This window comes from Vibrio sp. 1562 (genome assembly GCF_033340155.1).
GTDB classification, from domain to species: Bacteria; Pseudomonadota; Gammaproteobacteria; order Enterobacterales; family Vibrionaceae; genus Vibrio; species Vibrio alginolyticus.
Genome location: NZ_JAWOVY010000014.1, coordinates 1 through 115,343, shown reverse-complemented (window position 1 = coordinate 115,343; position 115,343 = coordinate 1). Strand labels below are relative to the sequence as shown.

Below are 115,343 nucleotides of genomic sequence, written 5' to 3'. Positions count from 1 at the left end.
CAAGAATGTAAAACACTGTAGAGATAAGAGACAAACCGAGGAAAACCGAGTGCTTCGCGAAGAACTGAAAGACTTTTTAGCTGATAAAGCCGACGACATGAAAGCGGAAGACATTATCGTCCTAAATGTGGAAGATAAATCAAGCGTGACAGATTACATGATCATCTGTACTGGTACATCCAAACGCCACGTTTCATCCATCGCTGACCATGTTGCAACAGAAGTGAAAAAAGCCGGTCTTGAGCCACTAGGAATGGAAGGTGAAAACGAAGGTGAATGGGTAGTCCTAGATATGGGCGACGCCATGCTTCACGTGATGCAAGAAGAGCACCGCGAACTCTACCAGCTAGAAAAACTCTGGGGTTAATCTTTTGAAAATTCAACTAATTGCTGTTGGCACAAAAATGCCAAAATGGGTTGAGGAAGGCTTTCAAGAATATCGTCGCCGTTTCCCGCATGATATGCCGTTGGAGTTGATTGAAATCTCTGCTGGCAAGCGTGGTAAGAATGCCGATATCGCTCGCATCCTGCAAAAAGAAGGAGAAGCGATGCTCGCGGCGGTACCAAAAGGCAACCGTATCGTCACGTTAGATATCCCAGGTAAAAAATGGGACACTCCTCAACTCGCTGAGCAGTTAGAAGCTTGGAAATTAGATGGCCGTGATGTATCAATATTAATCGGCGGTCCCGAAGGACTCGCTCCTGCATGCAAAGCTGCAGCAGACCAAAGCTGGTCATTGTCTGCCTTAACGCTACCCCACCCTCTAGTGCGTATCGTAATGGCAGAAAGCTTATACCGAGCGTGGAGCATCACCGCTAACCACCCTTATCATCGCGAATAATCGTTGTTTAACTTTAGAGCCAAGCGTTAATGATTCGTAAACGCCGCAGTCAAATCCGAGATTATCAAGCCGAAGCGCGTCTGTTTGCCAGCCGCGCTATTGTTGCTTTTATCGGCATTGTTGTCTTGATGGGAGCTCTGGTTGCCAACATGTACAACATTCAGGTGAACCAGTTTCAAGACTATCAAACCCGCTCGAACGATAACCGCATCAAAGTAGTGCCTATCGCGCCTAACCGAGGTCTAATTTATGACCGAAATGGCGTTTTACTGGCAGAGAACCGTCCCGTCTTTAACTTAGAACTGACCCCAGAAAAAATTAAAGACATTGATGCAACCATCCAAGAATTACAAACTATTCTGGAAATTACACCAGACCAGATTGAACGTTTCCACCACGAGCGTAAACGGACTCGTCGATTTAAATCGGTCCCACTGCTTACCCAACTGAACGAAAAACAAGTAGCGGTATTCTCCGTCAATCAGTACCGCTTTCCAGGTGTGGAAATAAGTGCGACCTTAAAGCGCTACTACCCTTTCAGCGAAGTCTTAACCCACGTGATTGGGTATGTTTCTCGAATTAATGATCGCGACATGCAACGCCTGATCCGAGAAGAAAAAGACGCAAACTATCAAGCCACTCGCGACATTGGTAAGCTGGGTATTGAAAAATACTACGAAGACCTCTTACACGGTACAGCCGGATATCAAGAAGTCGAGGTAAACAGCCGCGGCCGAGTAATTCGTACCTTAAAGTACGTTCCACCTGTACCCGGAAAAGACATCGTTTTAAACCTTGATATCAACTTGCAGTTGTACGTACACCAATTATTGGACGGCCGCCGAGGCAGTGCTGTAGTAATCGATCCTAGAGACAATGGTGTACTGGCTATGGTTTCGAGCCCTAGCTACGATCCTAACTCGTTCGTGCACGGAATCTCAGGTAAAGACTATCGCGCCCTTTTGAACGATAAAAACCGTCCTTTGGTCAACCGCACTACACTTGGCATTTACCCTCCTGCCTCTACCATCAAACCATTTATGGCGGTAGCCGCGCTGCAAGAAGGTGTCGTCACACCTAACACCACACGAAATGATCCTGGTTATTGGCGCATACCAAACTCTAACACACGTCCGTTCCGGGACTGGTTGCGTTGGGGACACGGACGCGTCGATATCATTAAGTCGATCGAAGAGTCTGTTGATACCTTCTACTATCAAATCGCTTATGACATGGGTATTGACCGTATTTCGAATTGGATGATGATGTTCGGTTTTGGTGATTACACTGGCATTGATATCTACGAAGAAAGTAAGGCGAATATGCCGACTCGTGACTGGAAAATGTCTCGCCATAAAACCCCATGGTATAAAGGTGATACGATCCCTGTGGGTATCGGCCAAGGATATTGGACAGCAACACCAATGCAAATCGCCAAAGCAACCTCCGTATTAGTAAACGAGGGAGAAGTGATCGCACCTCACTTGCTCAAAGCGACGATAGAAAATGGTAACGACTTCGAAGAGCAGCAAACAACAGAATACGTGACTTACCCACCAATCAAGAATGTGCCTAAAAAGTACTGGGATATGGCGAAAGAAGGCATGCGTCGGGTAAACCATGGCACGCGCGGAACAGCTCGACGCTCATTCTACAAAATGAATTATGAAACAGCGGGTAAATCAGGTACTGCACAGGTCTTCGGTCTGGGTGAAAACGAAGAGTACAACGCCGATGAGATCGCCGAGCACTTACGTGACCATGCGTTATTTACTGGCTTTGCACCATTTGATGATCCTAAAGTGGTCGTCACTGTAGTACTAGAAAATGCCGGTGGTGGTTCTAGTAACGGTGCCCCAGTAGTAAGGAAAATTTTTGACCGAGTCGTTCTTGGTCCAGAAGAAATTGAGCCTGAAAACAATGCGAAGAAAGAGGTAAAACAGTAATGAAGATGGATCCCTCTACAGGTAAAAATCGCGCCCTGTTTGAACGCTTCCATATCGACTTACCACTCCTACTTGGCATACTGGCCCTGATGGGGTTTGGCCTGGTGATCATGTACAGCGCCAGTGGCCAAAGTTTACTGATGATGGATCGCCAAGCCATGCGAATGGTGCTTTCACTCGTTGTGATGCTCGTCCTTGCGCAGCTTTCTCCACGAACTTACGAAAGCTTGGCACCTTTGATGTTCGTTGGTGGCGTTATACTGCTTTTCGGCGTGCTGTTTTTCGGTGAAGCATCGAAAGGCGCGCAGCGTTGGCTTAACCTCGGTTTTGTGCGCTTTCAACCGTCAGAGCTATTGAAGCTCGCGGTGCCATTAATGGTGGCTCGCTATGTTGGTAGACAGCCCCTCCCACCAACGCTAAGAACACTCATTGTTGCACTGATTATGGTCTGCTTACCAACCATTCTCATTGCAAAACAGCCTGACTTAGGTACCTCGATCCTGATCGCGGCTTCCGGTATTTTTGTTATCTTCCTCGCCGGCATTAGCTGGAAAATAATTGCTGGTGCTGCGATTGCATTAGGTGGTTTCATTCCAATTCTGTGGTTTTTCTTGATGCGAGAGTATCAAAAAGTGCGAGTTCGTACTCTATTTAACCCGGAATCTGATCCGCTAGGAGCGGGCTACCACATTATTCAGAGTAAAATTGCGATTGGCTCCGGCGGTATTTCCGGCAAAGGTTGGTTGCAAGGTACGCAGTCACAACTAGAATTTCTTCCTGAACGACACACTGACTTTATCTTTGCAGTAATTGCTGAAGAATGGGGTATGATTGGCTTCCTTTGCCTTTTAGCCATCTATCTATTTATTATTGGACGAGGTTTATATCTCGCCAGCCAAGCGCAAACCGCATTTGGACGAATGATGGCAGGCAGTATTGTACTCAGCTTCTTCGTGTATATTTTTGTAAATATTGGCATGGTAAGTGGCATCCTACCTGTAGTAGGTGTACCGTTGCCACTCATCAGTTATGGCGGCACATCAATGGTAACCTTGATGGCTGGTTTTGGTATTCTGATGTCGATTCATACGCACCGAAAAGCATTCTCTAAGGCGACCTAGACATGCAAAAACGCGCTTTATATTCCTTGGTTTTCTCTGCTCTTATTTTGGCAGGCTGTTCATCAACTAGCCAAAAAGAACAAGAAGGCCGTTACGAACTCGAATCCGATGTTGCACCGGATACACCGCTTTCAGTCGAACACATCGAGGATGCGCATCCTAAATATGAACCGTACAGCCTAGGTGGGAACAAAGATTACCACTTGCGTGGCAAAGACTACAAAATAGTTCGCAATGCGAAAGGCTTTAAAGAAAAAGGCCGCGCATCTTGGTATGGGAAAAAATTCCAAGGTCATTTGACTTCTAATGGCGAAATCTATGACATGTATTCAATGACGGCAGCGCATAAAACGCTACCGTTACCAAGTTACGTAAAAGTTACCAATACTGACAACGGAAAAACCACCATAGTACGAGTTAATGACCGAGGTCCTTTTCACGATGGCCGTATCATTGATTTAAGCTATGCCGCCGCGCACAAGTTAGATGTCATAAAAACAGGCACCGCGAACGTGGAAATTGAAGTGATCAGTATCAATCAGCCCACGGACAAAAAGTCATTAGAAGCGCACCCTAGGTACGTTATTCAAGTGGCATCATCAAAAAATGAAGAACGCGCGCGAACTTTAGGTACCGAGCTTGGTCAAAAATTGGATACAGAAACTTTCCTAGAGAGTGCGAAAGAGTCTTATCGCTTGTTGTTAGGGCCATTTACTGACTATTCCCTGACGCAAGCCACATTAGATAAAGTAAAGTTGCTCGGCTATTCGTCTGCATTTATTAAAAAACACAACACTGCCAAATGACCTCGTGTCATGAATTTCTCTTTGATCCCCCTCTTACATAACTAGGGATTCTGATAAGATGTCTGCAGTTAACCCAAAAATTTGAATTACCATGAATAAAAATAAGTTTGTGAAATCTATTCTCGTTTCTTCGGTTGCCCTTTCTGCAACTTTCGCTCAATCTGCTCTTGCATCACCTATCGTTGTTCCAGATGCCCCTCAAATCGCGGCGAAGGGCTACGTGCTGATGGATTACCATTCAGGTAAAGTACTGGCAGAGAAAGAGATGAACACAAAATTGTCTCCAGCTAGTCTGACTAAGATGATGACCAGCTATGTAATCGGCCAAGAGCTAGCCCGTGGTAATATCTCAGAAGATGATGATGTCACCATCAGTAAAAATGCGTGGGCGAAAAACTTCCCTGATTCATCAAAGATGTTCATTGAAGTAGGCACAACAGTTAAAGTACGTGACCTGAACCGAGGTATCATCGTCCAGTCAGGTAACGATGCCTGTGTTGCGATGGCAGAACATATTGCAGGTTCAGAAGATGCGTTTGTTGACCTAATGAACGCTTGGGCCAACACATTGGGTATGACTAACTCGCACTTTGCCAACGTTCATGGCTTAGATAACGCAGAATTGTACTCAACACCATACGACATGGCACTGCTAGGTAAAGCACTTATCCGTGACGTACCAAATGAGTACCGAGTGTACTCAGAGAAGAAATTTACTTACAACGGCATCACCCAATACAACCGTAACGGTCTACTTTGGGATAAGAGCATGAACGTTGACGGTATCAAAACGGGTCACACAAGTAATGCGGGTTACAGCCTAGTAAGTTCAGCAACTGAAGGTCAAATGCGCTTGGTTGCGGTCGTTATGGGTACTAAAGATGCCAATGCTCGTAAGTCAGAAAGCAAAAAGCTACTAAGCTACGGCTTCCGTTTCTTCGAAACAGTAGCACCGCACAAAGCAGGTGAAACGTTCGTTGAAGAAAAAGTGTGGATGGGTAACAAAGACACTGTAGCGTTAGGCCTTGACCAAGATACTTACGTAACACTACCACGTGGTGAAGCGAAAAACCTAAAAGCCAGCTTCGTCCTTGAAAAAGAGCTAGAAGCCCCAATTAATAAAGGTGATGTAGTTGGTAAGCTATACTATCAGATCGATGGTGAAGATATTGCCGAATACCCACTAATGGCACTAGAAACCGTAGAGCAAGGTAGTCTATTTAGCCGCATGTGGGATTACATCGTATTGTTATTCAAGAGCTTCTTCTAAGAAGGACGTTAGAGTAGCAAACTTATTCGCAAAGCCGCCTGAAAGGGCGGCTTTTTAAGTTTGAGATCCTCGTCTTGAGTTCCCCCTAATTTGACTGTACTATTTCGCACCGCAACGAATATCTACTGGAGTTATCGATATGCTAACCATCAACTCTGATGCAAAATTAAAAGACCTGCTTGAGTTCCCTTGTTCATTTACTTACAAGGTAATGGGTCATGCAAAGCCTGAACTTCCAGAGCTTGTTCTTGAAGTTATTCAGCGCCATGCTCCAGGTGACTACAGCCCGACCGTTAAACCAAGTGCTAAGGGCAACTACCACTCGGTATCAATCAACATCACTGCAACGTCTATCGAGCAAGTTGAGACGCTATACAAAGAGTTAGGTGAAATTGACATCGTGCGCATGGTTCTATAATTTTTTGATAGATTAAATTTTTTTTGAAAGCAGCTTCGGCTGCTTTCTTTTTATTTATCAACCAGATAACAAAACTTTACATCGCTTTCAGTTAAAAATCTGTTACTCAGCGGTAGAGCATCAAGGTTATCCGGTTTATAATCCAAAAACTTTATATATTAGCAACAGGAATTCCCATGCAACACCAACTTGTTGTAAAACGACTTGGCCGCCAAGACTATGAGCCTGTATGGAAGGCGATGCATGAGTTCACCGACCAACGCACAGAAGAAACCCGTGATGAAGTCTGGTTGGTAGAACATAACCCAGTATTTACGCAAGGACAGGCAGGTAAAGCTGAGCACTTGATTAACACTGGCGATATTCCTGTTGTACAAAGTGATCGCGGAGGCCAGGTTACGTATCATGGCCCTGGTCAGTTGGTCGCCTACTTCTTGATCAACCTACGCCGCAAAAAATTAGGTGTACGAGATCTCGTTACCACAATCGAGAACCTCGTGATCAACACGCTAAAAGCATACAATATTGACTCAGCCGCGCGACCTGACGCACCAGGTGTCTACGTTGCCGGTAAGAAAATATGCTCTCTCGGTTTACGCATTCGTAAAGGATGCTCGTTTCATGGTTTAGCCTTGAACGTAAATATGGATTTAACACCGTTTCTGCGTATTAACCCTTGTGGTTATGAAGGTATGGAAATGGTTCAGGTCAGCCAATTTGGCGGCCCAGACAATGTAGAAGCCGTAGAAAAACAATTAATAGAAGAACTCGTTACTTTGCTCGATTATGAGCAAGTAGAATTCAGCACAGAAGCACCTTCTCAAGGTAATAAAGCATGAGCAAACCAATCCAGATGGAAAAAGGCGTTAAATATCGTGACGCCGATAAAATGGCATTGATTCCCGTAAAGAACATGCCTACAGAGCAGAAAGAAGTGCTACGTAAGCCTGATTGGATGAAGATCAAGCTACCAGCCGACAGCCAACGAATTCAAGACATCAAAGCGGCGATGCGTAAGAATAAACTTCACTCCGTATGTGAAGAAGCATCTTGCCCGAACCTAGCGGAATGTTTTAACCACGGTACAGCTACCTTCATGATCTTAGGTGCTATTTGTACTCGTCGTTGTCCTTTCTGTGACGTTGCTCATGGCCGCCCATTACCACCGGAAGCAGAAGAGCCTCAAAAACTGGCGAAAACCATTGCCGATATGAAGCTGAAATACGTAGTAATCACTTCTGTTGACCGTGACGATCTGCGTGACGGCGGTGCACAACACTTTGCCGATTGTAACCGCGAGATCCGTGCGTTAAACCCGCATATTAAGATTGAAACACTGGTTCCTGACTTCCGTGGTCGCATGGATGTAGCGCTTGATCTAATGAAAGACAATCCGCCAGATGTCTTCAACCACAACTTAGAAACAGCGCCACGTCTTTACCGTAAAGCTCGCCCAGGTGCGAACTATAAATGGTCACTTGAGCTTCTTAAGAAGTTCAAAGAGCAGCATCCCGATGTACCGACCAAGTCTGGTTTGATGATGGGTCTTGGTGAAACCAAAGAAGAAATCATCGAAGTACTGAAAGATCTACGCGCACACGGCGTAACGATGCTGACTCTAGGCCAGTACCTAGCGCCAAGCCGTCACCACTTGCCAGTAGAACGTTACGTTCCACCATCAGAGTTTGACGAGCTAAAAGAAGTTGCACTAGAACTTGGCTTCACGCATGCAGCGTGTGGTCCATTTGTTCGCTCTTCTTACCATGCCGATATGCAAGCTCAAGGTATCGAGATTAAATAAGCTCTCGCTTGTTTTGAAAAGAAAGGTTGGCTCAGTGCCAACCTTTTTTGTATCTGGCAAATGATGATAAAAAGCCATTCTACCACCGTCATTCTGAACAGCGAGGAACGAGCGTGATTCAGAATCTGTTTTCAGAATACTGATGATTTTTAGGGAAACTCTGAGTAAAAGAGTGTGCCTCAACAAGATTCCTGATCTCGTCTCGGCTCGTCGGAATGACGTGGTTTGGATATATTGAAAAGGGACAGTGTTGGTAGCCATCCCCTTATCACACCCTCTCGCTATATCTCATTCCAAACGCCAGACAAACAAAAAGGCCCTCAAATGAGGGCCTTTAGTATATCAATGTTCAAAATAGATGAGTCGAGTTCTAGGAGAACACACGGAGTTTACGCGAGCAAATGAGTATGTTCGACACCGAAATCGACTCATTCTATGAAGAACAGTTAGGCGTAAACCGGTAGACGCTTACAAATTTCTAGCACTTTCTGTTTAGTCGCTTCGATAACTTCTTCGTTGCCGATGTTATCTAGAACGTCACACATCCAGTTTGCTAGCTCTTTTGCATCTTCTTCAGTGAAGCCACGGCGAGTGATCGCTGGCGTACCTACACGGATACCAGACGTTACGAATGGGCTGCGTGGGTCATTTGGTACTGAGTTCTTGTTTACAGTGATGTTTGCAGCACCTAGTGCCGCGTCTGCGTCTTTACCAGTGATATCTTTGTCGATTAGGTCAACAAGGAACAAGTGGTTTTCTGTACCGTTAGATACGATTTTGTAGCCACGCTCTTGGAACTGACCAACCATTGCTTTTGCGTTTTTCACTACGCGAGCTTGATAAGCTTTGAACTCTGGCTCCATCGCTTCTTTGAACGCTACTGCTTTACCAGCGATAACGTGCATTAGAGGGCCACCTTGACCACCAGGGAACACTGCTGAGTTCAATTTCTTGTACATATCTTCGCCAGCATTTGACAAGATAAGACCACCGCGAGGACCTGCTAGTGTTTTGTGCGTCGTTGTTGTTACCACGTGAGCATGCGGTACTGGTGTTGGGTATTCACCGGCAGCGATAAGACCAGCTACGTGCGCCATATCAACAAATAAGTAAGCACCTGCTTTGTCAGCAATTTCACGCATGCGTTTCCAATCAACGATTTGCGAGTAAGCAGAGAAACCACCGATGATCATCTTAGGTTTGTGTTCAAGTGCTAGCTGTTCCATCTCGTCGTAGTTGATTTGACCAGCTTCATCGATACCGTAAGGGATAACGTTGTAGTGCTTACCCGAGAAGTTTACTGGTGAACCGTGAGTTAGGTGACCACCGTGCGCTAGGCTCATGCCTAAAACTGTATCGCCAGGGTTAAGAAGCGCCATGTAAACTGCGCTGTTTGCTTGAGAACCTGAGTGAGGCTGTACGTTAGCGTACTCACAACCAAATAGTTGGCATGCACGCTCAATTGCTAGTGCTTCAGCTTTATCTACGTACTCACAACCGCCGTAGTAACGCTTACCTGGGTAGCCTTCAGCGTATTTGTTCGTTAGCTGAGAACCTTGCGCTTCCATTACACGTGGGCTTGTGTAGTTTTCAGAAGCGATAAGTTCAATGTGTTCTTCCTGGCGAAGAGTTTCTTCCTGGATAGCTGCGAACAGTTCCGCATCGTAATCTGCGATGTTCATATCACGCTTAAGCATCTGTATCTCCTGACTCAGATTAGTACTGAAAGTTGCAAAAAAACTGTTGAATGACCCGACGCAAACGTTTTCGTCACCCTAATGGCGCGCATTCTACATAATTTGATTTAGGTCATAAAGAGAAATTTACAATTTTTCTCATGCAGTTTTTTCATGATGACAAGCAATGTTTACCATGCCAGCATTGCAATCGCATAACGACAATCTATTGCCTGTCAAATTTGTGCTTTACACCCTGTAAAACAGCAATTACATAGGTTTACCGTAAATTTTACCCTCTAGCTACCGAAAAGATCATCTTTTTACTACTATGCACGCCTTATTTATCACTAATGACTGCAATATTGATGGAAAAACACTCATTAAAAGAAGACTGGATAGCGATTCTCACGGGTACCTTTTTAGTAGCTCAAGGCGTTTTCTTTCTCCAATCCGCGAACCTTCTAACGGGAGGCACGACTGGATTGGCTCTGCTTATTAGCCAATTTACACCTTTTACCTTTGGTGTGCTGTACTTTTTAGCAAACAGTCCTTTTTACTTACTAGCATGGAAACGCTTCGGCCGTCATTTCGCCATTAATAGTGCCATTTCTGGCGCGTTGGTTTCTATCTTTGCCGATCATCTTTATTTGCTAATCTCGCTCGAATCGGTAAATGAAGTTTATTGCGCCGTCGCAGGCGGGCTTTTAATGGGGCTCGGTATGCTGATCCTATTCCGACATCGCTCCAGCTTGGGTGGCTTTAACGTGCTGTGTTTGTTTATCCAAGACAAATTTGGCATTTCAGTTGGCAAAAGCCAAATGGCAATCGATGCATGTATCCTGTTTGCTTCATTCTTCTTTGTCACACCAGAAGTGATTGGCCTTTCAATTTTGGGGGCGTTTGCACTCAATCTCGTGTTAGCGATGAACCACAAACCGCACCGCTATTCCGTGACCTACGGTTCATAAATTTTTGATAATGATTGAAGCGCGATTTATAAGATTTCGCGCTCCAATCGCTATATAATACTTCGCGATTTCCAAATAGATCGGTACGGTATGCGCGACTTTCTGCAACAAGCTAAACAGACTCACAGTTGTATTGCGATTGGAGAGCTGATCTATAACCCGAAGACACAGACCCTTCATCAAGATGTTATCGCGATTGATCTTGAACCTCGCACCATTGAATTATTAGAACTGCTGTTAACAAGCGTTGGCCACCCACTCTCTGCTGACACCATTATTGAAACCATTTGGCAGAGCAAGTTCATCTCTAAGAATGTGCTCACGAACCGCATTAGCACCTTACGTGCCCTGCTACAGCAGTACTTACCCGAATACGATGCCGCTAAGCTTTTAGTCACTTACCCCCGCAAAGGCTACTTTCTTAACCCTGCCAATATTCGTTTGGTGCCACCAGCGAAAAGCCATCGACGCGTTATCCCAACTCAGGTTGCGAGGAATAAGAACTTCAAGCTGATTTTTGCTTATAGCTTGTGTGCCATACTTGCAGTTTGTAGCGTGACGCTCGCAAGCTTGTTATGGCAACGCCAAGAAATCTCAACACAACAAACACGTCATCAACTACTGATTCCCAAAGTCGAGCTACTACTCAACCGTGTCGATTCAATCGGCTCTCAGGCGCGAAAATACCGCATACTGGTCAAAGCCATCTTGCTGCAACAACAGGTCGAATATCCATACACCGACATCGCCAACCAAGATGCTCCCAGTTACTTTCTTGATCCTATCGGTCATGCGCCATATTTCCCTGGCGCACGAAACATGCAGACCAGCGACTACGAGCTCAATATCGAGTTAAAAGACGGCACAAAACAGGGCATCTTGAAAGCGCAGATGAACCTTATTTATCCTGCGACGGGCAAGCTAGCGTTTCGCAATGAGTACACACTGCGTTTATCTGACTTACAATCGGATATTTTCCAAATGCACTCGGATGTCGCGCAATACTTCAATCTGCCTGCACCTTCGGCAAGTACGTGGCAGCTTTCGGATATTCACAAAAAAATGTTATTCGAGAATGCCTTTTCTAGCCAACCTCTCCGACAATCTGATGAGTTTGCGGCTATAACAACGGCAAGACATCTCGCCTTATACGAGCACGAACATCAAAAGCTGGAAGCGTATTTAACTCAAGTACAATCGTCGTTTGATGTTTTGCCAGATGAGCTGAGCCTCTGGTTAGGTCTATTGCATTTCAAATTAGGTAACTTAGACAGGGCAAAAGCTCTGTTAACGACACCAGATGGCGACTCACGCATCCAAAACGCACTGATTTATACCTTTGTGTCTCACATTGCTTACAAGCAGAACAAACTTGAACAGTTCCGTCTCAACTACATGGAATCACTGGTGGCGCTGCTGCGCGTTTTACCTTCCGAAACCTTGTTTGAGCGTCTTTCTCAATCTGAATCCAAAGAGACTTGCCTCCAACCGTGGAAAACGTTGCATGTTAGTGTGACCGATCAAGAAATCATAAGCCGATGGAAAGCGCTCATTAACGAGTATTGCACTAATGTAGCCAACGAAATAAACCCAAATAAAACAAAGACCTAAATATAAAATTAAGCTTTCATTAACCCCTGTTATCTTTTGTTTTTTGCCCTTTTTCTCTCGCTGAACTTAGCATGCTCGCATTCAAGCAACGGCCCAACATGAAGCGGCCTTATCAATCAGGAATGTAAACCATGCTAAACAAAATGACGCTTATCGCAGCAGCAACTCTGGCTCTTTACGGCTGTGGCGGAGGTTCGTCTTCTGGCAGTGCGAATCCAAACAAAGTGCCTCAAGAAAGTTTCGACGTCTCGATTCACAACTCCATTTTCGCTCCTGTACCAAACACACAATTGAGCTATTCGTTTAGCTTGGATGGCCAACCAGAGGGCGACATGAAACTGAGCTTCCAAGCGATGGATAGCGAGCAAATATTGGCAGCATTGGCACAAATCCCAAACAGCGAGGCAATGGTCCAGTTGGTTAATGACTTGATGAACTACGGCGCCGAACAGTTCTACTATTCAGACGAGCAGTACAACGACGACGAAGAGAGCAATACGCTTTACTTTGCAGGATCAGATGGTGCACTCCATGAAATCACTGACGCTTATTTCATTGGTCATCAGTTTATTGCCATGCTTATGCACAGCGGTCCGATTTTCCGCCTAAACGGTGACGACGTAAAAGAGAAAAGCCCGAATATTGACATCGGTGAAGAAACTATGTCTCTGCAAACCACTCTTACAGGCTACTCAGTTCACAACCTACTAGACCGTTTTGAAGAGCATGAGTGGGTACAAAACCTTCCTATGACAGCATCTTGCCAAGTGGTTTGGCAACAGCAAATCCGAGAAACTGGCGTGCGTAAAGCGTTCTCGATCTCAGGCAAGAAAATTGAAGCGGCATACCTGATGGAAGAGAACATCTACAACCTAAACTGTGATGATATGGACTCAATGGAGTTCGCCACTTCGGCAGAACGTTGGTTTAATCCGAGCTTAGGTCTGATAGAACAAATTGAACTGCTGAAAGTACAACAAGTACAAATCAACGAAGAGAAAGTGCAGCTAACAGCGATTGAAACAAAATAAGCTTGCATTTTTTATAGATATCTCAATAAAAGAAGGCTTTGGGGAGCACACCAAAGCCTTCATCTCGAACATCAATCTTAGGGGTGATGACACCCGAGTTTATTCTTCTATCAATAAAATACGAGTTTCGTAAGGTCGTAACACTTGATGGTTTGACGCGACTGCGCTCGCTGAGTTTTGATAGTTAGATAGCAAGTTTTTCGCTTTACTCATATCAAAACGTTCTGGCAGAACGCATTCCACCTCTTCAGCATAGTAGTTATTGATACACAGCAGCGTTTGCTTATCGTTCTGACGAGCGTAAGCGAAAATACGTTTGTGCTCTGGCAGTAAATCTTCATAACGGCCATCGGTGATGACTGGAACCTGTTTACGCAGTTCAATCAGACGCTTGTAAAAGTAGAACACCGAGTTCAAATCGGCAACCGCAGCTTCAGCATTGATTTCAGAGTAATTCTGCGCCACTTCAAGCCACGGCGTTCCCTCAGTAAAGCCCGCGTGTTTTGCACTGTTCCATTGCATTGGTGTACGTGAATTATCACGCGACTTCTGTGCCAAGATCGCCATCATATCGTCATGAGATACACCATCACGGTTGACCATGATGTCGTACATGTTAGTACTTTCAACATCACGATATTGGCTGATTTCGGTATAACCCGGGTTGGTCATGCCGATCTCTTCCCCCTGGTAAACATAAGGTGTGCCTTGCATCATGTGCGCTGATGCCGCAAGCACCTTGGCAGATTCAACACGGTATTGCTCGTCGTTACCTAATCGGCTCACAACGCGTGGCTGGTCGTGGTTACACCAGAACAGCGCCCCCCACCCTTTGCCATTTAAGCCCGTTTGCCAATGATTGAAGATCTGTTTTAACTGAATGAAATCAAACGGCGCTTTGGTCCATTTTTCACCATTTGGATAATCGACTTTCAGATGATGGAAGTTGAACACCATGGATAGCTCTTTGCCGTCTAGCGAAGAATATTGCTGGCAGTGCTCTAGCGTAGTGGAAGACATTTCACCCACCGTCACGCTGCCGTATTTTTGAAACACAGATTCGCTAATCTCTTGAAGGTATTCGTGCACACGTGGACCATCCGTGTAGAAACGACGACCATCACCAATATCGTCACTTGGAAAATCTTGCTGCTTGGAAATCAGGTTGATAACGTCGAGACGGAAACCATCCACTCCTTTTTCTGCCCAGAAGCTGATGACTTCTTTCACTTCTTCACGCACTACTGGGTTTTCCCAGTTTAAGTCCGCTTGCTCTTTAGCAAAAAGGTGCAAATAGTACTGGCCTGTTTTTTCATCCAGCGCCCAAGCGTTGCCACCAAACTTTGATTGCCAGTTGTTTGGTTCAGCACCATCTACCGGATCTTTCCAGATGTAGTAATCACGGTATGGGCTGTTTTTATCACCCAGTGCGGATTGGAACCACTTGTGTTCTGTCGACGTGTGGTTCACTACAATGTCCATGATGATACGAATACCCAACTGATGCGCTTCTGCTAGCAAAGTATCAAAGTCTTGCATCGTGCCGAACTCAGGGTTGATCGAGTAGTAATCGGAGATGTCATAACCGTTGTCGATCATTGGCGATTGGTAAACCGGCGTCAGCCAAATCGCATCCACACCAAGATGCTTAAGATAATCCAGCTTAGAAATGATCCCTTTGATGTCGCCCGTGCCTTTACTGCCACTGTCACAAAAGCTTTTTGGGTAAATTTGATAGATGGTTGCGGTTTTCCACCAGCTCTCATCATGCTTGGTCATAGCCATTTCTAACACTCACTTACCAGTAATCGGAAACTTAAAATTTGAAAAGAAAAATAGGAGGAGGCAGCCAAGTCACTGCCTCAAATAGAATTACGCGTTTGCAGGCTCAAGCTCACCTTTGGCTTGTGCACGCTTATAAAGAATTAACGTTAATGCAACAGGTACCAGCATTGCGACTAACATAGCCAAAGCAAAAATGCCCCAGAACTGCGGTTGGATAGACAAGATGCCCGGCAAACCGCCCACACCGATACCGTTCGCCATTACGCCCGCACTACCACAAATAGCAGCAGCACACGCACTACCGATCATCGCGCTCAACATTGGGAACTTGTATTTCAAGTTGATGCCGTACATCGCCGGTTCAGTCACGCCAAGGTAAGCAGAGATAGCCGCAGGCACTGAGATATCACGCTCGCCGTGTTTTTTACTGATGATAATGATGCCGACGACCGCAGACGCTTGAGCAATATTTGAAAGCGCAATCAGAGGCCAAATTGGCGTGCCGCCTAGCTCTTGCATTAATTGAAGGTCAACCGCGTTGGTGGTGTGGTGAATACCAGTAATGACCAATGGCGCGTATAGGAAGCCGAAGATGGTTGAGCCAATCATTGCGAAGTCACCCGTCATGGCTGCTTTTGCTGCGAATGCCACGCCGTCACCCAACATACGACCGAATGGACCAATGATAGAGTGCGCAAGAATCACAGACACAATGATTGAGACAAACGGCACGACCACTAGGTAAAGGTAAGACGGAATGATGCGTTTTAAGTTGGTTTCAATAAACGCCAGAGCCATACCAGCAAGCATTGCTGGAATCACTTGCGCCTGATAGCCCACTTTCTCGATGGCAAATAAGCCAAAGTCCCACACTTCGGGTACTTGCTTACCAATCAGGTAGGCGTTCATCAACTGTGGCGAAACCAATGTTACACCAAGCGTGATACCCAGAATCGGAGTACCGCCGAGCTTTTTCACTGTCGACCAACACACGCCAACCGGTAGGAAGAAGAAGATCGCCTCACCAATCAGCCATAAGAAAGAGTGTACCGTTGCCCAAAACTGGCTGATTTCCGTTAGCGTTTGACCATCAAACATCTTGATGTCGCCAATCACGTTACGGAAACCAAGGATCAGACCACCGGTGATGATCGCTGGTAGCAGTGGTACAAAGATTTCTGCAAGGTGGGAAATACCACGCTCAACGATATTCATGTTTTGACGAGCAGCGTTCTTCGCTTCGTCTTTGCTGGCTTCACTTTTACCCGTCAGTCCGATCAGTACCTTGTAAACTTCATCCACTTCAGTACCGATAACCACTTGGAACTGGCCTGCGTTGGTAAAACAGCCCTTCACCATCGGTAATGCTTCTAACTGTTTCGTATCTGCTTTGTCCGTATCATTTAGAACAAAACGCAAGCGAGTTAAACAGTGACTTACACTGGCAATGTTGTCCGGCCCCCCGACCAGCTCAATAAGACGCTCCACGTCTTTACGCGCAATCTTACTCATAACTTTGTCCACCCTGTATTGGATACATTCGATTCATCATTTTGTTTTTATAAATGGGAACATTCCCATTTCTTAATTTTAATATTGCCATCCGAAGGCAAAAAACAAAATGGGAACAGTCCCATTAATTGAGAGTGATCACAGTATAATTTTAGAGCAGATCGTTTTAGTGTGGGTCAATAAACGATAGGCTGTTGAGTAAAGTGAACCACTTCCTCATCGCCATTTAATTGATTGATCAGCATGTTAGCGGACTTCTCACCTGCAAGGGTATAACCGGGGTCGACACTAAATACTTTAGGGAAAAGGAAAGAGAGCAATTCATTACCACCAACACCTGTCACAACCACATCTTCACGGCCTAACTCTTGAAGACGCTTAATCACGCCCAACGCGATGGTGTCACTGGCGCACACGATGGCCTGAGTGTCAGATTGAAGGACTTTGTCTACCAACTGATAAGCACTTTCATGGCTCAACTTACCCGTCTGGAAACAAGGTGTAATTTGTTTGCGTTGACACCAAGCTTTATAAGCATTTAGACGAGCTAAGCCAGTGGTTTTGTCTTCAGGGTCAACACCAATATAAGCAATGCGAGATAAAGATTGCTGCTCAAGATGAGACAAAGCCATGTCTATCACACCTTGGTTGTCGTAGTTGATCGAAGAAACCATTTGCGTGTCCATCGCGATCACGACGATACGATTACCCCACTCCGCCAATGCTCGCTCATCACATCCAGTAAAACCAAACACGATCACCCCATCGACGTTGCGACGTCTAAGCACATCCAAATGCTCATTGGTTTTATCGCGATCGAATTGGCTCTCCATGATCACCGCATCATAACCAGCGGAATACAAAGCATTGAGCATGGTACCAACGGCGCGATTTTCTGATGGTGAGTCTAAACGGGAGATGATAACCCCAATGACTTTTTGGCTGCCACCACGCATCGACTGCGCCGACTTTGATGGGACGTAGCCTGATTCACGAATGATTTGCTCTACCTTCTCTCGCGTTTGGGGTTTCACTTTTGGATCGTTAGTAAGCACACGGCTTACTGTCGATTTGCCCACGCCTGCCAATTTTGCGATATCAAGAATGGTGAGTTTTTTGCTCATAAGTGTTCAGATTAAAAGAAGGAATCAAACAAAAGGGAAGCAGTGGCTTCCCTTATCTCAGTCAGTAATGAATATTACTTGTTTAAGTACGCAGGCACATCTGCAATGCTATCCAATACTACCGTTGCAATGGCTTCGCCCTGTTCCGTTACTGGCTTACCAGTGCGAACCAAAATCTTAGTGCCAACGCCTGCCGCTTCTGCTGCCATCATGTCTTCAGCTTTATCGCCGATCATCACAGATTTCTCCATGTCGATCTTCAAGAAGTCACGCGCAGAAATGAACATACCTGGTTTTGGCTTACGGCACTCACAATCTTGCTTGTACTCGCCAATGCCATGTTCTGGATGATGTGGACAGTAATAGATACCATCGAACTCAACACCATTATCAGCAAAGTTCCAATCCATCCATTGAGTCAGAGACAAGAAACGGTCTTCACTGAATTTACCGCGTGCGATGCCCGATTGATTCGTCACTAACACTAGAAGGTAGCCTTTATCTTTTAGCGCTTTCGTCGCTTCAAATACACCATCAATGTACTCAAAATCATGTTCGTCATGAACGTAGCCGTGGTCAACGTTTATCACGCCATCACGATCGATAAAAACAGCAGGTTTTGCCAAAACGTATTTCTCTATTAACTCGGTTTAATCAGATTATTACATACCTTATAAACTTCAACACTATCTAATTCATTCTAGGCCTCGACAAAACGGTTGATTTGTTGGGCAAGAATCGGTAAATCTGAGGGTGCCCTGCCGTCTACCTCCTCCTTTCTATCTATACATCTCCGTTTCGAAACAGAACATCCATACATTTAGACGTCTAGACGTAAAAATATCTATTGACTTCATTCTGCTTAACCCATAGCATCAACTGAAAATTGAGATAAAGCTCAACATTAAGTTCTGTCAAAGGCCGTTTTTGACAGCGAAGTTCCCCGTATCTTTGGGCAGGTTGAAACATGATAGAAATAAAAAACGTCAATAAAGTGTTCTACCAAGGCAGTAAGGAAATCCTTGCCCTGAAAGACATTAACCTACACATCGACAAAGGCACCATCTTTGGTGTTATCGGTTCATCAGGTGCTGGTAAAAGTACGCTGATTCGCTGCGTAAACATGTTAGAAGCGCCGACCTCTGGTTCCATCATCGTTGATGGTGTGGATCTAACCAAACTCAGCAAAAAACAACTAGTCGAAACACGCCGTAACATTGGCATGATCTTCCAGCACTTTAACCTGCTTTCGTCTCGTACTGTGTTTGATAATGTAGCACTGCCACTAGAACTGGCAGGTAAAGACAAATCGCAAATCACAACAAAAGTAACTGAGTTGCTAAAGCTTGTAGGCTTAGCCGACAAACACGAGAGCTACCCATCTAACTTAAGTGGCGGCCAAAAACAGCGTGTGGCAATTGCTCGTGCATTGGCATCCGATCCTAGCGTGCTGCTTTGTGATGAGGCCACTAGCGCACTAGACCCAGCAACAACTCAATCTATCCTTGAGTTATTGAAAGAGATCAACCGCAAACTCAACATCACGATTTTACTTATCACTCACGAAATGGAAGTCGTAAAAAGCATCTGTCACGAAGTAGCAATCATCGGTGGTGGTGAGCTGGTGGAAAAAGGCACCGTTGGCGATATTTTTGCGCACCCTAAGACAGAGCTAGCGCACCAATTCATTCGCTCAACGCTGGATCTTTCCATTCCTGAAGATTACCAAGCTCGTCTGCAAGCAGAGCGTGTTGATGGCAGCTATCCGTTGGTTCGCTTAGAGTTTACTGGCGCAACCGTCGATGCACCGTTAATGTCGCAAATTTCTCGTAAATACAATATTGATGTGAGTATTTTGAGTTCCGACCTTGATTACGCTGGTGGCGTGAAATTCGGCATGATGGTCGCAGAGCTATTTGGTAACGAAGAAGATGACAACGCAGCTCTTGAATACCTGCGTAAGCACAACGTAAAAGTAGAGGTACTTGGTTATGTCCTTTAATACGATTTCTGAATGGCTGAGTTTAAACAGCAAACTACTTTTAGGTGCAACGTGGGAAACGCTTTACATGGTTGCGGTTGCCGGATTAGTCGGCTTTGCTGTGGGTATTCCATTAGGCGTAATCCTCCATATTACTAAGAAAGGCGGCCTACTTGAAAACACCAAACTAAATAGCGGCTTAGGCGCTATCGTTAACATTGGTCGCTCAGTGCCATTCCTCGTACTGATGGTTGCGATTATTCCAGTGACAAAAATGCTAGTTGGAACCTTTATCGGCACAACCGCAGCAATCGTCCCACTGACTATTGGCGCCATTCCTTTTGTCGCTCGTCTTATTGAAGGTGCTTTATTAGAAGTACCGACAGGCTTGGTGGAAGCAGCGCAGTCAATGGGGGCGACACCAACACAGATCATCACAAAAGTTCTACTACCTGAAGCAATGCCGACTATTGTTAACTCAGTAACGATTACCTTGGTCACTCTCGTTAGCTACTCAGCTATGGCGGGTACGGTAGGCGGCGGCGGCCTAGGCGACGTAGCCATTCGTTACGGTTTCCACCGCTACGATGTAACTATCATGGCCGTGACTGTCGTGATGTTGATTGTTCTAGTACAGATTATTCAGTCTATCGGCGACGCAGTGGTGCGCCGTGTAGACCACAGATAAGCATCAAAAATACAAATTATAAGGAGATAAAGATGAAATTTAGCCTTAAAGGTCTTTTGACTGTAGCAACGGCCGCCTCTGCTCTTGCTCTAGCGGGTTGCGGCGACAAAGAAGTAGACGTAAACAAAGTAAAAGTTGGCGTTATTGCTGGTGCTGAAGCACAAGTAGCCGAAGTTGCCGCTAAAGTAGCAAAAGAGAAATACAACCTAGATGTTGAGCTAGTAACATTTACCGATTACGTAACACCAAACGCCGCTCTGGATGATGGTTCAGTAGACGCGAATGCGTTCCAGCACAAACCATACCTAGACCAACAAGTGAAAGACCGCGGCTACAAACTGGCTATCGCGGGTAACTCATTCGTTTACCCTATTGCTGGTTACTCAAAGCAAGTAAAATCAATTGATGAAATTCAAGATGGCGCACGCATCGCAGTACCAAACGACCCAACTAACCTAGGTCGCTCACTACTGCTTCTTGAGCAACAAGGTTTGATTACGCTACGTGATGGCGTTGGTCTACTCGCTACAGTACGTGACATCGTAGGCAACCCTAAAAATATCGAAATCATTGAACTAGAAGCCCCACAGCTTCCGCGTTCATTGGATGACGTAACGCTATCAATCATCAACACCACTTACGCAAGCTCTATCGACCTATCGCCAGAGCGTGACGGCGTGTTCGTTGAAGATAAAGACTCACCATACGTAAACCTAATTGTCGCTCGCGAAGAAAATGTTAATGCGCAAAACGTACAAAACTTCGTAAAAGCTTACCAAACGGAAGAAGTTTACGAAGCGGCAAAAGAGCTGTTCAAAGGCGGTGTTGTGAAAGGTTGGTAATCCCACTTTTCAAAACATGACTGAAAACAACGTTCTAAACATAAACGTTCTAAACACAAAAGGGCTGATGTGAAAACATCAGCCCTTTCTATTTGTCTATCTACCCATTTAAGTAGCTTCAATTCGCTACTTAAGATGGTCCCAAGAGATATTCGACACGATTCGGCAGTCATCACACTTAAAATGAAATATGTCATGTAGTGGCTCATCGAGTAGCCACTCGCCATCGCATTTTGGACACTTGCGCGCTTTCTCGCTCTCCAGCGACTGACCACCGACACGATACTGGTAATAGTACGTAGGGATCTTCGTGATGTATTCGATACGGCCACGTAAGTCCCAACCTCGGCGAAACAGCACACTATCCACATCGCAAATTTCGTGCAGCGCCGCATGTTCCGCTCGGCAACCCCCTGCCATTTGGATTTCATCACACGCTTGCCACTCAGTCTGCCACTTAATGACGGCTTTATGGTCTCCATTAAGTGTTGGCTCATTACGATACAAAGGAATTGGCAACAGGGTTTCACCACTTCGCAAAGGCGAACACGTATGAACATAAGTCGTGTACAACACTTGCCAGCTAGGTGTCTCTTCTTCGGCTGCTTGTTCTGAATTCAAATCACGCCCCAGCATACGCATTTTCGGAGCAAGCAAAGACGCATCCGACAAACGGTTCATGCACACTTTGACGAAATCTGAGTGATAACGTGGATGCAAGCTGTCTTGTTCTGGGCAAACAACACGAACGAAAAATTCACCTTCTCCCATCACTATCGGGAATTCACGACCTAATACTTGGCCGTTGTAACGCAGAGCATCCATCAAGCCATTAATGGCTTTGTCTACCGCGCTGACGGTGGTGTTATCAAAACACTCAAACTGCAACTCAACAACATACATACTTAGACGGCAGCCTCTAACTTATTCAAGAACTCAACCAATGAATCTGCCAATACATCACGTTTAGAGGTGCCCAAACGCTCTAGAATCACATTGCCAGTGAGGTTACAAATAGAAATCACATCCATTTCCTCATCTGTCGCTGCGATAAATACTGTTGGTTTAAGTTTCAAGCGGCGCTGCGTCACCAAATGACCAAGAATATTTTCTTGTAGACGCACGAAATCGTCATCGCTCCACACTTGCAGCAGCGTCAACGAATTACCTTGCCAAGTTGCCTCCATATCAGCGCAGTATTGAGAACCATAAAAGGCTTTAACATCATCTTGCAGTGACAACTCAATCGCATTTTCCACATTGGTGAAATCGGCCATTTCATCACGTGCGACCGCTTTCCAAAGCACCTTTCCATCACGCTTCTCTTCGACACAAGGAGAAACAAGCTCTGCAAGCTCTTCACTGCTTGGCAACTCATTGTGCTTAGCTTGCCAAGCTTGTTGGTAGCGCAGGCTGAACTCTTGTAGCGCCTGAGTAACGTTTTGGGTCATGAAGGTCTCCTCATTCCTTATTTATCAGATAGCCGTACTTGCCGGATGGCAATTGACCAGCGGATTCAGTAAAATTCTCGCCATTCTAATCGAAAACGACCACAAAGTATGAGCAAATATTCTGACGCTAAAGAGCTTGCTGGCTTAACACTAGGTAAAACGACCGAGTATGCGAACCAGTATGACCCAAGCTTGCTGCAACCAGTCCCTCGCAGCCTGAACCGAGATGACCTCCAGTTAGGCGATACTCTGCCTTTCATGGGGCACGACATTTGGACGCTGTACGAACTGTCTTGGTTAAATAGTAAAGGTTTACCACAAGTGGCCGTTGGCGAAGTATACATTCCAGCCACCAGCGCAAACTTGATTGAATCGAAGTCTTTCAAACTGTACTTAAACAGCTATAACCAAACCCGCTTTGCAAGCTGGGAAGAAGTGACTGAGCGTTTAACACAAGACCTTTCTGAATGCGCAGGTGAAAAGGTGCTGGTTGAGGTGAATCCAGTGACCCACTATACCAATCAACCTATCGTAACAATGGACGGTGAATGTATTGATGACCAAGACATTAACATCACCAGTTACGATTTCGATGCCGATTTGCTTGAAGGTGCAGCAGGTGAAGTACAAGTTGAAGAGGTGCTACATAGCCACCTATTGAAATCAAACTGTTTGATCACTAACCAACCCGACTGGGGCAGTGTAGAAATTCGCTACCAAGGCGCAAAAATAGATCGTGAGAAGCTGTTACGTTACTTAGTGTCTTTCCGCGAGCACAATGAGTTCCACGAACAGTGTGTAGAGCGTATTTTTACGGATCTAATGAAATACTGCCAACCAAGCAAACTGACCGTATTTGCCCGCTATACGCGCCGTGGAGGCTTGGATATCAACCCTTACCGCTCAACGGAACAAGATAAGCCAGCTCACAATCACCGTATGGCTCGTCAGTAAGCGCATAGGCAACAGAAATAAGTTCGGCAATCTAAAGGGTTGCCGGACGTTTTTATTGTCCAAGCATGTTACTATATCAAATGGCTTCAACCCGCATTTAAACGGCTAATTGAGGCTTTTCGCCGTTATCGCCATATCTAAAAACAGTTCGAGGGAACGAAAGGATGTTTTGGGACAGTTCGCGTCTATTCAAATTGATTGGCTTTCTTTGCTTGCTGTTTGTACAGCCACTTCATGCAACCATTTTATCGTCCGCGTTACTCAACGAAGCACAACAATTGGCGGAAATAGAGCCATCACAAGCAAAACAAGCGGCAACCAACTATTTGTCACAGCGTGAGCTAACAGAACGCAAAGAAAGTGACAGCCCTTCAGCCATGTCTCGCGACGAAACAGATCGTAGCGTTCGCACACCAAGCAGCACCATCGAAGCGCACAAGATTATCGCTCAGGCAGATTACGCCATGGGTAATGTTCGTTCGGCTATCGAGCACCTAAATAAAGCGGAACGCTTAGCGCAAGAATATCAATTGCCGTACATGGACTTAGATCTCCAGCTGATGCGCAACCAAATGATTTGGATGTACGACGAAAACTACTCAAAAGCGGAAGACACGCTTAACCAAATTGAACAACAGCTCGATGAAGCCGATGCCGTATTACAACGCACCGACAGCGTTCGCTACCGACTAGTGATGCAAAGAGCACTCCTCGCTTCACATAGTGGCGATATCATTAAAGCGGAAAACTTGTACTCTGAAGCAAAGACCATGCTTGACGATAGCCGCTCTGAGTTAGCCTTGATCGACTACTACACTGCCGTCGGCGAGTTTTACCTCAATAGCAAGAAATACAATTTGGCTTTGTCAGAACTGCTATACGGTTATTGGCAATCTATTGAAAGTAACAGTGGTGCAAGATTAGCAAAAGTGAATCGCCTTTTGGCTAGGCTCTTCCAGGAGCGACGAGTGTACGACAAAGCGATCGAATACTTATCTCAAGCCGCAGATTTTTATGACTCTTACCCTAGCTCTCCGATCCTAGCGGACGTCCTAGAGCAGATGGGCGACATCTACTTTTATCAGGGTAAGTTTAACCTTGCGTTAGTGCATTACTTCAACGTGCTTGACCATGAAAGTACCAGTAAGAACATCAATAGAATCATTAAAATTCGCTTAAGCTTGGCGGCTACCTACCTACAACTCTATAACTACGCGCTAGCAGAGCAGTACTTAGACCGCTCTAAAGAGCTTTTAGAATACACCAATATTCCTAAGCTTGAAGCAAAGGCTGCCCTGCTTCAGTCAGGTCTGGCTTATCATCAAAATGACAGTAAAGACGTCATTACTAATGCTAAGCTGGCGTTAGCGCTTGCTGAAAAGTCACCTGAAAATAACAACTTCATTAAGCAGCAGTCATACCGTTTACTTGGGTTGGGTTACGAGCAGGCAGGCGAATACAAACTTTCTCTGCAAGCTTATAAAAAATACACCAACCTCGTTCGTCTAGAACAAAAGCAGCTTAACCAAATCAGTGAGGATGCGTTCCGTCAGCAAAAAGAATTTGCCGAACAAACCATCCATTACATCGGTCAATCAGAACGCTTAGAGCAAGTGGAAAGAGAGCATCGTAAATTCCAGAAAATCTCATTTGCATTGTTTATTACTGTCTTGGTCATGTTTTTGTTCATTATGCGCCGTGGTGTCATTATGCAGCGCCAAGCAAGTGAAATCGAAAAACTGCGTAACGACCTCTTCACCCACTCTCGCTCTCGTTTACGTAACTTGCGTATGCTGAATGTTAAGCTTTCTCGCTCATTGAAAAAGTCGAGCGAAACTTTCGAGCAATGGCAAATGGGTGAATTGATCCACGAACCACTTAATGATCGCCTACGCTTTGTTATGATCGATTTGCCATTCTTACGAAGCATGTACGTCCATAACGGCTATAAGGCAGGTCTAGAACTAGAACGGGCATTTGGCGACTTCCTTGCGGAAAAAATAGAAAAACCGTCGCGTCTTTACCATTTCTCAGATGCGAACTTACTCTATATAGAACCGAACGCTGACCGTGATGCTTCTGCCGAAGTCATGTTCGAAAAATTCCAGACTTGGGTGGATGAGTTCGCTCAGCAGCACAACGTCAATCGTATTATTCGTATGGGCATCAGTGATTATCCGTTCTTACCCCGAGCCTACACTGCAATTAACGATGAGGAATTACTCGATCTGTTGTTGCTTGCGACTCACATCGCACGAGAAGTCAGCTTGAAGGATAAGCAAAGCCACTGGGTGTTCTTAAAAGCCATCGATAATGCGCCTGCTGCTAGCTTTGCAACAGGTAACATAAGAACTGCCTGTCAACATGCCATTAGCCAAGGCCTGATCAAGATCCATTCGTCCTACAAGAATGAGGACGACATCAAGAAAATATTAAAAAATGGATAATTAAACGCCTGTTGAACGTAATAACTAATGACGCTATAAAGTTTTTTGTTATTATCAGATAATTGTCAGTAGTACATGGACTTAACCGTAGTCACTTCATGGGAATCTTGGAATCCGATATTCAGTCGCAGCTGCATCAGCTGAGTTGTCAACTTGACCAACTCAGACTGACTCATCGTGATACTTCACTCAAATTCAAACGTGAACAACAAGTTCTTAAACGCGTTGTGGCATCATTGTCTTCAGCTTGCCAGGGTTCGAACACTCAGGTATCCAACTACCTATTTGAAATCCAACAAGAGCTGCAACATCAAAAAGATATCAGCACTCTTATCCCGCGTTTAGCGGTATTAGAGAGGATGCTCAAACAGCAGTCGAAGACGATGGATAAACAGAACGGTTACCTTGACGAACAAATCAAGCACAGTGGTGAAACACTGCAACGTGTCACTGGCTTACCTGCGCAGTTAAAACGTGAACTACGGAACCTGATGAGTTTCTCTGAAGTTCACGCCAGCAATAAAGCTGATCAAGCCACTAAGCTACTGAGTATTTACGAACGCGCTCTGAAAATCATCACGTCTAATTCACGTCTACATCTTAGTGAATTTGAAAACAATCCTGACAGATCTCAACTTGAATGCTTAGCCAGCGACCTCCAACATACTATTACAGAGCTGGATTTCGAGGGAGAATCAGGCGATAGATTGCTGGATATTCGCGCTAAGTTGCTCCTTGGCGTGAGTGCCGAGTCTCTCATTGAGCTTACGCTCTCAACGCTGAAATTGGTTGTCGAAGCAACAAAGTTCGAGCGCGAGGCGTCTAGCCAATTCCTTGATCAGCTGAACACTTCTCTCGCAAGTAACCTAAAAACCGTTCATCAGAACGTCGACCAGCATCATACCTACTTTGAACACCGCCAAGAGCTCAACACAGAAATGAACAGCTTGGTTGAATTAAGCCAAAAGTCACTTAATCAAGCTCAAGATATCGCGGTTGTGAAAAAAGAAATCACGCCTCTTCTCGAAAAAATGGCGTCGCTGACAGAGCGACTGAAAATGACGGAAGAGCGAGAGCAAGCGCTGCAAGAGCGGTTAAGTTACAGTAAGAACCAACTCGAAGCGGTATTTGAAACTACGCAAGATTATCGTCGACGCTTAGATGACCAAGCTCAGCGTATGTTGCTCGACCCGCTGACTAAAGTTTATAACCGCACTGCATTTAACGATCGACTAGAGCTAGAGTATCGCCGTTGGATTCGCTCTCAGCAAAACCTTCGTGTTGTGCTATTTGATGTAGACAACTTCAAAGCGGTGAATGATAGCTATGGTTATACGGCTGGCGATAAAGCGCTGAAGATCATCGCTCGTACTATTAACAAGCGCGTATCAGAAACGGAAACAGTAGCTCGCTTTGGTGGCGAGGAGTTTATTCTACTCGTCCCGGAACAATCTGAAGAATACACACTGGATCTGATTAAGCATATCCAGCGTGATATTAGCCAATTACCCTTTAAGTTCCGTGAGCAAAATATCATGATTACCTTAGCTGCTGTATCGACGTCTTTCAAAGAGTCCGATACGCCAGAGTATGTACTCGATCGTCTTGGCAAGATGCTTGCGGACGCTAAAAAACGTGGAACAAACCAGCTTAACTGGAGCTAAGATTCGTACAAAAAGCGAGCAAACAAACCAAATTTGGTGCAATCTACGCTTTATAACCACCCATTTTCAACGAGTTATCACATTTCTTCCCTTTTAGTCTGCTAAGCTGTAAAAACCCAAGTCACTTCAAGATGATGTATTTATAAAAGGCAAATGTATCATCTTGAGGTTGCTTGGGAGTTGATAACCATAAAACCAAATCGGCCAACTACCTTTCATCAAACCATACGTATAACACCCAAAAGGTAAGTTGGTACTTTCCCTCAAATTAATGCAACACAAGGAGGCGTTATGATTACCCATATAAGCCCCGCTGGTAGCATGGACTTGCTATCTCAACTAGAAGTAGAGCGCTTAAAGAACACAGCCTCGAGTGAACTTTATCAGCTGTACCGTAATTGCACATTAGCGGTGTTGAACTCCGGTAGCCATACCGATAACTCGAAAGAACTGCTCGATAAATACCAATCGTTTGATGTCAACGTCGTGCGTCGTGAGCGTGGTATTAAGCTTGAGCTGACTAATCCGCCAGAGCACGCTTTTGTTGACGGCGAAATAATTAAAGGTATCCAAGAGCATCTGTTCTCCGTATTGCGTGATATCGTTTACGTAAACATGCATTTGGCAGACGCCCAGCGGCTCAACCTTACTAACCCAATTCACATTACGAACCTCGTGTTCGGCATTCTTCGTAATGCCAGAGCATTAACTCCAGGTATCGCACCGAATCTTGTCGTATGTTGGGGTGGTCACTCTATCAATGGAGTGGAGTATCAGTACACACGTGAAGTGGGTAACGAACTGGGCCTACGTGAACTTAACATCTGTACAGGTTGCGGCCCTGGCGCAATGGAAGGGCCGATGAAAGGTGCAGCGATTGGGCACGCAAAGCAACGTTACACTCAGCAACGTTATCTTGGTTTAACCGAGCCCTCGATTATTGCGGCCGAGCCACCAAACCCAATAGTAAATGAGCTGGTCATCATGCCCGACATCGAAAAGCGCTTGGAAGCTTTCGTCCGTATGGCTCATGGTATCGTTATTTTCCCAGGTGGCCCGGGCACAGCGGAAGAGCTACTGTACATTCTTGGCATCATGATGCACCCGGATAACGCCGATCAGCCAATGCCTATCGTATTAACAGGACCAAAAGAGAGTGAAGAGTACTTCCGCTCTATTGATGAGTTCATTCGCGACACACTTGGTGAGGAAGGGCAAAAGCACTACGAGATCATCATTGACGACCCGGCAGAAGTCGCTCGTATTATGAAACGCTCCATGGACTCGGTACGCCTTCACCGAAAAGAGAAAGGCGATGCGTACAGCTTTAACTGGTCATTGAAAATTGAGCCAAACTTCCAACTGCCATTTGAACCTACTCATGAGTCGATGGAACAATTGGATTTAAGCCTAGATCAAGAACCGCAAGTTTTAGCGGCCAACTTGCGTCAAGCCTTCTCTGGCATAGTTGCAGGTAACGTAAAGGCTGAAGGTATTCGAGAAATAGAACGTAGAGGGCCTTTCACCATTCATGGCGACGCAGTCCTCATGAAAAAACTCGATAAGTTGCTAAAAGACTTTGTCGAACAGCACCGAATGAAATTACCTGGCGGTTCAGACTACGAACCGTGTTATCGAATCGCTCACCCGGAAATTGGTGGTCGATAGTCAGGCTAGCATTCGTTACACTAGGGGCATTACGCCCCTTTTTTATTGCTAAGTCATTATGTCTATTCATCTTGTTATCATTGATGCCCTAAACCTGATCCGCCGAGTGCACTCAGCACAACCAGATCCAACCGACATAGCAAGAACCATAACCACAACGCAAAGAACCCTCACTCGCATTCTGTCAGAGGCCAACCCGACACACATCATCGCAGTTTTTGATCACCACGAACAAGACAGAGGTTGGCGCGCTGAAACTCTCCCTGACTATAAGCAAAACCGAAAACCAATGCCTCTGCCACTACTGCAAGGGTTAGATGCGATTCAACAAGCGTGGTGGGAGCAAGGTATTGATTCATTGCTGTCTGAAGGCGATGAAGCAGATGATTTGGTTGCTACACTCGCAACGAAAGTGGCCAGCCATGGTGAAAAAGTCACCATCGTTTCGACTGACAAAGGTTACTGCCAGCTACTTTCCCCTACCCTACAAATCCGTGATTATTTCCAACATCGTTGGTTAGATGAACCATTTATCGAAAAAGAGTTCGGCGTAAAACCAAGTCAACTAGCGGATTACTGGGGATTGACAGGGATAAGCTCTAGCCAGGTTCCGGGCGTACCTGGAATTGGCCCGAAAGCAGCGAAAGAGATTCTCACTCAGTTTGAGAGTATTGAAGCTGCCTACGCTAGTGAAGATCTCGTACCGAAATACCGTAAAAAATTGGATGAGCACATTGAGTCTGCTCGTTTATGTAAACGCGTCGCCGCTTTAAAGTGCGATATAGAACTAGGCTTTAACTTGCAAGATATTCGCTTTTTAGGGCCAAACAAAGCGGAGTAGTGTCCGATGGTAGTTTCACACCATGAAATCCGGCAGATATTAAAAAAGCGCCATTTGAAGGCGCTTTTTCTATTCTAATCACTATTCCCAAAAGACTCGGGGAATAAAGTTAGTAAGGTGAAATATTCGACAGACATTGGATATGAATCGTGATCTCTTCACGATCATGATACAAATGTTTAGCTTGTAGCTTGAACTTTACCTTATTATCAATGAGGAACTGCTTCAGATTTTCAAGGTCTTGCAGCACTTCGTCATAACGCCCTTTCATTGGCAGCTTAAGGTTAAAGATAGCCTCTTTTGCCCAACCTTTTAACAGCCACTGTCCCATCAGGTGAGCAACACGAGCTGGCTTTTCCACCATGTCACAAACAATCCATGTTACGTTCTTGCGGTCTGGTTCGAACTTAAAACCATCCACCATATGGTGCTTGATCTGGCCAGTTTCCATCAAACTGTCTGCCATCATGCCGTTATCAACGCAGTGAACGAACATTGAGCGCTTCACTAATTGGTACGTCCAACCGCCTGGACATGCACCTAAATCCACACCCCACATACCTGGTGCCAAACGCTCATCCCACTCTTCACGTGGAATAAAGACATGAAATGCTTCTTCCAGTTTAAGTGTTGAACGACTTGGGGCGTCTGCTGGGAATTTAAGGCGAGGGATACCCATGAAGAACTGTGAGTTGTTGTCAGTGTAAGAGTAACCAACGTAACAGTGGCCAGGCTCAACAAAGCAAATGTGCAGTACTGGTTTTTTCGCGTTATCTTTGTTCAGCATTAAGCCTTTGCCGCGCAACGCTTGACGCATTGGGACGGTAAACTTACGGCAGAATTTCAGTAGCTCTTTCGCTTCATTTGTATCTGGCGTTTCAACTCTCAAATCACCACAACGAGGGAATGCTTCGATGTCTGCTAGTTCATTCAAAATTGGACTAATTCGGTCATCACTTGGCAACGATTGAAACTCAGCTGCTACCGCAAACATTTGTCGAGCAAAAATTAAAGACTTAAAGTCTAAACCTCTCGCAAGTTTGTCGGCATCTCCATCTTGGTAACATTCGAAGACAACATAACCTGAGTTTCTCTTCACACGAGGGAAGCCATACACTTCCAACTGTGTCGCTTTGTCCTGAATTTCACCAGCACACTCTTTCTCAAAGCCAGAACGGCAATAGAGCATTAGTTGTTTCACTTGGAGACCTCTTTGATATTGAACGCAGCAAAAAAGAACAGACACCAACCAATCATGAACAGCAACCCTCCTACAGGAGTAATTGGCCCAAACCACTTAATGCCCGTCAGCGCCAGCGCGTAAAGACTGCCGCTAAAACAAAAGATGCCGATAATAAAGCAAATCGCCGCAATGAAAAAATACTTTTGTGCTTTTTGTCCCAAATTGAGCAGAAGCAGAATGGCACAAAACACAATCGCCAACGTGTGAATAAATTGATACAGAACTCCGGTCTCAAATACACCGAGCAAATAAGGGGCCAGTGTCGCTTTTAGCCCATGAGCAGCAAATGCTCCAAGAGCGACCGAAAGCAGCCCAGACAAACCAGAGAATGAGAGTAACCACTTACTTTTCACTGTACACCTCTTGTATAAACGCCGCTAACTGCTCTATCGCGAGTGCAATGTTACCCACTTCAGTATGACCTGAGATCTTGCGCGGTTTGAAGCTGTGGTCACCATCAGGTAAAAAGCTCACCGTTACTTGTGACGAAAGGACGAAATCATCGAATTCCTCACGCTTACCAAAGGTGTCTCGTTCCCCTTGCAGAATCAGCGTAGGTTTCTCAATGGTTGCTAAGTGCTCGCCTTTGTATTTCTCTGGCTTTCCTGGTGGGTGAAATGGAAACCCTAAACAGGCAATGCCCGCCACCAGCTCATTTTCAGCCAACAAGCTCGACATACGACCGCCCATTGACTTACCACCAATAACCACGGGAGAAGAAGTAAAGTGAGCGATCACTTCGCTGTATGCTTCGAGCAACTTTGGCGCGCGATCGGGCGGACGCTTTTTGCCATCTTCCGAACGTTTCACCATGTAAGGGAAATTAAAACGCACTACACGAATACCTTGCTCCACTAATCCTTTGGCGACAGCTGTCATGAAGTCATGCTCCATCCCCGCACCTGCGCCGTGAGCAAAAATAAACAGCGGTCCGTTTTCAGGCCCCTCAGCTATCCAGTGATTCATCCAATACTTCCTCTTGTTCTTTTCTCGCGGTTGCTAACATCCAGTCTCTAAACGTTGCGATTCGGCCCATATCTGCCTGCTGTTCATGACACACCACATAGAATGCATTCTTAGATATCAACACCTCGTCGAATGGTGCAATGAGTCGTCCGGCTTCCATTTCAGGTTTGGCGAGTACGTTGTTACCGAGCGCGACCCCCTGACCGTGCGCAGCAGCCTGTAGCACCATCGTTGAGTGACTAAAAATAGGACCGTGGTTTACGTTGATGCCTTCAATGTTGTAATGACGAGCAAACTGCTTCCAGTCTTTACGCGAAGTATCGTGTAACAAAGTATGTAATTTGAGGTCACTTAAAGATTCTAATGGTTTGTTACCCAAAAGTAATGAAGGTGAACAAAGTGGGATCAAAAACTCTTGGTACAATTTATCTGCTCGCAAACCTGGCCAGTTCCCACGGCCATAGTAGATCGCCACATCAACATCATCAGTCAGTGAGCCTTCATCCATATCTACGGCTTTAATACGTACATCGATATCGGGCTCTTGAGCATTAAAATCGGCCAAACGAGGTACAAGCCATTGGATAGCAAAACTCGGCGGTAGGCTAATCGTCAATGCCCCTTTTTCGCTACGTTCCAACACCTTATCTGTCGCTTCCGCAATCGAGGTGAAAATATCTTTGATATCGAGAAAGTAACTTTGGCCTTCTTCTGTTAACAACAAAGAACGATTACGTCGACGGAAGAGCTTCAATGATAAGAACTCTTCAAGCGCTTTAATCTGGTGACTGACCGCGGCTTGAGTAACAAATAACTCTTCTGCTGCTCGTGTAAAACTGAGATGACGAGCAGCCGCTTCGAAGACTCGAAGCGAATTTAATGGAGGCAATCTGCGAGACATATGGGACCTCTAATAGGATTAGTTTTTTTAATCTGAAACATTATAAAATGTCCGTTGTCGAACAGCCAGATAAATTCTATATTTCACCCCGCAACACGGGCCTGAACGGCTTGATTTCTTTGGAAATCAATTGGCTTCGTTGTTGCGATGTTGTGTTTGCAAACTCGTATTTCGAGTTAGGTAGATTTCTACCATAATGTTTTGTCCACACTCCCTGTGACAAAACATATACTTCCTGTATTTATTTTTGACCTGTCTGTCAAATTTGTTACACCGCCTAAATTAGGCGGTGTTTTTTTATCTATCAAAAATCTCATCCGCATATCTGGCAGCAATATCACTTTATTACTCTTCTTTCGGATTAATTATCGTTATATCAACACAAAGTGTATGGCTTTGCGATGAGCCTCAACATTATGCTAAGTAATGGTTGTCTGTAACGCGATCAAAAACAAAAAAGGCGCAAATTGATGTCTCAATTTGCGCCTTTTAACGTATTTTAACAGTCAGCTATGGACGGTAAACTTTTACGTTGCTGAAGCCTTGCTCTTGCAAGTAAAGCGCTTGCAGACGGCTCATCACACCGCGGTCACAGTAAAGTAGGTATGTCTTAGACTGGTCTAAGTCACCAAACTGTGTACCCAGCTTGTAGAAAGGGATATGTTTCACATCCACACCTTCGATTTCAAGTGGGTTATCGTCTTCCTCTTCAGGACTACGAATATCTAGCACAACCGCGTGCTCTTCTACCGCTTGAACTTGCTCTACTTCTGGTGCGGCTTGCTCAGACTCTTTCGCGATATCACGAATGTCCATCATGCGAGCTTCTTGAACCACTTGCTCAAGGATACTGAAGTCGAATTTCTCTTCTTCAGCTTCTAGCTTGCCTTTCACCGCTTTCACGGTTGGCTTCTTAGAGATAACACCACAGTATTCTGGCATTGTCTTTGCGAAATCTTCTGTGCCGATTTCACGTGCTAGATTGATGATGTCTTCTTTATCCCAGTTGATAAGTGGACGCAGAATCAGCGTGTCAGTTACGTTATCGATGTGGCGTAGATTGGTTAGCGTTTGGCTCGATACTTGACCTAGTGCTTCACCTGTTACCAATGCTTCGATCTTCATCTTCTGAGCGATCATGCCTGCTGCACGCATAAACATACGCTTCAAGATCACGCCCATTTGGCCGTCATCGACTTTCTCTAGGATTTCCGCAACCACAGGCTCGAAATCAACTGAGATAAAACGTACTTTTGCTGAAGAACCGTATTTGTTCCATAGGTAGTGAGAAACCTGCTTAACGCCGATTTCGTGTGCTGGACCACCTAAGTTAAAGAAGCAGTAATGTACTTTTGAACCACGCTTGATATGAAGATAGCTTGAAACACCAGAATCGAAACCACCCGAGATCAGGCTTAACACGTCTTCTTGCGTACCCAGAGGGAAACCACCTAGGCCTTTATGACGAGACAATACTTGGTTTAGCTTGTCGTTCGAGACTTCTACCTTGATCGTCACGTCTGGGTTTCGTAGCTTAACACTAGCGCTTTCAATCGCTTGATTTAAACCACCGCCTACATAACGCTCTAGTTCAATGGAGGTAAAGTCATGCTTGCCACGACGCTTCGCACGTACAACAAAGGTTTTATTTTCGAGTGCAGCACGGTTGAGTTCTAGCACTTGCTCGAAGATATCGTGCAAGTCTTTAAATTCAGTTTGCTTCACTTCCAGTACGTGGTGAATGCCTGGTGTATGAGTCAAAACCTCAAGAACTTCAGCGTGGAATTCGTTACTCTCAGAGGTCACTTCAATGTGATCACGACGGTTAAATACCGCGACAGACTCCGTGCGGCTCTTAATGATGTTACGAATGTTGCACTCTAAAATCTTTGTGAAGCGCTTACGCACAGATTCACTTTTTACAAAAATTTCTGGATGGGGCTTTACAATAAATTTCATAGTCTAATTCGCAGGTTAGTTTCGCAATCAACAAAGAGTGACACTCAACTTCAATACTTCATACGCAGTAAAACCGCGTTTCAGTCACAAAAAGTAGTCTGAGCTCACTTTTAAGGCGCAAGATTATACACCCAAGCGGATTGGAAAAACAAAAAAAGCGAGCAATCTGCTCGCTTTCTTATCTCTTTACTGACTTAAAACTAAAGCCTAGTTATTGAATTACCGGCACTTCTTCACTGTAGAGAGGCTCGCCTTGCATAATGCTGATTTCAACCCGTCGGTTAAGCGCGCGATTTTCATCAGAATCATTCGGTAACAAGGGTTCCGTATCCGCCATGCCTCGTACTCTTAAACGTTGATGAGAGAAGCCTCTCACTTTCTCCATCTCTTGCGCGACTGATACTGCACGCTGAGAAGAGAGATCCCAGTTAGAACGATAAAGTTCCGAGTCTAGCGGTCGATTGTCTGTATGGCCAGATACTCGCACAATGCCTGGCACGTCTTTTACTAGCTCTGCAATCTGACGAACTAAAGGACGAAACTTAGGCTGCAAGAAAGCCGAACCTTCTGGGAATGCACCTTTTTCACGCATACGTATAACAATCTGCTGACCGAGGTTTTCAACTTCAATGGCGCCTTGCTCAATCTCTCGCTCTAAGGCTTTCTTGATGCTTTCCATCAAGGTTTCCATCTCTTGCGACATCTCTTTAGATTGCTGTTGTTGCATGTCCGCTTCGGCAGACTCATTGTTTTGAGTTGACGTTTCTGGCGATTGCCCACCCGTTAACTTGCCTTCATCACGTTTTGTGCCACCAGCTCGATCAGACTCCCCTTCATGAAATTCGAGCGTCTGCTGAGTGATGTCCATGGTTTGCTGCATGATGACATCAATCGGAGTTGGTTCCGGCCGACCCGGTCGAAACTCTTGGGCAATAATGCTAGTGCCTTTGGGAATGTCTTTCACTTCAAGCTGATTTTGCACACCGAAGGCAAATTTCATTGACCCTGCAATTTGTTTGAACTTCAGTACATCCATCTCAGAAAACGAGAGCAGAAGAACAAAGAAACACATCAGTAGCGACATCAAATCTGCGAATGTCCCCATCCATAACGGGAGGCCAGGTGGCGGACAATCGCATTTGTTATCTTCATCATCCATCACGACTCTCCAAGTTACTCGTCAATCTCAAGGGCACGTTTACCTTCATTGAGGTAGTTCTTCAAGTAACTATCGATCACTCGCGGGTTTTGGCCATCTTGAATCGCTAATACGCCATCCATGATCAAACGGCGATTTAGCGTTTCTTGGTCACGGCGAAGAGAAAGCTTATCCGCAATAGGGAAAAACACCATATTGGACAGGATCGCGCCATACAATGTGGTCAAGAGTGCAACGGCCATTGCTGGTCCAATCGCTTTAGGGTCATCCATGTTTGAAAGCATCGCAACAAGACCAACCAAGGTACCAATCATTCCCATCGCAGGAGCAACGTCGCCAAAGGCGCGAAATACACCAGTACCTTGCGTATGTCGTTCATCTGTAAGCGCGATGTCTTTTTTGAGTGCCGCTCTCACAACGTCGGCATCATGGCCATCAACCAGTAGATCAATGCCTTTCTGCATGAATGTGTTGTTTATTTCCATCTCTTCAAGAGCAAGAAAACCACCTTTACGCGCCGCATCGGCCATTTCCACAATTTTTGCGATCAGGTCTTCGGGTTCATCCGCTTTAAACATGAAGGCTTTGCCAGCAATCTTTGTCGCACCAAAAAACTGTCCCATTGTGAACTTCATCAACACGACGAATATTGAGCCACCAACGACAATAAGGATCGACGTGACATCGACAAACATGCCGATGCTGCCACCAAGCACCATCGCCATAATGACGAATGCAAAACCACCAATCAAACCTAATAGGGTTGCTAAATCCACAAAGCACTCCTCACGCTATACTCAAATACTGCCATTGGGCGGATTATTACCTGTATCGACAACTCGCGCAGAATTTTTAGAAAAATCTTAGCTAATGGATCACAAATTACACCTAACAACCTCAACCAAAATATGGGGTTTCACCGCTTAGACTCGTTGAACGCTAATTTTGTGACAATTATATAAGGTTAAATTTGACCAAGTTACTAGGCTAAGGTAACTTTCGTGCATCTTACCCGAGGCTTGATTAAGGCAGAAAAAAGATGGCGGTCAAGAAACCAGAAAACATGACCTTTGAAGCAACCATTGAAGAGCTTGATAGCTTGGTTGATCAATTAGAAAATGGCGATCTTGCTCTAGATGATGCCCTGCGTAAGTTTGAACGAGGCATTGCCTTAGCTCGTGCAGGCCAAACTAAATTAAGCGACGCCGAACAGCGCGTGAGCATTCTTCTTAGTGAAGATGATGAAGCACCACTGAGTGACTTCAAACCAGATTCAGAATAACAATCAGTAGTGAGCAATGTGATGCAACAGACATTGACGTCTTTTCAACAAAGAAACAATCAGCAATTGAATTTGTGGCTCGATCAGCTTCCATATCAAGAGCAGCCATTGATTCAAGCAATGAAATACGGCCTTTTGCTAGGTGGAAAACGCGTTCGCCCTTTTCTTGTTTACATCACAGGTCAAATGCTCGGCTGTAAACCTGAAGACTTAGACACCCCAGCCGCTGCTATCGAATGTATACATGCCTACTCACTCATTCATGATGATCTGCCAGCCATGGACGATGATGAACTGCGTCGAGGTCAACCAACTTGTCATATTAAGTTTGATGAAGCAACCGCAATACTGACAGGTGATGCACTACAAACCCTTGCCTTCACTATTATTGCTGATGGTCAATTAAGCCCGGCGGCAGAAGCTCAACGCATCAACATGATCAAAGCATTAGCGCATTCTTCTGGTGCCAGCGGCATGTGTGTAGGGCAAGCTTTAGATTTAGGCGCGGAAAATCGCCAAGTTTCTCTTGAAGAAATGGAAGAGATACACCGTAAAAAAACCGGAGCTCTGATTGATTGTGCGGTAAAATTAGGTGCATTAGCTGCTGGTGAGAAAGGTATCGAGGTTCTACCTCACTTGGAGCGCTACTCAAAAGCAATTGGTTTGGCGTTTCAGGTTCAAGACGATATTCTTGATATCATCAGTGACACAGAAACACTGGGTAAGCCTCAAGGTTCCGACCAAGGTCTGAATAAGAGCACTTATCCTTCCCTGCTGGGTTTAGAGGGAGCCATAGAGAAAGCTCACACTCTGTTACAGGAAGCACTTCAAGCATTGGAAGCTATCCCATACAATACTCAGTTACTCGAAGAGTTCGCCCGATATGTCATCGAGCGCAAAAATTAACACTATAAGCGCGCATTTATATGACTCTTGATATTTCAAAGTACCCAACACTGGCGTTAGCAAATACACCGGAAGAATTACGTCTTCTTCCGAAAGAAACATTACCAAATCTGTGTGATGAACTGCGAACGTATCTGCTAAATTCAGTGAGCCAATCTAGCGGACACTTAGCGTCTGGCTTAGGCACCGTAGAGCTAACTGTCGCTCTGCATTATGTTTACAACACCCCTATCGACAAATTGATCTGGGATGTTGGTCATCAGGCTTACCCGCACAAAATCCTCACCGGACGTCGCGATAAAATGCCAACAATTCGCCAAAAGGATGGTCTACACCCTTTCCCTTGGCGTGAAGAAAGTGAATATGACACTTTGTCTGTCGGTCACTCTTCGACATCTATCAGTGCAGGCCTTGGCATGGCCATCAGCGCACAAAAAGAAGGCAAAGGCCGTAAAATTGTCAGTGTGATTGGCGATGGCGCAATTACAGCAGGCATGGCATTCGAAGCCATGAACCACGCTGGCGACGTTCATCCTGATATGTTGGTGATTTTGAACGACAACGAAATGTCGATTTCAGAAAACGTCGGCGCCCTGAATAACCACCTTGCAAAGGTACTTTCTGGTAGCTTATACACTTCTATCCGTGAAGGCGGCAAGAAAGTGCTGTCTGGTGTTCCACCTATTAAAGAGTTGGTTCGCCGTACGGAAGAGCACCTAAAAGGCATGGTAGTGCCTGGTACTCTGTTCGAAGAGTTCGGCTTTAATTACATTGGCCCGATTGATGGGCACGACGTCAATGAACTCGTCAAAACGCTGAAAAATATGCGTGAGCTCAAAGGCCCTCAGTTCCTACACATCATGACCAAGAAAGGCAAAGGTTATGAGCCGGCCGAGAAAGATCCTATCGGCTACCATGGTGTTCCTAAATTCGATCCAACGCATAATTGTCTGCCGAAGAGCAGTGGCGGTAAGCCAACTTACTCAAAGATCTTCGGTGACTTTTTATGTGACATGGCGGCCCAAGATCCTAAGCTAATGGCAATTACGCCAGCAATGCGCGAAGGATCAGGTATGGTGCGTTTCTCAAAAGAGTACCCAGACCAATACTTTGATGTGGCGATTGCTGAGCAGCACGCAGTGACACTTGCAACAGGTATGGCAATTGCGGGCGATCATCCAATCGTAGCTATCTATTCGACTTTCTTGCAACGTGGTTATGACCAACTGATCCACGACATCGCGATCATGGATTTACCAGTGATGTTTGCGATCGACCGCGCAGGTCTCGTTGGCGCAGATGGTCAAACTCACCAAGGTGCGTTCGATTTGAGCTTTATGCGCTGTATTCCGAACATGGTGATCATGGCGCCAAGCGACGAAAACGAGTGCCGACAAATGCTTTACACTGGCCATAAGCATTCTGGCCCGAGTGCGGTTCGATACCCTCGTGGTAGCGGCATGGGCGTAGAAATCGAAACTGAGTTTACGGCGTTAGAAATCGGTAAAGGGCGCATGGTTCGCCAAGGTGAAAAAGTTGCTATTCTGAGCTTTGGTACTTTCTTGGGTAACGCGCTAGAAGCGGCAGAATACCTTAACGCCACTGTTGCTGATATGCGCTTTGTGAAGCCGCTCGATGAAGCATTAATTCGTCAATTAGCCGCAGATCATGACGTGCTCGTGACGTTAGAAGAAAATGTTATCGCAGGTGGTGCAGGTGCGGGTGTCGTTGAGTTCATGATGAAAGATAAAATCATTAAGCCAGTCTTAAACCTAGGTTTACCCGATGAGTTTATTCATCAGGGAACACAAGATGAACTGCATGAAGAGCTTGGTCTCGATGCAAAAGGAATCGAAAAATCCATCTTGGATTATTTAGCAAAATAGCATGTAAAAAGGGATGCTCATGGCATCCCTTTTTTACGTCCAGTGTTTAGTTCATGGTTTAATTCATCCAGCCAGCGTATTTTGCGACTAGAAACAGGGCAACACCGGCCATAACTCCCGCCACGATATCATCAACCATAATACCCAGCCCACCGTGAACTCGCTTATCTAGCCACCCAATTGGCCAAGGTTTTACCATATCGAAAAAACGAAACAAGATGAAGCCAGTGATCAACCACTTCCATTCAGTGAGTGGAATATTCAGCGCAGGTACAATGCTCATCGTAATCCAAAAGCCCGCAAACTCATCCCATACGATTGAACCATGATCATGCACCTTCATGTCTGCAGACGTCACTTGGCATATTTGAATGCCGACCACACACGAAATCAGAACAACAATGACATACGCCGTAAATGGTAATTGTGCCAACAACAAAAATAAAGGCACGGCCGCCAGTGTGCCCATTGTTCCAGGGATAAACGGGGATAATCCACTGCCAAAACCCGTCGCCAATAGATGCCACGGGTTCTTTAATGAAATCAGAGAAAGAGGGTTGGTCATATCCTTAAACCTATACTGCTAGTTTGGTTTCAATCGTCATGCCTGCGAGTTACTCAATAGTAACAGGCTCTTGGCTAGAGCTTAGCTCAGATCATTTAAAGTGGTCGAAGCCACTTAAGTCCCAATCAAGTGGTTGATTGTTATCATGCAGCTCGAAGGTTCCATTTGGTCGGATTTGACCAATACATGTGACCTTACATCCAGTATGAGATAAAGCACTTTGTAACGAGCCTCGATTTTGCTCCGGCACGGTAAAACACAACTCGTATTCTTCACCACTTGCTAAAGCATACTGCTGCGCGCTGATCTTATCATCTAAAAACTGGACTAATTCTGAAGAGATCGGTAGCTGAGAGACATCAATGCTCACCCCAACCTGAGATCGCTGTAAAATATGCTTAATATCAGAGATTAAACCATCTGAAATATCTATCGCCGAAGAGGCTAAGCCAACAAGAGCTTGTCCAGCAAGCACACGCGGAGAACTAAGGTAATGAGCTCGCTCTAGTGCTTCCGCGCCGGCTCTACTGCGCAGAGAGTCATCTAGAATCACATCCAAGCCAGCTTTTGCATCGCCAAGGTTTCCCGTTACGTATACCCAATCCCCAGGCTTGGCGCCGGATCGCGTGAGCGCTTTGTCTTCAGGTACAAAACCTTGCACCGTCAGTGTCAGACACAATGGGCCTTTGGTGGTATCACCGCCTATTAACTGAATACCATAGTAATCAGCCAGTTCGAAAAATGCATCACAGAAAGGTGCAAGCCATTCTTCATCTGGCTCAGGCATCGTTAATGCAAAGCTCACCCACGCAGGCGTTGCGCCCATCGCCGCCAAATCACTGATGTTAGAAGCCAATGCTTTGTGTGCGACCCATGCTGGGTTCGCGTCGGCTAAGAAATGCGTTCCAGCTACCAATGTATCCGTGCTAATCGCAATCTGAACATTAGCTGGCGCTTTGACCAAAGCGCAATCATCACCAGCGGCTAGATGGACATCTTTACGTTGGCTCTGACGACCGACGAAGTATTTGTCTATCAGATTAAATTCACCAGACATAATTCACTTACTTTTTGATGTAAAAGCTTTTGATACAAAAAAGGTCAGCATGTGCTGACCTTTTCATTGAAGAAATCGTTATTTCTTACGAATGTGAGGTGCTGCTTTATCAAGTACACCATTCACAAACTTGTGGCTATCTTCTGCTGCGAAAACTTTTGCAAGTTCAATCGCTTCATTGATAACAACTTTGTAAGGAACATCTTCGCGACGAGTCATCTCGTACATAGCAAGGCGAAGAAGAGCAAGTTCCATCATATCTAAATCCTGCATAGGACGAGAGATGTATGGACGAATTTTGCTATCTAGCTCAGCGTGGCTAAGTACAACACCGCTTAATAGTTCACGGAAGTAAGCTACGTCTGTCTCTGGAGCAGCAAGCGCTGGCTCAGATGCATGAAGTTCTTCTTCATCGTATTTGTCGCCAGACAAAAACTGTTCTTCAATCTTGGCAACATTCTCTTTAGTAATTTGCCATGAGTAGATCGCCTGTAGAGCGAATTGACGTGCGTTACGACGTGCGGCTGGTTTCACACTGGCCCCCATTAGGAATCAATTTCAGATAGTACATTAATCATTTCAAGTGCGCTTAGTGCAGCCTCTGCACCTTTATTACCAGCCTTGGTTCCTGCGCGTTCAATCGCTTGATCGATCGTATCAACAGTCAAAACACCAAATGCTACTGGAATGCTGAATTCCATAGACACTTGTGCTAGACCTTTGTTCATTTCACTACAAACATAGTCAAAGTGAGGCGTTCCACCGCGAATAACAGACCCTAGAGAAACAATAGCGTCGAATTTGCCAGTTTTAGCAACACGCTGAGCTACTAGAGGTAGTTCTACGGCACCTGGACAACGCACAACCGTGATGTTGTCTTCGCTTACTTGTCCGTGACGCTTTAGTGTATCGATCGCACCAGAAAGTAGGCTTTCGTTAATAAAACTGTTGAAACGAGAAATAACGATAGCAATTTTTGCATTTGGCGCTGGGAAGCCACCCTCGATCACTTTCATAAGCTTTCCTTTAACTCTATTTATAAGTGAAATATGTTCATCAAGTGAGAATCGCCGGATTCTAGCACAAATTTGTGAGCAATATCTAATGGAAATTGGAGGCAAATCACTGGCTCCTAGCCATTGACGAGTTAAGCACGTCAAAGACTAGGAACTTATTGTTCGGTTGTTACTCGCAGACGTACTCAACAACGTTCAGACCAAAACCACCTAACGCGTGGTACTTTTTGTTGGTCGATGACAGAAGACGCATATCATGTACACCGAGATCCGCAAGAATCTGTGAACCAACGCCAACACGGCGAGACGTGCCTTGTTTTTTAGCAAGCGTTGGTGCTTCACCTTTGTCTTGCGCTTCGAACATCTTCACGCGATGAATAAGTAGATCGGTCGATTCTTCATGGCCAAGAACAACCAGTACACCGCCCTCTTCACCAATGCGTTTCATTGCCTTATCTAGTGTCCAGCTGCGTTCTGCATTACGATCGCTACGTAGTAAGTCGGTAAAAACGTCTTGAAGATGAACGCGAACCAGTGGCGCTTTTTCTTTCAAATCGCCCTTGCACATTGCGTAGTGCACTTGGTTATCAATGGTGTCTTTGTACGTGACTAACGTGAACTCGCCAAACTCTGTCGGTAACTTGCACTCTGCCACACGTTCAATCGTTGTCTCAGTGTTATTGCGGTACTCAATTAGGTCGGCAATAGTGCCCAATTTAATACCGTGCTTCTCTGCAAAGATCTCTAGATCTGGGCGACGAGCCATCGTGCCGTCGTCATTTAAGATCTCAACAATCACCGATGCTGGCTCTAAACCAGCAAGACGAGCCAAATCACAGCCAGCTTCAGTGTGACCTGCGCGAGTCAGTACACCGCCGTCTTGAGCTGCGAGAGGGAAGATGTGACCAGGCTGCACCAAATCCGCAGCTTTAGCGTTTGGCGCGACTGCTGCTTGAACGGTACGTGCGCGATCTGCGGCTGAAATACCAGTCGTTACCCCTTCTGCTGCCTCAATCGAAACAGTAAAGTTGGTGGTGTATTGCGCATTATTGTCTTGCACCATTGGTGGCAGACCTAGACTTTCGCAACGATCTTTGGTCATGGTTAAACAAATCAGGCCACGGCCATAGGTTGCCATAAAGTTGATGGCTTCCGGCGTAATATGCTCGGCAGCCATGATCAAGTCACCTTCATTCTCGCGGTCTTCATCATCCATTAGGATGACCATTTTGCCTGCGCGAATATCATCAATAATTTCTTGTGGCGTACTGATTGGCATAGTCTGTTATCCCGTTATTCTAAATTTGTTATTGCGACAGCAATGAAAAATTACGTTGCAGTGAATGCTAGTTAGGTCAATAGTTTGAGCTTTGCATTAAGCAAGTCAATGAATCTCGCGGTGTTCTGTGAGTCTGCTCTTTATCGCATGCCTCACGCAGCCACTCCCAAGACTTATGCAAAACCGTTTTGCTGTAAAAAGTCCATCGTGATACGAGACTCGGCCTTATCTTCTTGTTGTCCTTGCAGTAAACGCTCCATATAACGCGCAAGTACATCAACTTCTAAGTTGACTTTGCGCCCCACTTGAAACTGGTCAATCGTAGTTTCTTCACTCGTATGAGGAACGATCGTCAGCTTAAAAGCATTTTTACGTAAGTCGTTGACGGTTAGGCTAATACCATCAACAGTAATCGAGCCTTTCTCTGCAACGTACTTGCTAATTTCCGCAGGCATTGCAACCCAAAACTCTATCGCACGGCCAACTGAATTGCGTTCGACAATTTCACCAACCCCATCGACATGGCCAGAAACGATATGTCCACCCAATCGCGTTGTTGGCAACATGGCTTTTTCTAGATTCACCTTATCGCCTACTTGGTATTCAGCAAACCCAGTTTTCTTCAAGGTTTCTAATGACAGATCAGCACTGTAATAGTGGCTTCCGAAGTCAACTACCGTTAAGCAAACACCGTTGGTCGCAATGCTATCGCCTAACTTAACGTCTGACATATCAAGCGTACCCGTTTCAACCGTGACGGTGATGTCTTCGCCCTTCGGCGTAATCGCAGCTAACTTGCCAACTGCTTCTACTATTCCTGTAAACATACTATTTCTTATCTAATTTCATTACGTTTTATGGTGGCCGTGATGCGAATGTCTACCCCAACCATACGAACGTCTGTAATGTTTAAATCTATGACGTCAGCCATAGCGCTTAACCCTAAAGCACCGATAAGCCCCCGACCATCGCTGCCCATGAGTTTTGGCGCAAGGTAAACAATGAGCTCATCTACAAGATTAGCCTTTATCATCGCACTCGCTAGCGTAGCTCCAGCTTCAACCCATAAGTGATTGATATGGTGCTCATCAGAGATACGCTTTAATGTCGTTGATAAGTCAATTTGGTCAGCGCTGTCCAATAGAGGGATACAGTCTCCATCAGAGCGAACAATAACTCGTTCTCCATCGGTATGGAACAGCTTGAGCGCATCAGTTAAATGGTTCTGACGGTCTAAGATTACACGTACTGGTTGACGAAGCTCTTCTTGTAAATACTGCGCTTGAACACTATTAGGTAAGTCATCCCAGCGCACATTGAGTGATGCATTATCATCAATCACCGTTTTGCTAGTAGAAAGAATGCCACCACTTATCGCTCGATAACGCTGCACATCTTGGCGGGCCGCTGGGGAGGTGATCCATTGGCTCTGACCATTACTGAGTGCGCTTTGCCCATCCAAACTGGCTGCCATTTTTAATTGAACAAACGGCATGCCTGTACGCATGTACTTTATAAAACCAGGGTTAAGGGCAAGGGCATCTTGCTCTAACAAGCCGATTTGTACTTCAATTCCGGCATCACGTAACATCTGGATGCCGCGACCTGCAACTTTCGGGTTTGGGTCTACCATGGCGCAAACCACACGTGCCACTTTGGCTTTAATCAGCCCTTCGGCACATGGCGGTGTACGGCCGTAATGAGAGCAAGGCTCTAGCGTCACATAAGCGGTTGCACCAACTGCTTTTTCACCCGCCATGCGCATCGCGTGCACCTCGGCATGCGGCTCACCAGCACGATGGTGATAACCTTCACCGACAATTTCTTCATCACGAACGATGACACACCCTACATTTGGATTAGGGGCGGTGGTATAAATGCCACGTTTCGCTAACTTAATAGCTCGTGACATCATGGCGAAATCTAAATCAGAAAACGCTCTTTCAAGAGTGTGTTGAGTCATGAGCTACTCAGTCTTCTAGGCGGGCAATCTCTTCGCCAAACTCGCGAATATCTTCAAAGCTGCGGTAAACGGAAGCGAAACGAATGTAAGCCACCTTATCGAGCTCTTTGAGCTGGTCCATGACTAAATTACCAATCATTTCACTCGGAACCTCTCGCTCACCCGTCGCACGCAGTTGTGATTTGATCATACTGATCGCTAACTCTATAGAATCGGCACTCACTGGGCGTTTCTCTAAAGCGCGTTGAATACCGCCAACCATTTTATCTTCATCAAATGGTTCACGGTTGCCATTCGATTTGATCACTTTAGGCATCACTAACTCTGCGCTTTCAAACGTAGTGAAACGCTCGCTACACGCCAAGCACTGACGGCGACGTCGAACTTGATGGCCATCAGCCACTAAGCGGGAATCAATAACTTTGGTATCGTTCTCGGAACAAAAAGGACAATGCATATCACCTCCATATCTATACCAAAATAACCTCATGAGCAATCACGGATAACCACGCGTTCATGGTTATACGGACTCTATTAAAGCTATTTGGGTATAACGCTTTCAAACCGAAATAAAAGCTCATGTAGTGTAGCGGAATTGGTATGTTAGACAAAACAAAAAGGGGCGCAAAGGCCCCTTTTTCACTCAAGATCTCGTCGAATGTGTTAACTGCGTGCTAAGTAGTTCGCTTTACCAACCCACTTGTAGCTAGTTAGCTCTTCTAAGCCCATCGGACCGCGTGCATGTAGCTTTTGCGTAGATACTGCGACTTCTGCGCCAAGGCCAAATTGCGCACCGTCTGTAAAGCGCGTTGAAGCATTCACATAAACCGCCGCCGAACCGACAGAATTGATGAACAGCTCTGAGTTTTCCAAGCTATTGGTCATGATCGCATCTGAGTGGCTCGCGTTATGGACACGCATATGATCAATGGCATCTTTCACATCAGACACAACTTTTACACCAAGAGTGTAGCTCAACCATTCCGTATCAAAGTCACCTTCAACAGCATCGCGAATTTGTGTTGCTTGAGGCATCAGTGCTTTTGCCTTAGGCTCTGTCACGAAGGTCACTTTATCGTTCATGCGCTCTACGATCATTGGTAGGAATTGCGCTGCAATTTTTTCATGCACGAGCAGCGTATCTAATGAGTTACACGCAGATGGACGTTGAACTTTAGAGTTCTCAACCACATTCAGGGATTTCTCTAGATCAGCGGATTCGTCGACAAAGATATGGCTGATACCAAAGCCACCAATAATCACCGGAATCGTGCTGTTTTCTTTACACATTTTGTGTAGGCCAGCACCACCGCGTGGAATGATCATGTCGACGTAATCGTCCAACTTAAGCAATTGAGAAACAAGCTCACGATCTGTTTTTTCAATGTACTGCACAGAAGCGGCTGGAAGGTTCGCCTTTGCGAGCGCAGACTGAATAACCTTCACTAATTCCATATTCGAGAAAAAGGTCTCTTTGCCACCACGTAAAATGCTTGCGTTGCCGGTTTTCAAGCACAACGCTGCGATATCAATGGTTACGTTTGGACGCGCTTCATAAATTACGCCCACGACACCAAGCGGCACGCGACGACGAGACAGTGACATCCCATTTTCCAGTACCTTACTGTCTATTTCGCTGCCTACAGGATCGTTCAAGCTAATGACGTTGCGAACATCATTCGCAATTGCAGTCAATCGTTCTTCATTAAGCAAAAGGCGATCGAGCAGCGCATCGGTTAAACCCGCTTCACGGCCAAGTTCGATGTCTTTAGCGTTTGCCGCCAAAATAGCAGCAGAGTTTGCTTCTAGCTCATCAGCAATGATGGCTAATGCTTGGTTTTTTTGCGCAGTTGACGCTGTCGCTAATTCGAAAGCTGCATCTTTAGCAGCTTTACCCATATTCGTTAAATCCACTTTGCTTCCCTCTAATTCTATTCCTGAATGACGACCAAATCATCGCGGTGAATCACCTCAGAGCCATAATCATGACCCAAAATAGAGATGATATCTTTACTGTGCTTACCCGTAATTTTAGTTAGGTCATCACTTGAGTAGGCGCTGATGCCACGAGCCACCAACTTACCGTGAGCGTTTGTTACACGCGCCACTTCGCCTCGTGCGAAGTCACCACTAACTTTGATGACCCCTTTAGCAAGTAGGCTACTGCCCTTGCCGACCACAGCATTGACTGCACCATCATCAATAATGATGTCGCCCGATGCCGCAGGTCCCGCTAGAATCCAGCGTTTACGGTTCTCTAAGGCTTCAGCGCAAGGTAGGAAGCGCGTGCCCTGAGGTTCAGCACTTAAAGAGTCAAAGATAACATTCGGCGCACTACCAGCAGCAATAATAACCTCTATACCTGCGCGGCGAGCGATGTCTGCGGCTTGCAGCTTCGTTGCCATACCACCAGTACCCAATGTTGTACCGCTTCCACCTGCGATTTTACGCAGCGTATCGTCGATGGTTTTTACTTCCTTGATAAGCTCTGCGTTCGGATCTCTACGAGGGTCAGCAGTAAACAGACCTTTTTGGTCCGTTAAAAGCAAGAGCTTATCTGCACCACATAAAATGCCTACCAAAGCGGAAAGGTTGTCGTTATCGCCAACTTTAATCTCGCTAGTCGCAACGGCATCATTTTCGTTTACGATAGGAACAATATCGTTCGCAACGAGCGCATTAATAGTGTCACGCGCGTTAAGGAATCGCTCACGATCTTCTAAATCGGCACGGGTTAGTAGCATTTGGCCGATCTTGATACCATAAATACCAAACAAAGACTCCCATGTTTGAATCAAGCGACTCTGCCCCACCGCGGCAAGTAACTGCTTACTCGCCATCTCGTTGGGCAATGCGGGGTAACCAAGATGCTCACGGCCTGCTGCAATCGCACCAGACGAAACCATTACGATTGAATGGCCTTGTTTTTTAAGCTCAGCACACTGGCGTGCTAACTCAACCATGTGTGCACGGTCGAGTGCCAGAGTGCCGCCTGTCAGCACACTTGTACCCAGTTTCACAACGACAGTTTGTGGTTGTGAAACAACTGCATTTTGTTGATTCGTTGTCATGATGTCTTCTGAAGTGAAAAACAAATAAAGAGAGGATGTTTTAACAATCAAATAGGGAATTAACAAGAGAAAAGGTGCGTTTTCGCACCTTTTTGTTTGGTATTAAATGAAAACAACCAAATTAAGCGAAATCGAAAGACTCCGTGTGATATTCGACTTCTAATTTGAAGTGTTCTTCTAAAGTATCAACCAGCTTTTGATGGAATGTGCTCTGCGTGAGATACACTTCCTCTACCACTTTTTTGGGAAGGGCTTCAGATACCCATTGCCCTTCTTTGTTGTACTTGCCAATATGATATTTAGCAGTAAAGCCTCCCTTGATGGATTCCAAATCCATCCACCAGCCCCAAAATTCACGCTTCTCAGGCGATTTTTTGTCGTCTACACATACAGATAAACAATCAAAATAATAGCGCCCTTCTTGCGATTGTGGTTCGCGCAGGTAAGGCCCTATCGCCTTCAACTTTGACATCAAGCGAAAGTGAGTCGGGCCCTGAGTCGTCTCTGACATATGAATCTCCGTTTTCATAGTTAAAAGTAAACACCCAAGAATGATTATTATTTTTAATTATCATGAGCTTATTTTTTGCTCAGATATATCACTCTTAACTAATTTAGGAGAATTGTCACCCTAATAATTCATCTTCTAGCCACTTTATGGCTAAATCGAGGGATTGCTCATATCCTTTTGTAATTGTTTTGGAACTGATTTTTTTCGCTCTACCATACTGGCTAAATAGAGCAACAAGTTGATTATCACTGTGTGGCGACACTGGATCGCCCTCAAGACTCAAAGCCAAAATAGGCACTTTGGTTTTTCGACTGCTCAGGAAGCCCTGAACCTTCAATGACCACGCCATCATCTGACCAGCCATGCTATTAATATCAACCGCATTTTTCCCCAAACGGGAAGCCAAAAGATCTAGGTACATCTTCGGCATTTTTTGTAACTTCTGAGGGGAAGTAAAAATATCATGTACGGGTGCGCCTAGAGCGACACAAGCTTTGATCTTTTCTTGCTCGACAAAAGAGAGTCTGATCATGGCATTACCACCAAAACGAAACCCAACTAACCCCACTTTGTGATGATCAACCCAAGGTAGCGAGTAAAGCTCATTCAATACCGCTTGATGTAGGCAACTTGAATTCTCGGTCAAGGGCCAATGAGAGCTATGCCCAACTGAAGGCATGTCCACGGTTAACATCGCAATATCTCGCGGTGCAAGACGATTACGGAACAAACGCCACATGTCGGTTTGTAGAGTATCCAAACCAGCGCTCACCATGACCACAGGCAACTGTTTATCCGTTCTTGGTAAATGGAGGTTCGCGATGATTTTGCGATTTTGGTAAGGCACTTCAATTTGCTTGATGGTGTACTTAGTTTTTTCTGCGCCGTCAGAATACGCTTTGTTTGCCAGAACTTGAGCTTGCGATGCCAAGTTGTCATTTTTTAAATGTGGGTAGCCTGCAATACTAAAACACAAAGAAGCAGTGAAGAGTTCATCCGCTGCCTCTTCTCCTTGCATTTCATTTGCTCGCTTCTGATGATCCATACCAAGCTTGATCCACTCAAATGTCCAGTTACCACCGTGATAACCCATTACAGTGTCTAACCAATCATCATTGGTTCGCGAGTGAGAAGATGAAGCAATTTTGGACAGTACGCCTTCCATTTCGATCGGAGACAATCCTTGCCAAGCCCATTGCAAGCGACGCAAATGACGATACCAAGCACGATCACCCTGCGCTTCTCGTTCATCAAGTATTTTTTTACTGGTCGGCATGTACTGGGTAAGCGCGGAGGTTTCTTTTGCTTGCTTATGTTTCACGAACAAAGTTTCGGAAAGATTTTTACTGACGTCTTCAGACATAGGAAGAACCCTAGGCTATTAGCATGATTTAATATCATAATAAAAAAAATGCCCCTATAAAGGGGCATTTCTCAATATTCTTTAACCGCGCTTATTTTTGCTTGCGGTTTACTGGCTCAGCATACTGGATTGACATATCCCAAGGCTGCTCAATCCAAGTGTCTTGAGCAATATCTACAACGTAATCATCCAGCAGCTCTTTGCCTGATGGTTTCGCACACACAGCGATCATTTTCGCTTTTGGATACATCTCACGTAGTTTGCGCGCTGTATCACCACTGTCTACTAGGTCTTCAACGATTAGGTAACCTTCGCCATCACCTTCAGGTGCTTTTAGTACCGTCATATCGCGCTGATGATCATGGTCGTAGCTTGAAATACAGATTGTATCAACGTAACGAATACCCAGTTCACGAGCCAAAATAGCGCCAGGAACCAAACCGCCGCGGCTTACCGCCCAAATTCCTTTCCATTGCTCAGCTGGCATTTGTTTTTCAGCCAGTTCACGGCAGTAAGTCTGCATTGCATCCCAAGTGATAATGAATTTTTTACTCATTGTAATAACCTAATAATTTGAAAATATGCATCCTCAAAATCTAGCGAAGTCACTCAAAAGCGGAATGCTCACTAACTTCTCCAAAATGTTTGGAGACGAGGATGTCAAGCTGCGCAAACGATTATTCTACCGAAACACACCGCTAATACCAACGGTGATATCAAAATTCTCTGCCTATTCCGCAGAAAAACCGTCTTCTGTGAACAACGTAAAAAAGAAAAAGCCAGCGTGAATAAATCCACACTGGCTTTTTGCTCGAGAAATTAACCGACGAGGTATTTAACGATGAAGATGGCTGACATCACCCATACACTCATCGACACTTCACGGCCCTTGCCGCTGAATAATTTGATCGCCGCGTATGCGATAAAGCCTAACGTGATACCTTCTGCAATCGAGAATGTTAGCGGCATAACTAAACAAGTCACAACAACTGGGGACGCTTCAGTTAGGTCACGCCAATCAATGCTTACTAGCCCAGACAGCATCAAGATCGCCACATAGAATAGCGCACCTGACGTTGCATAAGCAGGGATCATACCCGCAAGTGGTGAGAACAATAGAGCAAGTAGGAAGAGTACACCAACAACCACGGCTGTTAGACCAGTACGCCCACCCGCAGCCACACCAGAAACGCTTTCAATATAAGATGTCGTGTTAGAGGTACCAAGTAATGCACCTACTGACGTTGCTGTTGAGTCTGCAAGTAACGCTTTGTTTAAACGAGGGATGTTGCCATTCTCATCAGTTAGACCTGCTTTTTGAGAAACGCCAACGAGCGTACCTGCGGTGTCAAATAAATCGACAAATAGGAAAGCAAATACGACGGAAATCATGCCTACTTCAAACAAACCAGAGAAATCCAGTTGCATGAAAGTTGGCGCAATGCTTGGTGGCGTTGACATAATACCGCCCCACTGCACATCACCAAATAGAAGACCGAGCGCTGTAACGCCAAGAATGGCGATCATCACCGCACCTTTCACACCACGGTGAACCAGTGCAATCGTAAGAAAGAAGCCAATCGCGGCCAATACAGATGGCAATGATGTGATCTCTCCCATAGAAACTAATGTCGCTGGGTTATCAACGACGATACCTGCATTTTTTAATGCGATAAACGCTAAGAAAAGACCAATACCAGCTGAAATACCTGTTCGTAGAGAATGCGGGATCGAGTTAATAATCCACTCACGGATCTTAAATACGCTTAAAAGAATGAACAGAAGGCCAGAAACAAATACAGCCGCTAACGCAACTTGCCACGTATAACCCATTCCCAATACAACAGAGTAAGTGAAAAATGCGTTCAGGCCCATTCCTGGTGCCTGTGCGATTGGGTAATTCGCAACAAATCCCATAATAAAACAGCCGATTGCGGCAGCAAGACAAGTCGCGACAAAAATGGCACCACGGTCCATACCGGTATCCGACAGGATCGCTGGGTTTACAAAAATAATGTAAGCCATAGTTAGGAAGGTCGTAACACCTGCAATGATCTCAGTACGCACATTTGTGCCATTTTCACTGAGTTTAAAAAGCCTCTCGAGCATGATCGAATCCTGTAAAGGTAAAAAAGTAAACGGTTGCGTAATCGATTGGCAGGAATTATAAAGTTATCAAATAGCAAATTCTAGATAGAATCTTCACTCTAATGCGTTTTTTTTCTTTGGATATGAAACACATTCTCTAACCTATCAAAGTAGGCAAAGGAATATATTCTTACAAAACAATAGGTAACCTAGATAACACAGTTCCCTAAAAGAGAATAAAAACTGAGCAATGTACTAAACTTTCAGATGAAAAAGACCCATTTTTAACATGGTATCTAACAGATTTGATGGAAAAGTCGATAAAACCGAAGAATGGGGAATAGAAGAAGGCTTTGATCGCAATAAGTGAGTCAGGAAGAGAAAATAGAGATAAAAAAACGCCACCCAATTTGGGTGGCGGTGAATCATGTCAGCACTATCACTGAAAAAAAATTCCAATTTATAGGGGTGAACAAACTGTTCGAGTCACATGCGTTGACTTCACTTAGTAGCCAAAGCTTGTTGGGTATACAAAGTTACCGGTGTAAACAGACTTGCTATTCCAGAACATTGTACTTGGTAAACCTTTCATAACTATCACCTTTTAAATCAATTAAACATTCGTTGATTTCTCGGTTCCTTGGAGGCGATAAAACGGACTCATCCTTTGAGCATTTCATTCTTCTCTCAGAAGCTGGTTACAAATATACCACCAAGAAATTTAATTACAAGCATTTTAGTGATTGGAATCACAAAAAATACATAAATTGACCTTTATCAAAGTTTATATGTAATTAAATTACAATTTTATGAATTAAAAAATAAAGCCACTTTCAGAATGTATGATAGAGAACACATAGTGCTTGTTATTGTATTCACAAACTGTGACAGTTCTGAGAGAAATCCTTGTGATCGCGACTACTCGTACTCCTTATCTGGTGGTATGCTAACGGCAATTTGAAGGCCAAATCGTCTAGCATTTAATGCTACCTTGACAACATTTTTACGGTATATATTTGGCAAAGCACATCAAAAGGAGTCCTCCGTGTCTGAGTTCCATTCTGAGATCAGTACCTTATCACCTGCTCCACTTTGGCAGTTTTTCGATAAGATTTGTTCTATCCCTCATCCATCGAAACATGAAGAAGCATTAGCACAGTACATTATCAACTGGGCAACAGAGCAAGGCTTTGACGTTCGCCGTGATCCAACCGGTAACGTGTTCATCAAAAAGCCCGCGACACCAGGAATGGAAAATAAGAAGGCTGTTGTACTTCAAGCACACATCGACATGGTGCCGCAGAAAAACGAAGACACTGAACACGACTTCACCAAAGATCCAATCCAACCTTACATCGATGGCGAATGGGTAACTGCGAAAGGCACGACGCTTGGTGCAGATAACGGTATTGGTATGGCTTCTTGCCTTGCTGTATTGGCATCTAAAGATATTAAGCACGGTCCACTCGAAGTTCTGCTGACGATTGATGAAGAAGCAGGCATGACTGGCGCATTTGGCCTTGAAGCTGGTTGGTTAGAGGGTGAGATTCTTCTAAATACAGACTCTGAGCAAGAAGGCGAAGTCTACATGGGTTGTGCAGGTGGCGTTGATGGCACCATGACTTTCGATATTTCTCGAGAATCAACGCCTGCAGGTTTTGTAACACGCCAACTGACGCTGAAAGGCCTAAAAGGTGGTCACTCAGGTTGTGACATTCACACAGGTCGCGGTAATGCCAACAAATTACTTGGTCGTTTCCTTGCCGGTCATGCTCAAGAGCTTGATTTACGTTTAGTCGAATTCCGTGGCGGTAGCTTACGTAATGCAATCCCTCGCGAAGCGTTTGTTACTGTCGCGCTTCCTGTCGAAAACCAAGACAAGCTTGCTGAGCTGTTCAACCACTACACTGAGCTGCTTAAAACTGAATTGGGTAAAATCGAAACAGGTATCGTAACCTTTAATGAAGTGATCACGACTGACGCGCAAGTATTTTCAATCGCCGATCAGCAACGATTCATTGCGGCACTTAACGCTTGTCCAAACGGCGTAATCCGTATGAGTGATGAGGTGGAAGGCGTTGTTGAAACTTCTCTAAACGTTGGTGTGATCAGCACAGAAGAAAATAAAGTCACCGTGCTTTGCTTGATTCGTTCTCTCATTGACTCTGGCCGTAGCCAAGTGGAAAGCATGCTGCGCTCGATTACTGAGCTAGCAGGCGCACAAATTCAGTTCTCAGGCGCTTACCCTGGCTGGAAGCCAGATGCAGATTCCGAGATCATGGCAATTTTCCGTGATATGTATGAAGGCATTTACGGTCATAAGCCGAACATCATGGTCATCCATGCTGGTCTTGAGTGTGGCCTATTTAAAGAACCATACCCACACATGGATATGGTTTCTTTCGGTCCAACAATAAAATTCCCTCACTCTCCAGATGAGAAAGTGAAGATTGATACTGTTCAGTTGTACTGGGAACAGATGGTCGCGCTTTTAGAAGCGATTCCAGAGAAAGCATAATTCAATCACGAAAAATGACAAAGGGTGCCATACGGCACCCTTTTTTTGGTTTAGTTGAACCCAACTACACACGGTTTTGCGCGTAAGCGGCTAATTCATCCATTGAGGTTTGTGCAGCAACTTCACCATCAATGTAGTAAGTAACAAACTCACCATCGCGTACACCCATGAGTGTCGCCTTTTCACCGTTACTGTAAGTAATATCCATTTGAACAGTGTTCTCATCGATTTGCTGCATTCGCCCCTGATCAATGACACGGTTATCCGCTAATGGTGCGATTGGTGCCGTCGTTAACGACTTATCTAACTGGTGATTGACATCAATGTAAGTATCTACCTTTGTATCGAAGATATGTGGCTTACCATTTAACGGGTTCTTACCCGTCCAAAATTCTAGAGAGTTAAACACGATATAATCCGCTGCGATCGCGACACCATAAACAGGCGCTAAAAGCATATTTAGGCCACCTCGAGCGTAACGGTTGTCAACAGCTTTCAAGTTAAACCCCATGACATAACCTGTCACGGCATTACTACCTACGCAACCTGAAAGTGAAACTGCTACCGCAGTCAATGCACCAATTTTAGCAATTGCCTTTTTCATCAAAACCTCTAGTTAGAAAGTGTGAAACCTCAAATTCGGCGCGGATATTATCGGATAAAAAGTAGGGTTAAAAGTCCGTTTTTTTGTCCTCCATGAACAGTATTATTTTTAATACAGTCACATTTTTTAAGGCTATTATTGCGCTCTCTTCTCTATGGCTTGTTATGTATTAAACTGATAGAAAAGATCATATTGAAAACAAAAACTTCACACATACCAAAATTTCACGCATGACGATTAAAGTAATTTGTCGTGTCCTTAATGAGAATGATTAGTGCGATTTTGCAGCAATTGTTACATTGCTGATGACGCATTTGACAGAGATGGTTTATGGCCAGAAGTAAAAAAAGCAAAGTATTTGAGCTCTTAGGACATCAAATACAACCAGGACAACGATTAGAGATCGAATTTGAAGCAGCGAAGCTATATACACATTCGCCTTTATCTATTCCTGTGGAAATCATCCATGGGAAACAAGAAGGACCAGTGTTAATGGTGAATGCCGCTATCCATGGTGATGAGCTTAATGGCGTAGAAATCGTTCGTCAGATCATTAACCAACTGGATCCACAAAAACTGAAAGGCACTGTCATTGCAGTACCTATCGTTAACGTTTTTGGTTTCATCCATAAATCTCGTTACTTGCCCGACCGACGAGATCTCAACCGTTGCTTTCCTGGCAGTGAAAAAGGCGCACTTGCATCTCGTATGGCACACGGGTTCTTTAACAACATTGCCAAGCGTTGTGACTACATTTTGGATCTACACACAGGGGCCATTCATCGCACGAACTTGCCACAGATCCGCGCAAACTTAAGCAACTCAGAAACTCTGCGTATTGCTCAAGCATTTGCAACGCCAGTGATTGTTGATTCAGCATTGCGTGATGGCTCTTTACGCAGTGAAGCAGAAAAATGCGATATTCCAGTGCTCACCTACGAAGCTGGCGAAGCATTGCGTTTTGATCCACTTTCGATCAGCGCTGGTGTACTCGGGGTTCGGCGCGTAATGCAAGCCATTGGTATGTTGCGTGCGAGCAGGAAAAAGCTGCCTGAGCCTATCATAGCGAAGTCCACCAGCTGGGTTCGCGCGTCAGGTAACGGCATTTTGCGTACTGTCGTTAATCTGGGAGACAAAGTAGAACAGGGGGAAACGCTCGCTTATATTAGCTCTCCTCTTGGTCATGACGAGATAGAACTAAAAGCCCCGAAGCGTGGTTTGGTTATCGGTCAACAAACATTACCATTGGTGAACGAAGGCGATGCAATTTTCCACCTTGCCTATTTTAACCAAGGTGATAATGCTTTAGAGCAAGCAGTCGAAAGCTATATTGAAGGCCTCACTGAATTCGATGCCGAGCCGCTGACCACCGGACAGATACCGTTAGAAACTCAGTAATTCCTACCAAGTAGGCGCCTGATTAGCTCAAAAGGAGCAACAGTGCTCGCACTATCTTGTTTAAAGCCAATAAGCTCAGCGTCCATGATGCTGGGCTTTTTGTTTTATGTACGCTAACGATACTTATCGTAGTTTCCACGAATGGATAAAAAACTTTACAATCCGTCGCAAAAACACATTTGATAATTAATCTCATTATCATTTATTAATCGTAATAATGTTCTTATAATCCGAGCTTCATAAAAACACTATAAATCATCAATATGAAACGATTAAAAAGTCATCCACTCAAAGTAAATCTCATTTCACTGGCTTTGCTCTTCCCTCTTTATTCATATGCCGAGACAGCGCCAAATGAAGAGCTTGAAGTCATAGGCGTTCGTTATGCCAAACCTATTACCATTGCTGAGCCTGCGCAAACCACCATTAATTGGTCAGAGATTGAAGAGCAACAGTACTCTAATTTTGCCTCAATGATCGATGCCGTTCCCGGTGCATCAATAGATGGTGGCGGTCGTTCTGGTGGCGAACGTATTAACATTCGTGGTTTTGATGATCCAAGCGATATCGCCGTGTTTGTCGATGGCGCTCCAATTGGCTTTCAACAATACCGCTACGGTACCTTCTTTTTTGATCCGTTCTTAATTGGCGAAGCAGAAATTATCAAGGGCGCGCACGACTATCGAGCACTCAACGGGAAGTTTGGTGGCTCCATTCGCATTAAAACCAAAAGTGTCGATGATCTCCTGTACGGCGAAAGAAACTTTGGTGCTCGCATCTCAAGTGCATACAACACCAACGGCGATGAGAACGCCTACACGCTAACACTCTATGGTAAAAACGATACTGGTTTTTATTTTCTAGCGAATGGCTCGGTAAAAGATTCTGATGACATTAAAGTCGGAGGTGGTGAAACGCTGGATTACTCAGGTTATGAGCAAGAAAACATGCTCGTAAAGGTCGGTTATGAAAACAACGATCACGAGTTTGAAATTAGCCACACTCGCTACAAAGATGAAGGTCGTAAACCTTGGGCTAACCGCCGCGGAAAAATGCCTAACATCACCGAATACAATATCAAGAAATACGGCTCATTAGAAAAAGCCCAATACGCTTACACCGTCGATAACAAATACACGGACAACACCACGACCATCTCTTACCACTACATGCCGACTAACCCGTATATTGATTTCAATATCAAAATGGCACGTTCCGAAAACGATCGTCATTGGGTTCGCCCTGACGTAGCATTCGAGAAAATGTTCGTTTCTGTTGGCAGTTACGGTCATGAGTCATGGCTGAGTTACGAGCGTGATTACGTTGATGTGTTTAACCAAGCGCAATTCGGAGATCACACTCTAGTCACTGGGCTTCAATATCAAAAAACCGATAGAGACTCGTTAGTATTCAACGCATCATACGACAGTAATGAAGCGAAAAACTACGGTTGGTACACCCCTTACTACGAACCATCTGGCACGCAGTCAATTTATGCCGCTTACATTGCTGATCACTATCAAGCAACAGACCGCCTAACAATCACACCTTCTCTGCGTTACGAATACATCAAGAGTGAAGGAAAAGGGAACGCTGCGCCGGATTATAATGATCCAGCTGCCGGACATAACTACGGTGAAACGACGCATAAAGGCTTTAGCCCACGTTTGGATATCGACTTTGATGCGAGCAATAATACGCGTTTAAACGCCTCCTACGCCTACGCTTTAAAAGCACCAACCGTTGATAACATCTACTCAGTGCAATATGCGCGAGCTACCGCTACGGCTACTGCTTTGAATCTGGACGTGTCTCGTATCCATGCTTATCAAGCAAGCGTTATCAACTTAACGGAAGGGCTGGTGAACGCTCGCGATAACCTCGCAACAGAGTTAACTATGTTCTATAACGATGTTAGCGACACAGTTGATATACGAACGGGCGAAAACCTCGACAAAAATACTATTGAGTTACAAAGCTGGAATACAAACCTAGATGGCTTTAAAAACTATGGCTTTGAGCTAATTTCACAATACCGGATTGAAGATTTCTACAGTAATTTCTCAGCAAGTTACATTCGCGGCAAAAACAAAGGTAGCCTATCTGACTCTACAGGTTCAGATGATGATCATCCTGATGTACCGCCATTAAACATTAATCTGGGTTTAGGTTACGAATGGATTCCTGGTTTACGTACGGGCTGGGAAGTCCGTTGGTATGATGCGCAAACCAAAACCAAGGCAAGCGGTAACAATTTAAAAGTGAAATCGCCAAGTGAGCAATACACGCTACAAAACGCTTACGTGGTTTGGGAAATACAACAAGTCGAAGGCTTGAGCGTTGGCGCGGTTGTGAAAAACTTAACCGATCGTTACTACGAAGCATACCTATCTAATGGCGTGCCTTCGCCTGGTCGCGAAGTCAAACTGCACCTCACTTATCAATACTAACCATACCTAAAAGATGCAGGGCAGACATTAACTGCCCTGTTATATCGTATCCAATGGCCATAATTGCACGCCGTTTTATTTATCAATATTATCATTTCCTTTTGCTTGCAGACACATTATGAACAATCTAAAAACACGGCTTCTTCTGATTTGCTTCTTCCCTGTAGGTAGCCTAGCGCAAGCTTCTGAGAACATTGCAGACTACATACAAGAACAAAGCAAGCACCAAGTTTCAGAAGATTTTTACGCACAGCCAACAGCAAATAACCTGAATCTAGATGCAAAAACTAACTCTTTAACTTGGCACGAAGATGGTAAGCCGGATCACTGTCGTTACGCCAAGCAGCCCAAAGACGTCGCAACACATTTCGACTACGGTGAAGCAAACGATCTATCTGACGGCTTACAACACTTTGATTTACCGGAAAGACATTCTGCAAAGGTCAAATCGACACATCGCACTTATGCTAATAACCCTCACCTTCTTCCTGGCAATAAACAATTTGCAGCCCCTGAAGACGGCACGTTTAGCCTGTCCGTATCATCGGATTGTTTTTAGCCGATATAAATAAAAAATGCCCTGAGACAAAACTCAGGGCATTTTCACTATTTGTTTGATGGGTAACGTCACCATCTCACCGATTTAAACTTATTCTTCGTCAGTGTCTACTTCGGTTTCACGTGCTTTGCGGGCTTCTTCTTTACGAACTTTTGCCGCTAGTTGTTCTGCTTCACGCTCTTGACGTTGCGCTGCTTTACGCTCGTTACGAACCACTTGGTTTTGGATAAATCCAGCCAGTTCTTGTTTAGCCCAAGCTTGTGCTTTCTCTTCGCTGTCAAAGCCTGTTTCACGCTTTGATACTACAGTCTTACGAGATGTCACTTGGCGAGTGATTTCTGCGCTCCAGCCGTTACGTTTTTCAGTGACGCGGATAGCAAATTTTGGATTCTTAGACATTTCTTTCATTTCCTAAGGGATTTAGGGATCAATCAGGGATTCGGTCAACTTGATAACTCCATCTAAGCTGAGCTGTTTAACACCATCCCTTGGTAAGCGCGGTATTAGAGCATAAAAGTAATCTAAACGCTGCAAGTTTTTTACGCTAGATAATAGATGACAAAGAAGAGGCAGAACAAAGCAACGTTTCGCCAAGTCACTAGAAAGAGCGACGAAGAAAAAAGAGTGATAAGAAAAAAGAAAGCGCTGGTCTCTCAACCAACGCTTTACTTAAGCTACATTAACCTTTGGTTAATTAACCGATATTCTTACGGGCATTTTGGAACATACGCATCCAAGCGCCATTTTCACCCCAACCTTCCGGAGCCCAAGAATTTGCAACTGTGCGGAATACGCGCTCTGGGTGAGGCATCATGATAGTTACGCGACCGTCTGCTGTTGTTAAACCGGTAATCGCGTTTGGCGAACCATTCGGGTTGTTCGGGTATTGTTGTGTTGGGTTACCGAGGTTATCCACGTAACGAACCGCAACCGTACCTGATGCCTCAATCGCTGCTAGGTGCTCTGCATCACGTACTTCTACACACCCTTCACCGTGGGAAACCGCGATTGGCATGCGCGAACCAGCCATTCCGTCGAAGAATACAGAGTCAGATTTCTGAACTTCAACTAGACTAAAGCGCGCTTCAAAACGCTCAGATTCGTTGCGCACAAAACGTGGCCACAAGTCTGCACCTGGGATCAGCTCTTTCAGGTTTGATAGCATCTGACAACCGTTACATACACCTAAAGAGAACGTCTCTTCACGGTTGAAGAAGGCTTGGAACTGTTCACGAGCTTGTGCGTTAAACAGGATAGACTTAGCCCAACCTTCACCCGCACCTAGTACGTCGCCGTAAGAAAAGCCACCACAAGCTACTAGGCCATGGTATTCATCCAGTACCGCTTGGCCCGTTAGGATATCGCTCATATGGATGTCGGTTGCTTCAAAACCAGCTCGGTCAAACGCTGCTGCCATTTCGACGTGGGAGTTAACGCCCTGCTCACGTAGGATTGCCATCTTAGGTTTAGCACCTTTCGCAATGTACGGTGCTGCAACGTCTTCATTTACGTCGAAGCTGAGCTTAACGTTTAGACCAGGGTCAGAGTTGTCTTTCTTAGCTTCGTGCTCTTGGTCTGCACACGCTGGGTTATCACGTAGACCTTGCATCTTATGCGTTGTTTCAGCCCAGATAACGCGTAGTTCGGTACGTGAACGTTCAAGCACAACTGCATCACCAGAATTGATAACAAAGTCGTCTGAAGCTTCAACAGAACCAATCACATGTGAGCATGCCTCTAAGCCGTTTGCCGCCAGAGTAGATAGAACTGAATCTAAATCATCATTCTTAACTTGAACAACCGCACCTAACTCTTCGTTAAATAGAACGGCTAGCGCATCATCACCCAGCTCTGCGATGTTCGCTTTTACGCCACAGTGACCCGCGAACGCCATCTCAGCCAGTGTAACAAACAGACCGCCGTCGCCTTTATCGTGGTAGGCCACTAACTTGTCATCACGTACTAACGCTTGCATTGCATCAAAGAAGCCTTTTAGCTGCTCTGCATTATCTACGTCAGCAGGTTTGTCACCCAGCTGTTTGTATACTTGTGCCAATGCTGTCGCACCTAAGCGGTTTTTTCCGTTACCCAAGTCAACAAGAACTAGAGAAGTATTTCCTTTGTCAGTGCGTAGTTGTGGAGTCACGGTCTTACGTACGTCTTCCACACGACCAAATGCCGTGATAACTAGCGACAGTGGAGAAGTAACTTCTTTGCTCTCGCCGTTTTCTTCCCACTTGGTTTTCATCGACATGGAGTCTTTACCAACTGGGATAGTCAAACCTAACGCAGGACACAATTCTTCACCAACCGCTTTCACTGCTTCGTAAAGACCCGCATCTTCACCTGGGTGACCCGCTGGAGACATCCAGTTCGCAGACAGTTTAATATGTTTAATATCACCGATGTCTGTTGCCGCAATGTTCGTTAGTGACTCACCAACGGCTAGGCGAGCCGATGCACCAAAGTCTAGTAATGCAACTGGCGTGCGCTCACCCATCGACATTGCTTCGCCATGGTAAGTGTCGTAGCTTGCCGCTGTTACTGCGCAGTTTGCTACTGGTACCTGCCAAGGGCCAACCATTTGATCACGAGCAACCAGGCCCGTTACTGTTCGGTCACCGATAGTAATTAGGAATGTTTTTTCTGCAACAGCAGGAAGACGAAGTACGCGATCCACCGCTTCATTAAGCTCAATACCATCACGAACAATTGCAGGGCTTTCCACTTTTAGTGTGGTTGCGTCGCGGTGCATCTTCGGTGGCTTACCAAGCAGGATATCCATTGGCATATCGATCGGCGTATTGTCGAAGTGAGAATCTTCTAGCGTTAGATGACGCTCTTCTGTCGCCACACCCACCACTGCATACGGTGCGCGTTCACGCTTACAGATTGCGTCGAATGCTTCCATGTTTTCTGGCGCTACCGCTAGAACGTAACGTTCCTGTGATTCGTTACACCAAATTTCCAGTGGGCTCATGCCCGGCTCATCGTTTGGTACATCGCGTAATTGGAACTTACCGCCACGCTCACCGTCGTCGACGAGTTCAGGCAATGCGTTAGAGATACCGCCTGCACCCACATCGTGGATAAATGCGATTGGGTTGTCGTCGCCTAACTGCCAACAACGGTCGATCACTTCCTGACAGCGACGTTCCATCTCTGGGTTTTCACGCTGTACTGAAGCGAAGTCCAGATCTTCTGCTGACTGACCAGATGCCATGGAAGATGCCGCACCACCACCAAGACCGATGTTCATTGCCGGACCACCAAGTACGATTAGGCTCGCACCCACTGGAATCTCTTTCTTCTGCACGTGTTCATCGCGGATGTTACCCATACCACCAGCAATCATGATTGGTTTGTGGTAACCACGAATTTCTTCACCCGCATGAGAAGTGACTTTTTCTTCGTAAGTACGGAAGTAACCCAATAGATTTGGACGACCAAATTCGTTGTTGAATGCCGCGCCTCCTAGAGGACCTTCAAGCATGATGTCTAACGCATTTACAATACGACCCGGCTTGCCGAAGTCGGTTTCCCATGGCTGTTCAAAACCAGGAATACGTAAGTTAGAGGTTGTAAAACCAACCAGACCCGCTTTTGGCTTACCGCCGATACCCGTCGCGCCTTCGTCACGGATTTCACCGCCTGAGCCAGTCGATGCGCCCGGCCATGGAGAGATTGCCGTTGGGTGGTTGTGCGTTTCTACCTTCATCAAGATGTGCGTATCTTCATGGTGGTACGTGTATTGACGAGATTTAGGGTCAGGGAAAAAACGCCCCGCTTTAGAACCTGTCATAACGGCTGCGTTGTCTTTGTATGCAGACAGCACATAGTCAGGTGTCGTTTCAAAAGTGTTTTTGATCATTTTGAACAAAGACTTAGGTTGATCTACCCCGTCGATAGTCCAATCTGCGTTAAAAATTTTGTGGCGACAATGCTCTGAGTTCGCCTGAGCAAACATCATCAATTCAATGTCGTTTGGGTTACGCCCAAGCTTGGTAAAGTTCTCGACCAAGTAATCAATTTCATCTTCTGCGAGTGCCAAGCCAAGGGAAACGTTTGCCTCTTCAAGCGCAAGACGACCGCCAGCTAAGATATCAACATGTGCGACAGGCTTAGGCTCTGCAACAGTAAATAATGCTGATGCGGCTTCAAATTCTGTGAATACTGTTTCCATCATGCGGTCGTGAATTAACGCTTTAACAGCGTCAGCTTGAGCTTCTGAGAGAACAACTGAAGATTCGACATAATAAGCCGTACCACGCTCTAGACGTTTCACTTTATCCAGACCACAGTTAACAGCGATATCGGTAGATTTAGAAGACCAAGGCGAGATAGTGCCTGGACGAGGCGTAACAAGAAGTAGAAGACCTTCTGGCTCATGCTCTTCGATGGTTGGGCCGTAAGTTAGTAACTTTTCAAGTTTTTCTAACTCTTGGTCATCAAGGTCTGACTTTAGATCGGCAAAGTGCATAAACTCGGCATAAATGCCAGTTACAGGCAGATCTTGTTCACGACAAAGTTCCAGTAGTTTATTAACACGAAACTCAGAAAGAGCTGGGGAGCCACGCAAAATTCTCATGTGCTTAGGTCTCTTATGCAATTGATTAAGGTGATATTGGAATAAATTCAGACACTTAAAATAAGCCCTGTCGAACCTATGCCGATTCCACCTCGTCATTGCGAGCGCATTATATAGTAATTGTTTTTGTGATGTAACACCAAAAGCAACCGTTTGCGTCATTTTTTTTGTCAAATTTGAATTACAACTAAAATGTCGATAAAACACACAATGTCACGTTATAAGTGTGTGATTCACTTTGCCCCATGAGCTCGCTTTGATATAAAGGCAAATAGAAATTTTCCAAGATGTACCTATTAATGCAAATAAGTCACTTCAACCGGCTCAAGCGCAGTGCTCTAATTTTAGTTTCTGTTCTTTTGCTCTCAGCTTGCCAGATTGAGTCGGAGCCCAAAAGTGAATTTGAAAAAATTCAAGAACGTGGTGTGCTTCGTGTTGGCACGCTAAACAATCAGCTTTCCTACTACATAGGTCCCGATGGTCCCGCAGGGTTGGATTACGAATTGGCGCGTCAGTTTGCGGAACAGCTCGGCGTCAAACTCGAGATTAAACCAGCCTTTCGCCAGGCTGAGCTTTTTCCTGCTCTTAAGAAAGGAGATATCGATATCATCGCTACGGGTTTAAATCAAACGTCACAAGCAGTCAAACGATTTAGACCAGGCCCTGCCTATTATTATGTAAGCCAACAAGTGGTATATAAAAAAGGGCAACTTCGACCACGTGATATCGAACAACTCATTGAATACCAAGCCTCGAAAGACGACGAGTCCGACGAAGATACAAATGCAGGCGCTCAAACATTAAAGATCGTTGAACAATCGCAATATGTTCCGACCCTAACAGCGTTAAAGAAGCAGTATCCAGAACTTCAGTTTGAAATTGTTGGTGATGCTGACACGAGAGACTTACTCAAATACGTATCGACGGGTGAGTTACGTTTTACTGTGACTGATTCGGTGGAACTTTCCCTTGCTCAACGCCTTTACCCCGATCTTGCGCTCGCGTTTGAACTTACAGAAGATCAACCAGTATCTTGGTTTACTCGACGCTCTGAAGACGAAAGTTTGTATGCGATGCTGATAGAGTTTTTCGGTAACATCAAACAATCAGGAGAACTGTCCACCCTCGAAGAAAAGTACATTGGTCATATTGAAGCATTTGACTACGTTGATACTCGCGCATTCATTCGAGCTCTGGATGACAAATTGCCTAAATGGGCACCTTTATTCCAAAAATACAGCGAAGAGTTCGACTGGCGCTTAATTTCAGCATTGGCTTATCAAGAGTCACATTGGAAACCAACAGCAAAATCGCCAACGGGTGTTAGGGGGATGATGATGCTTACTCTGCCAACAGCGAAAAGCGTCGGGGTAACAAACCGTTTAGACCCTGAGCAATCTGTTCGTGGTGGTGTCGAGTACTTACGTCGCATTGTAGGTCGCGTGCCTGATAGCATCAACGAGCATGAAAAAATATGGTTTGCGTTAGCTTCATACAATATTGGTTACGGCCACATGATGGACGCACGACGACTCACCAAAGCACAAGGTGGCGATCCGAACGCTTGGGCCGATGTAAAAGATAGGCTGCCTTTACTGCGTCAGAAGCGCTATTACAGCCAAACTCGCTATGGGTACGCCAGAGGCGATGAAGCGCGTAATTACGTAGAAAATATTCGACGTTACTACCAATCCATCATTGGTCATGTCAGCCAACAGCCAGCGATTGATGAGAATAGCGATGACTTGCAAGTGATTCCGCCGCTCAACCCCGACATTTTGATATCGGGCGCAGTAGAGACCGTCGTAGAACAAGTCTCTGGCGCTTCTGACGTCACGGTTGAAGAAGACACCGAACAAGAAAGCATTGAAGAATAAACCCGCGGTAAACTAAAAAATGACGAGCCTATGAAGCTCGTCATTTTTGTTGAGTCCTAACGAAAACTTATCTAGACTCCAATATTCTGAGTGACACCAACCACACTCAACCATTCCTTTGGTTGGTCGCCTTTTCTTCATCGTTAGTAAAACTGATTGCTTTGTAACAGGTTACTTTACAACCACATGGTTTAGCTCACTTGATGAAGCGGCGCTTTCGGCTACACTCTGCCGAAATAACGTCACTCCTATTATTAAGCATCGTATTGAAATTGTTTGCTGGCTCTGTGCAATGCAGAAGTCAAATGAAGAACGTTTAAACCATACAATGTTTAGTGCGATTATCGAGCCTATTGCCAAGCATCGATGAGCCGCGCTTTACTGGTATAAGTCTTGTCTGCAGGAGGTTTTGAATATGAGAAGACGTAGAGTGCAGTCAAAGCGTTTAAATAACACAGTAGCTGCTATCCGACGTAAACGTAAACTGACATGTATGAAAAAGAAAGTAAGTTCACGTAATCGTGTTTTTGTACATTTAGTCAATCACTAGTGCGTCCAAGCAAACATCTACCACGTTGTAGGTGTTTGCTAGCCCTCACTACTCCTACTACCTTGTTCGCTCTCTCCATTTTCTAATGCTTTTTGTGCTTGCTTCTTCGCTTTAATTTCCTTTCGGCGGCGCTTAAAAAACGCTTGTAGCTGAGTACGGCACTCATCTTCTAGCAGCCCCTTTTCAATTAAGGCGTAATGGTAAGCGGCTTGACTTTCAAACAAATTAAGCACTGTTCCTGCTGCTCCAGCTTTTAAATCTGGCGCTCCAAAAACAACCCGCTTAACGCGGCTATGCAATAAGGCTCCGGCACACATTGGGCATGGCTCAAGTGTTACATATAACGTCGTATCCAGAAGGCGGTAATTTTCTAGCTTTTGGCCTGCTTTACGCAGCGTTTGGATCTCAGCATGTGCGGTAGCGTCATTAGTACCAATAGAGCGATTCCACCCCTCAGCGATAATTTCACCATCTTTGACAAGCACTGCGCCAACAGGTACTTCCCCCTCAGCTTCTGCTTGCTCAGCAAGCTCCATCGCTCTGCGCATAAACAATTCATCTTGAGGGGAAAACGGATGGTTAGACAAAGGAGGCTCCAAAGAAACAAAAAACGATTGAAGTCAGGAATTTTATCACCAACTTCGGTTTCACTACAGCAACACATCACGGGACAAAGTCTGCAACTCCAAAAAACTAGTTACAAGACCTATCGATGTTCGTTTTACGAGAACAAAAAAACGCAGATCGAAGACCTGCGCTTTTTGGCTGCCAATTAGCGGCTTTCACACCCTACACGTTTTTACATTGTGTAAGTGTAAGGAGCTTGAATGCCTAGCGGGATACCTACCATCCAATAAGCAACTAGGAAGATAGACCAACCGATCAGCATTGCGATCGAGAATGGCATCATTAGTGACGCAAGCGTACCGATACCAGCCGACTTCACATAACGCTGACAGTAAACCACAACAAGAGGGAAAAATACCATTAGAGGCGAAATGATGTTCGATACAGAGTCACCCACACGGTAAGCCGCCTGAGACAGCTCAGGCGAGATACCAACCGCCATTAGCATTGGCACTAAGATTGGACCAATTAAAGCCCATTTTGCCGATGCCGAACCAATAAGTAGGTTTACAGACGCGGTTAGAAGGATCATACCGATGATGGTCACTTCACCTGGTAGGTTCATCGCTTTTAAGCCTTCTGCGCCATACAACGCTAGCATCGTACCGATGTTTGACTGAGCAAATGCAGATAAGAACTGAGCACAGAAGAACGACATTACAATGTATGCGCCCATGGTTGACATGGTGTCAGCCATCGCTTTGATAATGTCGTTGCTGGTCTTGAACGTTCCAGACACTTTACCGTAAACGTAACCGGGAATGATAAACAGAATAAAGATCAACGGCACGATAGACTTCATTATCGGTGCTGAGAAGGCCGTAATTTCACCTTCAGGCGAGCGTAGTGCTGATGTTTCTGGAATTAACGCTGCAACAAGTAAAGCAATACCCGCCATCATTGCCCAACCTGCATAACGGAATGCTTTTGATTCCAGTTCAGTAAATGAACCTAGGTTTGGCGCAGTTTCCGCATCGTCATCAATTGGCATTTTTGACAAACGAGGCTCAATGATTTTTTCTGTCACGTACCAACCAATCGCTACAATAATGATGGAAGATAGGCCAGTAAAGAAGATGTTCGCTAATGGGTTAACCACGTATTCAGGATCAAGAACCTGCGCCGCAGTTTGCGTAAAGCCTGCTAGTAGTGGATCGATACCTGAAGGGATAAAGTTTGCAGAGAAGCCACCAGATACACCTGCAAATGCTGCCGCAATACCTGCTAAAGGGTGACGACCTGCCGCATGGAAGATAATACCGCCAAGAGGAATAACCAGAACATAGCCTGCATCTGCCGCAGTATGCGATACAATGGCAACCAAAATAAGCATTGGAGTAAGAAGCTTAGCTGGCGTGAAGTTCAGCATCTTCTTAAGACCCGTCGTAATAAAGCCCGAAGAATCTGCAACACCCACACCTAGCATTGCGACAAGTACGATACCCAGTGGCGCAAAACCAGTAAACGTCGTCACCATGTTAGCAAGGAAACTTGCTAGCGCTTCGCCCGTAAGTAAGTTGGTGATAGTAAGAGCTTCGCCCGTTCGAGGGTTTGGAAGATCGAATGATACATTCGACAAAAGTGCTGACGCCGCCCAAGTAATGATCAATGCCCAGAAGAACAAAATCGCAGGATCAGGAATTTTGTTACCTGTCCTCTCGATAAAGTTTAAAAAGCGCTCCATCCCGCTCGGCTTCGATGATGGTGCCTTATTTACAGCTTGGTTACTCATGGTAACTCCATAGTGAATGATGTTGGTGCCAAGGCCTATTTGAATAATTATAACGACCTACTATCCAACGAGTATTCTAGTAAACACTAATGGGGAAAGCACAAGGTTCTAGATTTTTTTTCATAATTGGAGACATATTTTGCAAAAACACCACTTCAATTAAACATAATAAAAACAGTAGCACATCAACTCAATTAACAGTTCAAAAACTATTTATTAACCGTGACAAATCCGGTATTAAACAGGAATTACACCCGCATTTGTCCCAGCCCATGTATGCAATTGAACTTAGTTTTCGAATTCACTGTATTGTGAGATCATCGTTTTAAGCTGAACGGATTGCGTCTGCCCCATTCTATCTTCCCAACTTGTTGTGATGATGATCGTCTTTAGTGAACCTGATACAGTAGCAGGTGGCACATCCCACTCCACCGTGTACGCTCCAGTGGCGGAAGATCCTGTCACGATAGAGGCAAAACTGGCAGTAGAAATCGTAGAAAGCGCATCCGAAGCACCACGCGTTCGGAACCATTCAAGCTGGTTCTCTGTTAGACGCAGTGCTTCAATACTTTTTATGGCATATTCGGATTCGCGTTCTAGATACACGTTTAGCTTAGTTAAACCTAGAGCCCCAACACCGATAAGCAGAAAAGAAATTAGAACTTCAAGAAGGTTAAAACCTTTTTGTTTAGAGATCATTCCAGGAGCCTCGCTGCCACTTTAGTTTCTCAATGTACTTGCCGCTCTTTCCACCATTGTAGGCAGGTATCAAAGATCCATTTAATTTTATAGTTCTATCTTCTGCATCTAACCCTATCCCGCCATCAAGCTTCAATGAACCATCTAGCAAAAAAGCATATTTATTAAAGTCATTATTAATATCATGCTTGTGAAAAGAAGTAGGGGTTACACCTATATCATTTTTTGAATCAAAAAGATCAATCCATATTTCTTTAACATCCAACACAGTTGGCTTTGAAAGGTATTGGTAAAGAAGTCCATCAAAATAACTCATACTTTGACTGTAGAGAACACCATCATAAATAATAAGCTGAATAGCATTATCTACAGGCTGAGTAGTAGAACCAAAAATATTTCCTGATATTGCGCAACTGCCATCGACCCAAAACCTTCGTTTTCCAGCAGCGTAAGCATTAGCTAACTTAGTATGGCATGACTTAACCCAACCTTTAGGTGTCTTACCGCTAGCAATTACAACGCCAACAGGATCCGCTTTAATCTCGTTTTTGAGTTTTGCTACGTTAACTGCGTTGAAATCCATAGTGAATAAGTCTTTGAAAACCGAAATATTTGCAACATTTTCTTTGATATCTTCATTTTTATTCGAAGTGCTAGTAGTAGCTAGGTAGGTTGGACGTTTGGTTTCTTCAAATAAATTGGATTTGTGCGAATTCTTACAAGTAAAGCTAGGAGCCCCTAAAATCCCAGTAGCATGACTACTGACTGAACTGTCCACCGTCAGAAAGTGCTCATCAGAACCACTTACACTTGCTACATAACTCACGGTTCCACCAGCAATAATAGATGTACACTCACTGTCAGACGACAAACCTTTTGCTTTAGGGACAAAGTGCATTGAGCCAGTAAGCTCTACCGACGCACTCGTTTTTAGTACAGCACCAAGGCCGTTCCCTGTCGAAATTATCACTTTACTTAAATTTGTATTTCCCTCTTTAGATGTAACCAAATATTCATAATCGCTGAGCTTTTTTATCGTAGTAGATACTGTACAGCCTAGTAAAGTAATTGTTCCGGAAGGAGGAAGAACTAACATCTTCTCCTTTATTTGTGCAAAAGCACATTCCAGTCCTCCTTCAGCCTTCCAATGTTCTTGTCGAGCTTTTAGTTCATTCTGAGCCACTTTTAATTGAAAAAATACTCCCTCTGATGATGCGAGAGATGTAATCAAAGCAAACAATAATAGTATGGATGTTACTAACAACGTCGTGTACCCAGAACATCCAAATTTAGATCTCATTGCCAATTCCTTTGCTTAATTGAAAATTCTGCAACTTGATTAATTACGCCATCTACAGTTTGTAAAGCCAAAGTAACATCCGTTACAGCGCTAATATTTGTGCCATTCGTTACGACATCAGAATTTACTGTAAAACTCGTCACTTGAAAAATATCTTCATCAAATAAAGAACGACAAAAATCCACACCATCAAAAGACAGTATTTTGGCTTGGGATACTACGCCATTTTCACAGATTACAAGTTTGCTATCTCGCTTCTCATACTTAATATTTCTATAGTTTTTATTTAGCGGAGAGTCATCTCTAAAATAAACAAAACCAATAGAAGATGCACCACTGATTGTAATTGTTTCCAAGGCTCCGGATAATTTAAGAGACATACCATGACCACCATCATAACCAGCCCTTTGAATATCTTCTTTCATAACAGATAAAGTGATATTAAGACTTTGCAATAAATTTAGCTCTAAGCTTTTTTCTTTTGCTGTTTTTTGTAAACTCAAGAATATAGAGCCCACTACACTAAGAACAATTAACCCAATTAAAGAACTAATCATTAATTCAATTAAAGAGCTACCTATTTGATAGCGTTTGTTAGCACTGACGGTAATCATATAACTTAGTTCCAGAGTTACTACAAATCTTAATCCTCCCAGGAGGGTTTGAGATCTTTGCTTGTAGTTTTATGTTTTGAGCATTGGTTGGGAAAAACTCTATATTTCCTCCTTGGGGCCGTCCACGGACCTCATCGAAGCTTATTTTTTGATTATCGTAACTGTGCTTCAAAGATAATTCAGAGTATGCGGAGCCGGAAAGGTTTAAGATTACTCCCCCTGAGCCGCTAGATGAGTTAGTTAACTGTAGAGACCATGCACCTTGACTGACAACGACGTTTTTAGCCATAGAGAAATGAATATATAACTTTTGATTTCTCATTACCGCCTCGGACTTACTTTGGCTTAGAAAACCAGCTAATTCAGTTGCTAATCGCTGCATTTGCACAGTTTGTGAAACACGGCTAAAGCTTGGAGCTGCAAACGCCAATATAATACTCAGTACAGCAACAGTAATAAGAAGCTCCAACAACGTAAACCCGCGAGGCATTTCCCAAATTCCTATGTAAACGGCAAAAGGGCCGTAATTCATCTTGCACAGATGCTATCACCTGCCCAAAATAGGCGGAAAAGTGAAAAGGAAACTACTCGTGATGATTCGAATTTCTCGTTGTAACGGCTACAAAAAAGGATTGAGAGGGATGACATTGATCGAATTACTGGTAGCTGTAGTGATTGTCGGGATCATTGCTGCAGTCGCATACCCCTCTTACACTAATCATGTAATCAAGTCTCATAGGACGGTTGCCTTGAGCGATCTTAGTCGAATTCAGCTAGAGCTAGAGACATCTTATGATGGTGGGTACGACTGGAGTCATATTCTCTCTGGAGGCACATGCACTCTATGTGACTCAGACACAAATAGATTTTCTTTCGATATTGCGAGCTCTGCAAGTACGGCCTATACCATTACAGCAACAGCAAAATCGGCTCTGGGACAAGACGACGACGAGTGCTTGACTGGTTCTAAAACGATTACTTTAACGTCAACAAATGTCGAAGAACCAAGTGATTGCTGGAATTAGGAAGAACACCGAGATGCAAAAAGGCCTGCATTTTAGCAGGCCTTTGTATTTGTGCTTTTCACTAACGTCTTAGCTGGTTAAATCATCAAAGAACTTTTTCACACCGTTGAAAAAGCCTTCTGATTTAGGCTTGTGCTTTGTCGCCGCTTCACCACCACAAGACTCTTCAAACTCTTTGAGCAGTTCTTTTTGGCGTGAGCTTAGGTTTACTGGTGTTTCAACAACCAACTTAACAATAAGATCACCAACACCGCCACCGCGAACGCCTTTCACACCTTTACCACGCATACGGAACATACGACCTGTTTGCGTTTCTGAAGGCACTTTTAGGCTTACGCGACCATCTAGGGTTGGTACTTCAACTTCACCACCTAGAGCTGCCATCGCAAAGCTTACTGGCACTTCACAGTATAGGTTGTTGCCATCACGCTCGAAGATATGGTGCTCTTTCACGTGCACTTGTACATACAAGTCACCCGCTGGTGCTCCCATTTCTCCCGCTTCACCTTCGCCAGATAGACGAATACGGTCGCCAGTATCAACACCTGCTGGGATCTTAACGTTAAGTGTTTTTGTTTTCTGCTTACGACCTTGACCATGACACTCATTACAAGGGTCTTTAATGATTTTACCTTTGCCGTGACAGGTAGGACAGGTTTGTTGCACTGCGAAGAAGCCCTGGCGCATCTGTACTTGACCATGACCATGACAGGTACCACATGTTTCAGCAGATGAACCTTTCTTCGCGCCACTACCATCACAGGTATCACAGTGTACTAGTGTCGGTACTTCGATCTCTTTCGTTACACCACGAACCGCTTCTTCTAGCGTCAATTCCATGTTGTAACGTAGGTCAGCACCTCGCTGGGCACGGTGGCCACCACCGCCACGACGACCACCACCAAAGATGTCACCGAATACATCGCCAAAGATGTCGCCGAAATCAGCACCGCCGCCGCCAAAGCCGCCGCCACCGAAACCACCGCCGCCTTGTTCAAAAGCTGCATGACCGTATTGGTCGTACGCCGCTTTCTTTTGAGGGTCGGTCAGAACTTCGTACGCTTCTTTTACTTCTTTAAACTTGTCCGCCGCAGAATCATCACCCTGGTTTCGGTCTGGGTGGAATTTCATCGCTAGACGCTTATACGCCTTTTTGATATCGCGCTCTGAGGCATCACGGCTTACGCCTAATACTTCGTAAAAATCACGTTTTGACATGTTCTTCGTCACCAGTTAATTACTACAAACGGCATCGATTCACCGCTTGGTGTTTGTATCGTTCTAGGTAAGTGCACTTGTCTGCAACATACTTAACTAGAAAGACAGCGTTTACAAACAGACGGGCGTAAGAGTTGCCCCAAACGCCCGCACACGAAGTCTTATCGACCCCAGATGGCTATGCAGCCATCTGGTTAAGAAATATTATTTCTTGTCGTCTTTAACTTCTTCGAACTCAGCATCTACAACGTCGTCTTCTTTAGACTGTGCACCTGCGTCAGCACCTTGTGCTTGCTGCGCTTGAGCTTGTTGTTGAGCGATTTCCATCAGCTTTTGAGAAGCAGTCATTAGTGCTTGAACTTTAGCATCGATAGCTTCTTTGTCTTCGCCTTTACGTGCTGTTTCTAGCTCAGAAATTGCTGCTTCAATCTTCTCTTTCTCTTCTGCAGGTAGCGCTTCACCAGCTTCTTCTACTTGCTTACGAGTACCGTGAATCATTTGGTCAGCTTGGTTACGTGCAGTTGCTAGCTCTTCGAACTTCTTGTCCGCTTCTTTGTTAGCTTCTGCTTCTTGAACCATTTTCTCGATGTCTTCATCGCTTAGACCGCCAGAAGCTTGGATAGTGATCTTCTGCTCTTTACCAGTCTGCTTGTCTTTCGCAGATACGTGTAGGATACCGTCCGCATCAAGGTCAAACGTAACCTCGATTTGTGGCATACCACGTGGTGCAGGCTGGATGCCTTCTAGGTTAAATTGGCCTAGAGACTTGTTGTACATCGCTTGCTTACGCTCACCTTGTAGAACGTGGATAGTTACCGCGCTCTGGTTGTCTTCCGCTGTAGAGAAAACTTGGTTCGCTTTAGTTGGGATAGTTGTGTTCTTCTCAACTAACTTAGTCATCACGCCACCCATTGTCTCGATACCTAGAGACAGTGGAGTTACGTCTAGTAGTAGTACGTCTTTAACGTCACCAGCAAGTACACCACCTTGAACTGCAGCACCCATTGCTACTGCTTCGTCAGGGTTTACGTCACGGCGCGCTTCTTTACCAAAGAACTCAGCAACTTTCGCTTGAACCATTGGCATACGAGTCTGACCACCAACTAGGATTACGTCAGTGATGTCGTTTACTGATAGGTCAGCGTCAGCTAGAGCTACTTTTAATGGTTCAAGAGAGCGTTGTACTAGGTCTTCAACTAGAGATTCTAGTTTTGCACGAGTCACTTTAATGTTCATGTGCTTAGGACCAGTTGCATCTGCAGTAACGTAAGGTAGGTTTACGTCTGTTTGAGAAGTAGAAGAAAGCTCGATTTTCGCTTTCTCTGCTGCTTCTTTAACACGCTGCATTGCTAGTGGGTCGTTTTTAAGGTTGATGCCTTGCTCTTTGTTGAACTCATCAACCAAGTAGTTGATTAGACGGTTATCAAAGTCTTCACCACCTAGGTGAGTATCACCGTTAGTTGCTAGAACTTCGAATGTTTTCTCGCCTTCAACTTCATCGATTTCGATGATTGAAATATCGAATGTACCACCACCAAGGTCGTATACCGCGATAGTGCGATCGCCGCCTTTCTTATCAAGACCGTAAGCTAGCGCAGCTGCTGTTGGTTCGTTGATGATACGTTTAACTTCTAGACCTGCGATACGGCCAGCATCTTTTGTCGCTTGACGCTGAGCATCGTTAAAGTAAGCAGGTACTGTGATAACTGCGCCAGTTACTTCCTCACCAAGGAAGTCTTCAGCAGTTTTCTTCATTTTCTTAAGAACTTCAGCAGAAACCTGAGGAGCTGCCATTTTTTGGCCTTTCGCTTCTACCCAAGCATCACCGTTGTCAGCCTTAACGATTTTGTAAGGCATGATTTCGATGTCACGCTGAACTTCTTCGTCTTCAAAACGACGACCGATTAGACGCTTAATTGCAAATAGCGTGTTTTCTGGGTTAGTTACTGCTTGACGTTTCGCTGGTTGACCTACTAGCGTCTCACCGTCAGTGTAAGCAATAACCGATGCAGTAGTACGTTCGCCCTCTGCGTTTTCAATTACACGTGGTTTGTCGCCGTCTAATACAGCAACACATGAGTTAGTAGTACCTAAGTCAATACCAATGATTTTACCCATCTGGCTATCTCCGAATAAATTCTATTTTCGTTTGGTTATAACCCCAATGTGGGGGGAGGAGAATCGGGTTTCAACCCTTGCTCACAAACAAAAATAATCAATGTTTGCTTCTCTATGCCACATAGATAAGGGCGGCAAAATGCTTTTCAAGGGCAGAATTAAAAAAAAGCGTCTTTTTTCGAAATTTATGTGTTTCTTTCTGATTAGTTGGGAACTCGTCACACTGCTGTAGCGCAACAAAACGTCATTTCCCAGATAAATTTATTTATGCCCGACTCTTCCTAAATAAAAAACGAGCTCATAAGAGCTCGCTTCAATATTAGGGTTAAAATAAATTATTCAAGGTATTAGGCGTTCGCTTGAGCAGGCTCAGCATCAACACCCTCTTCTTTACCTATCTCACCTTCTGTTTTTGCAACAATGGTGTTCACTGCCGTGTCGCCGACAACGTTAGATGATGTACAGAACATATCATTAATACGGTCGACCGCTGCAATGATTGCCAAACCTTCAGGTGGTAAGCCTAGCTGGTGAAGCAAAACACCTACCATTACCACGCCGCCCCCAGGAACGCCGCCAGCACCAATAGATAACAGAAGAATAGTTAAGCCAAGTGTGAAGATGTCTGCGGTGTTAATTGGCTGGCCAAAAGCGTTCGCAACAAACATCGTTGCTAGAGCAATATAGATAGACACACCAGACATATTCATCGTTGCGCCCAGTGGTACACCGAAGCCAGCAACCGATTTAGAGACCTGAAGCTTTTCTGTCAGTGTGCGCATCGTTACCGGGATAGTCGCGTTTGAGCTCGCGGTAGATAGAGAGAAAAGAATCTGCTCACGAGTTGCACGTAGGAAAGTCTTTGGAGAAGTTCCTGTCGCAATACTCACTGCCATTGGGTAGAAGAAGAAGATCCAGAACACCAACATCGCAACCACCAAAGCCACGTAACCGGCAACGGACATTAATGTATTGGCGTTTAGCGTTGCACCTAGTTGAATCATTAGTGCGAACACACCATATGGTGCAAGACTCATCACTAATCCAACCAATTTCATCATGATTTCATTTGCCATTTTGAATGTGCGAATAGCTGGGCCACCACGAGAATCCAAAGCTTGAATTGCAAGCCCCGTCAAAATTGCCATAAAGATGATTTGCAGCATGTCGCCGCTAGCAAACGCTTGTACAGGATTGCTAGGAACAATGTTAACAACTAAAGAGAAAATGTCCGGCGTCTCTGTCGTTGTCAGCTGTACAGCCTCAGATACCGTTCCTGCTAGATTAGCGCCCGCTCCTGGCTGGAAGATCAAGCCGACAGTCAAAGCCGCCGTAATCGCAATGATGGTGTTAAGAATGTAAAGGGTAAAAGTTTTTCCACCAAGACGACCAAATGCACTGATGTCTTTCAAGTCAACAATGCCGCATACGATTGAAACGTAAACTAAAGGAACAACAAGCAATTTGATCAGTGAGACGAACATGCCGCCAACACCTTCTGCTGCTCCAAGTAGGTATGTATCAAAAATCGCAATACCGCTAAATAAGTACTGAATTGCTGTCCCCAGCACAAGGCCGGCAAACAAGCCTATAAAAATCTTACTAGAAAGCGATTTATCCATTATAAATCTCCGATATGTTGTGTTTACTATTTACATTTTTGTAGTTATATATGCTTACTTTTAAAGCATTAGTCGCAAATCATACACACCGAAGTTACAAAATAAAGTGATAATTTACATTTTTGTTAACGACATTGTTTTAGAAAAAATGACTATATTTACATTCCTATGCAGAACAAATATTCACACAACGAATGATTACAATCACTTATAGCCCTTTCCGTTAATAAACACGCAGCGAGATGAGAGAAAATCTCCTATAGGAAAATAATTAACCAATAGGAAAAAATATGAAGGGGATCAAATTTTCATTTATCGATATACAACGAAGTTCGATGCAGTCATTTATGTTTAAAACAAAAAAGCGCCCATCAAAAATGATGGGCGCTTTTATATTTAAAAAACAGGCAGTTAAAGTTACTTAGCAACCATTACCATTGCCGGACGAATCACACGGCCGTTTAGTTCGTAACCTTTTTGCATAACAAACATAACAGTGTTTGATTCATGATCAGGGCTCTCCTGAATCGACATCGCTTGATGGAACTCTGGATTGAATGCTTCACCTTCAGGGTTGATTGCTTTCAAGCCAAATTTCGCTACAACGTCTACAAACGTTTTATGTGTTAGTTCAACGCCTTCTAGGAACGGCTTCACAGTTTCATTCTCTGTATCTGCCGCTTGAATTGCACGCTCTAGGTTATCAATAACAGGAAGCAGCTCTTCTGCAAACTTGTTCAACGCAAACTTACGTGCTTTATCGATCTCTTGCTCAGTGCGACGACGCATGTTTTCTACTTCAGCTTTAGAACGCAACACCGCATCTTGTTGCTCTTTTACTTTTGCCTCGCTAGACAATAGTGCCGCTTCTAGTTGAGCAATCTTAGCGTCTGTCTCATCACCAAGCTCTTCAAGCTCAGCTTCAACTTCTTGTGCTTCAGCTTCTACTTTTTCAGCCTCTTCGATGATTTGATCAAGCTCTTCTTCTGTAACTTTGTTTTCTTCGTTGCTCATGATATCTCCAGAATTCAACATAATGCCCTTAAAGCCATGCGCGTTTTTGCGGGCTTTAACCACATAAAAATTCGCATATTTAGGTGACTTGCCATTATTATGGGGATGAAGATTCCTGATTCAAGCCTCTTTAATGCGGAAATGCTATGAAAAATCCATGTAACGTGATCGCGATTATCGGAAAACCAAGAGATCAACAAGCAATTCAAACTCATAAAGAGTTGTACCAATGGTTGACCTCTGAGGGCTATAAAGTATTCATTGACGATCGCCTTGCCGCAATACTGGATGATATCCCACAGAGTCAGTTTGCTAGCTTAGTTGAACTAGGAAAAAATGCCGATCTAGCCATTGTGGTTGGTGGCGATGGCAACATGCTAGGTGCAGCAAGAATTTTATCCCGATTTGATGTACCAGTTATAGGCGTGAACCGTGGAAATCTGGGCTTCTTAACTGACTTGAACCCAGACGACTTCCAAGCGTCTCTGCAAGCGGTACTCGACGGTGAGTATATTGAAGAGGAGCGTTTTCTTTTAGAGGCGGAAGTACACCGCCACGGACAAATAAAGAGTCATAACGCTGCGCTAAACGAAGCCGTACTTCACCCAGGGCAAATTGCCCATATGATTGAATTTGAAGTGTACATAGATGAAAGCTTCGCCTTCTCTTTACGGGCCGACGGTTTGATTGTCTCCACTCCGACTGGCTCGACGGCATATTCACTTTCTGGCGGCGGCCCAATTCTTTCTCCTAGCTTGAATGCCATTTCACTCGTGCCAATGTTCCCGCATACATTGTCGAGTCGACCTTTGGTGGTTGATGGAAAACGTCGAATTAAATTGGTGGTATCACCAGAAAACCGTGGAACACAAGAAGTTAGCTGTGATGGACAAGTCTCACTTCCAGTTACCCCTGGCGACGAAATTCACATCTATCAAAGTCCAAATGTACTAAAGCTCATCCATCCAAAAGACTACAGCTACTATCACGTCTTACGGAATAAGCTTGGCTGGTCTAGTAAATTGTTCTAACACTTGTTACTCAGGGTAATAACTTCAATAAAAAAGCCAGCAGCTCAATTGCTACTGGCTTTTGGCTTTCTTAGACAAGAAATAGACACAAAGTAGTGAGGCGACACGATATTTGTCATCATTAAAGAGAAGCTTATAAATTTTGATCCTGTGGGCAAACTTTACACAAAAGATAGAAAAGCAAATTCAATGATCTATGTCCGGTGATATTCTCACCATGAATAGAGTATTAACTCTATTTCATACAATCAATAAAGGACATATTATGAAGAAAACCATCATTCTGTCTGTTCTCAGTACATTAGCACTTATTGGCTGCCAATCAGAGGAAACGCAAGTCAACAGTGTGTCCAATGCAAAAGCGGAAGATATCACTAAGACGAAACGGGCCCTAGCTCAACAATTGAGTGAGAATTATGCTGCCATTGAACCCATGCTGAGAAGAGATATTACTCCGCAACAGACTAACGTGTCTGTATCAGCATTTGTTAAGCAAAACCCTAACTCAGAGTTCAGCCGCCAGCTTGTACAAGCTGACACTCAAATTCGTAGCTGGAAAGGTATTTCTGAATACTCTGATCAGTTGTTAGAAGTTCGCTTGGCAAATGAAGCCATGATAACAGCATGGCAAAGTGGCGAGGTCGAGCCATTATTTGCATTTGAACCAAGTGGTGATGATGAGAATTGGCAATACATCGAAGCATTTGATGTTTATGGCAACATCCATCAACTCGATGTTTACCAGCTCCCTGAGGTACCTGTACTTGTCGTTGATAACAATAGCTCTGCAGAGCTAAAAGCAGGCTTGCAAGCTATGCAAGCTGAGATGAAAAAACTCGGTCAACCAGCTTTAGTTCAACCATATATTGCTGATGAACAACGCCAAAATACACCGCTATTGTCAAGTAGCGCAGTGGGCGAAGCGGCTCCAATTCAAACCACGCAGTTGAAAAAGATCCGTCTAGCCGATGACAAAGAACCTTGGATCTCTGGCAAGGCAGAAATCTACGCTATCGTAACGGGCGTCAATCCAAGTCGTGATGAACCTACTCTCGATTTGGTGGAGCTTCCATACTTAGACTACGATAACCAAGATTACTATCCAAATCAGATCATTATTCACTGGTCTCGTTACCGCTGGGGTGCGGCAGACATTGTGCTCATGGAGCAAGATGACGGCACAGACTATAAACAATTGGCAAAACTCCTTGTTCAAGTTGCCGAAGAAGTATTGAAAGCGATTCCAGATCCAGAAGTTCAGGCTTACGCGATTATTCCGCAAATCACGAACAAGATCATCGACACTATCCCCGATGGTGTACTCACGAATGATGATGACTTCGTCGACGTTTACTACACTCTAATGCAAGATACTTCATACGTAGATCACCCAGGTGCAGGTGTGAATGCAGTCGTCACACTAGAACCACTAACGATTAACCCAACTCGTCCGTAACCTGTTCAATTTTAATGAGTCGTTGTAATCACATCGGCTCATTTTTCCCACTTCATCACAAAAAAACAGCCTACAAAGAAAATTTTCCCTACCTGACTTTACTGTATAAAGAAACAGTATATACTGTTCTCTTATACAGTATTGTTCAGTTATACAGGTAAATAAAATGCTGGCTCATCTAAGTGTTAATAATTTTGCGATTGTTAAGTCTTTACAACTCGAGCTTTCTAAGGGCATGACCACCATTACAGGTGAAACAGGCGCGGGTAAATCCATTGCTATCGATGCTTTAGGGCTCTGCTTAGGCGGACGAGCCGATGCCGGCATGGTGCGACAAGGTGAAGAGAAAACCGAAGTTAGCGCCGCTTTTTTATTGGACAACAACTTACATGCAACACGTTGGTTAGAAGATAACGATCTGCTAGATGGCAGTGAGTGTATTTTGCGTCGTATTATCACAAAAGAAGGCCGCTCAAGAGCCTTCATTAATGGCAGCCCTGTTCCACTATCACAACTCAAATCTCTAGGGCAGCTACTTATCAATATCCATGGGCAGCACGCTCATCATCAATTGATGAAAAGTGAGCACCAAATGGCCATGCTCGACCAATATGCTGGGCATTTAAACCTACTAAAAAGCACACGAAGTGCTTACCAGCATTGGCGTCAGGCGGATAATAACCTCAAGCAGCTAAAAGAAAATAGCCAGCAAAACCAGGCGCAAAAACAGTTGCTTGAATACCAAATCAAAGAACTGAATGAGTTATCGCTAGGTGAAGAAGAATTTGCAGAGCTCGAGCAAGAGCATAAACGACTATCCAACAGTGGTGAACTCGCCACTACCTGTCAGCAAGCCATCGAACTTATTTACGAAGGTGAAGAAGTCAATGCGCTTGGTATTTTGCAATCGGCCAATCACTCCCTAATTCAATTAGCCGAATTAGATGAAAAGCTATCTGAGCTACCTAACATGCTGTCAGAAGCGATGATTCAACTTGAAGAAACGAAGAATGAATTACGCAGCTACTTAGATGGCATCGATGTTGATCCAGCTCGTATGGCTTATGTAGAAGAACGTTTTTCTAAAGTGATGTCTGTAGCTCGTAAACACCACGTAATGCCAGAAGAACTCTACCAGCATCATCAAGATCTTCTGGCCCAAGTAGAAGCGTTAGATTGCTCCGATGAACGTTTAGATGAACTTGCTCAAGAAGTAGAACACAAGTACCAAAGCTTTCTAACACAAGCAGAAAAACTGCACAAATCACGCAGCCGTTACGCAAAAGAACTGAACAAACTGATCACACAAAGCATGCACGAATTGAGCATGGAGAAAGCAGTATTCAGTATCGAAGTTAGCAATGACAACACGCACCCATCGCCGCTTGGCATGGACAGCGTGTGCTTCTTAGTATCGACCAACCCGGGACAACCATTGCAACCTATAGCAAAAGTTGCGTCAGGCGGTGAGCTATCACGTATCTCTCTAGCTATCCAAGTGATCACCGCTCAGAAAGTAGATACACCAAGTTTAATCTTCGATGAAGTGGACGTAGGTATTAGTGGCCCAACAGCTGCCGTAGTGGGCAAAATGCTACGCAAGCTTGGCGAATCTACTCAAGTATTGTGTGTCACTCACCTCCCTCAAGTTGCCGGATGCGGCCATCAACAAATGTTTGTTGCTAAGCAAACCAAAGCAGGCCAAACCGAAACCCAAATGCACGCATTAGATGAACAACAACGTGTGGCAGAATTAGCTCGCTTACTTGGTGGTAGTCAAATAACCGACTCAACGTTGGCAAACGCAAAAGAACTGCTTATCGCCGCTTAATAAATCGACAAGGGATGAGATATGGATATCAGAGCAATACACAAAACCAACTGCTTAGATCTCATCCCTATTTTTATTGAGTTAGAACATTACTACTTCAAAGAAAAAGCTTCATCAAAACACGATCTGGTCCATTATCTAAAGAGCCAAGTCTTCTCTGAACATTCTGGTGTTAATATCATTGCGGTTTACGATAATGATGACGTCGTAGGCTTTGCATCTTATACCGTCATGTTCCCTGCCCCAAAACTCTCAGGGCAGATGTACTTAAAAGATCTGTTCGTATCTTCGAAGGTTCGAGGAAAAGGGGTTGGTCTCAAGTGAATGAAGTATCTGGCATCTTTGGCGATCAAGTGTGGATGCCAAAGGTTGGACTGGACAGCTGAAAGTAGTAACCCTACCGCAGGTCAGTTTTACCGCTCAATTGGTGCAACACTAATTCATGAAAAAGAGTATTATCGTTTTTCAGGTGATGCATTACGCGAATTCGCCAAAACCGACTAACGAGTCACTAGGCTTGGCTCACCGCTGAAAGCGTCCATCACCCTATCTCCGATTGAAATGTGCTCTTCGTCACCTAACTAATACGTCATGTGGTGACATTTACCGCCTAATATCGGTGAATAAATGCAACTCAACTCAAAATTCGTTGTCAGATTGTCTACCATACGACGCATAGCTTTTTACATCTGCGTCGAGCTTGTTTATTATCAGCGCAGTATTTTAAAGGTTACTAAGAAATTATTATGCAATTAAAGAAGTGGTTAGTTGCCGTACCATTAGCAATGACATTGCTGACAGGATGTTCGGTATTGGAAAGACTGGTTTATCGTATTGATATCAACCAAGGCAACTATGTAGAACAAAGTGCGGTTGATAAATTAAAGTTTGGGATGACTAAAGCACAGGTTCGCTTCGTATTAGGGTCGCCAATGCTTATTGAAAACGGCTATCCAAACACTTGGTATTACATCTATCATCATACTCCTGGCCATGGCGAACCAGTACAGAAAGATCTGATTGTAAACTTTAATGACCAAGGCACACTCGCAGACATCAGTGGTGACTTTCCAAAAAGTGACGCATTTTACGAGCAAATTCAGTAAACTGACTTTTGCAAAAAAACCTCCCGTTTGGGAGGTTTTTTATTATATAGAAATCACGTTAGTCAAACTTTGAGTAACTCACATGAGCTATTGGGTTTATATTAATCCTGCTTATTTTTACGTACAGAACTAGGCTTGCCACCGGTGACTGGGTCTGCACTTCCCTCGGCTTTAGCCTGCTCCGCCCTTTTACGGCGAATCTCTTTCGGATCGGCGAGTAACGGACGATAAATCTCTATTCGGTCTCGATCTCGAACGGTCGCATCCAACTTCACGTTACGACTAAACACACCCACTTTGTTCTTGGACAAATCAATTTCAGGGTACAACTCCAATACACCGGATTGTCGAATGATCTCTTCTACCGTTGCGTGATTATTTACCACTAAGTTAAATACACGCTGTTCATGAGGAAGAGCATAGACAACCTCAACGTGAATCATATCTGACTCAATACTCATAACACTCGTAGACCTGTTTTGCGCGTTTAGTAAATGCATTTACCATATTACTAGTAAGCTCGTTAAAAATCTTACCGAAGGCCATCTCAATCATTTTACTTGAGAATTCAAACTCAAGCTTTAGTTCAACCTTGCAAGCTTGCTCATCTAGCGCGGTAAAAATCCAACCACCACGCAACGTCTTAAACGGGCCATCCACCAAGTTCATCATAATTGCCTGACCGGGGATCAACTCATTTGAAGTCGTAAACGTTTTGCTGATTCCAGCCTTCGCCACATCGACAGAAGCCACCATACCATTCCCCGAAGACTCAATGATTCTAGAGCCCGAGCAACCAGGCAGAAATTCAGGGTATTTAGCAACATCATTAACCAGATTGAACATCTGTTCGGCGCTAAAAGACACAAGCGCAGAACGGCTGACTTGCTTCATACATACTCCTATCGATACATGTACAGATTTAAAGCTACTCGCCAATTTTACTTTTATTCCACGATTGCGCAAATAAAAGGATTTCCTATCCGATATCCAACCCGTATAATGACGCTATTATGGCAAAGAAAAAAACGAAACAAAAAGCGGGTAGCAATACTATCGCGCTGAATAAAAAAGCTCGCCACGAGTATTTCATCGATGATGAAATCGAAGCTGGCTTGGAGCTCCAAGGTTGGGAAGTGAAAGCCCTTCGCCAAGGTAAAGCCAATATTTCTGAAAGTTACGTATTTATGCGTGACGGTGAAGCCTTTGTGAGTGGCATGACAATCACTCCTTTAAATCAGGCATCGACACACGTTGTGGCGAATCCTACACGTGTGCGTAAACTACTAATGAGTCGTCGTGAGCTGGATAATCTATTCGGACGTGTAAACCGTGAAGGTATGACATTAACGGCCCTCTCACTGTACTGGTCTCGCTCTTGGGTGAAACTAAAAATTGGCGTAGCAAAAGGTAAAAAGCTGCACGATAAACGTACGGATCTAAAAGAAAAAGACTGGGCAAGAGAAAAAGCACGCGTAATGAAGAGCGCGCTGCGTTAATCTTGACCACTTAAACGCATAGTACTGGACAGCCAATGCTTTTCTGTTACTATGCGAATATTACCTGGGGCTGATTTAGGATTCGACGGGAATTCAGAAGTCTGAGGTGCATGCCGAGGTGCGGTAGGCCTCGTTAACAAACCGCAAAAAAATAGTCGCAAACGACGAAAACTACGCACTAGCAGCTTAATAACCTGCTAAGAGCTCTCTCGCCCTAGCTTCCGCACGTAAGACGGGGATCAACGAGGGATCAAACCCAAACGCGCTAGCCCGGATTCTCCCGCCTGAGAGATGAACGGCGAATTTTAATTCAGGCTAGTCATTCATTAGCGTGTCGGTTCGCAGGTGGGTGGCGAAATTAAAGATCGACTAAGCATGTAGTACCAATGATGAACGGTTTTCGGACGCGGGTTCAACTCCCGCCAGCTCCACCAAACGTTTGGAAAAGGCCACCTTCGGGTGGCCTTTTTTGTATCAACTAAAATAGTCTCTTTTTTCAAACATTCATGCTTTCTGAAATCTTACTACATGGATTACCGCATACCTTTGGCCCATGTAGATTTACAAACTCGTTGAGTATTAATCAGTAAACAAGAGGTTCATAAGTACTAATCAAAAAGGCAGAAAGCATGGTACTAAAAGCCCTGCAACTTAAAAGTCTTCTGCTTACCTATCCTTTCTAAGAGATAACTAGATCTAAGTCTAAAGTCTATACTCATCTCCCTCGATGAATTGATTGATGTATTCATTGTTAGTCCCTACTCGCTTGTTTCATTACAACTCTATAGATGTAATGACTACAAACAGTAGTTACAAAAAATAATGTAACTCTAATCACAAAGTTAACCTTAGATATTGAACAGAAACACAACATATATAGATTTTTAAATTTCAAAATGAAAATATTGTTGTGAAAAATTAAGTTGCTGGAATTATTACAGTCATATTAGTGAGCATTGTAATGAATTTTGAAGAAAGTAAATTGAATGACGAACACGTTAATCAATACACACCGCAAATCAATGGTGTGTTAACAAAGAAAGGAAAACCACTTAGTAGCCTGAAGGTTAGCCTTAGTATTGGTTTAAGCATGTCAGGGAAATCAATAGACTTATCAACATTCACAGACAGTACTGGTCGCTTTGAGTTTTCTCCAGTCTATGAAAATAAAGACGTCATAAGCACTCCTCTCATTGATCACTATGTAACTATTGTTTTAGTCGCAGAACTCAGCAAAGATGAAAGTACTATTATTTGGGAAGGAAGCTTTGATGGTTATAAAATAGAGGATTACGTAAAAAATAACATGGCTAACCTTGCTTGTGACACTGAGAACCCTCTTAATTACTTTGCTTTTTCAATTGATGATGAAGAAAACGATGACTACTACGTAAACAGCCAATGTAATTTATTTGGTTATATAGACTCTGACTTATATGGAAATTAAACAATGCACTCATGATACAACTCCAGTTCCTATGTCTCCTCTTTGGCCATTTACTCACGGTGGTATTGAGTATCGGCTAGATGGAAGTTCTGGCATCTACTTCTGCGCTCATGGACTAGGAAAAAAATCTGTTCCGGGTTATGTCAATACCGCTACAAGTAATGAGTGGTCGGCACTACAACCCAAATCTCAAGCTTACCTAGAACGCAACGTATTTCTTGACTTCAACAATAGATATAATGCTCGGATGACTGATGGTTGGGTAAGTAAAATAGTCTCTTCAATTTTAACCTTATTAAGAATTTCAGGTCTGGGTCATATAATACAACAAATAGCAACTGTAGGCCTTACTGCTTGGGATCAACTAGCTAAAGCTATGGCGTACATCTCAAAAACTAAAAAACGAGTATACAGAACACGTTCGCGGTATTTTAGGTCACATGAATGTAATGTCAGGTAGCGCAGCGATCGACCTATCGAGTATTACTTATAGAGTGATAAAACTTTGTTTTTCGAGACTAGTAAGAAGGTTAGATAGTCATGTTAGAAATGCTCTAAATATAGTAGAGTGACAGTAAAAGGCACGAACAATTATTCTAAAAAACGCGCTATTATCCTCAACTAGATTGAGTTCAGAAAAAGCGAAGCTATTTAGGCTTCGCTTTTTATTAGGGCTTAGAGTTGTTAACAATATTAAAATCTATATTCCACACCTAGTGATGCTTGGTTAAAGTCTGTTTCCGTGTTTGCACCATTCGCGACGTTCTCTGCATTCAGTTCTACGTCGTACCACATATATTCTGCGTTAACTAAGAAGTTATCAGTAACTTTAAAACCAACACCGGCACCAGCGAATACACCTTCATCATCTTTGTTGCCTTGGAAGCCAGCAACGTTGTAATCCGTCGAGTACCACATTTGACCGCCTTTTGCGTAAAGGTCGACACGATCAGCAATGGGAGCGGTAACTTTTAGAGCCGCTGTATAGCCGTCCGTTTCGGCATTTGCTAGGTTATTACCATAGCTACCGAAATCAATGTAACCACCTTCCAACGCTAAGTAAGGATTAAAACGGTAACCAACTAAACCTTGAATAACATCGCTGTCATCATCAAAGTCATCTTGTCCATCAACTTTTAAGTAACCGTAGTTGGCGCCAACATATACACCATGATCGTTGGAGTCCGCAGCATGTGATAAAGTACTAAACGTTGCTAAAGAAAAAAGGCTAATCAAAGTAACAACATTGCTTTTCATTTCGTTCTCCTAATATAAGTTCCATTGAAGGTTCGAATAGTAAAAAGCAAATGCAATGCCAACTTAAAATTAATGAAAAATATATTTAATTTTATAGAATACTGACAATCCTCTAAAGAACGCCGAACAAAAACAGAAAAAAAGATCTGTCTGTTTACTTTATATAAACAATACTAAATTGAGGTTAATCGATGATGTGAAAAAGATTCTTGTTAATTTGTAGATTTTTCAAAGAAATTAAATAAACATCTAAAATACTCTTGTAGATTAATCAGTCAAAAAACGCTTAGCTAGTTTTTATAAGAAAGGAAGCTAATCACACATACGTTGCATCTTACTTTGCTTCAAGCCGTGAATACTCTACTCTTTGCCTAAGCAGAGTTTAATGGAACTGAAGTATGTTAAAAGGCAGTGAATACCCTTCTATTCGAGCATTAAGGACGTTTGTCGCGGTCTCTAATTACCTCAGTTTCTCTAAAGCAGCGGATGCCCTATGTATTACGCAAAGCGCAGTAAGCAAACAAATCGCATCGCTGGAGCAATTGGTGGGTTTACCTTTAATACAAAGAAGGGCGAGTGGTATTGAGTTAACCGAAGAAGGCAAGCGTTATCTGCCGCAAGTCACAGAAGCTTTGGAGCTTATTCAGCATGCAACTGCCAACTTAATCCAGTCAGATTCAAAGCAAGAATTACTCACCGTGGACGTAACCCCTTCTTTTGCCAGCCTTTGGTTGATACCTAATATTGATGACTTCCACCAGCAACATCCTAACATCCGAGTAAGAGTCTGTACCGGGGATGGGAACGTCAAAGATTCGAGCAACGAAAGTGACTTACATATTCGCTGCCTTCCATTATCCACACATTATGAATACAGCCACTTACTGTGCGAAGAAACATTGTTATTAGTCGGTTGCACAAATGCTCCTGCAATTGAGAGTGTGCACGCTGTTAGTAATTATCCGTTTATACCTCAAATCACTCGCCCTCAGCTATGGGAGCAATTTAAAACTGTCTACACTGTAGAATCTCCCGTTACCTATCAACCTGTAGGCGTCGAACATTTTTACCTAGCTTGCGAAGCTGTCAGAATGGGAAAAGGGCTCGCCTTGCTTCCCGATTTTATGGCGCAGTATTCGATTTTAAGAGGGGACATTCAGCATGTTCTCAACCTTTCTTTACGGAGCGGTTATGGTTATTACGTGATGATTCCAAATTATCGACTTTCGGCTAAAAAAGTAGCGGTGTTTCACGAATGGCTGAAGAGCAAACTAAGTTAATGTTGTTTCTTTAAGCTCGTTTAGGTAAACCAAAACAACTCAAAGACTTCGGTATCTGTCTGCTCAAATTTATGGCATTCTCATCCATACTATTTAAAAAGGATAAATGGATAGTAGGATATGGACAGCAACACGCCAAGACTCTCTTTACGCACCATTGAGCCGACCGATTACCCAGAGCTCGCGGAATTAATGGACCTTGTTTTTCCTGATGTTGGTGGCTCATGGCCACGCCTGACCATCATGGATCTCATTCATCAGTTTCCTGATGGACAAATCTGTATTGAGGATAACGGAAAAATTGTCGGCGCAGCGCTAACAATCAAAGTGGACTACAACCGATTTTCACTTCCTCACCTATACACCGACATCATCACCGAGAACAACGTCATCCAAAACCAAGTGACCGGTGACGCCATGTATGGTCTCGATGTATTTGTTCACCCGGACTACCGTGGACTGCGTTTAGGTCGCCGTCTGTATGATGCGCGTAAAGAACTTTGCCGGAGTAAAAACTTCAAAGCAATTTTAGCCGGTGGTCGCATCCCGAATTACCACAAATATGCTGACGAATTGAGCGTGGCTGAATACATCGACAAAATAAAACGCCGTGAGCTTCACGATCCTATTTTGTCTTTTCAGCTTGCAAACGACTTCGATGTAAAACGTATTATGCGCGGTTACTTGCCAGAGGATAGTGCTTCTAAAGGCTACGCAACTCTGCTGGAGTGGGATAACTTCTTCTACGAAGAGGATATTCAATCCGTACATGATGTAGAAAAAACGCTGATTCGTATTGGTGTTGTGCAGTGGCAAATGCGCGCCATGAATGACTTAGAGGACTTGCTCGATCAGGCTGAGTTCTTCATTTCTTCTCTTGCGAACTACAAAGCCGATTTCGCCCTATTCCCTGAATTCTTTAACGCGCCGCTGATGGGCTTGCAAAACGACCAAAACTCCGTCGAAGCAATTCGCTTTTTGGCTAGCTTTACAGAAGAGATCAAAAACCGCTTCTCGCAGATGGCAGTCACCTACAACATCAACATTATTGCTGGCAGTATGCCCGTCATCGAAGATGGCAAGTTGTATAATGTGGCCTACTTACTGCAACGAGATGGTGAAATAAACGCTCAATATAAGATTCACATCACGCCCCATGAGCAAAAAGACTGGGTGATCGACGGTGGTGACAATGTTCAGGTGTTCGAAACCGATGCAGGCAAAGTCGGCATACTGATTTGTTATGACAGCGAGTTCCCAGAGTTGGGAAGAATGCTCGCCGAGCAAGGCGCACAAATTGTGTTCGTTCCTTTCTGGACAGACACAAAAAATGGCTACCAACGAGTACGAATCTGTTCCCAATCACGAGCCATCGAAAACGAATGCTACGTTGCAATTGGGGGCAGTGTCGGCAACTTACCTCGTGTTGATAATGTCGATATCCAGTACGCACAATCTGCCGTATTCTCACCGTCGGATATCTATTTCCCACACGATGCGACCTTGACAGAAGCAAGCGCCAACACCGAAATGATAATCTTCGCTGATGTTGATTTGACTAAGTTGAAACAGCTTAATACCGAAGGCTCTGTCACCAACTTACGTCATCGCCGCCTTGATTTGTATGGCGCATTCACCAAAGCCAAAGAGTCATAAGGATCTCCCTAGTTCGCCGCTACCAAAGAGCGTGGCGGCGAGTAAAGCCAGCTGCAGGTTGATTCTGCGCAATTATCAGAGGCATGTCAGTTTTTCTCAACGGTGAGAAACAAGAATTGACCCAATAGGACATTCGGAGTATCACTCCAACTTCGTTCCGCTTTTATTAGGGGAAAGCTTTTGGAACATATTAACGAACTTCTCATGTCAATGAAGCCTTTGCTTGAGCAATACGGCTACGTTGCGCTGATTGTCAGTATATTTCTAGAAGGGATAGGTATCCCGATGCCTGGTCAATCACTGATGATCGCGGCATCTTTGCTCTCGTCAGAACAAGTCATGAACCTAAGTATGGTAATGATGGTATCGTGGCTGAGCTGCTTTTTTGGTAATACCTGTGGCTACTTAATCGGTTATTACTTTGAGGGGTGGTTAGATAAAAAAGGCTACATTTCCGGCCCGAAGATGCAAACGCTTCAATTGACTATCCAGAAATACGGCCCTACGTGCTTGGTGGTCAGCCGCTTTATTGAAGGAATGAAGCAATTTATGCCTCTTGCATGCGGTATCGCGAAAATGCCACGTAGAGAGTTTTTGCTCGGTAACGCTCTCGCGGCGACGGTTTGGGTATTGGTATTCAGCTTGTTAACTCACTTTGCATTTGAGCATTTAAGCGTGTTGAGCAACCTGTACACCGAATACAAATATCTGGTATGGGCATTTGCTGCTGTCTTATTTACGTGGATGGTTTTAGGTATTGTTAAACGCAAAAAAGCCAAATCAATGCAATAACGACAGTCTCTTCATTAGCGCATAACTAAAGCTCGTGGTATCAGTGAGATACGCAACACGAGCTTTTCTCTTTTTCTTTACGTGTAAAATTTAAACAGCCATTTAGACGTCTAGACGTTGACAATGCGTAAATGTGATATTAGTCTGCTCTTCTCTCTTATTATTAACATTGTCGTTTACATGTCCGGTTCCCAACAAACAACTAAAACAGTTGCACCGTCTGCGGTCGCACTGATCCCATTAATTGTATTCCTTGCGCTATTTATTGGCGTAGGCACTTACTTATCTTTGCAAGGCGTGGAATTTGCCTTCTACCAGCTGCCTGCACCCATCGCGGTATTACCAGCCATCATCATTGCGTTTCTTTTAAGTAAAGAGAAACTTAACCGCTCAATCGAACACTTCATGCGTGGTGTTGGCCACCCAGACATCATCGCAATGTGTATGATCTATCTGCTTGCTGGTGCCTTTGCTGCGGTAGCAAAAGCCTCTGGCGGTGTTGATGCAACAGTAAACCTTGGTTTATCCGCTATTCCAACCAGCATGATTTTACCGGGCATTTTTCTGATTTCTGCTTTTATCGCAACAGCAATGGGGACTTCGATGGGTACCATCGCAGCCGTTGCCCCTGTAGCGTTGGGTATTGCTGAATCAGCAGGAATGAGCTTACCGTTAACCGCAGGCGTTGTGCTGAGCGGCGCTATGTTTGGTGATAACCTTTCTATCATCTCTGACACCACCATCGCGGCGACACGCTCTCAAGGTTGTGAGATGAAAGACAAGTTTAAAGAGAACATTCGTATTGCTTTACCTGCGGCGTTGATCGCGATTGCAGTGTTCGCTTTCAACAGTACCGCGACTCAAGTGCCTGCAACTGGCGATATTGAGTGGCTAAAAGTCTTGCCGTACATCACTATTTTGATCCTAGCGGTATCTGGTGTGAATGTGTTTGTGGTTCTGTCGATTGGCATTCTTTTGGCTGGCGGCGTGAGCTTGGCATCGATTGACAATTACGGACTGACTAATCTAGCCCAAGACGTTTACAAAGGCTTTGGTAACATGCAAGAGATCTTCTTGTTATCCATGTTGATTGGTGGTTTGAGTGAACTGATGCGCCGCCAAGGTGGCCTTGCTTTTCTAACAAATTTCGTTAGTAGCCTTATCCACGCGTTTGGCTCTAGTCACTCTAAGCATGCGAACAGTCGTGCAAGCGAGCTAGGTATTGCAGGTTTGGTATCAATGGTCAATGGCTGTACGGCAAACAACACCGTAGCCATCATTGTATCGGGCAGCGTTGCTCGCCAACTGGCGGAAGAGAATAATGTCTCTCCTCGCCGCTCAGCAAGCTTGTTAGACATTTTCTCATGCGTGGTGCAAGGCGTGTTGCCTTACGGTGCTCAAGTATTGCTGCTAGGTTCCGTGTTCAACCTCTCGCCACTTGAAGTAGTTGCCAATTCTTACTACTGTTTTGCATTAGCGATAGCGGCTATTGTCGCGGTGTTTATCAAACATCCCGCTCGTCAACCTGTAGCGCAAACTGAGAACTAACGACAAATACCGAAAAGGCTCCGATGGAGCCTTTTTACTTTCCTTTCTTCTTTTTTTCTTTTCCGCGAGCAGATTTACTTCAAAGCTGAACGCAAACTTTGCGCACTGTGTAAAGGAATCGCAAAGCGATGCGCCACATCGCGTAGAGCTTCCACCTGAGCCGCGTTACTGATTGCTAATTCGCCTGCCACATCGACGTGGTTATTCTCAAACCCCACTCTCACATCGAATCCAAGTAACATCGCACTCGCTAAACAGTCTTGCTCTCGCGCGCCAAAAGCACAAATGGCACATCGAATTTCTTCCTCGACAAAATGCGCCAAATTCAAACCTCGTAAATCCCATGGCGAAGACTGTTGAGCTTGGTGATAACGCCCTAACACCACTAATGCATGCTGATACGTTTTAGGTAACACGCCCGCATCACGCAGTTGGAAATAACGTTCAATGTCGGTTGCATCGTAGAGAATAATTTGGCTCACGATGTTGTTTTCTGCCACCCAATGGAAAAAGGCATACCCTTCTTTCTCACTTGCTCGATCAGGGATTAACTCCCTCAATGCGAAAGAAGCCGCTTCTGGTTTCACAGCTTTAACTAACGCTATCTGTTGTGGCGGAGAATACAAGCCCACCGCCTCTGTGGTGAGCTGTACCATCATGTTTTGTCCCACCGCTTCTTTCACGGCATAGTAAATTGCCATGTTGTCGTCGATGTCTAATGAATGACGTCCGTTGGCGTCTCTAGCATGTAAATGGATCATGGCAGCCCCTGCCGTTTGACAAGCGATAGCCTCTGCAACCAGTTCGTCTTTTGTCATGGGTAAGCTGGCGTGATCGTGCTTAGTTTTTCTTGCACCGTTTGGGGCCACGATAATAGCGATAGGCTCTCGTATACATCGATTTTCTAATTCCATTCCTTCGCTACCTCTTTTAGCGTTAATGAGAGTTTGCCAACTAGCTCATCAATATGGTGAGGCTGAATAATGAATGGCGGTGCAAGCAAGATATGGTGCCCATTAACGCCATCAATCGTTCCGCCCATTGGGTAGCACATTAAGCCATTTTCCATTGCTTGCTGTTTGATGCGTTTGTCTGCCAATGTGGCTTTACTCAGAGGCGCCTTGCTTTCTTTATCCGCCACCAGCTCAATGCCAAAAAATAAGCCTTTACCACGAATGTCGCCAATGTACGGTAAATGGGCCAATTCAGAAGTAAGCTCATTACGCAGCAAAGCACTTTGCTGATTCACCGCCGTTAATAAATCATCTTGGAAGATGGTTTGAATGGTTGCCACGGCAGCAGCGCACGCCACAGGGTGCGCCATAAAGGTATGGCCATGTTGGAAAAAACCGCTTCCACCGGCAATAGCTTGGTAGACTCGATCATTCGCAACCACCGCGCCAATAGGTTGATAACCCGCACCAAGCCCTTTAGCCATACACACCAGATCGGGTTCTGCCTCTTCTTGCTCAAATGCAAAAAAACTACCACTGCGTCCAACGCCACACATGACTTCATCCAAGATCAATAACACATCGTATTGGTCGCATATTTCGCGAATACGTTTGAAGTAACCTTGAGTCGCAGGCACAGCTCCAGCGGTGGCTCCCACAATGGGCTCAGCGACAAAAGCCATGACATTCTCAGCCCCCAACTCAAGAATTTTTGCCTCTAGTTCATTCGCCGCTCGCAATGAGTAATCCAATTCCGACTCATGACTCTGCTGACAACGATAAGCATAGCAAGGGGCAATGTGATGACTCGGATGCAAGATAGGTTTGAACGGTTCACGTCGCCATTCATTACCACCGACCGCCAGAGCTCCCAACGTATTGCCGTGATAACTTTGCTGACGCGCAATGAATTGCTTCTTCTCTGGCTTACCTGATTCCACAAAATACTGCCGCGCCATTTTTAGTGCCGACTCCACCGCTTCTGATCCGCCACTGACTAAATACACATGGTTGAACTGCTCAGGCATATGCTGACAAATCAATTCCGCTAGTCGCTCACTGCTGTCACTAGTAAAAAATCCAGTATGAGCAAACGGCACTCGCTCGAGCTGTTCCAACATAGCTTTTTTAACGGCTTGATGACTGTGGCCAAGGTTTGATACCGCAGCGCCGCCACAAGCATCGAGATACTGTTTCCCTTGTTTATCGAATAGATAAACACCTTCACCTTTATCGATGATTGGCAACGTGGCATGGCAATGACGGTGAAATACGTAAGACATTTGAGTCCCTTCCAATGTGTAAGATTTGCACACATCATCAGGAACAACCCCAAATGCGACAAGGGAATAAATTTCATCCACCATGAGCTTTTGGAATACCACAATCCAAAAACACTAAAACCCTTGATATTTAAACAATAAAATAAAAATAGGCCAGCTTTTTTAAAGGCTGGCCTATGGGTAACCCAAAGCTAAAAACAGAATCGTTTTACGCGTTTAGTGCCTGTTCTAAATCGGCTAGAATATCGTCAATATGTTCAATACCCACCGATAAACGAATCATCTCTGGAGACACACCAGCTTGTTTTTGTTCTGCTTCGCTCAATTGACGATGAGTCGTCGATGCAGGATGGCAAGCCAATGATTTTGCATCGCCAATGTTCACCAAACGCTTAAAGATTTTCAAAGCATCATAAAAACGCACACCAGCGTCATAACCATCTTTTAAACCAAACGACAAAATCGCAGAAGGCTTACCTTTCATGTATTTTTCGGCGAGATGGAAGTGTTCAGAACTTGGCAATCCGGCATAACTTACCCAACTGACTTTGTCATTCTGTTCCAAGAATTCAGCCACTTTGAGTGTGTTCTCGGTATGGCGCTCCATGCGCAGCGGTAACGTTTCTAGCCCTTGCATAAGCATAAATGCATTCATCGGTGATAATGCGGCTCCGGTATTACGCAGTGGTACGGTACGCGCACGCCCGATAAATGCCGCTTCACCAAACGCTTCGGTATACACCACGCCGTGGTAAGAAGGTTCTGGTTGGTTGAAAACAGGAAAGCGGTCTTTGTGCTGCGCCCAAGGGAATTTACCTGAATCCACAATCACGCCACCTAATGTGGTGCCATGCCCACCAACGTATTTAGTGAGAGAGTGAACTACGATATCCGCACCAAATTCGATGGGTTTGCAAAGCACTGGCGTCGCAACGGTGTTATCCACAATCACAGGTACGCCTTGTGCATGAGCAAGCTCCGCCACACGTTCTAAATCGATGATATTACCCGCAGGGTTACCAATGCTCTCGCAGTACACCGCTTTGGTATTTTCATCAATTAATTCGGCCAAACTTTCTGGCTTGTCATCTTTAGCAAACTTCACCTGAATACCTTGATTTGGGAGCATGTGCGCAAACAAGGTATAAGTACCGCCATAAAGTTGCGGCGTAGAAACGATGTTATCGCCCGCTTGCGCTAAGGTCAGAATTGCATAGTTAATCGCTGCACTCCCCGCACTCACGACCAATCCAGCAATGCCGCCTTCTAACGCCGCCATGCGTTTTTCCAGAACATCGTTAGTCGGATTCATGATGCGAGTGTAGATATTCCCCGGCACTTCCAAGTTAAACAGATCAGCGCCGTGCTGCGCGTTGTCAAACTCGTACGCGACTGTTTGATAAATCGGCGTCGCGACAGATTTAGTGGTAGGGTCAGTTTCGTAACCAAAATGGATGGATAGCGTTTCGTCTTTCATGTTCTTCCCTGTCTTTCATCACTCAAATAGCGGCAAGCAAAGCACTTACCTTGCTTAAAACTTATATTGCCCAATTTTTCAACAAATAACGTAGGGATGAATCACAGAGATAAAACGCTAATTCAACTGTCCAAGTAACCAGTGACGAAACGTTTCTGTCGCATTCGTACGTGTGTTCATGATCAAGTAATACCCTGCATTGGCAGGAATCGGTTTGAATGGAGAAACCAAACGCTCTGTCGTCAATTCATCCTCAATCAGTGCCATTCGTGCCATCGCAATCCCAACGCCTGCTTCGGCTGCAGACATCGCCATATCCGTTCGATTAAAAAAGTGTCCGATATCGGTTTTAAAATCCAACCCCATCGCTGACGCCCAATATAGCCACTCATAGTCACGCGTCGCGTTTTCCCATGGCATCGCATCGTGTAGTAGCGTCGCCTCTTGCCATTGCTTCACTGGCATTGAGTTTTTTTGCTCACCAAACAACGTTTTTAGCCAGCCATGATCCTCAAGGTATTTTGGACTCATCACCGGTAGCAGATGCTCATCCAAAATCAGCTCCGCGTTAGCATTTCTATAAGGATGAAGACCATAGTCAATTGCGACGTCATAGTCTTTTATCTCACTATTTACCAGCGCACCTTCCGCAAAGATTTGTACTTGGATATCCGGATTATCATGATGGAAGCTTTCGAGCTTTGGGACTAACCATTTGAAAGCAAAAGAAGGCGTCAACTTCAAACGAATTTCATTGGTTTGCTTTTCTACTTTGAGCTCATCAAGCAATTTGCTCAGTTCCGAAAAATGAAACTGCGTCGCTTGGTGTAACTGAGTGCCTTTTACGGTTAAACGAATACCGCGAGAGTGGCGTTCAAATAAAATAAAACCTAATAACGCTTCCAAATGAATAATTTGTTGGCTTATGGCACCAGTGGTGAGGTGTAAATGTCTTGCAGCACCAGTAAAGCTGTTGAACTCCGCGACTTGGCTAAATAGACACAAGCCACTTATCAGATTACTTTTCATCCTTGAGCCTATAGTTTTTCTAAACGCTGTGTGTAATTTATATCGATTGTTAACAAAAGGTAAAGAAAAGAAACTGAGCACTCTGATAAATGTGTGGAGTGCATCAATGGAAGTCATCGTATTAGGCAGCGGCGTTATCGGCTTAACCTCTGCTTGGTATTTATCTCAAGCAGGCTATCAAGTTACCGTCATTGACCGCCAAGCAAGCAGTGCCATGGAAACGAGCTTCGCCAATGCCGGGCAGATCTCATATGGCTATTCTTCGCCTTGGGCTGCGCCTGGTGTTCCTGTTAAAGCCATTAAGTGGTTAATGGAGGAGCATGCTCCACTTAAAATCAAACCCACTCTGAATGCCGACATGATCCGCTGGGCAAGTAAAATGGTCGCGAACTGCACCCTACCTCGCTATCAAGTTAACAAGGCTCGCATGCTTTCTATCGCTAACCACAGCCGTATTTGCTTAGAACAGTTACGCCAAGAACACGCCATTGAGTATCAAGGACGTCAGTTTGGGACCTTGCAAGTATTCCGAACACATCAACAGCTGCAAGCTATTGAAAAGGACATGCAGCTCCTTGAACAAAGCGGAACCCGATTTAAGCTAATGGACGTCGAACAATGTATTGAACAAGAGCCAGGGCTTGCACTTGTGAAAGACAAACTGGTTGGTGGCTTGCATCTACCTGATGACGAAACGGGCGATTGCCATCAATTTTGCCAACAACTAACTGAGCTTGCTAAGGCACACGGTGTCCGATTTGAGTTCGATACTGAAGTAAGCAATTGGGTTACAGTAGGTAAAAAGATCATAGGTGTCCAAACGAACCGAGGACAATTTAAAGCAGACCAATATGTGGTGGCCTCTGGCAGCTACTCTACAGCGCTACTCAAGCAACTCGATATTGATATTCCGGTCTACCCTGTCAAAGGCTATTCACTCACCATCCCGATGGAAGATGAACACTTCTCTCCTCGATCTACTGTGATGGATGAAACCTACAAAGTCGCTATGACTCGATTTGATGACCGAATTCGCGTAGCTGGCACCGCAGAATTAGCAGGGTTTGATGCTTCCCTTCCACAAAAACGCAAAAACACCATCGAAATGGTCATCCGTGATCTTTTTCCTCGTTGTGGTGACTTCAGCCAAGCTGAGTTTTGGAGCGGCTTTAGGCCAATGACGCCTGATGGCACACCAATTATCGGCGCGACTAAATACGATAACCTTTTTACTAACACCGGACACGGAACTCTGGGTTGGACGATGGCTTGTGGTTCAGGTCAATTGCTAGCAAGCGTAATGAAAGGTGAAAAAACAAAAGTGATGGATAATGCGGAGCTTAACCTTTGTCGTTACGCCTGAGGACATGACTGAACAAAAAACAGGCAGACACTTACTCCACAAAATGCATAACCACTGGCATTTTTAACTCATCAAAATCGCAGCACATTTAAATGACAATGTGCTGCATAATTAATCATCAAGCAAATCTTCTACCTAAAAGGAGCAAATAAGCAACAAGAACCAAATTTTAACAACTACTCTCCATTCTGTGTTCATCATCACGCTACAAAGGATTTGTAGCTAAAAAAGTTAACAATTGCATTACATAAAGGGTAATGTATTGTGTGAAAAACAACCACAAACACAACTAACAGGGAAAATACTCATGCAGTCATTAGTTGATTTTCTGAATGGAATTATTTGGAGCCCGGTACTGATCTATTTGTGCCTTGGCGCAGGTTTGTTCTATTCAATCATGACGCGTTTTGTACAAATTCGTCACTTCTTTGAGATGTGGCGCTTATTACTTTCAGGGAAGAGTTCAACAAAAGGGATATCATCATTTCAGGCACTTGCCGTTTCACTGTCTGGCCGTGTAGGTACAGGTAACATTGCTGGTGTTGCTGCTGCTATCGGTTTCGGTGGCCCAGGCGCCGTATTCTGGATGTGGGTCGTAGCCTTCTTTGGCGCTGCAACCGCATACGCAGAATCAACACTTGCACAAATTTATAAAGAAGAAGACGAAGGCGAGTTCCGTGGTGGCCCTGCTTACTATATTGAGAAAGCAATGGGACAAAAATGGTACGCTTGGATCTTTGCTATCGCGACCATCTTTGCTTGTGGTGTTCTACTTCCTGGCGTTCAATCGAACAGTATCGGTAACGCAGTAGAAGCCGCATTTGGCTCAGGTGACATGATTGAAACCGCTATTGGTACCTTCAGTTTTGCTAAAATTTTCACTGGTACGGTTGTTTGTGTCATTTTGGCTTTCATCATTTTTGGTGGCGTAAAGCGTATCGCGAACTTTACCCAAGTCGTTGTGCCATTTATGGCGTTAGCTTACATCATTACTGCGTTTGTCATCATCCTTCTAAACATTGGTGAGGTTCCACGCATTTTCGGCATGATCATTGGTGACGCATTCACACCAATGGCAGGCGTTGGTGCAGCAATCGGCTGGGGTGTAAAACGTGGTGTCTACTCCAACGAAGCAGGTCAAGGTACTGGTCCTCACGCAGCAGCAGCAGCGAGTGTTGATCACCCAGCTCAGCAAGGTCTTGTTCAATCTTTCTCTATTTACATCGATACACTACTTGTGTGTTCAGCAACCGCGTTCATGATTCTTATCACTGGCGCGTACAACGTAAATGGTGCGATTGAAGGTACATTCCTGGTTCAAAACCTACCAGCGGATATTGGTGCAAATGGTCCTGTGTTTACACAGATGGCGATCGAAAGCGCACTACCTGGCGTGGGTAAACCATTCATCGCAATCGCTCTATTCTTCTTCGCGTTTACGACCATTCTGGCTTACTACTACATTGCAGAAACGAACATTGCTTACATTCGTCGTACGTTCAAAGTAAATGGACTGATGTTTATTCTGAAAGTCATCATTATTTCATCCGTGTTCTACGGAACCGTGAAAACCGCCAACTTAGCATGGGCGATGGGTGATGTAGGCGTAGGACTGATGGCGTGGCTAAACATCATCGGTATTTTGATCATCTTCTTTATGTCGAAGCCTGCACTCAAAGCACTGAACGACTACGAAGAGCAACAAAAACGTGGTGTGACCGATTTTACATTTAACCCTGTTGCACTGGGCATTAAAGGCGCAGATTACTGGGAAGATAAGTACCGACGTAAAACGGGTAAAGCACCAACGGCAGACAGCAATAGCGCAGAAACTGTTGAGCAACCATCAACATAGCGTTATCACATAAATAAGAAAAAGCAGTGGTCCGATTGAGGACATAAAAAAGGGGGATTAACCAATGGTTAATCCCCCTTTCTTCATTATGAGTAGCAGCTTAGGCGATAACCGCTTCAACTTTACGAGCGATTTTTGCTTTACCTACAGGTAACACTTCACGACCAAATTCGTTGTTCAGTACTTGTGCCATTGCGAAGTAAATTGCACTTGCGCCACAGAAGATACCCTCGAAGCCAGCGATAGCACCGATCACTTCGCTACCAGTGAAATCACGAGCAGCAAGCAAGAAGAACAGGATAGTTAGAGAGCCAAATACCACTTGCTTCGCTGTTGGGTAACATAGAGAACCAATGAACATGAAACCAGTGAAGATGCCCCAAAGCGCTAGGTACCAACCCATAAAGCTTGCAGGGCTTGCAGGAAGACCCATGTGAGGCATTACGATTAGACCAACCAATGTTAGCCAAAATAGACCGTAAGAAGTAAACGCAGTTGTGCCGAATGTATCACCGCGTTTAAAGCACATGATGCCAACGATTACTTGGCTAAGGCCACCGTAAAAGATGCCCATCGCTAGAATCATAGAGTCAATTGGGAAAAATCCTGCATTATGAATATTGAGCAGAATAGTGGTCATACCGAAACCCATAAGACCTAGCGGTGCTGGGTTAGCCAGTTTTGTCGACATGTACAAATACCTTTTTTCAAAAATGTTGATAAAAAATGCGCGCGAATTTTAATGGGCTGCAGAACAAAAGAGAAAAGCTGTTATTGAAAACTTAGATTCCATAAATAAACCACTACATATATAAAAAAAGACCCTGCAAAAAAGCAGAGTCTTTATAGATGGTTAGGTTGTTTTTCACTCGATCACTGACAAGAAATCTCGTCCCAGAACCAGTTGCTTTGCGTTGGGCTTTCCCACACTCCTGGGCCATTTTTCGCAACAAAACATTTGTTTTGGTACGTCACTTTATCGCCGTTAGCGACTTGCGTTACACCCGGCTCCCACTGAATAAAATTGCCTGTCACTGGTGGTTCTGGCTCGGTTACTGGCGGCTCAGGTTCTGTGACGGGCGGCTCTGGCTCAGTCACCGGTGGTTCAGGTTCCGTTGTAGGCGGCTCCGTAGGAGTGCCTGAAACCAGCTTCCACGGGTCTCCTTTCGTTGGCTCATTACCTTGTGACCACCATTTCGCTTCGTAAACAGCACCTTGGTAAGAAACTTGATCACCCGTGTTATATACTTTGCCAGAATCCCAAGCTGCCACACCACCTACAGGCGGCTCAACCGGATCCACAGAGTCTAACTTGTCAACTACACGAACTTCTGGCCAACCCGCATGAGATTGGTAGAAGTTAGTTACACATTTCTCATAATCACCCGCAACTAGCGCAGAGTAAGCCGTTTGGAAACCAACAAGCTCACATTCAAATGAGTGACCTCCAGGACGATCTGAGTAGTATTTCCAGTTACCATCCCAGTTGGTGTAAAGCACGTCTGTCGCACCATTTAGGTTCAGACTGCCGTAAGGCGTCTGCTGCCAACAGGTATTGGTCTCATCGGCTTCAATTGGAATTTGATAATGGGCGGCAAGACCTTCCCAATAACGAATACGGTTAACAGGTTGACCTTTATCTTTGTTTTGCTCCCCACACTCAATACCACCATTGATCACGTTGATGGTGGTACCAAAGCCGTAACCAATGCCAGCATCAAGCTCACGCTGTGAAGGCCCCCAAGTACGGTCAATCATATGTAGCATTGCAGGTTTCGGTGCTTGTGGGGTTAGGAAGAACCAGATAGCCGATGCTAAGTTCAGCCACGAATCCGCAACCAAGCCTGGATTTTTCAGCAATACAGATGCATCGCCATCAAACATCACTTCAGAGAACGCGCCATAGTTAAAATGGTAAGAAAGCTGTTTTGCACCACGTCCAAAGTAACCTTGTCCAGGTTCACATGGCCAGCGTTTGTTTTGCCAGTCATTTTGACCACAACCTGTTGTGTAACCTTCTTGCCCTTCAGACCATCCCATTTCTCGCACATGAACCAAAGCTTGCTGCCACTCTTCCAACCCTAGCGGATTATCCGATACGTTATCAATCGAAATATGGCCACCGGTTTCTTGTGCAAAGTGAGCAAACGCTGTCACGATCGATTTTTTACAAATTGCATCCGAATCACGACCGTCTGTGTACTCACCACAGAATGCAGGGAACTTACCAATTGCACGTAGGAAACGCGTGTAAGTGTATTCAGGTGCCGCCATTTGAGTCAGGAAGTCCCACTCACTTTCGGGGAATACACGCTCTACACGCTTCACGTTTTCTGGGTTGGTTGTCGCCCCTGGAACAATCGCTTCAACCACTGAGTTCGGGCGTGTCTCTAATGCTTGTGACCAAATGGCATACATAGGATCAGAAGTTTTGCTTTGCTCTACGGCTTGAACGTCACCACGAGCAATAACATAACCATTCGGATTTTGCGGATCGGGCTGAATATTCATACTCGCATTCACTTGTGCTGCTAAGACACAACTCAATGCAAGAGGAAGATGTTTGAGTGCAAACATGTCTAGTCTCCGGATTTCAACAATACAATATACGAGGAATAACTAGACATATAGTGGATCATATATACGAAACACCGAGCCAAGTACGTTGATTCTGCGAGACAAAATGAATAAATAGGTCCTCACACACATTTTGTCACAAGAAAAATGTTACCTTGACTCAAAAGAAAAGCGGAGACCCTATGAGCCTCCGCTTTGTGATGTTTCTCTCTTTATTGTTCTGCCGAAACCACCTCTAGCTTCGCGGTTGACTTTTGTTTAGACAGCACAAAATAAACCACACACTGAGAAATAATTGCGGCAAGCACAATCACTGGTGAGGCGTTGATTCCAGCTAAAAGAAAACACCCCAATGCGATCATTCCATTGAGTAATGCGTAAGGTAATTGTGTACGGAAGTGCTCATACTGTTCACACCCCGCTCCTGTCGACGACAAAATCGTAGTTTCAGAGATGGGAGAACAGTGATCGCCAAACAAGCCACCAGATAATACCGCACCAATACAAACCAACAGTGGTGCATCAATCGCGACGGCAGTTGGGATCACTAATGGCATCATGATGGCAAACGTCCCCCAAGATGATCCCGTAGCGAACGAGATAATACCGGCCAGTAAAAACGCAACCGCTGGCAATAACCAGTAAGGGAAACCGGCTTGAGCTTGTTCAGCAATGTATGCAGCTGCACCTAATTCTTTCCCAACCGAGCTAAGCGCCCAAGCCAATACCAGAATCACCGCCACTGACATCATGTTTGACATCCCTTTCAGATAAACCTGAATACCATCCGAAAGCTTTCTTACGCCATAAAACGCCATCAGCGCAATTAAAGTGAAGGCCGCAAAGAAATATGCAGAAGAAAGTGCAGCCCTAAACGTTGATCCTGCCACTTTTTGAAATGGAAAACCGTGTGGCACGAGGATGGTACATAGAACCACCAGCATAACGAGCAAAGGTGCCCATACAAAACTAGATTTTGCATTTTTATGCGTAAACACATTCATGGACTCCTGCACTTTCCCAAAGTCGGAGCCCTGCTCTGCTAGTTGTTCAGCCTTCGCCATCGGTCCGAAATCTAATTTGAAGAAAGAGACAATCGGCACAATCGCGATCGCAAGAAAGGCGTAAAACTGATACGGGATCGCACCAATGAAAGCATCCCAATCACTCATACTGACATTCAGGGCAGTAAACTCTTTTTGAATCAACCCCATGATGTAAACGCCCCATCCGATAAAAGGGATCAAGATTGCGACGGGAGAGGAAGTAGAGTCGATAATAAAAGCTAATTTTTGGCGTGATACTTTTAACTTATCAAATAAAGGGCGAAAAACAGGGCCAACAATCAGTGGTGTACCAAGGTCTGAGAAGAAAATAACCACACCACCGAACCATGCGGACAGTTGAGCTTGGCATTTACTCGCAACCCATTGAGTAACCTTTTTAGCAAACGCCACACCACCGCCAGATTTCTCCATCAAGGCAACAAAGCCACCAATAAAGACCAAGAGCAAAATGACGCCCGCATTGTAGCTGTCAGTTAATTGCGGCAGTAGATAGCTTTTCATCAGTGCACTAAACGAGTCTAGTGGCCCTTTTTCGACAAATGTCCCTTCGAGCATAGCGACACCACTCACCACACCCGCGAATAAACCAACAACGACATTTCTTGTGGTCAGCGCGAGGAAAAGAGTAATAAGGATGGGAATGAGAGAGGTAACGTCAGCCTGTTCCATAGCAATACCATTTATGATAATCAAACAATTAAAATGAATATATATTTAATTTAACCGTATGTATATATCTCTCACAAAAAAGTTGAGCCACCTCTTCACAAACTTGAAGTACAAAAAAACCAGCCCGAAGGCTGGTTCTTATAAACTCAACTGTCTAGAGGAAAATTATTCCCACTCGAATATCAACGAGCACAAAATACATCTAAATAACAGCTAGTTAGAAATACCACCTTTCTCGATACCATCATCTATACCATGCGCAGATTTTTTTTGAATTTTTGCGTCTCGTCGGCGTTTTAGTTCGGCCTTGCACCAAGCTGAGGATTCTTTCATATCGCGACGAAGCTCTTGTATCTCTTCAACACTAAGCCGTCGTGGGCCCGAGGTAATTCTATCCATCTTGTGCCTCCAGCTTGTCGAAGTACATTTTAAAACGCATCAAAACATGAGTTACTAGCAAGAAATATTGGGGATATTTTTAGATTGTTTTTCATACACATCTTGAAAGCCATCAACACTGCCCAAAGATTATACAACGAGGAATAACCTCGTTAAATAAAAGGATCAAATCATGGGTTTGAAACCAGGGCCAAAACCAATAGCCAAGTCGACCGGCAAGCCAGATCAACGTCGACGTGACAACAAAAAAACTCCAGGCAACACTCCGGGCTTAAAGCCAAGCAAATCCTCGACCAAGTAACGCTACCTCAATATCGAGTAGGTGTAAGTGGTACTGACTCTTGTTGCTAAAGCCCAAAACACGCTTTTGCCCCTTTCCTTGTTTCAGAGCTAATTTCTAGCTGCTCACTATGCTATAAATTATCTAATGTCATTTTTGAATCGAGAAGTAAGTTATGAGTAAAAAACTGTTGCCAGAAAAAGACCTTTTAGAAGGATTAACAAGTCATACTGCGCACACCGATGAATTCGTGACTACAAGTAAAAAAGATTGGGGGGCTTATTCGGAAGGTGCGGATAAGGCGGATATTGACTTTCTAGTTGAACGACGTGATGTTTTTGACTCTTCCCGAATTGAATTTGAGGAAGATGAACAAGACCGAGAACTAGTTAAGCAGAGAGAAAACTCCCCAGAAATTGACGTTGATATTGATGAGTTGTGAACCAGTATGTTTGTGTTTCGGATTTAATCACCAGAATCAAAAATGCCCCAAGTGTATCAACTTCTCATTTGTTTGAATTGCCACCCGACCGAAAAATAACAAAAGTTAGATTTAGCGATGATATGAGCGTAAAAGCTACGCTTTAGTCACTTAAATTGGATCATTTAGGGCTGGATCTATACGAACGAGCTAAAGAGCAGAGTAAATATTTAATAGTAACTAAGAATATGCCTAACTCTTCTTTGAGAGATCCAGAGCTATGGTAGATTGATAGAACGGAGCTGAGTAATCCTGAAAGATATGGTTGAATTGCTCACGGCTATCAAGCACAAAAGCAACTCGAACGTGGTCTAGGTTGTATGTCGTCAAAATAGAGCGTAACCAACCCGCCAACGAACTCTCCAAAAGCGCTCTACAGCCTACGAACCACACCCATGTTTGCTGATCACTTCGAATAACATCTAAGATTTCTGACTTGTATCGATAACCATCTCCCATTGAAGTTAGGTCGATGTACACAACATTAGCTCCCAGTCCATGGTTAATGCGATTGTACGTATCTTGAAGTTCTTTACCGCATTCACTATCAAATGTGTGAAACCTCATTACGCCCAACTCCCAATAGCCGTGTATTAAGCGTTCTGGTGTACCTACAGGCCAGCTATCAAAGGTGTATAAGTTATCTTTACGCATCTACGAAACTTATTGTTATGAACGGATTAGAGAAGTGAAGCCCAATGGCTGGACACATAAGCCAATATCTTAAGTGATTGAACCAGCTCATACAGCGTAGCTCTGTCTGTCAAAGTAGACTTAATCAGGGTGAGGTCATTGAGTACCTGGTGTTTACGCTCCTCATTATAAAACACCATGTAGTGCCCGATTTCAAGCTCTGCTTCACGGGGTGTGCTGTAATCTTTTAAGCAAATCTCCTCGTATTACAAACTTCTCAATAGTCGCTCAATAAAAAGATTGTCAATCCAGCGACCTTTTCCGTCCATGTTGATCCATATCCCCCTGATTGAGCAACCTCTGTGTGAACTCAGTGCTAGTAAACTCGCAGCCCTGATCGGATAAAGATATCGGTGGTCCGTAGCATTGGAGCACCTCTTCGAGAGCCACGATACATAAAACTTGTACCCTTGGTGTTCGATAACCGCGAGGACAACACCTTACAGTTATACCAGTCGATAATGACAACCAAGAACAGGAACCCTTTTGTTGATAGTTCGTTCATTTACAAGAAAGTTTGTCACTTTTTTCTCTGTCGGTTTAACTTGACAGAGGTGATATGAACTGCCTATAGCAAACACGCCTTTGCCCCATTATAAGACAGAGTAAATACTCATTCATATCCTGTTAATTGGGTTTTGCCTTACTAAAAGTAATCCATTCTTCTAATGCTATTCGTTGTTAATCCTCGTGTTGTATTACGGGGGCTCTTAAGTTGTCAACATCGTACACAGAACCACCATGTTGTATTTATTCAACATGGTGCATTTAGAAAGAACGTCTTCCCCCCAACGGTATCCTTAAACCTTGCTCGAGGAGCTTTGCCACCCATCGTCCGTTTAAGGTTCGCAGGTATAAATTGACTTGAATCGGGAGTTTGCCAACTTGCTTCACCGTTTTTTCTGGCGTCCAATTGATGGTTGGTACGTTATCTTCGGTTTCGCCGAAGGTGAAGAAATGAGCGAACATACTGCAGCAGTGTCAGCGATTGCACAAATACTCGAAGGAGAATGTACGTTCACGTTAGAAGAAGAGGCGAAGGAACTAAAAGCTGGCGCTTGGTTGTTGATGGACGCGCATTTGCCTCACAGCATTATCGCGAAAACGCCATTGAAGCTGATGCTGTACCTGTTGCGCGAGCCTAAGTAACACGCAGTATTGAAATACAAATCAATGTAAATTCAGCCCCAACCAAGTGTTGGGGCTTTTGCGTTTATTGCTGGCGGTACTTATCTGACGAAGTTCTGCAATCCTGCCACGCTGGCAAAGTTATAGAGAATAAAGCCCGATGCCACCATGGTGACTGCTAACACGAGGTTAAGCGTATTGCTCAAGTTGGCATTGGGTTTGGCGCTGTGATTTTTCATTTGGCGTTGAATCGTTAAAGCGTTGAACACCAATATCGAGTTGGTCATTGCCGTTCCTAAAGCCATCACGAATGTCGCGACCATGCCCCACATTAAGCTGCCTAGCATGTTAGAGAGAAACAGAACTAACACCGCCCCAGTACAAGGGCGGAAGCCGATGAGTAGCAGTGCTTTCCATGAAATATTGTCATTAGAACCTGCGGAATCATCATCTTCTTGAGATCGTGTTTGCTTGATGCGGCGCTTGGCCACCGACGCAAACTCTTTCAGCGCCAATAAAACAATAAACACCGCACAACCTTGCGTCAGCAGACGAACATTATCGGAAAGGCTGAAAGCAAACTGCTCTGCAATCTTGGCAGTAATCACGAAAAGAATGCACGCGCTCGCGGCTTGTAGGGCGGCAATAATCGCCATTAACACAAGTGCTTGTCGGCGACGGTAGCCATGAATCAAGCTCATTGACGTCACTGCCGTTTTACCGTGTCCAGGGGCAACCGAATGCAGTAAACCATACAGAAAGCTGAAGCCCAACAAGTACAACAGTTGCCCTTGGCTGATGAGCATCAGGTATTCACTGATATACCGTAGTTAATCATTTTAGCTTTGTGAAGAAAAAAATGGATTCCTTTGGAATCCATTGAGTTGACTAATTGCGATTCTTTATTTTGTCTTTGGTAGGGAGTAATACTATTCTCTATACATGCCGTACACACAAGTCACGATGTACTTAATAAACGTTACGAAAAAAGCAGATTTATCTGCCTTAATAGACAATACATCCTTAAGTTACTATATAACAATAACATCGGAGCACTTTGTGTTGTTAGAATTGGTAATCAGCCACAAGACCGAATGTACGAGGTCCGCCCATTTCGATAAGATCATTCTTATGGCGAAGAACGTAATCTTCATCTGTTGCATTCTTAATGTAGGCCCGAATGGTGAGATCATTCATGGCATAACCTGCATTGAGATTCAATATGGTGTAGTCGCCTGCTGACGTACTTCGGGTGTTGGCGAGATCTGTAAAGTAATCCGTTACGTGATTAACACGAGCACCAAAGAAAATGCCCGAATCTAGCTGTTGGGTGAAGCCAAGACCAGCCGACACTTCAGGTGCATAACTGAACTCATTCCCATTTAAGTTTTCAACAGTACCGCTTGGTCCTTCGGTGATTTCTGTTTTTAACAAGCCTACAAATGCGAATACGTCCAGACCTGAGTCAAACCAGTAATTGGTTTCAACTTCAGTACCGTATGTTTTTCCTTTAGGGATGTTTGCTATGTAATTGTCGAAACGATTTCCACTGTCACCATACACGACCGTTTGATAGTTTTCATAGTCGTTGTAGAAGACATTTGCAGTCAAACCAAGTCTATTTTCAAGGAAAGTTGAACGGGAACTTAGCTCATAAGTCCAGACTTCTTCCTGCTCAAACACAAAGACCTGTTGTTGGTACTCGTTGTATCCAAGTCCGCCAGCGTTGTATCCTTTACGAGCAGTAAGTCCAAGCATTGAATTGTCTGATACATTTAAAGTTACACCGACTTTTGGTAGCAAAATACCGTTACTTTCATCAGCATTGAAATCGAGTGGGAACCTTGCGTGGTCAAAATCACGCTTCAGCTCATCTTTTTCGTAACGAGCGCCAAGTAGCAAGCCCCAACGGTTATTGAGCTGGACTTTTGAATCGAAGTAAATTGAGTTGGTCAGAACTTTATCTTTACGCTTCATCGAGTCTGTTTGCGTATCCTGATCTTTGTAAAAACTGCTTACCCCGACAATGGCATTGTATTTGTCATCTAACGAGTTATAAGATAGCTTCGCTTCTGCGGTGTAGTTTTTTTCATCAACATCACCCCACCAGTCCGTACGAGGATAAGCTTTGAATTTCGTATTATAGTCTCGGCGCGCAAGCAATACATCAAGAGTTAATTCATCATTGATTAAGTAATTTATGTCAAAATTTGCATTCCAGCTTTCGGTTGTTTGACGTCGAGTACCGTTTTCATCAATGTATTCAAACTTACCTTTTTCAGAAACCAGATTTGTATATTGACCTTCTTCATTACGGCTAGCCAATGTTAGTTTTAGCGTAAGCTTATCGTTAGACATCGGTTTGAATAACAGCTTACCTCTCACATTATAGGATTCAACTTCAGAAGGGTCCCATGGATATTGGTCATTATCGGGCAGCGAGTAATCAATTGGTGTATTACCCTTTGTGCCCTCGGCGGCTAATCGAAATGCGAGCTTTTCAGACACGATTGGGGCAGAAACAACACCAGCTAAGTGATATTTGTCATCTTCGTTTTCGTAGCCACCACGAACTTTACTTTCAAAGTGGAACGTTGGATCTTTGGTTTTGATGACCACCGCGCCGCCAATACTATTTCGGCCTTGGTTGGTTGATTGAGGGCCTTTATAAATCTCTACTTGTTCTGTATCCCACAATCCGGCTTTACCAAAGGCTTCACCAGTCCATGACTCTGACACGCCATCAACGGTTGTATTCACCCTTGGTGTCGCTCCTGTCATGAAGGAAAGGAAGCCTTCACCAGGCCCACGACCATCGACACCTCGAATATGTGGAATACCAGAAGGGGCATTCAGTACATTCGGGACGCGATCGAGTAGATCGTAGTATGTTTGATCTTCGCCATTGTCTGCTTCATCAGTAAAAACGGTGACTGAGCTTGTGTTCTCAGCAAGTGTACCACCGAGTTTTTCACCAAGTACCACAATGGTTTCTAGGGTTGTTAGGGTTTCTTGGCCTTTCTTAGTATTGCTGTTGTTCACTTGCTCTGCTGAAAGAGTGGTGCTGGCTCCAAGGCAAATTACACCAATGAGCATGGCAAGTTTAGTCTTGCCAGTATTAGTGATGGTGATGCCACTGTTTAAATCCATGGGCTTCATGACCTGAGTATTCCTTAATAAAAAAAGAAGAAAACATTTGATGTTGTAACAACATTTATGTAAAAAAGTGTTGCAGCAATAATACTAATGATAATTATTATTATTTACAACAATGATGATATAAGTTTGTGCTATCTCATTACTAGAAGATATGCATGAAGTATCGACGTACAAGTTGGATTTGTGATGGATATAAAGGCTTTTCGAATAATAGAAAATAAAAATATCAATAGTGTTTTAAGTGGTTTGCTTGAAGATAATGAAGAAGTAGGAGCCCCATGTTGGTGGAACGAGGTGCAGACAAAAGGAACACCTTTTATCCTTTCCCAAGATAATACAAGCGTTGAGCTGCTATTTCTTTGGCGAAACACGGATGACAGTGTTAAGGAAATATACATTGATATCAATGGTATTACTGATCATCACAGCTTTGATATGGCAAGGCTTACTCATGTCAAAGGAACGGATGTTTGGTTTTATAAGGCAAGGGTAAACAGTACGTGGCGTGGGAGCTACACGTTTATTCCAGTGACACATGAACGCGTCCAACCAGCGTACCACGGAACATACCAAGAGAAACGCACCAAGCATCGGGAGTGGTTGAGAACCATTTTTCCTCTTAGTGTTCGCGATGATTTAAGTAAAAACAATTTGTCAGCCTGCGAATGGGGACGTTCGAAAACGCCGCTATCTATGCCAAAGGCAGTATCGCAAAGTGCTTGGTCAAGGTTCGATACAAAAAATGGCAATGTTCAGGCAGGAGCGGGCATGCAGCTGGCTTGGACTAGCCAGTGTTTAGGTAATGAGCGCTATGTTTGGTTGTATTCGACAGCCAGCGCTGACCAAATGGCTGAACTGCCATTGGTTTTAGTCTTAGATGGTCAATTTTGGTCTCAATCCATGCCTCTGTTCAGTGCGCTGACCGATGCGACGAGCAGCGGTCAGCTTCCACCTGCCTTGTATGTCTTCATTGATGAAATCAATGGAGCGCTGCGTAGTGAAGAATTCAGTTGCAACCCTTTGTTTTGGCAGGCTATCACTCAAGAACTGCTGCCGTTGGTTGGTCATTATTTCCCAATTACTAATGAGGCTAATCGTACGGCTGTTGTTGGGCAAAGCCTTGGTGGTTTGAGTGCGATGTATGCCGGATTGAACCATCCGGACCGTTTTGGTGCGGTTGTTTGTCAGTCGGGTTCATTCTGGTGGCCTGATTTTTCGTTAGTGAAGCCACCTAGTGAATATTCTCCTCTTCAAACAAGCGAACCTTTAACTCAAATGAGTCAATTGGTTCATTCTGGCCTTGGTTCTAACGTAAAGCTAAGTGTTTTTATGGAAGTTGGGTTAGGGGAAGACATCATGGTGGACTTGAGCCAAGACCTGTACCAGCAACTTAAGCAACAAAACCATCGGTTATCGTTTCGCACCTTTGATGGTGGACATGAACGCCTGTGTTGGCGCGGAGGCATCATTGATGGGTTGTCATATGTTTTTAATTTTGAATCCTGATTTTTCTATGATTGGAGTTAACTATGTCTGAGAAATACATTAATCCTTTTGACGAACCTGAAAACCAGTTCTTTGTGCTGATTAATCACAACAATCAATATAGTTTATGGCCTGAGTTCAAAGGGATCCCTCCTGGCTGGAAAAGCACATTTGGTCCGTCACTAAAGTAAGACTGCATTGATTATATCGAAGCGAATTGGCACGACATTCGTGTGTAAAAAACAAACAAATAGCCACGACGATAATAATTAAATTTCTAAGGAATAAACGGCTTTGTTGCGTAATTCGGACAGAAAACCAAGTCGTCCGAAATTGAATAATTATTAAACAATATACTGAGTTT

Annotated in this window: 101 protein-coding genes, 1 other RNA gene and 2 pseudogenes; 48 read left to right on the top strand and 56 right to left on the bottom strand. The window is 44.5% G+C overall.

The features are described 5' to 3' along the window. Window positions 1-49 precede the first annotated feature (49 nt). The 9 genes from rsfS to lipA all read left to right on the top strand — a co-directional run bounded on the left by rsfS (window position 50) and on the right by lipA (window position 8,204). Window positions 50-367, top strand: coding sequence for a ribosome silencing factor (rsfS, locus tag R7Z49_RS15540; protein ID WP_005373015.1), 318 nt, complete (start codon window positions 50-52; stop codon window positions 365-367). A gap of 4 nt (window positions 368-371) precedes the next feature. Continuing rightward, complete coding sequence (gene rlmH, locus R7Z49_RS15535) at window positions 372-842, top strand: 23S rRNA (pseudouridine(1915)-N(3))-methyltransferase RlmH (RefSeq protein WP_017821762.1); 471 nt, start codon at window positions 372-374, stop codon at window positions 840-842. A gap of 29 nt (window positions 843-871) precedes the next feature. After that, complete coding sequence (mrdA, locus tag R7Z49_RS15530; protein ID WP_005384126.1) at window positions 872-2,788, top strand: penicillin-binding protein 2; 1,917 nt, start codon at window positions 872-874, stop codon at window positions 2,786-2,788. After that, complete coding sequence (gene rodA / locus R7Z49_RS15525) at window positions 2,788-3,909, top strand: rod shape-determining protein RodA (RefSeq protein WP_005384128.1); 1,122 nt, start codon at window positions 2,788-2,790, stop codon at window positions 3,907-3,909. The genes mrdA and rodA overlap by 1 nt, the downstream gene beginning before the upstream one ends. Window positions 3,910-3,911: 2 nt before the next feature. Then, complete coding sequence (locus R7Z49_RS15520) at window positions 3,912-4,715, top strand: septal ring lytic transglycosylase RlpA family protein (protein ID WP_017635670.1); 804 nt, start codon at window positions 3,912-3,914, stop codon at window positions 4,713-4,715. Between the two features lie 91 nt (window positions 4,716-4,806). After that, entirely contained in the window at window positions 4,807-5,985 is a 1,179-nt protein-coding gene (locus R7Z49_RS15515; protein ID WP_005384132.1) for a serine hydrolase, read from the top strand. A 139-nt stretch (window positions 5,986-6,124) separates the two neighbouring features. Next, window positions 6,125-6,403 (top strand): DUF493 family protein YbeD, encoded by a 279-nt coding sequence (gene ybeD, locus R7Z49_RS15510; RefSeq protein WP_005384135.1) that lies wholly within the window; start codon window positions 6,125-6,127, stop codon window positions 6,401-6,403. 176 nt (window positions 6,404-6,579) lie between these two features. Continuing rightward, entirely contained in the window at window positions 6,580-7,242 is a 663-nt protein-coding gene (gene lipB / locus R7Z49_RS15505) for a lipoyl(octanoyl) transferase LipB (protein WP_005384137.1), read from the top strand. Then, on the top strand, window positions 7,239-8,204 hold the full coding sequence (gene lipA, locus R7Z49_RS15500) for a lipoyl synthase (protein WP_005391329.1): 966 nt from the start codon (window positions 7,239-7,241) through the stop codon (window positions 8,202-8,204). Before lipB ends, lipA begins: the two co-directional genes overlap by 4 nt. A 446-nt stretch (window positions 8,205-8,650) precedes the next feature. On the opposite strand, the gene glyA is transcribed toward lipA, so the two are convergent. After that, complete coding sequence (gene glyA, locus R7Z49_RS15495; RefSeq protein WP_005381985.1) at window positions 8,651-9,901, bottom strand: serine hydroxymethyltransferase; 1,251 nt, start codon at window positions 9,899-9,901, stop codon at window positions 8,651-8,653. Window positions 9,902-10,248: 347 nt separating this feature from the next. On the opposite strand from glyA, the gene R7Z49_RS15490 reads away from it, so the two are divergent. The 3 genes from R7Z49_RS15490 to R7Z49_RS15480 all read left to right on the top strand — a co-directional run bounded on the left by R7Z49_RS15490 (window position 10,249) and on the right by R7Z49_RS15480 (window position 13,493). After that, window positions 10,249-10,851, top strand: coding sequence for a YitT family protein (locus tag R7Z49_RS15490; RefSeq protein WP_017635671.1), 603 nt, complete (start codon window positions 10,249-10,251; stop codon window positions 10,849-10,851). Window positions 10,852-10,941: 90 nt separating this feature from the next. Beyond that, on the top strand, window positions 10,942-12,462 hold the full coding sequence (locus R7Z49_RS15485) for a transcriptional regulator (RefSeq protein WP_054700862.1): 1,521 nt from the start codon (window positions 10,942-10,944) through the stop codon (window positions 12,460-12,462). A 131-nt stretch (window positions 12,463-12,593) separates the two neighbouring features. Then, the gene (locus tag R7Z49_RS15480; protein WP_132937043.1) at window positions 12,594-13,493 is read left to right on the top strand and encodes a hypothetical protein; all 900 of its coding nucleotides are present in this window, start codon (window positions 12,594-12,596) and stop codon (window positions 13,491-13,493) included. Between the two features lie 99 nt (window positions 13,494-13,592). Here the strand turns inward: R7Z49_RS15480 and treC are convergent, their stop codons facing one another. From treC to gmhB, 4 genes are all read right to left on the bottom strand, one after another. Next, complete coding sequence (gene treC / locus R7Z49_RS15475; RefSeq protein ID WP_132937044.1) at window positions 13,593-15,278, bottom strand: alpha,alpha-phosphotrehalase; 1,686 nt, start codon at window positions 15,276-15,278, stop codon at window positions 13,593-13,595. An 87-nt stretch (window positions 15,279-15,365) separates the two neighbouring features. Continuing rightward, window positions 15,366-16,790, bottom strand: a complete 1,425-nt coding sequence (gene treB / locus R7Z49_RS15470; RefSeq protein WP_170890797.1) for a PTS trehalose transporter subunit IIBC — start codon at window positions 16,788-16,790, stop codon at window positions 15,366-15,368. A 176-nt stretch (window positions 16,791-16,966) separates the two neighbouring features. Next, window positions 16,967-17,914: a trehalose operon repressor TreR gene (gene treR / locus R7Z49_RS15465; RefSeq protein ID WP_085569903.1), complete on the bottom strand. Its 948-nt coding sequence runs from the start codon at window positions 17,912-17,914 to the stop codon at window positions 16,967-16,969. 74 nt (window positions 17,915-17,988) lie between these two features. Then, a complete protein-coding gene (gene gmhB, locus R7Z49_RS15460; RefSeq protein WP_005381961.1) occupies window positions 17,989-18,540 on the bottom strand; it encodes a D-glycero-beta-D-manno-heptose 1,7-bisphosphate 7-phosphatase in 552 nt (183 codons plus the stop codon). Between the two features lie 341 nt (window positions 18,541-18,881). Between gmhB and metN the strand changes: the two genes are divergently transcribed. From metN to R7Z49_RS15445, 3 genes are read left to right on the top strand one after another with little or no spacing between them, the layout of a single operon-like run. Further along, window positions 18,882-19,916 carry a methionine ABC transporter ATP-binding protein MetN gene (gene metN / locus R7Z49_RS15455; RefSeq protein ID WP_005381962.1) on the top strand — a complete coding sequence of 345 codons (1,035 nt, stop codon included), beginning with the start codon at window positions 18,882-18,884 and terminating at the stop codon, window positions 19,914-19,916. Then, window positions 19,906-20,583: a methionine ABC transporter permease gene (locus tag R7Z49_RS15450; protein WP_005383604.1), complete on the top strand. Its 678-nt coding sequence runs from the start codon at window positions 19,906-19,908 to the stop codon at window positions 20,581-20,583. Before metN ends, R7Z49_RS15450 begins: the two co-directional genes overlap by 11 nt. 32 nt (window positions 20,584-20,615) lie before the next feature. Continuing rightward, on the top strand, window positions 20,616-21,425 hold the full coding sequence (locus R7Z49_RS15445; protein ID WP_005381966.1) for a MetQ/NlpA family lipoprotein: 810 nt from the start codon (window positions 20,616-20,618) through the stop codon (window positions 21,423-21,425). Between the two features lie 126 nt (window positions 21,426-21,551). Here the strand turns inward: R7Z49_RS15445 and R7Z49_RS15440 are convergent, their stop codons facing one another. Together R7Z49_RS15440 and syd are read right to left on the bottom strand one after the other, a co-directional pair. Further along, window positions 21,552-22,328, bottom strand: a complete 777-nt coding sequence (locus R7Z49_RS15440; protein WP_005383605.1) for a Zn-ribbon-containing protein — start codon at window positions 22,326-22,328, stop codon at window positions 21,552-21,554. Between the two features lie 2 nt (window positions 22,329-22,330). After that, window positions 22,331-22,876: a SecY-interacting protein gene (gene syd / locus R7Z49_RS15435; RefSeq protein ID WP_005381970.1), complete on the bottom strand. Its 546-nt coding sequence runs from the start codon at window positions 22,874-22,876 to the stop codon at window positions 22,331-22,333. 108 nt (window positions 22,877-22,984) lie between these two features. On the opposite strand from syd, the gene queF reads away from it, so the two are divergent. The 5 genes from queF to xni all read left to right on the top strand — a co-directional run bounded on the left by queF (window position 22,985) and on the right by xni (window position 30,450). Beyond that, window positions 22,985-23,830 (top strand): NADPH-dependent 7-cyano-7-deazaguanine reductase QueF, encoded by an 846-nt coding sequence (queF, locus tag R7Z49_RS15430; protein ID WP_005383608.1) that lies wholly within the window; start codon window positions 22,985-22,987, stop codon window positions 23,828-23,830. 164 nt (window positions 23,831-23,994) lie between these two features. Continuing rightward, entirely contained in the window at window positions 23,995-26,277 is a 2,283-nt protein-coding gene (locus R7Z49_RS15425) for a tetratricopeptide repeat protein (RefSeq protein WP_017635678.1), read from the top strand. 98 nt (window positions 26,278-26,375) lie between these two features. Next, window positions 26,376-27,941, top strand: coding sequence for a sensor domain-containing diguanylate cyclase (locus R7Z49_RS15420; RefSeq protein ID WP_005381978.1), 1,566 nt, complete (start codon window positions 26,376-26,378; stop codon window positions 27,939-27,941). A 291-nt stretch (window positions 27,942-28,232) separates the two neighbouring features. Continuing rightward, on the top strand, window positions 28,233-29,609 hold the full coding sequence (gene ppnN / locus R7Z49_RS15415; protein WP_005383611.1) for a nucleotide 5'-monophosphate nucleosidase PpnN: 1,377 nt from the start codon (window positions 28,233-28,235) through the stop codon (window positions 29,607-29,609). Window positions 29,610-29,667: 58 nt separating this feature from the next. Beyond that, window positions 29,668-30,450 (top strand): flap endonuclease Xni, encoded by a 783-nt coding sequence (gene xni / locus R7Z49_RS15410; protein ID WP_132937046.1) that lies wholly within the window; start codon window positions 29,668-29,670, stop codon window positions 30,448-30,450. 109 nt (window positions 30,451-30,559) lie between these two features. Here xni and rlmM read toward each other — a convergent pair whose 3' ends face one another. From rlmM to pomA, 7 genes are all read right to left on the bottom strand, one after another. Beyond that, complete coding sequence (gene rlmM, locus R7Z49_RS15405; RefSeq protein WP_085569904.1) at window positions 30,560-31,651, bottom strand: 23S rRNA (cytidine(2498)-2'-O)-methyltransferase RlmM; 1,092 nt, start codon at window positions 31,649-31,651, stop codon at window positions 30,560-30,562. After that, entirely contained in the window at window positions 31,648-32,046 is a 399-nt protein-coding gene (locus R7Z49_RS15400; RefSeq protein WP_047010151.1) for a DUF423 domain-containing protein, read from the bottom strand. The genes rlmM and R7Z49_RS15400 overlap by 4 nt, the downstream gene beginning before the upstream one ends. After that, entirely contained in the window at window positions 32,036-32,659 is a 624-nt protein-coding gene (locus R7Z49_RS15395) for an alpha/beta fold hydrolase (RefSeq protein ID WP_085569905.1), read from the bottom strand. The genes R7Z49_RS15400 and R7Z49_RS15395 overlap by 11 nt, the downstream gene beginning before the upstream one ends. Next, complete coding sequence (locus R7Z49_RS15390; RefSeq protein WP_005383616.1) at window positions 32,640-33,560, bottom strand: transcriptional regulator GcvA; 921 nt, start codon at window positions 33,558-33,560, stop codon at window positions 32,640-32,642. Before R7Z49_RS15390 ends, R7Z49_RS15395 begins: the two co-directional genes overlap by 20 nt. A 510-nt stretch (window positions 33,561-34,070) precedes the next feature. After that, window positions 34,071-35,519, bottom strand: coding sequence for a tRNA uracil 4-sulfurtransferase ThiI (thiI, locus tag R7Z49_RS15385; protein ID WP_005383617.1), 1,449 nt, complete (start codon window positions 35,517-35,519; stop codon window positions 34,071-34,073). A 211-nt stretch (window positions 35,520-35,730) separates the two neighbouring features. After that, window positions 35,731-36,678 (bottom strand): flagellar motor protein MotB, encoded by a 948-nt coding sequence (locus R7Z49_RS15380; protein ID WP_042521210.1) that lies wholly within the window; start codon window positions 36,676-36,678, stop codon window positions 35,731-35,733. Between the two features lie 14 nt (window positions 36,679-36,692). Further along, on the bottom strand, window positions 36,693-37,454 hold the full coding sequence (pomA, locus tag R7Z49_RS15375) for a flagellar motor protein PomA (protein WP_005381564.1): 762 nt from the start codon (window positions 37,452-37,454) through the stop codon (window positions 36,693-36,695). Between the two features lie 263 nt (window positions 37,455-37,717). Between pomA and xseB the strand changes: the two genes are divergently transcribed. Genes xseB through dxs form a run of 3 tightly spaced genes read left to right on the top strand, consistent with a single transcriptional unit; the run spans window position 37,718 to window position 40,752 of the window. Continuing rightward, window positions 37,718-37,960: an exodeoxyribonuclease VII small subunit gene (gene xseB, locus R7Z49_RS15370; protein ID WP_005381566.1), complete on the top strand. Its 243-nt coding sequence runs from the start codon at window positions 37,718-37,720 to the stop codon at window positions 37,958-37,960. A 21-nt stretch (window positions 37,961-37,981) separates the two neighbouring features. After that, window positions 37,982-38,866, top strand: a complete 885-nt coding sequence (gene ispA / locus R7Z49_RS15365; protein ID WP_005383621.1) for a (2E,6E)-farnesyl diphosphate synthase — start codon at window positions 37,982-37,984, stop codon at window positions 38,864-38,866. Between the two features lie 20 nt (window positions 38,867-38,886). Further along, a complete protein-coding gene (gene dxs / locus R7Z49_RS15360) occupies window positions 38,887-40,752 on the top strand; it encodes a 1-deoxy-D-xylulose-5-phosphate synthase (RefSeq protein WP_005381568.1) in 1,866 nt (621 codons plus the stop codon). Between the two features lie 58 nt (window positions 40,753-40,810). On the opposite strand, the gene pgpA is transcribed toward dxs, so the two are convergent. The 14 genes from pgpA to R7Z49_RS15290 form a co-directional block, all read right to left on the bottom strand. Beyond that, a complete protein-coding gene (pgpA, locus tag R7Z49_RS15355) occupies window positions 40,811-41,317 on the bottom strand; it encodes a phosphatidylglycerophosphatase A (protein WP_186584438.1) in 507 nt (168 codons plus the stop codon). A 91-nt stretch (window positions 41,318-41,408) separates the two neighbouring features. Next, a complete protein-coding gene (thiL, locus tag R7Z49_RS15350; RefSeq protein ID WP_005381570.1) occupies window positions 41,409-42,374 on the bottom strand; it encodes a thiamine-phosphate kinase in 966 nt (321 codons plus the stop codon). Window positions 42,375-42,452: 78 nt separating this feature from the next. Then, window positions 42,453-42,920: a transcription antitermination factor NusB gene (gene nusB, locus R7Z49_RS15345; RefSeq protein ID WP_005381571.1), complete on the bottom strand. Its 468-nt coding sequence runs from the start codon at window positions 42,918-42,920 to the stop codon at window positions 42,453-42,455. After that, complete coding sequence (gene ribE / locus R7Z49_RS15340) at window positions 42,920-43,390, bottom strand: 6,7-dimethyl-8-ribityllumazine synthase (protein ID WP_005381572.1); 471 nt, start codon at window positions 43,388-43,390, stop codon at window positions 42,920-42,922. Before ribE ends, nusB begins: the two co-directional genes overlap by 1 nt. Before the next feature lie 169 nt (window positions 43,391-43,559). Further along, window positions 43,560-44,669 carry a bifunctional 3,4-dihydroxy-2-butanone-4-phosphate synthase/GTP cyclohydrolase II gene (gene ribBA, locus R7Z49_RS15335; protein ID WP_005381573.1) on the bottom strand — a complete coding sequence of 370 codons (1,110 nt, stop codon included), beginning with the start codon at window positions 44,667-44,669 and terminating at the stop codon, window positions 43,560-43,562. A gap of 173 nt (window positions 44,670-44,842) precedes the next feature. After that, entirely contained in the window at window positions 44,843-45,496 is a 654-nt protein-coding gene (locus R7Z49_RS15330; RefSeq protein ID WP_005381574.1) for a riboflavin synthase, read from the bottom strand. An 8-nt stretch (window positions 45,497-45,504) separates the two neighbouring features. Continuing rightward, complete coding sequence (gene ribD / locus R7Z49_RS15325) at window positions 45,505-46,632, bottom strand: bifunctional diaminohydroxyphosphoribosylaminopyrimidine deaminase/5-amino-6-(5-phosphoribosylamino)uracil reductase RibD (RefSeq protein WP_017635684.1); 1,128 nt, start codon at window positions 46,630-46,632, stop codon at window positions 45,505-45,507. 7 nt (window positions 46,633-46,639) lie between these two features. After that, entirely contained in the window at window positions 46,640-47,089 is a 450-nt protein-coding gene (nrdR, locus tag R7Z49_RS15320) for a transcriptional regulator NrdR (RefSeq protein WP_005381578.1), read from the bottom strand. Between the two features lie 206 nt (window positions 47,090-47,295). Further along, a complete protein-coding gene (locus R7Z49_RS15315; protein ID WP_186584439.1) occupies window positions 47,296-48,546 on the bottom strand; it encodes a glutamate-5-semialdehyde dehydrogenase in 1,251 nt (416 codons plus the stop codon). 17 nt (window positions 48,547-48,563) lie between these two features. Further along, entirely contained in the window at window positions 48,564-49,703 is a 1,140-nt protein-coding gene (proB, locus tag R7Z49_RS15310) for a glutamate 5-kinase (RefSeq protein WP_017820604.1), read from the bottom strand. Window positions 49,704-49,824: 121 nt separating this feature from the next. Further along, window positions 49,825-50,214, bottom strand: coding sequence for a sigma factor-binding protein Crl (gene crl / locus R7Z49_RS15305; RefSeq protein ID WP_186584440.1), 390 nt, complete (start codon window positions 50,212-50,214; stop codon window positions 49,825-49,827). Between the two features lie 115 nt (window positions 50,215-50,329). Then, complete coding sequence (frsA, locus tag R7Z49_RS15300) at window positions 50,330-51,577, bottom strand: esterase FrsA (protein ID WP_186584441.1); 1,248 nt, start codon at window positions 51,575-51,577, stop codon at window positions 50,330-50,332. A 91-nt stretch (window positions 51,578-51,668) separates the two neighbouring features. After that, window positions 51,669-52,133: an oxytetracycline resistance phosphoribosyltransferase domain-containing protein Tet(34) gene (gene tet(34), locus R7Z49_RS15295; RefSeq protein ID WP_005381590.1), complete on the bottom strand. Its 465-nt coding sequence runs from the start codon at window positions 52,131-52,133 to the stop codon at window positions 51,669-51,671. Window positions 52,134-52,396: 263 nt separating this feature from the next. Continuing rightward, window positions 52,397-53,686: an NCS2 family permease gene (locus R7Z49_RS15290; RefSeq protein ID WP_005381592.1), complete on the bottom strand. Its 1,290-nt coding sequence runs from the start codon at window positions 53,684-53,686 to the stop codon at window positions 52,397-52,399. A gap of 1,024 nt (window positions 53,687-54,710) precedes the next feature. Between R7Z49_RS15290 and R7Z49_RS15285 the strand changes: the two genes are divergently transcribed. Then, window positions 54,711-56,183 carry an aminoacyl-histidine dipeptidase gene (locus R7Z49_RS15285; protein WP_053350265.1) on the top strand — a complete coding sequence of 491 codons (1,473 nt, stop codon included), beginning with the start codon at window positions 54,711-54,713 and terminating at the stop codon, window positions 56,181-56,183. Between the two features lie 64 nt (window positions 56,184-56,247). Here the strand turns inward: R7Z49_RS15285 and R7Z49_RS15280 are convergent, their stop codons facing one another. Then, a complete protein-coding gene (locus R7Z49_RS15280) occupies window positions 56,248-56,787 on the bottom strand; it encodes a DUF3332 domain-containing protein (RefSeq protein WP_318111809.1) in 540 nt (179 codons plus the stop codon). 330 nt (window positions 56,788-57,117) lie between these two features. Between R7Z49_RS15280 and R7Z49_RS15275 the strand changes: the two genes are divergently transcribed. The 3 genes from R7Z49_RS15275 (at window position 57,118) to R7Z49_RS15265 (ending at window position 61,194) form a co-directional block, all read left to right on the top strand. Then, on the top strand, window positions 57,118-58,185 hold the full coding sequence (locus tag R7Z49_RS15275) for a succinylglutamate desuccinylase/aspartoacylase family protein (RefSeq protein WP_017635689.1): 1,068 nt from the start codon (window positions 57,118-57,120) through the stop codon (window positions 58,183-58,185). 263 nt (window positions 58,186-58,448) lie between these two features. Further along, complete coding sequence (locus R7Z49_RS15270; RefSeq protein ID WP_132937051.1) at window positions 58,449-60,635, top strand: TonB-dependent receptor domain-containing protein; 2,187 nt, start codon at window positions 58,449-58,451, stop codon at window positions 60,633-60,635. Window positions 60,636-60,753: 118 nt separating this feature from the next. Then, window positions 60,754-61,194 carry a DNA-directed RNA polymerase subunit beta gene (locus R7Z49_RS15265; protein WP_132937052.1) on the top strand — a complete coding sequence of 147 codons (441 nt, stop codon included), beginning with the start codon at window positions 60,754-60,756 and terminating at the stop codon, window positions 61,192-61,194. A gap of 90 nt (window positions 61,195-61,284) precedes the next feature. Here R7Z49_RS15265 and R7Z49_RS15260 read toward each other — a convergent pair whose 3' ends face one another. Beyond that, on the bottom strand, window positions 61,285-61,593 hold the full coding sequence (locus R7Z49_RS15260; protein WP_132937053.1) for a DUF3622 domain-containing protein: 309 nt from the start codon (window positions 61,591-61,593) through the stop codon (window positions 61,285-61,287). A 295-nt stretch (window positions 61,594-61,888) separates the two neighbouring features. Continuing rightward, window positions 61,889-65,782, bottom strand: coding sequence for a phosphoribosylformylglycinamidine synthase (gene purL / locus R7Z49_RS15255; protein ID WP_318111808.1), 3,894 nt, complete (start codon window positions 65,780-65,782; stop codon window positions 61,889-61,891). 299 nt (window positions 65,783-66,081) lie between these two features. Here purL and mltF point away from each other — a divergent pair, with 299 nt between their 5' ends. Continuing rightward, complete coding sequence (mltF, locus tag R7Z49_RS15250; protein WP_318111807.1) at window positions 66,082-67,659, top strand: membrane-bound lytic murein transglycosylase MltF; 1,578 nt, start codon at window positions 66,082-66,084, stop codon at window positions 67,657-67,659. Window positions 67,660-68,247: 588 nt separating this feature from the next. On the opposite strand, the gene tadA is transcribed toward mltF, so the two are convergent. The 6 genes from tadA to R7Z49_RS15220 form a co-directional block, all read right to left on the bottom strand. After that, entirely contained in the window at window positions 68,248-68,796 is a 549-nt protein-coding gene (gene tadA / locus R7Z49_RS15245) for a tRNA adenosine(34) deaminase TadA (RefSeq protein ID WP_082240141.1), read from the bottom strand. 212 nt (window positions 68,797-69,008) lie between these two features. Then, complete coding sequence (locus tag R7Z49_RS15240; RefSeq protein WP_005383758.1) at window positions 69,009-70,568, bottom strand: AbgT family transporter; 1,560 nt, start codon at window positions 70,566-70,568, stop codon at window positions 69,009-69,011. A gap of 288 nt (window positions 70,569-70,856) precedes the next feature. Then, window positions 70,857-71,267 (bottom strand): prepilin-type N-terminal cleavage/methylation domain-containing protein, encoded by a 411-nt coding sequence (locus tag R7Z49_RS15235; RefSeq protein ID WP_031780848.1) that lies wholly within the window; start codon window positions 71,265-71,267, stop codon window positions 70,857-70,859. Further along, the gene (locus tag R7Z49_RS15230; RefSeq protein WP_318111806.1) at window positions 71,257-72,567 is read right to left on the bottom strand and encodes a hypothetical protein; all 1,311 of its coding nucleotides are present in this window, start codon (window positions 72,565-72,567) and stop codon (window positions 71,257-71,259) included. Before R7Z49_RS15230 ends, R7Z49_RS15235 begins: the two co-directional genes overlap by 11 nt. Beyond that, window positions 72,564-73,181, bottom strand: a complete 618-nt coding sequence (locus R7Z49_RS15225) for a PilW family protein (RefSeq protein ID WP_005383755.1) — start codon at window positions 73,179-73,181, stop codon at window positions 72,564-72,566. Before R7Z49_RS15225 ends, R7Z49_RS15230 begins: the two co-directional genes overlap by 4 nt. Next, window positions 73,162-73,671 (bottom strand): GspH/FimT family pseudopilin, encoded by a 510-nt coding sequence (locus R7Z49_RS15220; protein ID WP_064369022.1) that lies wholly within the window; start codon window positions 73,669-73,671, stop codon window positions 73,162-73,164. Before R7Z49_RS15220 ends, R7Z49_RS15225 begins: the two co-directional genes overlap by 20 nt. 103 nt (window positions 73,672-73,774) lie before the next feature. Between R7Z49_RS15220 and R7Z49_RS15215 the strand changes: the two genes are divergently transcribed. Then, window positions 73,775-74,206 carry a type IV pilin protein gene (locus R7Z49_RS15215; RefSeq protein ID WP_017820588.1) on the top strand — a complete coding sequence of 144 codons (432 nt, stop codon included), beginning with the start codon at window positions 73,775-73,777 and terminating at the stop codon, window positions 74,204-74,206. A 69-nt stretch (window positions 74,207-74,275) separates the two neighbouring features. Here R7Z49_RS15215 and dnaJ read toward each other — a convergent pair whose 3' ends face one another. The 4 genes from dnaJ to grpE form a co-directional block, all read right to left on the bottom strand. After that, a complete protein-coding gene (gene dnaJ, locus R7Z49_RS15210) occupies window positions 74,276-75,424 on the bottom strand; it encodes a molecular chaperone DnaJ (protein WP_005381620.1) in 1,149 nt (382 codons plus the stop codon). Between the two features lie 204 nt (window positions 75,425-75,628). Then, window positions 75,629-77,542: a molecular chaperone DnaK gene (gene dnaK / locus R7Z49_RS15205; protein ID WP_005381623.1), complete on the bottom strand. Its 1,914-nt coding sequence runs from the start codon at window positions 77,540-77,542 to the stop codon at window positions 75,629-75,631. Between the two features lie 347 nt (window positions 77,543-77,889). Next, a complete protein-coding gene (locus R7Z49_RS15200; RefSeq protein ID WP_005381625.1) occupies window positions 77,890-79,164 on the bottom strand; it encodes a dicarboxylate/amino acid:cation symporter in 1,275 nt (424 codons plus the stop codon). Between the two features lie 417 nt (window positions 79,165-79,581). Further along, entirely contained in the window at window positions 79,582-80,178 is a 597-nt protein-coding gene (grpE, locus tag R7Z49_RS15195; protein ID WP_021034134.1) for a nucleotide exchange factor GrpE, read from the bottom strand. A 146-nt stretch (window positions 80,179-80,324) separates the two neighbouring features. Between grpE and nadK the strand changes: the two genes are divergently transcribed. From nadK to bamE, 5 genes and pseudogenes are all read left to right on the top strand, one after another. Beyond that, complete coding sequence (gene nadK / locus R7Z49_RS15190) at window positions 80,325-81,209, top strand: NAD(+) kinase (protein WP_005381631.1); 885 nt, start codon at window positions 80,325-80,327, stop codon at window positions 81,207-81,209. A gap of 265 nt (window positions 81,210-81,474) precedes the next feature. After that, window positions 81,475-82,665: a DUF3103 domain-containing protein gene (locus R7Z49_RS15185; RefSeq protein ID WP_005383752.1), complete on the top strand. Its 1,191-nt coding sequence runs from the start codon at window positions 81,475-81,477 to the stop codon at window positions 82,663-82,665. 166 nt (window positions 82,666-82,831) lie between these two features. Next, window positions 82,832-84,496, top strand: coding sequence for a DNA repair protein RecN (gene recN, locus R7Z49_RS15180; RefSeq protein ID WP_005383750.1), 1,665 nt, complete (start codon window positions 82,832-82,834; stop codon window positions 84,494-84,496). 21 nt (window positions 84,497-84,517) lie between these two features. After that, a pseudogene (locus R7Z49_RS15175) lies at window positions 84,518-85,000 on the top strand (GNAT family N-acetyltransferase). 242 nt (window positions 85,001-85,242) lie between these two features. Beyond that, entirely contained in the window at window positions 85,243-85,602 is a 360-nt protein-coding gene (gene bamE / locus R7Z49_RS15170) for an outer membrane protein assembly factor BamE (protein ID WP_017820585.1), read from the top strand. 101 nt (window positions 85,603-85,703) lie between these two features. On the opposite strand, the gene R7Z49_RS15165 is transcribed toward bamE, so the two are convergent. Both R7Z49_RS15165 and R7Z49_RS15160 read right to left on the bottom strand, forming a co-directional pair. After that, a complete protein-coding gene (locus R7Z49_RS15165; protein ID WP_005381640.1) occupies window positions 85,704-86,063 on the bottom strand; it encodes an RnfH family protein in 360 nt (119 codons plus the stop codon). Then, on the bottom strand, window positions 86,053-86,496 hold the full coding sequence (locus tag R7Z49_RS15160) for an SRPBCC family protein (RefSeq protein WP_005381641.1): 444 nt from the start codon (window positions 86,494-86,496) through the stop codon (window positions 86,053-86,055). The genes R7Z49_RS15165 and R7Z49_RS15160 overlap by 11 nt, the downstream gene beginning before the upstream one ends. A 119-nt stretch (window positions 86,497-86,615) precedes the next feature. Between R7Z49_RS15160 and smpB the strand changes: the two genes are divergently transcribed. The 3 genes from smpB to R7Z49_RS15145 all read left to right on the top strand — a co-directional run bounded on the left by smpB (window position 86,616) and on the right by R7Z49_RS15145 (window position 88,548). Then, a complete protein-coding gene (smpB, locus tag R7Z49_RS15155) occupies window positions 86,616-87,101 on the top strand; it encodes an SsrA-binding protein SmpB (protein ID WP_005381642.1) in 486 nt (161 codons plus the stop codon). 66 nt (window positions 87,102-87,167) lie between these two features. Beyond that, window positions 87,168-87,535: a transfer-messenger RNA gene (ssrA, locus tag R7Z49_RS15150) on the top strand. A 527-nt stretch (window positions 87,536-88,062) separates the two neighbouring features. Next, window positions 88,063-88,548, top strand: a complete 486-nt coding sequence (locus R7Z49_RS15145) for a DUF6795 domain-containing protein (RefSeq protein ID WP_318111804.1) — start codon at window positions 88,063-88,065, stop codon at window positions 88,546-88,548. Between the two features lie 693 nt (window positions 88,549-89,241). Here the strand turns inward: R7Z49_RS15145 and R7Z49_RS15140 are convergent. Next, window positions 89,242-89,805, bottom strand: coding sequence for a porin family protein (locus tag R7Z49_RS15140; protein WP_005381668.1), 564 nt, complete (start codon window positions 89,803-89,805; stop codon window positions 89,242-89,244). A gap of 398 nt (window positions 89,806-90,203) precedes the next feature. Between R7Z49_RS15140 and R7Z49_RS15135 the strand changes: the two genes are divergently transcribed. The 4 genes from R7Z49_RS15135 (at window position 90,204) to R7Z49_RS15120 (ending at window position 95,081) form a co-directional block, all read left to right on the top strand. After that, window positions 90,204-91,085: a LysR family transcriptional regulator gene (locus R7Z49_RS15135; RefSeq protein ID WP_318111802.1), complete on the top strand. Its 882-nt coding sequence runs from the start codon at window positions 90,204-90,206 to the stop codon at window positions 91,083-91,085. A 120-nt stretch (window positions 91,086-91,205) separates the two neighbouring features. After that, the gene (locus R7Z49_RS15130) at window positions 91,206-92,741 is read left to right on the top strand and encodes a bifunctional GNAT family N-acetyltransferase/carbon-nitrogen hydrolase family protein (protein ID WP_005381670.1); all 1,536 of its coding nucleotides are present in this window, start codon (window positions 91,206-91,208) and stop codon (window positions 92,739-92,741) included. A 204-nt stretch (window positions 92,742-92,945) separates the two neighbouring features. Beyond that, window positions 92,946-93,533 (top strand): DedA family protein, encoded by a 588-nt coding sequence (locus tag R7Z49_RS15125; protein ID WP_005383738.1) that lies wholly within the window; start codon window positions 92,946-92,948, stop codon window positions 93,531-93,533. Between the two features lie 180 nt (window positions 93,534-93,713). Further along, window positions 93,714-95,081, top strand: a complete 1,368-nt coding sequence (locus R7Z49_RS15120) for a Na+/H+ antiporter NhaC family protein (protein WP_170890789.1) — start codon at window positions 93,714-93,716, stop codon at window positions 95,079-95,081. A 74-nt stretch (window positions 95,082-95,155) separates the two neighbouring features. Here the strand turns inward: R7Z49_RS15120 and R7Z49_RS15115 are convergent, their stop codons facing one another. The 4 genes from R7Z49_RS15115 to R7Z49_RS15100 form a co-directional block, all read right to left on the bottom strand. Further along, window positions 95,156-95,995 carry a 3-keto-5-aminohexanoate cleavage protein gene (locus R7Z49_RS15115; protein ID WP_318111801.1) on the bottom strand — a complete coding sequence of 280 codons (840 nt, stop codon included), beginning with the start codon at window positions 95,993-95,995 and terminating at the stop codon, window positions 95,156-95,158. Next, on the bottom strand, window positions 95,986-97,317 hold the full coding sequence (locus R7Z49_RS15110) for an aspartate aminotransferase family protein (protein WP_042521241.1): 1,332 nt from the start codon (window positions 97,315-97,317) through the stop codon (window positions 95,986-95,988). The genes R7Z49_RS15115 and R7Z49_RS15110 overlap by 10 nt, the downstream gene beginning before the upstream one ends. A 208-nt stretch (window positions 97,318-97,525) precedes the next feature. Continuing rightward, window positions 97,526-98,794, bottom strand: a complete 1,269-nt coding sequence (locus R7Z49_RS15105; protein WP_005381677.1) for an O-acetylhomoserine aminocarboxypropyltransferase/cysteine synthase family protein — start codon at window positions 98,792-98,794, stop codon at window positions 97,526-97,528. 117 nt (window positions 98,795-98,911) lie between these two features. Next, window positions 98,912-99,823 (bottom strand): LysR substrate-binding domain-containing protein, encoded by a 912-nt coding sequence (locus R7Z49_RS15100; RefSeq protein WP_318111800.1) that lies wholly within the window; start codon window positions 99,821-99,823, stop codon window positions 98,912-98,914. Window positions 99,824-99,929: 106 nt separating this feature from the next. On the opposite strand from R7Z49_RS15100, the gene R7Z49_RS15095 reads away from it, so the two are divergent. Both R7Z49_RS15095 and R7Z49_RS15090 read left to right on the top strand, forming a co-directional pair. Then, entirely contained in the window at window positions 99,930-101,186 is a 1,257-nt protein-coding gene (locus tag R7Z49_RS15095; protein WP_213877597.1) for a D-amino acid dehydrogenase, read from the top strand. 307 nt (window positions 101,187-101,493) lie between these two features. Then, a complete protein-coding gene (locus R7Z49_RS15090; RefSeq protein WP_005381681.1) occupies window positions 101,494-103,041 on the top strand; it encodes an alanine/glycine:cation symporter family protein in 1,548 nt (515 codons plus the stop codon). A gap of 100 nt (window positions 103,042-103,141) precedes the next feature. Here R7Z49_RS15090 and R7Z49_RS15085 read toward each other — a convergent pair whose 3' ends face one another. The 4 genes from R7Z49_RS15085 to R7Z49_RS15070 all read right to left on the bottom strand — a co-directional run bounded on the left by R7Z49_RS15085 (window position 103,142) and on the right by R7Z49_RS15070 (window position 107,753). Then, the gene (locus R7Z49_RS15085) at window positions 103,142-103,732 is read right to left on the bottom strand and encodes an acetate uptake transporter (RefSeq protein WP_005381682.1); all 591 of its coding nucleotides are present in this window, start codon (window positions 103,730-103,732) and stop codon (window positions 103,142-103,144) included. A gap of 182 nt (window positions 103,733-103,914) precedes the next feature. After that, a complete protein-coding gene (locus R7Z49_RS15080) occupies window positions 103,915-105,618 on the bottom strand; it encodes a chitinase (protein ID WP_318111797.1) in 1,704 nt (567 codons plus the stop codon). 212 nt (window positions 105,619-105,830) lie between these two features. Further along, the gene (locus R7Z49_RS15075; RefSeq protein ID WP_005381684.1) at window positions 105,831-107,354 is read right to left on the bottom strand and encodes a Na+/H+ antiporter NhaC family protein; all 1,524 of its coding nucleotides are present in this window, start codon (window positions 107,352-107,354) and stop codon (window positions 105,831-105,833) included. A gap of 213 nt (window positions 107,355-107,567) precedes the next feature. Further along, the gene (locus R7Z49_RS15070; RefSeq protein WP_025576835.1) at window positions 107,568-107,753 is read right to left on the bottom strand and encodes a hypothetical protein; all 186 of its coding nucleotides are present in this window, start codon (window positions 107,751-107,753) and stop codon (window positions 107,568-107,570) included. A gap of 172 nt (window positions 107,754-107,925) precedes the next feature. Here R7Z49_RS15070 and R7Z49_RS15065 point away from each other — a divergent pair, with 172 nt between their 5' ends. Then, entirely contained in the window at window positions 107,926-108,054 is a 129-nt protein-coding gene (locus tag R7Z49_RS15065) for a hypothetical protein (protein ID WP_004395831.1), read from the top strand. 154 nt (window positions 108,055-108,208) lie between these two features. Beyond that, entirely contained in the window at window positions 108,209-108,475 is a 267-nt protein-coding gene (locus tag R7Z49_RS15060) for a hypothetical protein (protein WP_064377321.1), read from the top strand. A gap of 231 nt (window positions 108,476-108,706) precedes the next feature. On the opposite strand, the gene R7Z49_RS15055 is transcribed toward R7Z49_RS15060, so the two are convergent. Both R7Z49_RS15055 and R7Z49_RS15050 read right to left on the bottom strand, forming a co-directional pair. Next, on the bottom strand, window positions 108,707-109,168 hold the full coding sequence (locus R7Z49_RS15055; protein ID WP_064377323.1) for a hypothetical protein: 462 nt from the start codon (window positions 109,166-109,168) through the stop codon (window positions 108,707-108,709). Window positions 109,169-109,255: 87 nt separating this feature from the next. Next, window positions 109,256-109,694: pseudogene (locus tag R7Z49_RS15050) on the bottom strand (transposase); the annotation flags it as partial. Window positions 109,695-110,092: 398 nt separating this feature from the next. Between R7Z49_RS15050 and R7Z49_RS15045 the strand changes: the two are divergent. After that, window positions 110,093-110,356: a cupin domain-containing protein gene (locus R7Z49_RS15045; protein ID WP_250155004.1), complete on the top strand. Its 264-nt coding sequence runs from the start codon at window positions 110,093-110,095 to the stop codon at window positions 110,354-110,356. A gap of 80 nt (window positions 110,357-110,436) precedes the next feature. Here the strand turns inward: R7Z49_RS15045 and R7Z49_RS15040 are convergent, their stop codons facing one another. Continuing rightward, window positions 110,437-111,141, bottom strand: coding sequence for a nickel/cobalt transporter (locus R7Z49_RS15040; RefSeq protein ID WP_170897313.1), 705 nt, complete (start codon window positions 111,139-111,141; stop codon window positions 110,437-110,439). A 259-nt stretch (window positions 111,142-111,400) separates the two neighbouring features. After that, on the bottom strand, window positions 111,401-113,494 hold the full coding sequence (locus R7Z49_RS15035; RefSeq protein ID WP_140301922.1) for a TonB-dependent receptor: 2,094 nt from the start codon (window positions 113,492-113,494) through the stop codon (window positions 111,401-111,403). A 186-nt stretch (window positions 113,495-113,680) separates the two neighbouring features. On the opposite strand from R7Z49_RS15035, the gene fes reads away from it, so the two are divergent. Continuing rightward, window positions 113,681-115,000, top strand: coding sequence for an enterochelin esterase (fes, locus tag R7Z49_RS15030; RefSeq protein WP_053306971.1), 1,320 nt, complete (start codon window positions 113,681-113,683; stop codon window positions 114,998-115,000). 23 nt (window positions 115,001-115,023) lie between these two features. Continuing rightward, the gene (locus tag R7Z49_RS15025) at window positions 115,024-115,170 is read left to right on the top strand and encodes an MbtH family protein (RefSeq protein ID WP_276419145.1); all 147 of its coding nucleotides are present in this window, start codon (window positions 115,024-115,026) and stop codon (window positions 115,168-115,170) included. Window positions 115,171-115,343: the final 173 nt, after the last annotated feature.

What these genes read in the sequence shown, in the direction of transcription:
- purL (WP_318111808.1), bottom strand. Translation starts at nt 65,782, where the DNA reads ATGAGAATTTTGCGTGGCTCCCCAGCTCTTTCTGAGTTTCGTGTTAAT.
- R7Z49_RS15085 (WP_005381682.1), bottom strand. Translation starts at nt 103,732, where the DNA reads ATGTCGACAAAACTGGCTAACCCAGCACCGCTAGGTCTTATGGGTTTC.
- R7Z49_RS15135 (WP_318111802.1), top strand. Translation starts at nt 90,204, where the DNA reads ATGTTAAAAGGCAGTGAATACCCTTCTATTCGAGCATTAAGGACGTTT.
- R7Z49_RS15445 (WP_005381966.1), top strand. Translation starts at nt 20,616, where the DNA reads ATGAAATTTAGCCTTAAAGGTCTTTTGACTGTAGCAACGGCCGCCTCT.
- R7Z49_RS15270 (WP_132937051.1), top strand. Translation starts at nt 58,449, where the DNA reads ATGAAACGATTAAAAAGTCATCCACTCAAAGTAAATCTCATTTCACTG.
- R7Z49_RS15140 (WP_005381668.1), bottom strand. Translation starts at nt 89,805, where the DNA reads ATGAAAAGCAATGTTGTTACTTTGATTAGCCTTTTTTCTTTAGCAACG.
- lipA (WP_005391329.1), top strand. Translation starts at nt 7,239, where the DNA reads ATGAGCAAACCAATCCAGATGGAAAAAGGCGTTAAATATCGTGACGCC.
- R7Z49_RS15095 (WP_213877597.1), top strand. Translation starts at nt 99,930, where the DNA reads ATGGAAGTCATCGTATTAGGCAGCGGCGTTATCGGCTTAACCTCTGCT.
- ybeD (WP_005384135.1), top strand. Translation starts at nt 6,125, where the DNA reads ATGCTAACCATCAACTCTGATGCAAAATTAAAAGACCTGCTTGAGTTC.
- R7Z49_RS15225 (WP_005383755.1), bottom strand. Translation starts at nt 73,181, where the DNA reads ATGATTACCGTCAGTGCTAACAAACGCTATCAAATAGGTAGCTCTTTA.
- xseB (WP_005381566.1), top strand. Translation starts at nt 37,718, where the DNA reads ATGGCGGTCAAGAAACCAGAAAACATGACCTTTGAAGCAACCATTGAA.
- R7Z49_RS15520 (WP_017635670.1), top strand. Translation starts at nt 3,912, where the DNA reads ATGCAAAAACGCGCTTTATATTCCTTGGTTTTCTCTGCTCTTATTTTG.
- R7Z49_RS15480 (WP_132937043.1), top strand. Translation starts at nt 12,594, where the DNA reads ATGCTAAACAAAATGACGCTTATCGCAGCAGCAACTCTGGCTCTTTAC.
- R7Z49_RS15440 (WP_005383605.1), bottom strand. Translation starts at nt 22,328, where the DNA reads ATGTATGTTGTTGAGTTGCAGTTTGAGTGTTTTGATAACACCACCGTC.
- R7Z49_RS15485 (WP_054700862.1), top strand. Translation starts at nt 10,942, where the DNA reads ATGCGCGACTTTCTGCAACAAGCTAAACAGACTCACAGTTGTATTGCG.
- ribD (WP_017635684.1), bottom strand. Translation starts at nt 46,632, where the DNA reads ATGACTCAACACACTCTTGAAAGAGCGTTTTCTGATTTAGATTTCGCC.
- R7Z49_RS15130 (WP_005381670.1), top strand. Translation starts at nt 91,206, where the DNA reads ATGGACAGCAACACGCCAAGACTCTCTTTACGCACCATTGAGCCGACC.
- R7Z49_RS15070 (WP_025576835.1), bottom strand. Translation starts at nt 107,753, where the DNA reads ATGGATAGAATTACCTCGGGCCCACGACGGCTTAGTGTTGAAGAGATA.
- treB (WP_170890797.1), bottom strand. Translation starts at nt 16,790, where the DNA reads ATGAGTAAGATTGCGCGTAAAGACGTGGAGCGTCTTATTGAGCTGGTC.
- grpE (WP_021034134.1), bottom strand. Translation starts at nt 80,178, where the DNA reads ATGAGCAACGAAGAAAACAAAGTTACAGAAGAAGAGCTTGATCAAATC.
- syd (WP_005381970.1), bottom strand. Translation starts at nt 22,876, where the DNA reads ATGACCCAAAACGTTACTCAGGCGCTACAAGAGTTCAGCCTGCGCTAC.
- R7Z49_RS15230 (WP_318111806.1), bottom strand. Translation starts at nt 72,567, where the DNA reads ATGAGATCTAAATTTGGATGTTCTGGGTACACGACGTTGTTAGTAACA.
- crl (WP_186584440.1), bottom strand. Translation starts at nt 50,214, where the DNA reads ATGTCAGAGACGACTCAGGGCCCGACTCACTTTCGCTTGATGTCAAAG.
- R7Z49_RS15390 (WP_005383616.1), bottom strand. Translation starts at nt 33,560, where the DNA reads ATGTCTCGCAGATTGCCTCCATTAAATTCGCTTCGAGTCTTCGAAGCG.
- fes (WP_053306971.1), top strand. Translation starts at nt 113,681, where the DNA reads ATGGATATAAAGGCTTTTCGAATAATAGAAAATAAAAATATCAATAGT.
- glyA (WP_005381985.1), bottom strand. Translation starts at nt 9,901, where the DNA reads ATGCTTAAGCGTGATATGAACATCGCAGATTACGATGCGGAACTGTTC.
- ribE (WP_005381572.1), bottom strand. Translation starts at nt 43,390, where the DNA reads ATGAAAGTGATCGAGGGTGGCTTCCCAGCGCCAAATGCAAAAATTGCT.
- recN (WP_005383750.1), top strand. Translation starts at nt 82,832, where the DNA reads ATGCTGGCTCATCTAAGTGTTAATAATTTTGCGATTGTTAAGTCTTTA.
- R7Z49_RS15215 (WP_017820588.1), top strand. Translation starts at nt 73,775, where the DNA reads ATGATTCGAATTTCTCGTTGTAACGGCTACAAAAAAGGATTGAGAGGG.
- queF (WP_005383608.1), top strand. Translation starts at nt 22,985, where the DNA reads ATGAGCAAATATTCTGACGCTAAAGAGCTTGCTGGCTTAACACTAGGT.
- R7Z49_RS15380 (WP_042521210.1), bottom strand. Translation starts at nt 36,678, where the DNA reads ATGGATGATGAAGATAACAAATGCGATTGTCCGCCACCTGGCCTCCCG.
- R7Z49_RS15145 (WP_318111804.1), top strand. Translation starts at nt 88,063, where the DNA reads ATGAATTTTGAAGAAAGTAAATTGAATGACGAACACGTTAATCAATAC.
- ppnN (WP_005383611.1), top strand. Translation starts at nt 28,233, where the DNA reads ATGATTACCCATATAAGCCCCGCTGGTAGCATGGACTTGCTATCTCAA.
- pgpA (WP_186584438.1), bottom strand. Translation starts at nt 41,317, where the DNA reads ATGACCAACCCTCTTTCTCTGATTTCATTAAAGAACCCGTGGCATCTA.
- ribBA (WP_005381573.1), bottom strand. Translation starts at nt 44,669, where the DNA reads ATGCCAATCAGTACGCCACAAGAAATTATTGATGATATTCGCGCAGGC.
- R7Z49_RS15290 (WP_005381592.1), bottom strand. Translation starts at nt 53,686, where the DNA reads ATGCTCGAGAGGCTTTTTAAACTCAGTGAAAATGGCACAAATGTGCGT.
- R7Z49_RS15035 (WP_140301922.1), bottom strand. Translation starts at nt 113,494, where the DNA reads ATGAAGCCCATGGATTTAAACAGTGGCATCACCATCACTAATACTGGC.
- thiL (WP_005381570.1), bottom strand. Translation starts at nt 42,374, where the DNA reads ATGTCTGGTGAATTTAATCTGATAGACAAATACTTCGTCGGTCGTCAG.
- R7Z49_RS15165 (WP_005381640.1), bottom strand. Translation starts at nt 86,063, where the DNA reads ATGAGTATTGAGTCAGATATGATTCACGTTGAGGTTGTCTATGCTCTT.
- R7Z49_RS15395 (WP_085569905.1), bottom strand. Translation starts at nt 32,659, where the DNA reads ATGAATCACTGGATAGCTGAGGGGCCTGAAAACGGACCGCTGTTTATT.
- R7Z49_RS15115 (WP_318111801.1), bottom strand. Translation starts at nt 95,995, where the DNA reads ATGGAATTAGAAAATCGATGTATACGAGAGCCTATCGCTATTATCGTG.
- R7Z49_RS15160 (WP_005381641.1), bottom strand. Translation starts at nt 86,496, where the DNA reads ATGAAGCAAGTCAGCCGTTCTGCGCTTGTGTCTTTTAGCGCCGAACAG.
- mltF (WP_318111807.1), top strand. Translation starts at nt 66,082, where the DNA reads ATGCAAATAAGTCACTTCAACCGGCTCAAGCGCAGTGCTCTAATTTTA.
- R7Z49_RS15240 (WP_005383758.1), bottom strand. Translation starts at nt 70,568, where the DNA reads ATGAGTAACCAAGCTGTAAATAAGGCACCATCATCGAAGCCGAGCGGG.
- R7Z49_RS15425 (WP_017635678.1), top strand. Translation starts at nt 23,995, where the DNA reads ATGTTTTGGGACAGTTCGCGTCTATTCAAATTGATTGGCTTTCTTTGC.
- R7Z49_RS15090 (WP_005381681.1), top strand. Translation starts at nt 101,494, where the DNA reads ATGCAGTCATTAGTTGATTTTCTGAATGGAATTATTTGGAGCCCGGTA.
- R7Z49_RS15060 (WP_064377321.1), top strand. Translation starts at nt 108,209, where the DNA reads ATGAGTAAAAAACTGTTGCCAGAAAAAGACCTTTTAGAAGGATTAACA.
- ispA (WP_005383621.1), top strand. Translation starts at nt 37,982, where the DNA reads ATGCAACAGACATTGACGTCTTTTCAACAAAGAAACAATCAGCAATTG.
- R7Z49_RS15120 (WP_170890789.1), top strand. Translation starts at nt 93,714, where the DNA reads ATGTCCGGTTCCCAACAAACAACTAAAACAGTTGCACCGTCTGCGGTC.
- rodA (WP_005384128.1), top strand. Translation starts at nt 2,788, where the DNA reads ATGAAGATGGATCCCTCTACAGGTAAAAATCGCGCCCTGTTTGAACGC.
- R7Z49_RS15025 (WP_276419145.1), top strand. Translation starts at nt 115,024, where the DNA reads ATGTCTGAGAAATACATTAATCCTTTTGACGAACCTGAAAACCAGTTC.
- R7Z49_RS15450 (WP_005383604.1), top strand. Translation starts at nt 19,906, where the DNA reads ATGTCCTTTAATACGATTTCTGAATGGCTGAGTTTAAACAGCAAACTA.
- R7Z49_RS15420 (WP_005381978.1), top strand. Translation starts at nt 26,376, where the DNA reads ATGGGAATCTTGGAATCCGATATTCAGTCGCAGCTGCATCAGCTGAGT.
- R7Z49_RS15110 (WP_042521241.1), bottom strand. Translation starts at nt 97,317, where the DNA reads ATGTCTTACGTATTTCACCGTCATTGCCATGCCACGTTGCCAATCATC.
- R7Z49_RS15100 (WP_318111800.1), bottom strand. Translation starts at nt 99,823, where the DNA reads ATGAAAAGTAATCTGATAAGTGGCTTGTGTCTATTTAGCCAAGTCGCG.
- R7Z49_RS15080 (WP_318111797.1), bottom strand. Translation starts at nt 105,618, where the DNA reads ATGTTTGCACTCAAACATCTTCCTCTTGCATTGAGTTGTGTCTTAGCA.
- R7Z49_RS15220 (WP_064369022.1), bottom strand. Translation starts at nt 73,671, where the DNA reads ATGCCTCGCGGGTTTACGTTGTTGGAGCTTCTTATTACTGTTGCTGTA.
- treC (WP_132937044.1), bottom strand. Translation starts at nt 15,278, where the DNA reads ATGGCTATGACCAAGCATGATGAGAGCTGGTGGAAAACCGCAACCATC.
- thiI (WP_005383617.1), bottom strand. Translation starts at nt 35,519, where the DNA reads ATGAAATTTATTGTAAAGCCCCATCCAGAAATTTTTGTAAAAAGTGAA.
- R7Z49_RS15125 (WP_005383738.1), top strand. Translation starts at nt 92,946, where the DNA reads ATGTCAATGAAGCCTTTGCTTGAGCAATACGGCTACGTTGCGCTGATT.
- bamE (WP_017820585.1), top strand. Translation starts at nt 85,243, where the DNA reads ATGCAATTAAAGAAGTGGTTAGTTGCCGTACCATTAGCAATGACATTG.
- smpB (WP_005381642.1), top strand. Translation starts at nt 86,616, where the DNA reads ATGGCAAAGAAAAAAACGAAACAAAAAGCGGGTAGCAATACTATCGCG.
- R7Z49_RS15280 (WP_318111809.1), bottom strand. Translation starts at nt 56,787, where the DNA reads ATGAAAAAGGCAATTGCTAAAATTGGTGCATTGACTGCGGTAGCAGTT.
- frsA (WP_186584441.1), bottom strand. Translation starts at nt 51,577, where the DNA reads ATGTCTGAAGACGTCAGTAAAAATCTTTCCGAAACTTTGTTCGTGAAA.
- nadK (WP_005381631.1), top strand. Translation starts at nt 80,325, where the DNA reads ATGAAAAATCCATGTAACGTGATCGCGATTATCGGAAAACCAAGAGAT.
- dnaJ (WP_005381620.1), bottom strand. Translation starts at nt 75,424, where the DNA reads ATGTCAAAACGTGATTTTTACGAAGTATTAGGCGTAAGCCGTGATGCC.
- R7Z49_RS15055 (WP_064377323.1), bottom strand. Translation starts at nt 109,168, where the DNA reads ATGCGTAAAGATAACTTATACACCTTTGATAGCTGGCCTGTAGGTACA.
- R7Z49_RS15515 (WP_005384132.1), top strand. Translation starts at nt 4,807, where the DNA reads ATGAATAAAAATAAGTTTGTGAAATCTATTCTCGTTTCTTCGGTTGCC.
- R7Z49_RS15490 (WP_017635671.1), top strand. Translation starts at nt 10,249, where the DNA reads ATGGAAAAACACTCATTAAAAGAAGACTGGATAGCGATTCTCACGGGT.
- R7Z49_RS15235 (WP_031780848.1), bottom strand. Translation starts at nt 71,267, where the DNA reads ATGATCTCTAAACAAAAAGGTTTTAACCTTCTTGAAGTTCTAATTTCT.
- dnaK (WP_005381623.1), bottom strand. Translation starts at nt 77,542, where the DNA reads ATGGGTAAAATCATTGGTATTGACTTAGGTACTACTAACTCATGTGTT.
- lipB (WP_005384137.1), top strand. Translation starts at nt 6,580, where the DNA reads ATGCAACACCAACTTGTTGTAAAACGACTTGGCCGCCAAGACTATGAG.
- R7Z49_RS15265 (WP_132937052.1), top strand. Translation starts at nt 60,754, where the DNA reads ATGAACAATCTAAAAACACGGCTTCTTCTGATTTGCTTCTTCCCTGTA.
- R7Z49_RS15275 (WP_017635689.1), top strand. Translation starts at nt 57,118, where the DNA reads ATGGCCAGAAGTAAAAAAAGCAAAGTATTTGAGCTCTTAGGACATCAA.
- R7Z49_RS15040 (WP_170897313.1), bottom strand. Translation starts at nt 111,141, where the DNA reads ATGCTCATCAGCCAAGGGCAACTGTTGTACTTGTTGGGCTTCAGCTTT.
- proB (WP_017820604.1), bottom strand. Translation starts at nt 49,703, where the DNA reads ATGACAACGAATCAACAAAATGCAGTTGTTTCACAACCACAAACTGTC.
- mrdA (WP_005384126.1), top strand. Translation starts at nt 872, where the DNA reads ATGATTCGTAAACGCCGCAGTCAAATCCGAGATTATCAAGCCGAAGCG.
- dxs (WP_005381568.1), top strand. Translation starts at nt 38,887, where the DNA reads ATGACTCTTGATATTTCAAAGTACCCAACACTGGCGTTAGCAAATACA.
- nrdR (WP_005381578.1), bottom strand. Translation starts at nt 47,089, where the DNA reads ATGCATTGTCCTTTTTGTTCCGAGAACGATACCAAAGTTATTGATTCC.
- R7Z49_RS15105 (WP_005381677.1), bottom strand. Translation starts at nt 98,794, where the DNA reads ATGAAAGACGAAACGCTATCCATCCATTTTGGTTACGAAACTGACCCT.
- treR (WP_085569903.1), bottom strand. Translation starts at nt 17,914, where the DNA reads ATGAGCAAAAAACTCACCATTCTTGATATCGCAAAATTGGCAGGCGTG.
- R7Z49_RS15075 (WP_005381684.1), bottom strand. Translation starts at nt 107,354, where the DNA reads ATGGAACAGGCTGACGTTACCTCTCTCATTCCCATCCTTATTACTCTT.
- xni (WP_132937046.1), top strand. Translation starts at nt 29,668, where the DNA reads ATGTCTATTCATCTTGTTATCATTGATGCCCTAAACCTGATCCGCCGA.
- R7Z49_RS15065 (WP_004395831.1), top strand. Translation starts at nt 107,926, where the DNA reads ATGGGTTTGAAACCAGGGCCAAAACCAATAGCCAAGTCGACCGGCAAG.
- metN (WP_005381962.1), top strand. Translation starts at nt 18,882, where the DNA reads ATGATAGAAATAAAAAACGTCAATAAAGTGTTCTACCAAGGCAGTAAG.
- nusB (WP_005381571.1), bottom strand. Translation starts at nt 42,920, where the DNA reads ATGGGGGCCAGTGTGAAACCAGCCGCACGTCGTAACGCACGTCAATTC.
- R7Z49_RS15330 (WP_005381574.1), bottom strand. Translation starts at nt 45,496, where the DNA reads ATGTTTACAGGAATAGTAGAAGCAGTTGGCAAGTTAGCTGCGATTACG.
- R7Z49_RS15260 (WP_132937053.1), bottom strand. Translation starts at nt 61,593, where the DNA reads ATGTCTAAGAATCCAAAATTTGCTATCCGCGTCACTGAAAAACGTAAC.
- R7Z49_RS15200 (WP_005381625.1), bottom strand. Translation starts at nt 79,164, where the DNA reads ATGGATAAATCGCTTTCTAGTAAGATTTTTATAGGCTTGTTTGCCGGC.
- R7Z49_RS15185 (WP_005383752.1), top strand. Translation starts at nt 81,475, where the DNA reads ATGAAGAAAACCATCATTCTGTCTGTTCTCAGTACATTAGCACTTATT.